A 115,343-nucleotide genomic window follows, 5' to 3' on the forward strand; every position below is an offset into this window, starting at 1 on the left:
GAGTGCGGCAAAGGGCTCGTCCATCAAAAGGATATCCGGCTGCATCGCCATGCCGCGGGCAATCGCCACGCGCTGTTTCATGCCACCCGACAGCGTGTGCGGGTAGCTGTCGATGGCGCGGGTAAGCTTGACCTTGTCGATATAATAGCGGGCCAGCTTTTCAGCCTCGGGCCTGGCCAACTTGCGGGCGACGAGCAGTGGGAACATCACGTTTTCAAGGACGGTTTTCCAGGGCATCAACTGGTCGAATTCCTGAAACACCATCATCCGATCCGGCCCCGGCGCCTTGACCTGACGGCCATTGATGTGGATCGAGCCGGAGACAGGCGTCAGGTAACCGCCGACAGCCTTCAGCAAGGTCGACTTGCCGCAGCCGGACGGCCCGAGCAACACGAAACGGTCGGATTCACGCACGTCGAAACTGACGTCCTCCGTGGCGGTAATCAGTAGATTGGGCGTCTTGTAGCGCAGTGTCACGCGGTCGACGGATAAGAGAGGGGCCTTTTGCGGCGCCGGGGCGGGGCGTTCAGCCGCCATGCTTGCCTGCATCATGTTCGTCACTCCGTAGGAAGGGTTGTGGCGCTCATTCCATCTCGAAATGACGCCACTGCGGGATACCGACAGGCATCAATTGCCGTTGAGATAAGCGCTGTCGGACAAGTAATAGTCCGTCCAGGCCTTCGGCATCGACTTGAGCGTCCCAACCTTGTGGAGATGCTCGGCGAATTTCATCGTGCCCTGCGGGTCCGTGCGCCACTCGTCCATGCCCGGCTCCTTCATCATGGTCATGAGGTCATCCAGGCTGGTCTTGTCGCCGGAGACCGTCTTGTAAGCCTCAACTGCTGCCTTCGGGTCTTTCTTGATGAAGGCCACGGCCTCTTCAGTCGCCTTGCGCAGGGCAATGATCAGTTTCGGATTGGCATCGGCAAACGTCGTCGTAGTGAAGAAAGTCGCCTGCGTCAGGGCACCGCCAATAATGTCGCGAGAATCCACGACCTTATGAACGCCTGGCTGTTTCAACTCGATATATTGGAAGGGCGGCGCAGAAAAATGGTTCTTCACCTCGTGCTGCGAATTGGCGATCGCCGCAACGGCATCGGGATGGCCGAGCTGCACGGTGTTCTTGTCGAACTTCTTCACTTGGTCTTCGCCATAGAGCTTGGCGGCAGCCATCTGCAAAAGAATGGCCTGGGTGGACACGCCAACCGTCGGCACGGCGATCTTGTCGCCATCCTTGATATCCTTCAGCGACTGGATGCGCGGATCGTTAGACACCATGATGACCGGCTGCGCCGAACTCGTGATGATGCCCTTTACCTTGCCGCGGGTGCGGTCCCACAGCAGCAGGAGATTGCCGGTGCCGGTGTTGACGACATCGACATTGCCGGCCAGCAGCGCATCGGTCTGGGCACCGCCGCCGCTGAACGTGCGCCATTCGACGGTGACGCCCTTCAGCCCCTCGGCTTCCGCCTGCTTCTCGATCAGCTTCTGCGTCTCCATCACATGGCTGGCGAGATAGAGAATTCCTGGCTGGCGGGTAATGGACAGGCTGGTCTTCTCCTCTGCCCGTCCTGGACAGGTCAGTCCGAGAGCAAGAGCGATGGCGGTCACGCCGACAGTCAACAAGCGCATGATTTCCTCCCTGAAATCTTTGGCCATGCGGCCATGCCCGCTTCTCTCCCGAGCAGGCATCTGCATTGAAGCACTAAAACATCAGTGCATCAATCCTATTTTTATGATTTAAGATTTGCAAGGGAAAGCGGGAACAGGTTTCCTCGTCGGTGTGGCAGTGGCTGCACAGCCACAGGGCCGCAAGCAGAAATGGGTGAACGAATGACCGGAATGATCAGGGGTGGACAGTTGGACCGCTCGCGGCAGGTGGCCCTGCAGGTGCATGAAATCCTGCGCGACAGGATCTTGAAGGTAGATCTGGCGCCCGGCACGGTTCTGTCACGCGCCTCGTTGCAGCTGGAATTCGGTGTCAGCCAGACACCCGTACGCGATGCGCTGATGCGGCTGCAGGAAGAAGATCTTGTCGAGGTCTATCCGCAATATGCGACCGTGGTTGCCAAGATCGATCTCGACCATGCCCGCCAGGCGCAATTTCTCCGGTTATCGATCGAGCTTGAAGCGGTCCGGCGGCTCACGGAGGAGGCACCGGAGGCAACGGCTGCAACCCTCTCGGCAATCCTGATGCGCCAGAAGGAGGTCGCTTCTCCGGAAACCTATGACAAGTTCGACAGCATCGACCGGGAGTTTCATCAGGCCTTTTATGAGAAGACCGGCATCCTACGGCTCTGGGCCAGTGTGCGGCGCCAGAGCGTGCATCTCGACCGGTTGCGGCGGCTGAACCTGCCGATGCCCGGCAAGATGCAGACCGTGCTTGACGACCACCAGGCGATCATCGACGCCATTGCGTCAGGCAAGCCGGACGCTGCGGCATCCGCACTTCGCAAGCATCTCTCCGGCACGCTGTCGATCATCGAAATCATCAGCGCCGAATATCCCGATTACATCACCTCTTGATGCCAAGGCCGCCCAGGAGACGGGATCACAGGCTTCAGTGCGCCGACGCCGGGGTCATGCGGCGTGTCTTTTCCAGGCTGATCGCCAGGATCGACGCGAGCAGGCAGAAGCCGCCGGCGATGAAAAAGGCCGGCAGATAGCTCTGCAGCTCGGTGCGTGACAGGCCAGCGCCATAGGCCGCCGTTGCCGCTCCGAGTTGATGCCCGGTGAAAACCCAACCGAAGACGATGCCGGCTTTTTCACGGCCGAAGCGGTCGGCGGCGATCTTGACCGTAGGCGGCACGGTGGCGATCCAATCCAGGCCATAGAAGACAGCGAAAATCGACAGTCCGTAGAAGGTGAAATCGCTGAAAGGCAGGAAGAGAAGGGATAGACCGCGCAGACCGTAATACCAAAAGAGCAGCCAGCGATTGTCGAATCGGTCCGACAGCCAACCAGAGCCGATCGTGCCGAAGAAATCGAAAATGCCCATGACGGCAAGCACGCTTGCTGCCGCAACCGGCAGAATACCGAAATCGCCGCACAGCGTGACGAAATGGGTCTGGATCAAACCATTGGTGCTCAATCCGCAAATGAAGAAAGTCGAAAACAAGATCCAGAAGGTCGAGGTTTTCGACACTTCGCGCAAGACCGAAATAGGGGTGCGCAGCATTGCCGACAGGCCGCCCCTCTGCAACGGCGCAGGAGCTATCTGATCTTCCCCCAAAGCCGCAAGGCCGAGATCGGCAGGACGGTCGCGCATCAAAGCCAATACCACGATGGCGGCAACGAGGATCATCATGCAGACGAAGCCGACGGTGGTGCGCCATCCGTAATTCTGCGTCAATTGCGCCATGACAGGCAGAAACACCAATTGGCCCGTGGCCGAACTTGCCGACAGCATGCCGACCACGAGACCACGATGTTTGGTGAACCAGCGGGCCGAAATGGTGGCGGCGAGCACCATCGCCGTCAGTCCGGTTCCCAGGCCGACGACGATGCCCCAGAGCAGCAGAAGCTGCCAGACCTCTTTCATGAACAGCGAGCCGATGAAGCCGCTGGAAATCAGGATCAGGGCGAAAACGATCACCTTGCGGACGCCGAAATAATTCATGAACGCAGCCGCAAATGGCCCCATCAGGCCAAACAGCAGCAGGCGCACGGCAAGCGCCGAGGAGATTTGCGAGGTTTGCCAGCCAAATTCGTCCTGAAGCGGTTTGATCAGCACTCCGGGGGCGCCCATCGCCCCTGCCGTCACCAGCATAGTTAGAAAGGTCGCGGCAACGACGACCCAACCGTAATAGATATTGCGACGGGCCAGTGATCTGGCGATTGCGGATGAGAGCATGGCGGGTTCCGGTGGATGTCTCGAGAATAGCAATTGGCCGGATCGGGAGTGACAGACCGGCTCCAGAACACATCACACCTCGCACAACTTTTCCATAGCATTATAGCTAAAACTGAAATCCCTAGTGCTGTGCGGTTTTTGAACCTCCGATTGCTTTAGCGTGCCTGCTCCATCAATTCCTGGCGGTCGAAATATCGAAGCCACCATACCAGTCTACATCAATGGCTGCAGATCAGCGACGGTCCACGCCGGCAAACGATAGCTTGCTTGTGCCAATAGCAGGGAACCGAACTTCTTCTCCGCCGTTCCCGCTGCACCCCTCAACCGTGTCCGGCTGCCGTGCGAAACCATACGCATTCCAGAGGCAGCGCCGAGACCGTGATCATTGGGAAAGGACCATGATGCCGCAAACCGTCCAGCCAGGCTCCGAAGAAGAGAACGTAGCGGCAGAAGAGGCTAAGCCTTCGCCATCCATGTCGGAAGGCGACAAGCAGGCCGTCGATGAACGAGGCTCGGGCTCGGCCAAAGTCGTGCACGAGGTCGTTCGTCTTGAGGGCGACGAGGAACTGGACCGGCCGTTATTGTCGCTGCTGCTTTCGGGCTTCGCGGCCGGTGTGGCGATAAGCGCTTCCATCCTCGTTGAAGCGTTCTTGCAGATGCATCTGCCGGAGGCGCCGTGGCGCGAGTTGATCGTCTCCTTCGGCTACACAGTCGGCTTCATGATCGTCATTCTGGGCAATCTGCAACTGTTTACCGAAACGACCGTGACCGCCGTGCTGCCTATGGCGACGCACCCGACGCGCCGCAATCTCATGCGTCTGCTGCGGCTGTGGACATTAGTGTTTCTGGCCAATCTCGTCGGTACATTCCTGGTGGCTGTGCTCATGGTGAAGGCCGTCATCATAGAGCCTGAGCAACTCGCCGCCGCTCTCGACATCTCAAGGGCGGTGCTGAAGCACGACTTCACCACGACGCTGCTGCTGGCTACTCCCGCCGGCTTCCTGATCGCATCAATTGCCTGGATCTTGCCAAACGCCCGCGGCAGCGAATTCTGGGTGATCCTGATGATTACCTATGTCATTGCGCTCGGCGGCTTCAGCCACGTCATTGCCGGCTCAGGCGAAGCCTGGCTGGTAATGCTTGCAGGCGAAACCGATCTCAAGGGCGCCGTCGGCGGCTTCATCCTGCCGGCGCTGATCGGCAATATCATCGGCGGCACCGGTCTGTTTGCCCTTGTTGCGCACGGCCAGGTGCGCGGCGAGATCAAACCCGGCAAGGACTGAATTGATCAGCCGGGAAGCCGCATTTCGCTCGGCAGATCCTGAGGCGAAAACAGAGCGTTGTGTAACTGGTTGAGTGCCATCGCCACGGCTCCGACGAGCGTGGCGCGCGCGCCTAGCGTACTTGCCTCCACCGAAATGCCGGCATGCGTTGAAATCGGCAGGGCCTCGTTGACGCTTCGCACCATGAGTGGGTTGCGTCCGACATTGCCGCCAAGCAGGATCTTGCCAGGGTCGAGCATGGCGTGAACGGAAACCACGAGCAGAGCCGCCAACCGGGCGGTCTCACGCACCGTCTCGATTGCGCGCAGTTCCTGCGTCTCGGCTCGTTCCAGAACATCGCGCACCGTCACCGCACCTTCCGGATCGCCGTAGCGCTCCAGGATGCCGCGCGCGCCGATCGCGCATTCCAAGGCACCCCGCTCCAGGCTCTGATCCGCATAAGGATCCGCGCCGAAGGGCAGATAGGCGATTTCGCCGGCCGCGCCCTTGGCGCCGCGCATCAGCTTGCCGTTGACCAGCAATCCTAGACCGATACCCGTTCCCATCGACAGGAAGGCAACGGAGTCTAGTCCTACGCCCGCGCCCTTCCAGGTTTCACCGATCACGGCGGCATTGACGTCGTTTTCAATGATGACATCGCAGCGTAAAATCGCCTGCAGGGTCGCGACGATATCAAGCCCGCCGATATCGGATAGATTCGGGGCAAGCGAAAGGCGACCCGTATCAGGATCGACGACACCCGGCATGGCGACGGCGGCCAGCAGCACTTTGTTGCGGGCGATCCGCGCCTTCTTCAAGGCGGCTTCGACGATGCCATTGACGTGCTGCAACAGGTCTTCGCCGACATGGTCACCAACAGGTCTCTCAACCTCGTGGACGATGGCGCCGGCAATATCGGCGATGGCGAGACGAATGGTTGTCGCGCCAATATCAAGGCCGATGACGCAGCCGGCGTCCGGTGCCACTTCATAGGTCACGGCGCTACGCCCGACCTTGCCTGATACAATGCCCTTGACGCGAACCCAGCCCTCGGTTTCCAGCATGCGGATCACCTCCGACATAGTCTGCTTCGACAGACCGGTCTTCTTGGCGAGGTCCGCGCGGGAGGTCGGACCCTCGTGCAGGAGAATGTCCATGGCGGCGCGAACGGAAATCTGACGCAGCATGGGAGGCGTGCTCGTCCAGAGATTCATCGACAATCCCTCATTATCTCGACAACCGGCGCCATGCCATTGCTCAGGCATCCATCGCACAACCACCTCACCGATGCAAATAGTTCGTCTCCGTGACGAATTATTCGCACCGTTCGGGCGAACCCGCCTCATGAACTTGGCGCCAAGGCGATATTCAGTCCACGGTTGATACGCGAGATCAGTGACGGCAGCAATGCTGCGGAACGGGCAGACGGGAGTACGCCCAAAAAAATCGAGGAACTTCTGCCGGATCGCCATGTTGGGAGATGCCATGGAAGGCAGTGCGCTGCCCCGCAAGATCGTGAACTACATCTGTTCACCGCACCAGCATCAATACGAAGTCAGGAGACATACATGCGCGCCCTGGTATGGCATGGTAAAGAAGATATTCGTTGCGACACCGTCTCTGATCCCGAGATCGAGCATTCCCGCGACGCCATCATCAAGGTGTCAAGCTGCGCCATTTGCGGCTCCGACCTGCATCTGTTTCACAACTACATTCCCGCTATGATGCCTGGGGACATCATGGGCCATGAGGCCATGGGTGAAGTCGTAGAAGTCGGCACCCGCGCCAAGAGCAAGCTGAAGAAAGGCGACCGCGTCGTCGTGCCCTTCACCATCTTTTGCGGCGAATGCGAGCAGTGCAAGCGCGGTAATTTCTCGGTTTGCGAACGATCCAACCGAAAGAAATACTTGGCCGAAAAGGCCTTTGGTCATTCAACTTCCGGCCTGTTCGGCTACACCCATCTGACCGGCGGCTATCCCGGCGGCCAGGCGGAATATCTGCGCGTGCCTTTCGCTGATATGACCCATATCAAGGTTCCAGACAGCCTGTCCGACGAGCAGGTGCTGTTTCTGAGCGATATCCTGCCAACCGGCTGGCAGGCTGCCGTGCAGTGCGAGATCGAGCCTGATGATACCGTCGCCGTCTGGGGCGGAGGCCCCGTCGGCCAGATGGCAATCCGCAGCGCCATGCTGCAAGGCGCCCGCCAAGTCATTGCCATCGACTGCGTGGCTGAGCGTCTGTCAATGGCCGAGGCCGCTGGCGCGATTACGATCAATTTCGAGGAGGAGAGCGTTGTCACTCGGCTCAACGAACTGACCGGCGGCAAAGGCCCGCAGAAATGCATCGACGCCGTCGGCCTCGAAAGCCATGTCTCCATGGGCCAGCCGGATACGATCTATGACCGGGCCAAGCAGATGATGATGATGGAAAACGACCGGCCGCATGTGCTGCGCGAGATGATCTATGTCTGCCGTCCCGGCGGCATCATCTCGATCCCCGGCGTCTATAGCGGCCTCGTTGACAAAATCCCCATGGGCCAGGCGATGAACAAGGGGCTGACGTTCCGCATGGGCCAGACCCACGTCAAACGCTGGACCGACGAACTGCTGCGGCTGATCGAGGAAGGCCACATCGATCCTTCCTTCGTCATAACCCATACGGCGTCGCTGGATCAGGGGCCGGACATGTACAAGCTGTTTCGTGACAAGCAGGACAGCTGCATAAAGGTCGTTCTCAAGCCCTGATCGTCGTCACCATCCATTCGTCAACGTATTCCAGAGGCTGCAGCCTCGCCAGTCTCCGGAATGCGCGTCCCAAACTCGAAAGGTGCACCATGAACTTCTTGTCCAATCTCACTCGTTCCCAAGGCGATCCGCGGGTCATTAAAACCGGTCCGAGTTCGCTGTCTTCTTCCGACCGCCTGACGCGCGGCCTTGGTTGGTTCAGCCTCGGCCTGGGGCTGACGCAAGTTATTGCTCCAGCCAGGGTGGCCCAATGGCTCGGCATGCGCGGCAAGGAAAGTGTGGTCAGGGCCTGCGGCGTGCGCGAGATCGGCAGTGGTCTGTTGACCCTTTCCATCGACAAGCGTGCCGGCCTTGCAAGCCGCGTGGCGGGCGACGGGCTCGATATCGCCCTGCTTTTGTCGGCACTTGCACCCGCAAATCGCCAACGTGGCTACGCCAGCATTGCCCTTGCTGTGGTCGGAGGAGTTGCTCTTCTCGATATTGCGGCGGCCCAGGCACAGGTTCGCAGGCATAGTCGTGTATCCGGCCCGGCCCGCGATTATCGTGACCGCAGTGGCTTTCCTAAAGGCGTGGAATCTGCGCGAAAGGCGTGGAAGGCCGTGGTCGGCTCGCCACTTGGCACGCACGGCACGCCGAACGGCTCACCCGAGAAACAAGACGCCGGCGCAGGCAAAACTATTCCTCCGGGCACCTAAAGCCCCTACCAGACAGCCAGCGCCGCGCTGCAGCGTCGCTGGAACAGGACGTAAGAGCGGAGACCTACTTTATATGGCGTTTGGCAGCTTGATATCGCGCTGGACGGCCGTAGGTGGGAAGCGTTCAGCGATCGACCTCAATGTTTGCGGTGAACCGGAAAGAAGTTTGAAATCGGTCCGTAGGCCGACACAAGACGTTATTGCCCGGCAGACTTGAACCGCATCATGATCCGTTCTGTCAGCTTTGTAAGGCGACGCTGCCCCGCGGAGTTGACTGGCTCCTTAGGAGCCGCCTCCCCCGTTTCCATTAGACGCTGCCAATTCCTGCAAGCGTTCTTGCGTGATTTCTTCGGCGACAAGAACGATTGATTTGGCCCGCTCCACTCCGGTCGCATCGAACAGTTGATAAGCTCGCGACGCCGCGGCCATCGAAGCGTCCGCATCAGTGAACCATGCCTCGAACACGCAATCAACGAACCGCTCACCGACCGGTGGCATCGCAACTTGGTTTTCAGTTAACGCCGCAATTCCATGCCATGATTGAATCGCCTCGCTCATTTGGTGCAGTATCGCAGACCACCCTTGCTCATCGGTAGTCTCCGATCGGCTGACCAGCACGAAAAGCTTGTGGGTCGTCCTCGATCCAGCCAAAATTACGCGGGGTGAGACGTTCAAACGAGCGACGCTCGGGTCGTGAACGAAGCGTGGTTCATCCGGTCGCAGATTTGCGAGGTAATATGGCGTAGTGACTGCGGCCTGCATTGCGGCGAGGCTTTCGAAGTGCAGTTCCGTCACAAGATCACGTTCAATGGTGTGGACACCATTATACTCCGGATATGCGCCGTCTATCACGTGATTTTGCACATAATATGCAGGCATCGGGCCGGCATCAGCCGGCGGCAATACGACCATTGGCCCGTGGACATCGCGATAGTGGTCAAGGGCCGCCTTGCGAGTAAGGCCTGGGGCGCGGCGAACGACGAAAAAGAACTTTATCATAAATAATTACCCATCATGTTCGACGGTGAACGCCTCCCCGCCGATATGGCGGAGCAGGAATCCCGGTGGTCTGTGGCAATTTCAACAAACGCCGTGAATGACTTCAGAGACGGCAAACGCTTTGTAACCTCCCCAGCGATCACCCTTATCCAGCGGTTGATTGTGCTAGTTCCACCACAACGATCGAGATTGACAAAGATGATATTTTTAATGCAAATCCATTCAGGATATTGATGCATCCGGCATTTCAGTCGACTGCGATCCACTCCGTCGTCTACTGCGCACGACCAAATAACGCGGCTGGACAGCACTCGCAGAAGCGGCGTTCCGGCTGAACGATTATGAACGGGAGGGGCCGTAGGACGGCATGCGCTTCAAGGGGCTCGATCTTAATCTGCTTGGCGTGTTCGAGACGCTGATGCGAACGCGGAGCGTATCACGAACGGCAGAAGAGTTGCACCTCAGCCAGCCGGCGATCAGCTCAGCGCTAAGGCGAATTCGGGAGTATTTTGACGACGAGATCCTCGTCACGCACAGCAAGCGTATGTTCCCAACAGCTTACGCAGAAAGCCTTTTACCTCAGGTCCGAGAAAGCCTCCGTGCGATTGAGAATGTAATTGCTACGTCTGCAGGATTTGATCCGACCACTTCTCAACGCACGTTCCGTCTCGCTGCATCGGATTACATTGTAACGGCACTCCTTGCGCCGCTCTGCCGCAGGCTCACAACCGAGGCACCGTCGGTGCGTCTCGAACTGCTGTTCAACGACGACCAAAGCATTGGACAGCTCGAACAAGGCGATGTCGACCTCGTTATAGCGCCGGACGGCTATATCGCCCATAACCTGCCTGCAGAACACCTGCTCGATGACCGTCATGTCGTGGTCGGCTGGAACGAAAATCCTTTATTTGCCAAGCGGATCGACGAGGCGGCATTTCTGTCCGCAGGCCATATTCAAGTTGCGGTCGGTCCGCAACGTACGACAGTGTTCGAGGATCGCGAGCTGAATATTCTGGGTAAAAAGCGGCGGATTGAACTGATCGCCTCGTCCTTCACCCTGCTCCCTTGGCTACTGGTTAAGACAGACCGCTTGGCATTGATGCATGAACGGCTCGCGCTGGTTATGGCCGAACATCATCCAATCGCACTGGCCGAGCTCCCATTTTCTTTTCCATTATTGCGGGAGATGGTGCAGTATCATCCAGCCCGCGCCAACGATACCGGCCTGATTTGGCTGAGGAAGCGCCTGCAAGAGCAGGCGCTAATCGATAATGTCAGGAAGTAGAGGCCGCAAATTCGTCAGCCTGACATATAGCACAGTCTGCACGAATGCTGCCTTGTTACCTATCTCATCAGAGCAACGGATCTCTCAAGGTTTGCTAGAATAGCGCGGACTGACCAGTTCAAATGTCCACTAGGAGGCCTTTTGCCTTCAGCACCGCGTCTAGATTGGAAACTTCCACAACAGACTTTCCATCTTTGTATGCAGCGATAAAGCCAGCTTCTGCATCTTCGCGTGCTTGAGAAAGCCTCGCTGCTTCGCGGGCATCTTCGCGCCTTACCACCACCAAACCGTCGGCGTCGCCAACGATAATATCACCCGGGTGTATGATCTCTCCGCCCAGCACGATTGAATCATTGACTGCTGCAATGGTTTCTTTGACCGTTCCTTTGATGCAAACGCTGAGGGAAAAGACCGGGAAGCCAAGGTCTCGCAATTGAAGCGTGTCGCGAACACCGGTATCAGTGACGAGGCCACCAATACCTTTTGCAAGGCAGGCATTCGCAAGGACGTCGCCAAATGAGCCCGCCTCTTCATACTCACCGGCGGAAACGACGATAATATCGCCGGGCTTGGCGTAATTGATGGCCAGTTGCAGCATGAGGTTGTCACGCGGCGCGCATTTGACCGTGAAAGCCGGCCCACACAGCTTCATCCTGTAGTCGACGGGTTTCAGTCGTGATGACAATGCGCCGCGGCGGCCCTGTGCTTCATGAATAGTTGCGGGAGAAAAAACCGAAAGAGCCTCAATGTCCTCTTTGGCGGGCCGTTGTGCTATGTCTTTAATATGGATCACTTTGATTTCCTCGCAGCGGAGTGGCTGGCGGTGGATTGGTTCCGCCAGCATCTGCACGCTTGTCTTCTGGTTAAGCTGAGTACCCGCCTGATGGCTTACGGGATGGGATCGAATTTCAATTCGGAAAGCGGCACGACCTTATCGGTGCGCGTCATCTTGTAGTCGGTGTTCGGGCCAAGCCACTTGTCCCAGATCTGGTTGAGTTCACCGGATGTATCGAGCTTACGCAGCACTTCGTTGATCTTTGCCGTAAGGGCCGGATTGTCCTTGGCCATGCCGATGCCAATGGGTTGATAGAGCATCGGCTCGGGGATCATCCGCATTTCCTTGCCCTTGGTCTTCGACTCCATGACCAGCTTGGTCGTGGTCATCGTATTGGCAACCATGCCCCGGGCCTTGCCCTGCTGGGCGGCAAGATAAGCCGACACAGTATCCTGGAATGTCAAAGGATCGGACTTGTTGAGCTTGATCGACATTTCCGAAGTCGACCCTTTCGTCGATGCCAGTCGCTGGCCTTCGAAATCGGCCTTCTTTTGGCCGGGGTCATCAACCGGCACGATCAGCATTTCCTTTGCGAGGTAGTACGGGTCGCTGAACTGGATCTGCTCGGCGCGGCTGACTGTGTAGGCGAGATTCGCAACGGTGATATCGACACGGCCGAGCTTCACCTCGGGCACGCGGGCCTCAACGGAAACGGGCTTGATTTCGACCTTGACACCCAAAGCCTTGCCAATTGCGTTACAAAGATCAACGTCAAAACCAACCATTTCACGCGTCTTCGGGTCGGGCGAGGCAAAGGGTGGAACGTCTGCGAACGTAGCGCAACGCAGCGTTTTAGACGACATAATGGTATCGAGTTGATCCGCCTTGGCGGGCGAAATTGTCGCGGCGGTCGCAAGCACGGCCGCCAGAGTAATGCTTGTCCAGTTCATTGCTGTTCTCCTATTTTTTTGTTTTGGATGTCAGTGACGCAGATCAGCGAGGAACCGCTGCGCACGCGGGTGACGAGGGGTCTTGAAGAACTCCTCCGGCGGGGCCTTCTCGATGATCTCTCCCGCATCGATGAACCAGATGAGATCTGCAACATCGTGGGCGAACCCCATTTCATGCGTGACGCACAGCATGGTCATGCCTTCTGCCGCCAGGCTTTTCATCACCGAAAGGACCTCCCCGACCATTTCCGGATCAAGCGCGCTGGTTGGTTCGTCGAACAGCATGACAGGCGGCTCCATAGCGAGGGCACGCGCTATGGCTACCCGCTGCTGCTGTCCGCCCGACAGCTGGCCAGGGTAGGCGTTTGCCTTTTCTGCAAGACCGACGCGATCGAGGAGTTTCAACGCCTTGTCATGGGCTACATCGGGCGCGACGCCCTTCACCCGCACGGGCGACATCGACACGTTCTCAACCACCGACAGATGTGGGAACAGATTGAAGTTCTGGAAAACGAAGCCGATGCTGCTGCGCAAGAGGTTGAGCTTCTTCGACGGCATAGACGCGTGAATGTCCTGCCCGTCGAACACGATCGAGCCGCTGCTGATCTCTTCCAGACGGTTGATGGTGCGGATCAGCGTCGACTTGCCGGAACCGGAAGGACCGCAAATGACCACGACCTCACCGCGTGCGACCGAAGCATCTATGTTCTTTAAAACGGGGTGGTCGCCATAGCTCTTGTACACATTGGAGAGGCGTATCGCAGGCAACTGTTGCGTCGTGGGCGCGGACAAGGTCATGGCTGCTCCGATAGAATTTGTGACGGTGCCAGAGGCGCAATTGATACGCCTCTGATAACACCGGCGCGCCGGCGGGTTATCCGTCGCTCGATGGTGTTAGCGATCTTGGTCAAGGTCCAGCAGATGGCGTAGTAGACGGCCGCCAGAAGCAGGAAGACCTGGAATGGCTGTGTCAGAAGCTGGTTATTGACCTGACTGGCCGCGAAGGTAAGGTCTGGCACGTTGATGACGTAGCCGATCGTCGTGTCCTTGATCGTGGAAACGAAGGTCGAGATGATGCTCGGGATCATATTGTAGAGCGCCTGGGGCAGGATGATGAACCGCATCGCCCCCAAATAGCTATGCCCCAGCGCTTTGGCTGCTTCCATCTGCCCGTGCCCAAGCGCCACGATGCCGCCGCGTACAACTTCGCTCAGAAATGCGCCCTGGTAGACGACCAGTGTCGTCAACATGATCATGAAGCTTGGAACATCCGCACCGCTCAACAGCGGCACAAGGAAATAGCTCCAAAGAACCAGCATTAGCAGCGGTACCCCGCGTGTGACGTAGACGAGTCCCGTCAAAGGCCACCGCAAAATCCACCATTTTGACAGGCGCGCCAAGGCAAACAGGATGCTGATCGGAAAGGCCAGCGCGATACTAAGCGCCGAAAGGATCAGCGTATTGGCCAAGCCGCCAAGCGGACCGTTGGGATATTGACCAACCAGCAATAGCAGCCAGTATTCCTTGATGATGAGAAGAATGTCAGTGATCATGCGCGCGCGCTCCGAACCGGATCTGCACGCAGAGACAAATAAGCGCCAACCCCCATGATCAGCAGCGAAAAGAAGAGATAGAGCACCGTGCCGATCAGGTAGATTTCGAATGTCCGGAAGCTGAGATTTTCAATCTCTTTCACAGCATGGGTTAGTTCTGGTGCACCGATGATGATGGCAAGGCTGCTATTCTTGAAGAGGGATACACTGTGATTGATGAGCGGAGGAAGCGCATTGCGGATCCCCTGCGGCAAAATCACGAAACGCATCGCCGACAGATAAGCATGCCCGAGAGCGGTAGCCGCTTCCATCTGCCCTGGACTGACAGATCGTAGTCCGGACCGCAGATCTTCGCTGAAATAGGCGGCCTGGCAAAGCCCGAGCCCAATCACGGCAAATATTGTTTCGGCGTTGTGAGCCGAGAGCCATGCCGTCAATCCGTTCGGCAGCAAATTGAATATGCCGAAGTACCAGAGCATGAGCTGCACCAGCGTCGGCACGTTGCGGTGATAAGAAACATAGGCTGCAACAATGGGCTCGCCAAAGCGAAATGGAGAAAAGCGGATCGACAGAAGCGTGATTGCAAGACCGATGGCTAGTATCCATGACCCAACAAAAATGACGAAAGTCATCTCGACGCCATGCACCAACATGGCGACATAGGCTGGGTCCTTGAGAATGGCCGAAAGATCGAACCCGGTCACCGCTTCGGCTCCTCGGTCTCACTCGCCTGTGGCCGTGCCGTTTGAAGCCCACCCATCACCTGCAGCGTCGGCGTGATCTCCATGTGTCCGATATTCACCGCCACTGGCGCTGCAATGGCAAAGGCGATCGCTTCGGCGATGTCAGCGGCTTGCGGCAGTTCGAAACCATCGATGAACCGCTCGCGAACGCTGCTATCGTTGCCGTGGACGTGATTGAAGATTTCGGTTGCAACACGACCGGGGCAAATCTCCGTCACGCGGACACGCTTGCCGAAGGCATCCAGCCGCAACTGATTGGAAAGCATAGCCACGCCGGCCTTGACTGCATGATAGGTGGAGTTGCCGCCGAAATTGTAATTTCCGGCAATCGAGGAGATGTTGATGACGTGGCCGCGATCGCGCGCCACCATGCCAGGCACGATCAGACGGCAAATGTGCAGAACGGCGCGCAAATTGACATCGACAAGCAGATCGATGTCCTCTTCGTCTGCATCCAGAAACTTCTTTGGCCGATCGACACCCGCATTGTTGACGAGGATGTCGAATGGGATCGTGGACGCGAGTTGGGCAAGCGCCGCACGATCCGTAACGTCGATGACGTGCGCGATGCATTTGGTACGTTCAGCAAGAGCCTTAAGAGCGTCACCGCTACGGGCGATGGCGTGCACTTCGATATTCTCGCGACGGAAGCGCTCGACGATGGCAGCACCGATGCCGGAGGATGCACCCGTAACCAATGCTGTCTTGTAATCGGAGAATGGCATTGACGTCCCCTTTTTGTTGCCGCAGACATTAGCGGCGCTTTAAATTCTTGCCTAAGACCGATTATCTCTGGAGTGATAAGTAACTTGTATGGAGCCCCTGCTCTCCTAAGAGTAATCGGCGGACCTGTGTTTGCAAAAGGCACCTGCATCTGTAACCATGCATCTACTCTCAACAGAAGCATGCGATCCAAATGGACATCAGGCGCCTCAAATCATTCATCGTGATCGTCGACAGTGGGAGCATCACCCGCGCGGCTGATCTTCTGCACATCGCGCAGCCGGCGCTTAGTCAGCAATTGGCCGCGCTGGAAGAACACTTCGGTCAAAAGCTTTTGATACGCAGCCAGCAGGGTGTTAGCATGACTGATGCGGGCCATGCGGTTTATCGCCATTCCCAGATCATCCTTCGCCAAATGGAACAGGCGCAGGCAGATGCCTCCGCAGCAGGTAATTCGTTGGCAGGGCGTGTTTCCGTCGGGCTCGTACCCTTCAGCAGCGCCGCGACACTTTCCGTCGAACTGCTGGCAGAGACACGTCGGCGCCATCCCGGCATTCTGCTGCATCTGACCGAGAGCGTTGGTCAAACCTATAGTCAGATGATCATGAACGGTCGGCTGGAGATGGCGCTCATCCACGGGACTGGGCCGATCAAAGGCGTGCGGTTCGATCCGATCCTGAGAGAGGACTTCTATCTTGTCGCGCATCGCGACTTTGGAATCGAGGATGATGACAAACCCGTCCCATTAGCGGCGCTGGACAGCATGCCTTTGTTGTTGCCGCCGGCTTACAATTTCGTTCGTCGCGCTGTGGACACGGCTTTCACCCGTACCCGCAACAATATGAAAGTGGTCGCGGAGGTGGAAATCGTACGAACTTTGGCCCGTGCGGTTGCCGCAGGCCTTGGTGCTACGATCATGCCGAAGGCCATTGCCGACCGTATTGCGACAGAAACCGGCGAACCTCTGATCTGCCGGATCATCTCCCCGCGGATCGAGGAGACGCTGTCTTTATGTGTCTCCGATCAGAACCCTCTGTCGGAGCCGGCGCTAGCGGTGAGGGACATTCTTGTGGAGCTGACCGAAAGGCTCAAAATTTAGCGCATGTCCCTGCAGAACTGGGCAATGCGGGCGCATCCTTCTTCCAGGTTTTCCATGCTGGTTGCATAGGAAATTCGGAAGTACGGGCTCATGCCATAGGCGGTACCCTGCACGGTTGCGACATGGTGCTCATCGACGAGCGCCATGACGAAATCCACATCGGTTGCAATCTTGCGCCCGCCCCTGCTGGTCTTTCCGATCAGGCCCGACATGTTGGGATATACGTAAAAGGCACCTTCCGGCTTGTGGCAGCGTAGGCCTTCGACCTGTGACAGCTTGTCGATGACAAAATCGCGACGCTCGCGGTAGATCGCTGCCCGCTCCCTCAGCAAGTCTTGCGGGCCATCCAGCGCGGCGATAGCGGCTGCTTGCGTCAATGTGGAGATACCCCCGCCATTTTGGCCGTTGACATTGCTGATAGCCGCCATCAGTTCCTTGGAGCCACTGGCACAGAAGCCAAGCCGCCAGCCTGTCATCGCATAAGCCTTGGAAACACCATTCATCGTCAGCACGCGGTCATGAAGACGAGGCTCGACCTCGGCAATCGTGCAGAATTCGAAATCGTCGTAAACCAGATGCTCGTAGATATCATCGGTCAAGATGAACACATCCGGATGGCGCAGCATGACTTCGGCAATCGCAGCCATTTCGGCTCGCGAGCATGCCGCACCTGTTGGATTGTTGGGGAAGTTCAGAAACAACCACTTGGTTCGCGGTGTCAGCGCGGCTTCCAAGTCTTGCGGACGTAGCTTGAAGCCCGCCTGCTCAAAACAGGGAACTGCCACCGGAACCCCGCCGGCAAATTTGACGATATCTGCATAGCTTACCCAGGAAGGTGTGGGTATCACGACCTCATCGCCGGGATTGCAGGTCGCAAGCATCGCATTGAAGATGACCTGCTTTCCGCCACCCGACACGACAATCTGGTTGGGATCGTAATCGAGGTTATTGTCGCGCTTGAACTTCCTGCTGATCGCGGCCTTGAGAGCTGCAGTGCCATCCATGGGCGGATATTTGGTTTCGCCCTTCAGGGCGGCAGAATAGGCAGCTTCGATGGCATTGGCTGGCGTCGGAAAGTCGGGCTCGCCTGAGGAGAGGCTGACGACTTTGATACCGTTGGCTGCCAGCTCCCGGGCGCGCTGGGTCATGGCTGCGGAGGCGGAAATGGAGACATTCTTCAGGCGTTCGGCGGCGACGGACATCAGCATGGTCTTTCGATGACAGATTGAAATTGGGGACCGCCCGGAAGGCGATCAAGCATATTAGCTGGCGAGTTCCGCCGCAGGCACAAGACGAGCGCCGGCGGCTTCGATTTCGCTGCGCACGATGCGCGCGAGTTCAAGTGAACCCGGTGTATCGCTGTGAACGAGAATGGAACGCGCGCGCATTGGGATAATAGATCCATCGATCGCTTCAAGGACACCGTCGATCAGGAAGCGACGCACGCGCGCACGTACCGATGCCTCATCCTTGACGAGCGCACCCGGCAGACCCCTGGCAACGAGCTTGCCGTGAGCATCGTAGGCGCGGTCTGCCAGAAACAAAGCGAGCACCTTCAACCGGGCGCGCCGAGCCGCCTTTTCGATCTCGCTGCCTGCGGTAACAAAGATCGCCAAACCAGGGTCGACCGTGAAAATTGTTTGCATCATGAGGTCCGCCAGCGACGGATCACGCTCGACCATATTCCCCATGGCCGCGTGGAAGCTGAAATGGCCGACAGTCATACCTTCGCTTCTGGCAATCGCCATCAAGGCACCAAGCTGGTAAAGCATCTGCTGACGCAACTCATCAGGTTGAAACGGCATTTCGCGACGCCCGAACCCTAGGCGGTCCGGCAAACCCGGATGCGCACCGATACCAACGCCGTTCGCCTTGGCCAACCGTACCATTCGCATCATCGTGTCCGGATCGCCGCCATGAAATCCGCAGGCAATATTGGCCGAGGACACGATCTTCATCATCGCCTCATCGTCGCACAGCCGGTACGGTCCAAATCCTTCGCCCATGTCGGAATTCAGATCAATCTTCATCCCACGTCCCTCTCATCGCCAACCATCAGGCCCACTCACGCCATCGCCTTCAGCGCGCGTTTGACCATGGGTATGGTTTGCCTGACATCTGCCACGTATTGGTCGACGGCTCTTTCGACGTCCCGCGCTTCCGCATAGCTCGATTGTACGAACTGCACACGGCTACCGATGCGAGCCTGTCCAAGACGCCACAGGTCGCATTCAATCACCCCGGCAATCTTCGGATAACCACCAGCGGTATTCGCGTCGCTCATCTGCACGATTGGTTCGCCACCGGGCGGGATCTGGATGACTCCCGGCACCACCCCATGAGAGCGCATCTCGACGGTTTGCGTTGGCACGATTGCAGCTCCGGATAGACGAAAGCCGGTGCGATCGCTACGCGACGAGATACGCCAGATCTGATCCCAGAACGCCTTGCCATTGTCCGCAAACAGGCCGTGCTCTCCCGCCGGCAAAGCACGAATGAGCAAAATCTCGTCCGAACCGGACGGGAAGACATCACCCAACGCAATCTCTGGCTCGACGATCGCAAGACCGGAGGCAGGGAGCGGGATGAACCCGGGGGTCTCACCCACAGCGAGCCGGTCGCCTTTCTCCAGAGGGCGTCCGGCATGTCCACCGAAGTTGCCGCGCAAAGACGTGCTACGCGAGCCCATGACCGCGGGAACATCGACACCGCCTGCGACACTGACATAGGCACGCGCGCGTTTGGGAGGATGCATCAACTCGAGCGTCTGGCCCGCTTCGGCGGTATAGGCACACCAGGCAGGCAGTTCGATGCCGTCGATCACGGGATTGCCATCCGTACCGGTCACGGCAAAGACGGTCGGTTCGGTGAAACGCAGGCGAAATGGAAACGTCTGGATCTCCAGAACCGCCGCGCCCTCGTCATTGCCTGCAAGGCTATTGCCGATCCTGACCGCAAGAGGGTCCATCGCGCCGCTGGCGGAGACACCGATATCTCTGTAGCCGGGACGACCGAGGTCTTGCACAGTGTTGAAGGGGCCGGATTCGAGGACTTCAATCATAACTCGACCCTCGCAGGAACGAAGCGAACCGTGTCACCAGGCGCCATCATAGCCGGCGTGGGTGAATGTGGGTCGAACATCTGCAAATCGGCAAAGCCAATGGAATTCCAGCCATTGGGTCCGGTCAGCATGGCGACGCCAGTCTGCATGCCGCCGATAGTTACGCAGCCCTTTGCCATCTTCAACGAAGGGACGGCCTTTCGTGGCATGTAGATGCGCGGATCAAGTCCGTGGAGATAGCCGAAGCCAGGGGCACTGCCGAGCGCAAAAACCCTGTAGGTTGCTTCATGATGGATACGGATCACCTCCCTATCAGTAAGCCCCGACAGGTCACACAAGGCTGGCAGATCTATCGCGAACTCGCCGCCGTAATGAACTGGTATCTCCACGGTTTTGCCGGCAAGATCGATACTAAGGGCACGATCCCAGGCTTCGGATAACCGATCTATGACCAGACCGAGGTCATCTGGCGTCTGCTTGAAGATCGCAAGCAGATTGGTCATTCCAGGAATGATTTCCGCCAAGTCTGTCCAGCTCTTCAACGTCTGCGAGAGCGCCCAGATGCGACGCTGGGCGGGAAGGTCGAAATCACCGGGCGCCTCGAGGAGGAACGATCGGCTGCCGATCGCAGAAACACGGGGTTGATCCTTGCCGGCGGGAATGACATTCAATGTCAGAATTTGCGTAGTTGCCGTAGCTATCATAATTGAGGCTCAATCTCGAACAGAGCATCGCCGAAGCCAACGAGGGCTCCAGGCTCGACCGACCGTCTGGTTAAGAGGCCTGGACGACCAGCGATCAGAGGAACCAGAACCGGACCAATCCGAAGGAAGCCCAACATTTCGTTCTTAGCGACGGCATGCGGGATGTCTGTGATTATGCCGCTCTTGAGACAGAAGATACCTGCCATCGGAGCCCTAACGACGAGAGCCTTGGATGGCGGCTTGTCGACCTGCGGAGGGGCACGGCGACCAGACGAAACGGTGATGTGCAGCTGTCCGGAGGCACTCGAGATTTCCAGTCCATCTACGCCGGCTGCCGTCAGCGCGTCGGTCAGAAAAGTAATCTTTTCCAGATCGGCGAAGTCGATCGCGCTCATCGCGGAGCCCTTTGTTTCAGCCATTGCTCCAGATAGTGAATGTCGACCTCGCCTTTGGCGAAGTCAGCATCCTCGAAAAATGCACGCAGGAAGGGAATGTTTGTGGAGATCCCATCCACGCGCGTGGTAGCAAGCGCCTGGCGCATCTTCTCCAGCGCCTCATTCCGCGTCGGTGCGTGAACGATCACCTTGGCAATCAGCGAGTCATAGTAGGGAGAGACCTTATACCCTGCATGGATATGGGTATCGACACGGATGCCCTCCCCTTCTGGCAATTCGAGCGCAGTGATGAGGCCAGCGGACGACATGAAGCTCTCGGGATCCTCGGCGTTGATGCGGCACTCGAAGGAATGGCCCTCGCATGTCACTTGTCGTTGCATCATCGCCAACGGAGCGCCTAGCGCCACTCTGATCTGTTCCTTGACTATATCGATCCCGGCCGTGAGTTCGGTGACCGGATGCTCGACTTGGAGCCGCGTATTCATCTCGATGAAGTAGAAGGCATTGTCCTCATACAGGAACTCAAAGGTTCCCACGCCGCGATATCCGATCTGGCGGCAGGCTTGGACACAGGCTTCACCGATTGGCCCGATGACCTCAGGAGCAATTCCTGGTGCAGGCGCTTCCTCGACAACCTTCTGGTGACGTCGCTGAATTGAGCAATCGCGATGCCCGAGCCAAACTGCGTTGCCATGGCAATCGCAGAGAACCTGGATTTCGACATGACGGGGATGCTGGAGGAACTTTTCCATGTAGAGCGCCGGCGTCCCGAAAGCCTGGCGCGCCTCTTCACGCGTCAGCGCCAGGGCATCGTGCAGCCGGGCCGGTTCATCTACCACGCGCATGCCGCGCCCGCCGCCGCCGCCGGTCGCCTTGATAATGACAGGGTAACCTATATCGAGTGCGATCTCCTCAACGCGCTTTGGGTCATCTGGCAACGCCGTATCCGGGCCGGGAACACAAGGAACGCCGGCGGCGATCATTGCCCGCTTCGCCGCGATCTTGTCACCCATCGTGGCGATCGCGTCGGCGGTCGGCCCAATGAAAGTCAGTCCTGCACTCTCGACGGCCTCGGCGAACAAAGCATTTTCGGAGAGGAACCCATAGCCAGGATGAATCGCCGTTGCGCCGGTAAGCCTGGCTGCAAGAAGAATGGCGTCTTTGTTTAAGTAGCTTTTTGCCGGGCTGGATGGCCCGATGCAGAGAAACACCTCTGCAGTTTTACCATAGGAAGCGTCACGATCGGCCTCGGAACACACCACCACCGTTTTGAGCCCGAGATCGCGGCAGGCGCGCTGGATTCGCGTCGCGATTTCACCGCGGTTTGCGATCATAACGGTGTCGAAAAGCGGCTTCTTCTCGGGAGTTAACGACATCAAGCTATCTCCGCGAGCACATTGCCCGGCTCAACTTCACCGCCATCAATGTCGGTAAGGTGCACAATGCGCCCAGAGCGTGGAGATGAAATAGCGTTGAATACCTTCATCGCTTCGATGACAAAGAGCGTCTGCCCTTCCTCAACCGAAGCACCGAGCGTGACGAATGGCGGGGCATCCGGCGCTGGGGCTCGGTGAAGCACGCCGAAGATTGGTGCTTTGACAGGGATGGCAGCAGTTTGGGATTCGGTGGCTAAATTCTCGGATATTGCCAAGCCGGTATTTTGAAGGTCAGAAGGTGCCAGAACCGGGTCGCACTTCTGATCGCGAAAAATCCGAACTGTCACATCCTGCTCGGTAACCACCAGCCGCACTACGTTCGATCGCCCGACAAAATCTATAAGTGTTTTGATTTTCGATAGATCCATGACGCGCCTGAAATCAGAATGACGGCTCCGCCCCCAAACGATTGGGGTGGGACCAATTTAAGGTCATTCGTAACATGAGCGGTTCATTGATGGGGTCAGACGAAGTTTGAATGGAATGACATCAACGGTGTTGGCGCTGCAGTCAAATTGCTCCACCTTGGCAGTCGGGCGCTGAAAAACGTAGCGATCTGCGGCGCAGGTTGAACTTCAAATTTGGCCCGCGTTTCAGAGCATGACCTTAAAATTTCTCATCTATCTGAAGCTATGGCTGGAGCGTGCTAGATCAGGCTTAGTTGCCACCTTCGCCCAGGGATGCCTTAAAAAGACCGGGCAGCCGTCATTGCGATCAGGTTGCTCTGAGTAAAAGGATAGACAGAAGGGGAGACACTAAAAATATTTCCCGCGAGACCTCGGTGGCAGATCAGCTATAAGCCAAGGCGGCGATCGCTTTAAGAAACGCATCTACCTCTTCCTCGGTATTATAATAGTGCGGAGATGCGCGCACCACGGGCGGAAGGAGGCGTGCCGAGGCGTCAACCGGTGTGCTGGAGGGGGGCGAAACCGAGACATTGATCGCCCTGTCCGTCAGATAGGCCATGACCGCTGATGCTTCCCACCCCTTAACCGTGAAAGAGATGATGGACGCAAGCGGAGCCCCGAGATCGTGCACAGATACAGCTTGCATGTCTCTGAGGCCTTCTCTAAGCCTTGAGGAAAGATGAATGCAGCGCTCTTCAATCTTTTCGAGCCCAATCTCGAGAGCGTATTCGACTGCCGCCCGAAGGCCGAGGCGAACAGAATAGTTTTTTTCCCAGGTTTCAAATCGCCTTGCATCGGGTCGCAGCTCATATCCACCGGGGCCGGTCCAAGGTGCACCGTAAAGGTCGATCATCGCCGGCTCGATCGTCTCCAAGACCGACTTCCGCATGTACATGAAACCAGTTCCTCGCGGCGCACGAAGAAACTTCCTGCCAGTCGCCGTAAGAATGTCGCAGCCCAACGCGTTGACATCGATCGGCGTTTGACCTGCCGCTTGGCAAGCGTCGAGGAGATAGAGAATGCCGTTATCTCGTGCAATCCGACCGATAGCTGCAGCTGGATTGATGAGACCGCCGTTCGTGGGGATCCAGGTAACCGCTATCAAACGCACCCGATCGTCTATCATTTTCAACAGTGCTTCTGGATCGAGAACACCAGAGGAGTCATTTGGAATAATCTCAACCGATGCACCCGTGCGTTTGGCGACCTGCTGAAAAGCGATATAATTGGCCGCAAATTCGGCACTTGCGGTCAGGATCCTGTCTCCAGGGCCAAATGAAAGAGAATAGAAGGCTCGCTGCCAAGCAATCGTTGCGTTTTCCGCTATTGCTATCTCGTCGCGGCTGCAGTTTAGAAAGGTGCCTAAACTGTCATAGGTTCCTTCTAACGAGGAACTGGCCTCCGCTGCGGCCTCGTAGCCACCGATCTCACCTTCCCTCGTCAGGTACCCGGTGACGGCATTGATTACCGGGCTCGGCATCAAAGCCGCGCCAGCATTGTTCAGATGATTTCTGTTGTGTGTCCCAGAGGTGTCAGCACGAAGACGAACAAGGTCCAGTGTCTTGCTGGCATTGTAGGTGAATTCCGACATCGGCTTCCTTCCTCTGATCGACCCACAACCTTGTTGATGCAATTGCTGTGGTAACAGAAGCCAATACTTTCGCAACGCGCTGTGCAAAAATGCGCATCCGGTCTTGCTAGCCTTTGAAGTCCGCCTCGATGGTGGAGGTGGGCATCTGAGAGACCTCACTCAACCCATGAAGCCTTTCTCAAAAGTCGTTGCTCGTCGCGACGCAGCAGTTCTTTTACAAATTGCTTTACGGCCCTCACTCTGGGGAGATGGGCTAGGTCGTGATGCGCCGACATCCAGATCTCACGCTCCCCAATCAGCTCTTCGAGCACCGGAACGAGGCCGAGATTTGGACTGCGTGCGAATTCAGGAAGGGCCACGATTCCCGCTCCAGCAGATGCCGCGAACATCTGCGACATCATACTGTTTGAGCTGAACACGATTTTCGGGGCGGCTACCAACTCGTCCAGCCATAGGACGCTTTCAAGCTGGACCAGTTCCTCGATGTAGCCGACGAACAGGTGATGGCTCAGATCCGCGACGTTAGAGGGAACGCCGTTTCGCTCAAGATACGTCTTTGAAGCGAACAAGCCCGTCCTGAAACGTCCGATCATCTGACTATCGAGGGACGTGCCACTGGGCTTGAAGAAACTCAGGAATAGGTCGGCTTCCCGTCGGGCGACGCGGACGGTTTGCGGCGATGTTACGAGCTCGATTTCAAGTTCGGGGTACCGGTAACGAAGCTCGATGAGCCGTTCGGTAAGATAAAGCGTTGCGATGCCCTCCATGGTGGCCAATCTGACAGTGCCCCGCACCTCGTCTCTGTTGCCAACGTCGCTTCGAAGAGCGTTCACTCCATTCTCGATTTCCTCCGCTCTTCGCATCGTAACAAGTCCGGCTGGTGTCAGTAGAAGCCCATCCTTGGTCCGTTCGACAAGCGCGCTGCCTACCGTGTATTCCAAACGGGCAAGCCGGCGGGAAACAGTGGAATGGCTAACCTTCAGTGTCCGGGCTGCCCCGGTTACGCTTTTGCACCGGACGACGACGAGGAAGAGTTTCAGATCGTCCCAGTCAAGATGATCGATTGCAGTTGCCATATCCACCCCGTCTATTTTTGCACAGAGTAGTGCATCCTATTCCGGTTGGCGCGCAAATTCGTTCTGCTAGTCTGGAAGCTGTCGCAGAGGCGAGCACGCCGCTCAAATGAAGCAAAGCGTCTGGAAAGGCTGGCTTCTAATAGGCTGCGCTGCTCTAACTTAACCCGGGAGAACCCATGTCTAGACGAGTTGTGACTGCGTCGAATGCCGCAGCAGTAGGCCCATATTCGCACGCAACATGGGCCGGCGACCTGCTATTTTGCTCCGGCCAGACGCCTATTGATCCCAACACCGGCAAACTCCTCGATGGAACTGTCGCTGATCAGACGCGCCAGTGTTTCGACAATCTGTTCCAAGTCCTAGAAGCGGCAGGCTTAGGGCCCGATGATGTCGTGTCGGTCAACGTCTATCTGACCGAGATGAATGACTTTGCTCAGATGAACGAGATTTATTCGACGCGCTTTTTATCGCCCTATCCAGCCCGGACCACCATCGGATGCGCCAGCCTTCCGCTTGGAGCTCGCATTGAAATTGGTCTGACAGCAAAGCGGCAGTCATAACTCTGGTCAGAGTATCGAGCGATTTGGGTGATGAGGACAGTTGATTAGCAGGGGAATGACGATGAGAAATTCGAACTTTAAGGCCGCTGCTGCTCATGTTGCTCCGGTCTATCTTGAGCCCTTAGCGAGCGCCGAAAAAGCGTGCTCGATAATAGCCGAAGCTGCCCGAAACGGTGCATCGCTTGTGGTGTTTTCGGAAAGTTTTCTTCCCGGCTTTCCCGTCTGGGCGGCGCTTTATCCGCCCTTCCAATCGCACGGGCATTTCAAACGCTTCCTGACCGCTTCAATATATGTAGATGGGCCAGAAATCGACCTTGTGCGGAAAGCTGCTTCAAACAACGGCGTTTTCGTATCCATCGGCTTCTCCGAGCGCAATCCAGCAAGCATCGGAGGTATGTGGAACAGCAATGTCCTGATTTCCGATACGGGCGAGATCCTGATCCACCATCGAAAGCTGGTCGCAACGTTCTTCGAAAAGCTGGTATGGGATCCAGGCGATGGCGCGGGTCTGATGGTCGCCGATACAAAAATCGGGCGCATTGGCGGGTTGATTTGCGGGGAAAACACCAATCCACTGGCGCGATACAGCCTGATGACGCAGGCGGAGCAAGTTCACATAAGCACCTATCCACCTATTTGGCCAACTCGCGCGCCGACTGAGAGTGACAACTACGATAATCGGTTGGCCAACCGGATCCGGGCTTCGGCCCATTGCTTTGAAGCGAAGTGCTTCGGCGTTGTTGTTGCAGGTTGCCTTGACGGCGTCGCTCGCGACGCCATCGCTCTGGGTGAACCCGCCATTGAAGCAATTATAGATGCCAGTCCGCGGGCGAGCAGCTTTTTCGTGGGCCCAACCGGCACGCCAATAGGTGATGAGATGATCGATGAAGGGATTGGCTACGCCCATATCGATCTTGACGACTGCATTGAGCCCAAGCGATTTCACGATGTCGTTGCTGGATACAACCGGTTCGACATATTTGACCTCACGGTTAATCGGACACGCCGAGAACCAATAAGGTTTTCGCAGGATCGCTCCGGGGAAACTACCGGCGAGCCCGGCGCGACTGCTTCGCGGGAGTGAAGCGATGAAGCGGACGGGCCTTCAAATGACCAAAACCGGGTTTTCTTTCCGAGGCCCGGATGCAGGGGTGCATGCGCTAAAATCATGGATTACCCCAGATGACGATCTGTTCCTGGTGACCCACATGGGTTTCGTCGAGATAGACCCGGTGCACTGGTATCTCGATATCGATGGCATGGTCGGAAACCCTCTACGGCTGCGTCTATCCGATCTGCAAGCCATGCCACAGCGCGAGTATATGTCGTTTCACGAATGCGCTGGAAGTCCTCTCGCACCGACGGTCGCAAAACGCAGGGTCGGTAACGTAGTTTGGAAAGGCGTACCGCTGTCGACTGTTCTGGAAAAGGCCGAGATCCACACCGATGCCTCCTATATTTGGACTGCAGGTCTGGAGTGGGGGGAGTATGCAGACATCAACGAACCTTATCAGAAAGACCTTCCCATCGATAAAGCGCTTTCAAACGAAGTTCTTCTCGCTCTTGAGGTCAACGGCCGACCGCTTACCCCGGAGCGCGGAGGCCCGGTGCGCTTGGTGGTGCCAGGCTGGTATGGGACGAATTCAGTGAAGTGGGTTGGTTCGCTCAGGGCCGAAAACAGGCGGGCGACCGGCGCCTACACGACGCGCTTCTATAACGACCCTGCCCCGTCAGGCATGACGCCGGTTTGGAGTGTCGCGCCGGAATCTGTCATCGTGTCGCCGTCCCCGGATCATCCGCTGGAGGCTGGCGTACCGACAAAAATCTGGGGTTGGGCATGGGGAGATCGTCTAATAACTGGTGTCGAGATCAGTTTAGATGGAGGGAACCTGTGGCAGACCGCAACCCTCGGGCCACGCAGGGATAAAAGTTGGCAACGTTTTGAATTGCCGTGGATCCCGACATCCGGCACCCATTCGTTGCTGTGTCGCTGCATCGACGAACTTGGCCAAGGACAACCGCAATCCGACGCTCGAAACGCAGTGCATTCGGTCCAAATCCAGGTGAGTGATGGTGGCATCCGAAACGATCAAACCGCGACGTGAGCCTTGTTGCCCGGCCTGCCATCGTCGGGATACTGCGTTATGCTAAACCCTCATATTTTCGGTCTGTCATCTGGCGGCGATAGACCGCGATAGGATGCCGACGCTGAAGATGTAGAGGTTCATCGAAGCGCCCATGATTACTCCTTGCGGTGGATCCTTCGATGGGATTCATCCGCTGATTTTCCATGGATTTGCTGCGCAAAGTCATATTATGTCATATGAAAACTATGTACTCGGGAGCTGATCGGACGGTTTGTTTTGCTGCTCCATCGGCGATCAATAACAGCGTATGCTTGCCGGACTATCCATACATATACTCTGTCCCGCCCCTTCTGCATCTCATTGGCGATGGCAATGAGGATCTCCCAGCGCTCCGCGTGAACATTCCAGATAGGGGATCTGTCAGTCATGTTACGCCACTGTGAACTGATGGCGCGGGTGCCGAAACATCGAAGGACAACGATATAGTTCGGATCGCCGAACCCTTTTAAGTTGCAATACGAAGCAGAAATCCGCTTTCACCACCAGCAGGGTGCCGGCGCGGATGCAGCGTCCCGCACGGTGGCTGGGCGAGAGGATACGATGGCATAAACCATCCAAAATCCCAGAAAGTTTGGGTTTTCGGGTGGGTTTGATCTCTACCAGCGTAAGCGACAGTGGCCACCAGCTGTCGGCTTCTCACCAAACATGTCCATTTTCCAAATCGGCCTGACATCACTCACCGAGCGCAGGTGGCAATACCTTTGCGCACCAATGTGCGGCTCGAGCCGGAGCCTGCTTGGAATGCGTCTGATTTGGAAGTTGCCCCGCTGCTTCGGCCTCCCCGTCTCGTTCCGTTGCTTAAGGTTGTCGACAATCTGCTGCACGCCATTCCCTGTGTGAGCTATCCTGGCGCTTCATTTTTCGTCTCAGTGTAATTTGGAGGTGACACGCCATCGACCCTTGCAAAGCCTATTGATGCCATGATAATCATATTATGACATACGATGCACATAATACGTATCGTGCGTCGAATCTGGGAGGAGTTTCAATGAGGTGCTTTTCGCGACACATGGTTGTCAGCATAGCTCTTGGTGCGCTGGCGCTTACTGCATCGGCCGCCTCTGCTGCAACACCGAAGAACCAACTTGTCATCGGAACGTCGCTGGCGCAGGTCGTATCGCTCGATCCACAGCAGGGGAGCGAGGCGAAGGCGCTGGAGATCATGTCCAATCTCTATGATCGGCTTGTTGCCACCGATGTTGACGGGAAGATCATTCCGCAGCTGGCTGAAAGCTGGACGGTCGACGAGAAAGGTATCACCTTCAAGCTGCGCGAAGCGAAGTTCGCCTCCGGAAATCCGGTGACGGCCGCCGACTTCGTTTACTCGCTGACACGCCTCCTGAAGTTAAACCAATCTGCGGCCTCCAACCTGACGCGTGTCGGCTATAGTGGCGACAATGTCGAGCAATTGGTGAAGGCGGTCGACGAGCACACCCTTCGCATCGACCTGACTGACAAGGTGACCTCCGAATTACTACTCTATCGCCTCGCCGGCGTGGTTGCGAGTGCCGTCGACAGTGTGGAGGTGAAGAAGCACGTCGAAAACGATGACTATGGCAATCAGTGGCTGCGCACAAACTCTGCGGGTTCCGGGCCGTTCACGCTAAATCGCTGGTCACCGAACGAGATGGTGATCATGGATGCCAACCCGAATTACGTTGCGGGGCCGCCGAAGATGCGTCGCGTCATCGTCCGCCATGTCCCAGAGAGCCAGGTCGAGCGATTGATGCTGAATCGAGGTGATCTCGATATCGCCAGCGCATTGACGGCCGCGGATCTGAAAACCTTCGAGGGTAACAAGGGCTATGTCATCCAGCGCGTGCCGACAGGCGGCTTCTACGTTCTGGCAATGAATGCCGCAAACAAATATCTATCCAACCCCAAGGTCCGGGAAGCGATCGCCTACGGCATCGACTATGCTGGCATCGAAAAGACGATCATGGGACCTTATGGCAGGGTTCGCACGGTTCCTGTTCCCGAAAATTACGAATACGCCATCAAGAGCCCGGATTGGCATCTGGATGTCCCCAAGGCCAAGGCCTTGCTTGCCGAAGCCGGATTCAAGGACGGATTCAGACTGACATTGAAGACGATCGCCCAGACGCCACGCATCGATCTTGCTACTGCCATTCAGGCATCTCTCGGCGAGATCGGCATCACGCTCGACATCCAGCAAGGCAATGGTTCGGAAATCATTGCCGCGCACCGTTCCCGCTCCTTCGATCTGCTGATTCCGCAGACAAGCGCCTATATGCCAAATGTCATCGGCTCGATGGAACAGTTCACCAGCAATCCCGACAACTCGCTCGAAGCCAATAATGCCGGCAATTTCGTCTGGCGCTCCGGCTGGGATATCCCCGAGTTGACCGCCTTGACGGCCAAGGCATCGATGGAAGCGGATGCCGAAAAGCGGGGTGCACTCTTTGTCGAACTGCAGAAAAAGTTCATCGCCCAGAGCCCGGCTGTACTGCCGATGTTCGAACGTTTCGAGCCAATCGTCCTGAATGCCGCCGTCAAGGGATATGTCGGCCATCCCAATCAGACGACAAGACTTGAAAACGTCACCAAATCAGACGCGGAATAACATCAGGCGGCCAGTCATGAAGGAACTCTCAATCAGCGAACTCGGCAAGCGCTTCTCGCAACTTGTCGTCAGTTTGTTCATCCTCTTGTGTGTCACCTTTGTCATTGGCCGCGTGCTGCCGGCAGATCCGGTGGGCGCAATCGTCGGCGAGCTCGCCGATCCTGCGGCGCTCGCGATGATGCGGGCGAGGCTCGGGCTCGACTTGCCGCTCTACCAACAGTTTTTCGTCTACTTGACCGGTCTGGTTCATGGTGACTTCGGCAACGCCATCCTGACGGGCAATCCCGTAGCCGCCGATATGAAGCAGGCGTTTCCGGCAACGCTCGAACTCGCTACGCTTGCAGTCCTCATTTCGACCTTCCTCGGCGTTCCGCTGGGGCTGATTGCCGCCTTGTTTCGCGACACGTTCATCGACAAGTTTATCCGGGTGGTTGCCCTCGTTGGGCATTCCATACCGGTATTCTGGTTCGGTATCGTCGGTCTCGTTATTTTCTACGCCGGCCTCAACTGGGCCGGGGGCCCAGGGCGCATAGACGTATTCTACGAGGGTCTGGTTACGCCACAGACCGGACTTCTGCTCGTTGACAGCCTCATGCAGGGCGAGACGGAAATATTCTGGAATGCACTTTCGCACATCATACTTCCGGCGCTGATCCTTGCCTATGCGGCGATGGCTTATATCACCCGCATGACCCGAAGCTTCACGCTCGAGCAATTGAACCAGGATTATGTGATCGCCGCGCGTGCCAAGGGCGTGCGCCCGATGCGCACGCTCACTGGACATATCCTGCCGAATATTGCCGTTCAGCTGATCACCGTTCTGGCGATTTCTTACGGCGGGCTGCTCGAGGGGGCCGTGGTGACTGAGATCGTCTTCTCCTGGCCAGGGATCGGCCAGTACATGACCAACGCATTGATGATCGGCGACATGAACGCGGTGCTCGCCGGCACGATCATCATCGGCTTCGTCTTCATGCTTTTGAATTTCCTGGCCGATGTCGCCTACGCACTGCTTGATCCACGCACACGGGAGACCGCGATATGAGCGACACCGTTCACAGCGACATCCTCGTTCAGCCGCCAGGGATGATATCGCGCCTTGCTGCGTCGCTCAGCGTCGCCATGCGCAAATTGGCCCACGAGCCATTGGGGCTTGCCGGCTTCATCATCCTGGCGCTGCTTTGCGTGATTGCCATCTTCGCGCCGCTGATAGCACCCTATAATCCGGTTAGTCAAAACCTCGGCAACACGCTTCAGCCGCCGAGTTGGACCCATATTGCCGGCACGGATGAATTCGGCCGCGATATTCTCAGCCGCCTGATCTACGGCACCCGCATCACCATACAAACGGTGCTGTCCGTCTCGCTTATCGTCGGTCCGTTGGGGCTGATCATTGGTGTCGTTGCCGGCTATTTCGGAGGACGAACGGACGCGGTGCTGATGCGTGCCACCGACATTGTCTTGTCGTTCCCGTCATTGATCCTCGCGCTTGCCTTTGCCGCCGCGCTCGGCGCTGGGCTAAACACCGCCATCATTGCCATCTCGCTCACCGGCTGGCCGCCGATCGCCCGTCTGGCACGTGCCGAAGCCCTTGTTGTCCGCAACACAGACTACGTCGCTGCTGCCAGGCTTTACGGTGCATCGCCGCTGCGCATCCTCTTGCGTTACATCGCGCCGATGTGCATCCCGTCGGTCATCGTCCGGCTGACGCTCAACATGGCCGGCATCATCCTCACTGCGGCATCGCTCGGCTTTCTCGGGCTCGGCGCGCAGCCGCCGGCACCTGAATGGGGCGCGATGATCTCGAGTGGCCGCAAGTTCATGCTCGACAACTGGTGGGTCGCGGTCATGCCAGGCCTTGCCATTCTCGTCACCAGCCTTGCCTTCAACATTGCCGGCGATGCGCTGCGCGATATTCTGGATCCCCGCCATGCCCGTTCTTGATCAATCGCCAGTCATTTCAGTGCGCGACCTCAACGTACGCTTCGCTCAAAACACGCTTCAGGCCGTGTCCAACGTCAGTTTTGATATTGGTTGCGAACGTGTGGGCATCGTTGGAGAATCCGGTTCGGGCAAGTCGACCACGGGACGCGCCCTGATGCGGCTCCTGCCGCCAAGCGCAGTGGTCACGGCTGAGCGTATGGCGTTCGGCGGCGAGGCGCTTCTCGCAAAGAGCGAACGGCAGATGGGTACCCTGCGCGGCAAAGACATAGCCTTGATCATGCAGGACCCGCGCTATTCGCTCAATCCACTGCTGCGGATCGGTAAACAGGTGGCAGAGGCGGCAAGCTTGCACCTGGCTCTGAAAGGCAAAGCTGCATATGAGCAGGCAAGAGCGATGCTCGAGCGTGTCCGCATCGACAACCCGGAACGGGTGATGGCGCTTTATCCGCACCAGATCTCCGGCGGCATGGGGCAGCGCGTAATGATCGCGATGATGCTTATCGCGCGCCCGAGGCTCGTTATCGCCGACGAGCCGACATCGGCACTCGATGTCAGTGTCCGGCGCGACGTCCTGATGTTGCTGGATGAACTGGTTCGCGAGAACAATTCGGGGCTGCTCCTGATCAGTCACGATATCCGGATGGTTGCTGCCTTCTGTGAACGGATCCTTGTTATGTATGCCGGGCGCGTCGTCGAGACGCTGACCAGGCTGGAGGATGCTGCCCATCCCTATACGCAGGGCCTGATAGCGGCGTTGCCCGATCCCCGCCATCCCGTCCGCAGGTTGAAGATTTTCGATCGCAGCGCACTCAACGCGGAGCTTGCGCAATGATTAAAGTTGAAAAACTGGACGTCGTCTTTGGCGCCAACAAGAGCCGAAATCATGTTGTTCGCAACGTAAGCTTCGATGTCGCCTCCGGCGAAACGCTGGGGATCGTCGGTGAATCCGGTTGCGGAAAGTCGACGGTTCTACGAGCCCTGGCTGGCATAGAAGCTGGATGGACTGGCAGCATCGCCTTCGACGGCCGGCCAATTGGCAAGATACGCACACGAGACGAGTTGTTGCGGGCGCAAATGGTCTTTCAGGATCCTTATGGATCATTGCATCCTCGCCTGCGGATCGGCACAGCGCTTGCCGAACCAATCCGCTCGATGGGACTGGGCGACGGTTGGGATCAGGCGCAGCGGGCTTTGGTACAGGTCGGCTTGCCAGCGGCGTTCGCAAACCGGTTCCCGCATGAACTATCGGGCGGTCAGCGTCAGCGCGTTGCGATTGCCCGCGCTCTTATCCTCGAGCCGGCGATCCTGCTGCTGGATGAGCCGACATCGGCGCTCGACGTCTCCGTGCAGGCGGAAATCCTCAACCTGCTTGCTGACCAGAAAGACGAGCGCAACCTCACTTTTGTGCTTGTCAGTCACGATCTATCGGTCATTGCACATATGTGCAATCGGGTGCTGGTCATGAAGGACGGCACATTTGTCGATGAGCTGACACAGCGGGATCTTGAACAGGGTATTACCCATGCAGACTACTCGCGGCAGCTGTTCGAGGCGAGTTTTCTCTAGCAGCAGCTATCGCCGTTCAGATGTTGCGGCGGTGGCGAGGCTGCCGGAAAGCCCTTCTGGTTACCTGCGATGCCGCGGCTACCACTGCTGCGCACAATAATCTACACGATCAGTAGATTATTGTGCTGCCTTCCTTGTTCAGAAAAGACGGCTATTCCCGATTGCAGCTGCAAAAGAAACATGGCTTCGTCGAAAGTGTCCTCAGTTCCTGCGATTGTTCCGAGCATTGGAAGTTCATCTTCCGGATGCAATCGCGAGGCACATGAAAATGAAGAATAGCAGCAAAAACACGTTTACCTGGACCCGCCGCGCGGGACTTGCCGCCCTCCTCGCCGGGGCCATTGCCGGTTTCGGCCTGCCAACGGCGCAGGCGGCGGACAAGACGATCAAGGTCGGTATCATCAGCGGTGAGGATGAAGATGTCTGGCGGGCCGTGACCGCTGAAGCCGCCAAGAAGGGGCTCACCATCAAGACGGTGGTCTTCAATGACTACACTCAGCCTAACGAGGCGCTGGAGCGGGGCGAAATCGACGCCAACGCCTTCCAGCACAAGCCCTACCTTGACAACCAGATCAAGCAGCATGGGTATCACATCGTGCCGGTAGGCTATACCGGTGTCTGGCCGATCGGCCTCTATTCGAAAAAACACAAATCGATTGCCGATATTCAAAGCGGTGCACAGATCGGCGTTCCCAATGACCCCTCCAATGAAGGACGGGCTCTGTGGGTGCTGCAGAATGCAGGCCTGATCAAGCTGAAGGACGGAACCGGCATCCTGGCAACCGTTGCAGACGTCGCCGAAAACCAAAAGGGCATCAAGATCAAGGAACTGGACGCCGGTATTGTCGGTCGCTCCATTGATGATCTGGACGCCGCAGTCGTCAACACCGACTGGGCGTTAAAGTCGGGTCTCAGCCCTGCCGAGCGCATCGCGCAAGAGCCCATCACGGATAATCCCTATCGTAATTTCATTGCTGTCAAACAGGGGAATGAAAATCAGGAGTGGGTGAAGACGCTGGTCGCGTCCTACCAGAACGACAGCGTCAAAGCCGTCTTCGAGAAGGTCTACAAGGGAACCGGCCTCATTGCTTACTGACAGGGCGATCGGTTTTTAGGTTTTCACGGCGGCGGGCACACCCGCCGCCTCTCGCTATTTGGAGAAAATGGTCATGAACAGCCATGCTTTCATACCCGTGGGCATTGAGGCGAGCGAATCCCTGCCGCATCTGAAAGACGAGGTCGTGCGACTCGTCGATGTGCGCCGGCGGTTCAATCGGACGATCGCCCTTGACGGCGTTTCCCTGTCCGTTCCAAAGGGGCAGATTCTTGGTATTATCGGCCGCAGCGGTGCCGGCAAATCCACGCTCATCCGCTGCCTGAATGGACTTGAACGTCCCGATAGTGGTCAGATCGTCATTGAGGGCAAACGGATCGATCAATTGCCGGAGCGGTCGCTGCAACCTCTGCGCCGCCGCATCGGCATGATCTTCCAGCACTTCAATCTTCTGTCGGCCAAAACGGTGGAGGCCAATGTTGCCCTGCCCCTTAAAATCGAAGGCGTCCCGAAGGCTGAACGGCTGGCCCGCGCCCGCGAACTGCTGGATCTGGTAGGATTATCGGACAAGGCAAAGGCCTATCCGGCACAGCTTTCCGGCGGCCAAAAGCAACGTGTGGGCATCGCTCGGGCGCTTGCCGCCCGCCCAGCTCTGCTTCTCTCAGACGAGGCAACCTCGGCGCTCGATCCGGAAACGACCCGCTCCATCCTTGCGCTGCTCAGGGACATCAATAAAAAGCTTGGCCTCACCATCGTGCTGATTACCCACGAAATGGATGTGGTGCGCACGATTGCCGATCGAGTTGCCGTCATCGATGCGGGACGGATTGTTGAGGAAGGGGACGTCCGCAGCGTCTTTGCCAATCCGCAAGCGCAGATCACCAAAAGTCTTCTGGCGGGTAGCCGGCCGCAACTCCCTGGCCATCTCGAAACGAGACTTGGTCCATCGGGAGATCAGATCGTGGTCAGCGTGGATTTACTGGGTTCCTACGGCCAACAGCAGTTTTTTGCCGATCTGGCACAAACCATTAAAAATGGCGGCGCACTTCTTCAGGGTAGCCTGGAGCATATACAAGGTGAACCCGTTGCTCGTTTCTTTATCGGCATTCCCGCAGGAAACACTGCGATCCTGGAACGCCTTCGCATGAAGATCGAGGCCGCCGGCGCACGTCTGGAGGTTCTCGGATATGTCTGACATCATGATTGACTTACTGCTCAGCGCCATCTGGGAAACCCTGCTGATGACGCTTGCCTCCGGGCTGATTTCGCTGCTCGCCGGGCTACCACTGGGTCTGGCCCTCGTGGCAACAGACAAAGGTGGACTTGCGGAAAACCGATGGATCAACAGCGGCCTTGGCGCAATCGTCAACGCCTTCCGCTCCGTGCCCTTCATCATCCTGCTGGTGGCGCTCATTCCCGTCACGCGCCTCATCGTTGGCACGGCACTCGGCACATGGGCGGCGATTGTGCCCCTGTCGATCGCAGCTACGCCCTATTATGCCCGCATCGCCGAAGTTTCGTTGCGGGAGGTGGACCGCGGCCTCATCGACGCGGTGCGGGCGATGGGCGGCAACCGCTGGACCGTGATCCGAGAAGTACTGATCCCTGAAGCGCTCCCGGGCATCATCGCCGGCTTCACCGTCACTCTCGTCACCCTGATCGGGGCCTCGGCCATGGCCGGCGCCATTGGCGCTGGTGGTCTTGGCGATCTCGCCATCCGCTACGGTTACCAACGGTTCGAAACCGGCGTCATGGTTGCAGTGGTCGTGGTGCTGGTCATTCTCGTCTGTGGCATCCAATGGATTGGAGACCGGGTCGTCGCGGCGCTCTCGAGCAGACAGACGTCTTCCTAGGATTTCTTAAAGAAAACTGGAGACCGGCTGGTTCAATCTCAATCTGACGGTTCTCCAGAGTTTACCGGAAGATCCCGGGCTCCGTTTCCGTGGGACATCTTGAACATCATGATGCGTTTTGTCCCATCGCTTTTGGGACGGAAAGCCCTTCCAAGCGCTATCCTCTTTGTGTCTTGCGGGTAGCGAAGCTCAATGCAAGCACGAGAAAGATCAGTAGGCCTGTCCCGACCTGCTGCCAGTAAAAATTCAACCCGCTGAGGAGCAGCCCGTTGGACACGATGGCGAGAAGCAGAACACCCAGGATCGTTCCGAGAACATTGGGGCGGCCATGCGGATGGATCGTTGTGCCGATAAAGGCGGCGCCAATTGCATTCAGCAGAAAGGCGTTGCCTGAATTGGGAATGTAAACAGTGATCGTCGATGTCAGGATCAGGCCGGCGAACGCGGCAGTCAACCCGACCAGGATGTAGGCGCCACCGAGATAGAGCCGTAGCGGCAGGCCTGAATAACGAACCACATCGGGTTGGACGCCCGACGCGATAACGACGCGACCAAACCGGGTCTGACCAAGGAGGAAAGCCGCGACTGCCGCAAGCGCCAAGGCCGCTAGCAACGACAGCGGAATGCCAACGATCGTACCGTGGCCGAGCGCCCTGAAGCTCTCGGGAATACCCGATTGCGATAGATAGATCGGATTACCGCCGTTGGTGAGGAGTTGCTGAATACTCCTGCCAACGAAAAGCGTGCCGAGGGTTGCCAGAAACGGCGACAAGCCAACGCCTGAAATCAGCAGCGCATTGAAAAGGCCCACCAACGCCCCTGCTCCCAATCCAGCGAAAAGCGCTAGCCACACGGGGTTTCCAGCCAAAACCAGAGAAACAAAAGCGAAGCTCGCAAAGTCGATTGCCGCCCCCACCGAGAGATCAATGCCGCCGGACGCTACGGCGAAAGTCATAGCCACCGCGACGACGGCAAGCAAAGTGAAGTTGTTGACGAGCAGGCTCTGCAGGTTGCCTGTCGTCAGGAAGCTCGGGGCCGTGAGAGCAAAGGTCGAGAACACGATCACAAGCGCGGCCAAGAGCGCCGAGCGAGCACCGAGGGCCATGAGACTTCCGGAGATAGCCCGATATGACATGATCAGCTTTCCCTGCGAATGAGCGTTGTCGCAGACACCGTCAGTAGAATGAGGACACCTTGAACGCCGCTGACAAGCGTGCTGGACAAGTTGAGCAGTTGAAACCCATTGAGAAGGACGCCGACAAACAGCGCCGATAGCAGCGTGCCACCAATCGTAGGAACAAGCCGCCTAGAAAAGACCGATCCCAGGAGAGCCGTGACAACGACAGGCAGGAGCATTTCACCAGAGCCGGTGCTGGAACCGCTGAGATAGGCGGTGTTCAGGATGCCCGCGATGCCCCCGCAAAACCCGCTGATCAAAAACGAGGCTGAAACATATGCCTTGACCGGGATACCTGCCGCCCGCGCCGCTTCCGGAAACTCCCCCACGGCGTAGAGTCTAAGGCCAAAGCGCGTGTTCTGGATGATCAGCCCCATCACAAGCGAAAATCCGATCAGGACATAACCGAGCGACGGTATCCCGAACAGAGCGCCAGACGAAAGGTCAGTCAGTAGATCGCTGGAGGCTGGTATGACGGTATTTTCCGTCAGCACCAGTTCAAGCCCTGCGACGACATTCATGACCGCAAGTGTCGCGAGAAGTGGGACGATACCGATCTGCGCCACGGCCAAAGCGTTGACGGCTCCGATGATCAGCCCTGTACCCAGTGCGGAGAGTGCTGCAAAGCCGTCGCCGTATCCCATCTGAAGGAGGCTCGCGTAGACGGCGGCGCTGAGGCCCATATTGGCCGCCAGCGAAAGATCGATACCACCGGTGACGACATTTGGACCTCCCGCGATGACCACAACCGTCAACCCGATCGCCAGCACCCCGGTCACTGCCGTCTGGCCAAGAATGTTGCCGATGTTGAAAATCGACAAAAAGAAGGGTGCCGATGTTGAAAAGATGACGAGAATAACGAGAAAGGTCAAAAGCGCCCCATAGCGCAAGGCTGCAACCGCAAGGCGCGTTCTCCCCTTAGCGCTAGGCTTGGGTCGCCTTCTTTTAACGAACGCATAGTTTTGGGCATCAACCGACATGACGCGACCTTTCCGGGGCTCCGGTCGCCTCTGCTAGAATTTCTGTTGCTGTCGTATGGCTGGAAAGAAGTTCACAGGTAATCCGCCCCCGGAACATCACCAGGACGCGATCAGCGAGCCCTACCAATTCGTCGAGATCGGACGAAAGAAGAATAATGCTGGCGCCTTGTGCTGCAAGGTCGGCAATCAGACTGTAGATTTCGGCCTTCGCACCGATATCGACCCCCACGGTCGGCTCATCCAGGAGATAAAGTTCGGTGTCGCGCCCGAGCCATTTGGCGATCGCCACCTTTTGTTGATTACCGCCGGAGAGGGAACGCACCAGCGCTCTAGGGCCGGATGTCTTGATTTGCAGCTTGCGGATCAATTCCTGGGTTGCGTTTTCCTCGGCGCGTGGATCAAGCCGACCAAACCGGAGAAAGCGTCCGAGATTGGCAAGTGTTGTATTTTCCTGCACCGTCATCTCGAGAGCGACTCCATGTCGGCGCCGGTCCTCCGGCACGAGGGCGATACGTGCTCTCGCCGCTTGTCTGGGCGTGTCGAAACGCAGTTTCCGTTCGCCGATGACAATTTCTCCCGACGTCGCAGCTTCAAGCCCGAAGAGGACCCGCATGAGATCCTTCGCTCCCGAGCCAAGCAGTCCTGTCAGACCCAGGATTTCGCCGCGCCGAAGCGTAAAGGACAACGGTTCGAATTTTCGATCGAGCGCGAGATCACGCACCCGAAGATAATCTGTGCCGATTGCGGAATGACGAGGCGGGAAGAGATCACCGGCTTCTCTGGCCACCATTAGCTGGCCAATTTCCGCAGCCGATGTGTCGGAAAGAGAAAGCGTCGCCACGTCACGGCCATTCCGCAAGACGGTCACAGCATCGCATATCTCTTCGATTTCCCGCAGGTAATGAGAGATGTAGAGGATGGTAACCCCTTCTCCTGCGAGGCGGCGGATCAACCCGAACAGGATGTCCGCCTCTCGACGCACCAGCGCCGCTGTCGGTTCATCGAACACGAGGATCTTGGGCTTGCGAATGAGTGCACGCGTGATCTGGATTATCTGCTTTTCAGCGGTCGTAAGATCCGCGATCAGCGCGCCGTCCGGGAGTTCAAGATCAAAGTAACTCTTGAGCAACCGCGCCGCCTCACGCCGCATGCCGGAGCGATTGAGAAGCTGCAAGCCGCCATATACAGGCTCGTCGCCAAGAAACAGCGCCTCGCCAACGCTAAAGCTCGGTGGCAGCAACCGGTCCTGGTGAATGAAGTGGATGCCTAATGCCTCCGCGAGCTTGGGGGTCAGGCGGTCCTGCGGCGTGCCACAAATCTCAATGATGCCTTCGTCAGGCTGATAAAGCCCGGCGAGGATCTTGATCAACGTGGATTTACCTGCACCGTTTTGCCCGACAAGACCGTGCACCGATCCCCGCCCAACCTCCAGCGCCGCTCCGTCAAGCGCCCGGGCGCCGCCGAACGTCTTGACGATCCCGGTCATGCGCAGAACGCTTGCACCGGTCGTCGGTTGCCCACAAAATTCGTTCATCGCGATACTCCGGAACAGGACTGCCGGCTCCCACAGCGGTGGAGGCCGATCGAAGAGTAGAGACGTCAGCCAATGCCAAGTTTTTTGCTGACATCAGCCACGTTGGTCTTGTTGGCGAGCAGGGCTGGGACATAGGTCTCACGCGGCAATGTCTGACCCGCCAACAGCCGGGCGACGTTGCGGATGGCGGTCCGGCCAAGTTCGGCGGGCTGCTGGGCGACGTCTGCGGCAGCCGGTGATTTCGGGTCGGCGACGAGCTGCAGGACTTCGGGGCTGCCATCTACGCCGTAGGTCTTGATCTCTGTACGGCCAGCGGCTGACAGCGCTTGCGTTGCGCCAAGCTGCGGAATATCCCATGCGGACCAGATCGCTTTGATCGATCCCTTTTCCGGATAGCGATTGAGGATGGCGGTGATCTGGGTGAACGCGTCCTGCACCGTGTTGGGGATGACGTCGCGCAGCTCAGGCTTGATAATCTCGACCTTCGGAAAATATTTCACGACATTGACAAGCTGATCGTAGCGGATCGCGCAGGGCGTAACGCCATAAAAGCCATTGAACACGACGATCTTGCCTTCGCCACCGATGTCCGACACCAGCTGCAGTGCGAGATCCTTGCCGATACCCCAATTATCCGAGGTGGAATTGTTCAGCGAATTGGTAGAACCGACATCGATGGTCAGGACCGGAATGCCCGCGTCACGTGCCTTTTTAAGCCATGGATCAATAACGGTCAGCGTTCCCAGCAACTGGACGATCGCGTCAGGCTTCTGGGCGATCAGCGTTTGCAGCTGCGACACGAGTTTACCGTCATTGCGGCCCGCATCGACCGCGATCGGTTCGCCGCCAAGACGTTTTACCTCCTCGATCTGGGCATTATAGGCATGCAGGTCGAAGAAGTGATCGGTGCCTGCTGCGCTGATGCCAATGCGTTTGCCTTTGAGCGAAAGTTCGCCGTCGGCAAGGCTGGGTCGAGCGCCGATCATGGCGGCCCCGGCGACGGACGCTCCTGCGAGTGCCGTGAATTTCAAGAGATCGCGCCGGCCAAGACCTGTGCTGCTGTCGTTCGTCATAAGTGCCTCCTGTAGGAATTGGTCCGTCGAATGCCGCTTCAGAGAGCCCCATTCTTGGGCGGCAAAACGCCGTTGAGCAGGTAGTTGCCCACAGCATGAAACTTCCACCGCACGGGATCATGCAGCGTGTGGGTGCGGGCGTTGCGCCAGTGCCGATCGAAATTGTGTTCGGCCCGCGCCGATTGCGTGCCCGCGAGTTCGAACAACGTGTTTGACGCCTCAAGCGCGGCCTCTGTTGTCAGTACCTTGGCGCTGGCGACAGCGAGGGTTGCCGCAAGCGTGTCGGACTCAGAGAGCGTTTCACGCGCCCGATCGACCTTGCGGCCTGCTTCGGCGATGAGTGCCGCGCCAGCATCAATCCGAACGGCAATCTGGCCGACCCGGTGGATCGTCAGTGGATCTTCGGAAGCCTTCTCGACGCCGGCATCCATCCACGGTCGCGAGCGGCTGGTGACGAAGGTGATCGTATCGCGAAGTGCCGCGCGGGCAATGCCGAGGTCGACGGCTGCCTGAATGATCTGTCCCACGGATCCGATGGTCTGCGGACGTTCGAAACTCCGGTGATGCCGGACGACCGCATCACCGGGCACGTGGACATTGTTGAGAACTGTGGTACCCGAGCCGGTTGTGCGTTGCCCGATGCCGTCCCAGTCATCAACGAGTTCGATGCCCTGCGTACCCTTCGGCGTGAAGGACATGGTGAGCTTCTCGTTTTCGTCATTGGCAAAGATGACGATCCAATCGGCAAAAAGGACCCCGGTGGAATAGAACTTTTTGCCATTGATGACGAAGCCCTCACCATCAGGACGGATCGTCGTATTGTAATGTCCGACGGTTTTTGTACCGATCTCGGAAAGCGCGTTGCCAAACTTGTCGCCCGCAAGAGCCCGGCCGAAATAGAAAGCCTTCTGCTCCTCCGATCCCTCAATGCGCAAGGCTTCGAGAATATAGAAGTGATTTTGCGGGATCTGGCCGATTGATCCGTCAGCTTCCGCCAGAAGGGCTATCACCTCGCCGAGTACCGCGTTGGAAACATCGATCCCGCCATAGGCTTTGGGAACAGTAATCGCCAACAGGCCGGAGCGCGCGAGTTCGTCCATCTCCTTGTACGGCAGAACGCGATCACGGTCGCGGATGGCAGCGCCTTCCGCAAAGCGCAACGACAGGGCGCGTGCGACATCAAGAGCTTCCGCTTCATTGTGGATGCGATGGGCGGCGCCATCGGTCTTAAACTGCAGCGCGTGGCTGGTCATCTCTTTACCCCTCTTCGAAACGATGTCAGGCGGCGGCCGGCGCGGCGCCAGTTTGGGCGGTAGACACAGCGGTGGGCGTTTCGCCGATGCGCCATTGATAGGGCGGCGGCGTCCCGTTGACGGCAAAATTGCCGACGATCCGATCCTTGTAGATACGGGGGTTGTGGGAGGACAGCGTGCGGGCATTGCGCCAGTGCCGATCAAGAGCGGCCGAGCTTTTCACCGCGGATGCACCAAGCGTGTCGAACAAGATTGTCGAGGCTTCGAGAACAAGATTGGTGACCACGCCCAGCGCCTGCGACGTCTCGAGTTCGGCAACGGCATTGGCGCGCTCCTCAGCCTCTGCATTGCCCGCGAAATGGCCGGCGTAAGCCCGCTCGAGAGAGGCTGCGACCTGCAGCACGATGGCGCCCGCCGCATAGGCATTGGACCGAATGCGGCCGACCACCTGGAGGATCTGCGGGTCCTGGCTCGAACGCGGCCCTGCTGCATTGGAGAATTGGCGCGTTCGGGCAGCAACGGCCAGCGCTGTTTCCTTGGCGATTGCCCGACCGATGCCGGCCAGCGTTGCCAGATGCACCGTCTGATAGAAGGCCGCAGCATAGCGGAATTTATCGTCGTCCAGAACGATATCGATCGGATCGACGGACGCATTCGAAAATATGGTCGTACCGCTGGCGGTGAGTTTCTGACCGAAGCCGTCCCAGTCGTCGACGACACGAACGCCCGGATCATCGCGGCGGACGAGAACGGTCACGGCTTCGCCATCAAGGCCAGTCGCGCCGACATCGATCCAGTCCGCGAAAAGCGATCCGGTCGTATAATATTTCGTACCGTTCAGAACCAGATTTGCCCCTTTGCGTGCGATATGGGTCGCAAAAGTCGCCTGACTTGCATTGCCGATCTCCGTCCAGGCATTGCCGGCAATTTCGCCCTTGGCAATCCGCTCCGACCAACGTGTGCGGAAGCCGCCGGGAGCCGTATTGACGACGTTTTCGGCGAAACCGAAATGCCCGCGCAGCGCCTGGGTCACATTGGAATCGGCAGCAGACAATTCGATAAGCAGATTGAAGAATTCCGGAAGCGTAGCGCCGAAGCCGCCCTCGCTTTCCGGCAGGCGAAGCGCGCCGAAGCCTACCTCTTTCACGCTGTTGATCTCCGCCACCGGAAGGATACGACCCGTCTCGCGGGAGACGGCGCCTTTCTCGATCTCAGCGAAAAGCGGACGAAATCGCTTGGCCAGGTCTTCATAGCGCAAGGAAGGACCAGCTCCCCAGGCCTCATCGATCTGTGACATGATGCACCTATGCTGTTTTAACGGATTGCGACGCTCAGGCGCCCACGGTCTTGAGTTGCGGCTTTCCCACCTCGGCATCACGGCGCTTTACCGCCTCGATGTCCCGGTAACGGTCGGCAGGATGGCTAGCGGGAAGGTAGGGGCCGTCACCAAACAGCTTCTCCCTGAGGGTGCCGGGCTTATAGGCTGTCGGATAGGCGCCACGCTTCTGAAGCTCGGGAACGATATGCTCGACGACATCCTCGAAACTGCCGGGCGTCACTGCATAAGCAATATTGAAGCCGTCGACATCGGTGTCGGCCACCCATTCTTGCAAGATATCGGCGATCGTCTGCGCGGAGCCTACGAAGACCGGACCCATACCGCCGATACCACCGAACTTGGCCAGTTCATCCATCGTCCAGGACTTATCGCCGCCGGCAATATGCTCGACGAAGGAATGGATGGCGTTCGTTTCCACCTTCTGAATGATGTCAGTGGGCGCATATTGGCCAAAGTCGATGCCGCTCCAACCCGACATGAAGACCAGCGAGCCGTCATATGAGACGTAACTCTTGTAATCCTCAAATTTCGCTTGGGCCTTTTCCTCGGTCTCATCAGTGATGATCGTGATCAGCGTGTAGATATAGACCTTCCTTGGATTGCGACCTGCCTTGGCAATCCGCTCGCGAATGTCGGACACATAAGCCTTGAGAACGGACTTGGTGGGGGCGGCGACAAAAATGCATTCCGCGTTTTCGGCAGCAAACGCCTTGCCTGGCCCCGAAGCACCGGCCTGATAGAGCACCGGCATGCGCTGTGGGGACGGCTCCGTCAGTTGGTAACCCGGCACATCGAAATATTTTCCTTTGTGAGCGATCTCATGGACCTTCGAAGGGTCGGTGAAGATCCGCCGGTCGCGGTCGCGCACGACAGCCCCCTCCTCCCAGGATCCTTCGAGCAACTTGTACAGCACCTCGAGATATTCGTTGGCGGTCTCGTAGCGGTTGTCATGACGCTGAAGCCCGGCCTGACCGACATTCTTGGCACCGCTTTCCAGATAGGAAGTAACGATGTTCCAGCCCAAGCGCCCCTTGCTGTGATGGTCGGCCGTCGCCAGCCGGCGGGCAAAAGTATAGGGATGCTCGAACGACGTGGAGGCGGTGACCCCGATACCCAAGTGTTCAGTCGCAAGCGCGATGGGCGCGACAAGCTGTAGCGGATCATTGACCGGTATCTGCGCGGCTTGCTCGATAGCGTGATGGTTCGAGCCATTGTAGACGTCGTAATAACCGATGACGTCGGCGATAAAAATTCCATCGAACACGCCTCGCTCAAGCGTCCGTGCAAGATTTTGCCAGTAATCCAAGTCCTTGTAGGTCCACGACTGGTCCTTCGGATGCGCCCAGAGCCCTGGCGATTGGTGGCCGACACAGTTCATGTCGAAGGCGTTGAAACGGATCTGGCGTGTCATGGATCACCTCTTGTCTGTGATCGACACCGTATCAACTTCAATGCAATTAACGAGTTAAACTATGTTTTTAGTAGATTAATGAGGAGAAAAATTTGCTCGGTTTCTTTGGAAATGGAGGATTCACCCGCCCCATCCCCTGTTAAAGCGGAAAGGCCATCGCACCATCGCGCTATGCAGATGTCAAATTGCGCCATGCGTTTAGCTGTTATTTACGCCATCATGCGATTGGACGGAGGTCTCTGCAGGGCTGTATATCGTCCTCCAGCGAACAATGGTGCCTACCACTGTCTTCTGAAATGTTACATGCACCGAACCGGAGGCTTCATGGAAACCATTACCATCGAGACGCGCACAGACTTTGCGAACTGGGCGATTGAGCGGGCGCGTGCCATCATCGCTGAACAAGGCGGAGATCTCGCCGTTGCTGCGCGTGACATGGATGAGGCAAAGATCGGCATCGCAGGGAACGCCCTGGGCCAAGCGATCGTCGATGCGCTTCTCGAGGTATTCGATGGCTTAAGCCAGGACGAAGACTAAGGACGCCGAGATTGCGCATCCCGCGACCGGTGTCACCCTTCATCTGCGATAGGACGAGTTCCTTAACGTGAACAATGAATGCATTGCCTGCACATGTTCGGCGGCCTGGTGGCAACCCCAAGACCGCACATCCTGCCGGTCGAGCACACTTGTATAGTCTCGACGCTAATGCTCTGAATTTAAAGCTTGCTTGACACGCAAGATCGTCAGACAGACCGTCCCGATCACAATCGGGATCGCTATTAGCATCACCATGGGATCAATATGATATCCGGCGTGATCCGCGGTTTCGAAGGTGACTTTGAGAAGACTTAAAAGATAATAGCTGATGGCGATGATCGAAAAACCTTCGACCGCCCGCTGGATCTTGACCTGCGTTGCCGCTCTTTCGGCCATTGCTCTGATCTGGACGGCATTCTGGTGCTCGATCTCCACCTGGATTCGTGTCTGCAAAAGATTGATCAGATGAGTTGTCGCCTGTGAAAGTTGCTCAAGACGCAACGCTGTTGCCTGACAGGTCCGGACGGCAGGTTTGAAGCGGCGTTCCACGAAGGTGCCGTAGCGCTGGAACCCCGGCACATGGGTCTCTCGCAACGATGCTATTCGCTCCTCGACAATCGTCGTATAGGCCGCGGTCGCGCTGAACCTATGACGAACTTCGGATGTAGCCGAGATGATCTGCGATGCTAGTACCGTAATGTCAGCCAAGAGACCCTTGTGCTCGTCTGACGGGGTCTGAAGATTCCTGTTGGTCAGTTCAATCAACCGTCGGTCATAGTCGGAGATCATGGGAGCCAGACTCTGTGCAACGGGGAGCCCAAGCAAAGCCATGGTCCGATAGGTCTCAATTTCAAAGATACGCCGGACCATCCGCCCGAGCCGGCGTGCGTTGAGTTCCCTGTTCAGCATAAGGATTCGACTGGAGCCATCTTGCATGACCTTGAAGTCAGAGCATATCTGCGCAGAGCCGCCGCCGATAGATGATACGGCAGTGTCACCGAAACTGAAACTCGACAGATACGAGGATATATCCGCGGAAACTTTGTCGACAACCAATATCGAAACGCGGCAAATCTGCTTTGGTGAAGCGATACCCGTCAGTTCCAGAACTTCAAGATCCGATAGTTCCGAAGCAGGCCATTCTGAGGCCTCAGCCGTCAATTTCCGCAGTCTCGTTACGGTGACGAACTCGGTGTGGCGCTCCACACGCAACGTAACATCTGCGTCGTGCGACTGCGTGTCATGAAATCCCAGGGGGCTGGCTTCACCTCGCATGATGGCAACATGCTCGACGAAAGCTGGCCCATCAAAATAGATCGACGGGCGCGCATGTAATTCTGCATTGAAATCCGAAAACGATCTCATCTTATCGTCATTCCCCTGAAATTTATAGGAATCTACAGAGGGCGATTTAAGAAGAAAAGGGACAAAGACAGATCGAAATCAGATCGCCGCATAAATATCGATTGAAATTAAATACAAGCTTGGGAGTGCTAGACTGCACGGTGTTCTGCGGCACCGATTGATTTGCCGAAGACGTCGCTTAGTGCTGTAATGATGAGATCTCAGAAGTGCCTCGGCGTCCATCGATCTGCGATATACGCATTCGAGCGTCGCCTTAATGTTCTGCCTGTATAGCTGAAACGAGCATCTACAGCTGGAGAAGCGCGGAAGTTATCGATCCGGGTTCGGGATATGAAAGGCCCAGATAGCCGTATCATCGGAGTGGACGTTGCGTGCCAATCTTAGTGCGCATATTTAAGCTCAGCTTCACATCTCTTTAACTTTAGTAAATTTCCGCAATTTACTCCCTCGACTAAAGTCATTCTCGGGAGGAATTGGAAATGATGCAAGAAGCTTATGGCCGCTTGCGGCCGATAACTGTGACAAGTCTATCTGCCGAAATGGCAAGGTGGGCCGCGAATGGCCGCTGATAAGCTTCCGTTGATTTCGGTTCGTAACCTTCAAAAGAGCTTTGGCGTAACGAAGGTTCTGCGAGGTGTGAATTTCACCGTCAGCGCTGGCCAGATCCACGCCCTGCTCGGCGGCAATGGCGCCGGAAAGAGTACGATGATCCGTATCATCACCGGCGGCATCCGGAAGGATGACGGCGAGATCTCCCTTTCCTCACAGCGCGATACCGAGCCGAAAATTGCCGTAGTCCACCAGGAACTCGCGCTACTTGCCGATCTGTCGGTCGCCGAAAACATCGCAATCGTCCATGCCGCCTCGGCTAGGTCCTTCGTCCACGCCAGGAAGCAAGCGGAGATCGGCTATAAGGCGCTGTCATTGATTGATCCGCACCTTGCAAATACCGCCCTTCATCGCCGGGCAGCCGATCTTTCTATGCACGAGGGCCAAATCGTAGAAATAGCGCGGGCGCTGTCGACCGGTGCTGACGTAATTATGCTGGACGAACCGACAGCCAATCTCACGGCAGGGGAAACAGAACGCCTCTTTGCTGTGCTGCGCCGGTTGGTGACGGAGACAAATATCGGCATCGTCTTCGTTTCCCACCGTATGAAAGAAATCCGACAGCTTTGCGATGTCTGCACGATCATCCGCGACGGCATGACGGTGATTGATGCCGCCCCGCTCGAAAGCCTCACTGACGTCGAGATCGTGCATCACATGGGGCAACCGGACGCGCGCAACGAGATACCTGCCCGACGCAAGATCGATCACGCAGATGTCGGTCTGGTCCTCAAGGGACCGGAATGCGCAGTCCCGGTTCTCAAAGGCCAAATCCTCGGCCTTGCCGGTGCTCCTGCAGGTCCCAGCCAAGTGATCGCCTTATTGAATGGCACCGCGCGTTCCAGCACCTGGGTTTTGGAAGCAGAGGGATGGCCAGAAAGGCCCATGTCGCCCCGCCAGGCGGTAGAACTCGGCATCGGCTATGTTTCAGGGGATCGTCGCAGTAAGGGTGTCCTTGCGCAATTGCCCATCATCGACAACGTGTTGGCGTCGCGCAGGGTTCGGGAGGGGCGGGTGTTCGTCCGGCGTTCGGAGCGCGCAGAGTGCCTTGATCTCGTTCAAGCCCTGAAACTGAAGGCCGGCTCTATCCTTGATCTTCCCTCTACATTGTCCGGCGGCAATCAACAGAAGCTACTCATCGCCCGTTGGCTCGGCATGTCATTGCGGCTTGTCGTTTTTGAAGAGCCGACCCGTGGCGTCGATATTGGCACCAAACGCGACATCTACGAACTGATCCGCCGCATGGCCGATGCCGGGACCATCGTCATCTGGTGGTCGACGGAAAATGTAGAGCTTCTCGAACTGTGCGATGAAATCCTCGCTTTTGATACGGATGGGCAGGCGAAGGGCCTGCTGCAATCCAGCCAGTTCAATGAAGACGCTCTGGCAGACCTCACGGGAATGGCGGCATGAATACGAAAGCACGATCCATGACTTCGAACGACAAGAACAGCCCTACGCCGCGTGCTCCCTCCGTCCTGTTGGCCTACCGCTCGGAACTGGCAATTGCCATGGCCTGTGTAGCGCTTCTGGTTGGTGTCGGCATTTTTGTACCCGCCGCCCTTTCCTCAGGCAACTTTGCCAATATTCTGCAGGCGTCTGCGCCGTTGGTGATCATGTCGCTCGGCGTGCTCGTGGTGATTATAACCGGAGGGATCGATCTCTCGGTTGGATCGATCTTTTCTTTGACGGGCATGGTTACGGCGTTGGCCATGGCCAACGGCTTCGGCGATGTGACCGCGAGCCTTCTTGGTCTGGGAGTTGGCATCGTCTTCGGGTCGATCAATGGCGCGCTCATCACACTTGTCGGGCTTGCACCCTTCGTCGTCACGCTCATCACATACGCGGTGGCCGCTTCGCTCGCATTCATCGTCACCAATGGTCGCTCGCTGGGCGTTGATTCCTCTGATTATTGGCTGCTCAACAGTGGCGAACTTTTGCCAGGCATCCCCAATTTCGTGGTCTTCTGTCTCGTCTTAACAGTCGTGCTGGAATTCGTGTTGCGGAAAATTACGGCCGGGCGCTGGTTCTATTCGGTAGGTAGTTCGCCAATGGCCGCCTACCTGCTGGGAATTCCGGTGAAACGCACACGCTTCGCCGCCTATGTGATCTCTGGGACCATGGCATCCTTTGCCGGTCTTCTGACGGTCAGCTACATCTTGAACGCAGAAGCGACCGCCGGCGCCTCGCTGATGCTGCAGGCAATTGCCGCTGTCGTGATCGGCGGGGCGAGCCTTGCAGGCGGCACTGGGTCTGCCGTGGGCGCCGTGCTCGGCGCGCTGATGATCACCATCATCCAGAATGGCGTCAATCTTATAGGCATCAACAGTTTCTGGCAGGGGTCCGTCACAGGTCTAGCAATTCTGGTGGCGGTTCTCATCGACAGATTTAGTCATCGATAAAAAGCTCAAGGAGGAGGAGCATGATGAAAACACTGGTTAAGGCACTTGCCGTTGCGGCTGCCGTCTTGGTTGCGCAGAGCGCGGGTGCGGAGGAAAAGAAATTCACGGTTGCCTATATCGCACCGTCACTCGACATCGACTATTGGCAGTGGGTCGCTCATGGCGTTCAGCAGAAGGCCAAGGAACTCGGCATGAGCTATGTCGAATATACCTCGGAAAACTCGCCGGCCAAACAGATGGACAATGCGCGGGTCGCAGTAACCCGCGGCGTGAATGCGGTGGTCATTGGTCCCGTCAGTTCTACGTCTACGCCGCCTCTTCTCGCCTATCTGGCACAGCAGAAGATCCCGGTGGCCTTTGCCGGCATCGGTCCGCAGCAGGGGCAGACAAAATTTACGTCAGCGGTCACGGCCAACAATTATGAAACCGGCCTTGCCCAAGGCAAATATACTTGTGAACTGGCAAAGGAGCGAGGCGGCAAGGAAGTCGGCATGCTATCGCTTCCACAGGATCGCGAGAACGCCCAGAAATATCTCAAAGGCGCGAAGGAAGCATTCCAGGCGAATGGCTGCGACCTCGTGCAGATGCTCGAAACGAAGGGTTTGACGATCAATGAAGCCGTCACCCAGGCCAACGATCTGCTGACAGCGCATCCGAACATAAAGGCGATCTACGGCATGTACGACCAGGCAGGCAGCGGCGCTGCCAAGGCATTGGCGACTCGTGGTCTCACAGGCAAAATCGGCATCACGGTCGCTGACGGTAGCCCAGCCACGATCCAGCTCCTAAAGGACGGCGGTATTCAAGGCATCTTCTTCCAGGAAGCCGTCGGTCAGGGTATCGATGCGACACAGCAGGTTTATAACGCGCTGACCGGCACCCAAACGACCCAGAACATGGCGCTCATCATGCCGCTGGTAAAGGCCACAGACATTAATTCCGATGCAGCTAAGAAGGTGATTGCACGGGTTTTTCCGCAGTGATCGAATGGCCGGAAGCGGATCTACCGCCTCCGGCCTTATCAGCACCATCGCCCTTTTACATCCGATCGGCTTCTATCGATGAACGAAATTCCCCTGATCGATCCCCACCACCACCTGTGGGACATTACAAACAACTACTATCCTTGGCTCAATGACGGCCCGAAACCATCGGCCTTCGGAGATTATTCCGAGATCATCTCAGACTATCTGATTGAAGACTTTCTCCAGGACGCGAAAAACCAGAACCTGGTAAAGTCCGTCCATCTTGACGTTGGATATGATCCCAAAGACCCCGTCGGTGAAACCCGCTGGCTGCAATCGATCGCCGACCGCTGCGGCTTTCCGCACGGCATCGTCGGCTATGCGGATTTCAGCAAGCCGGATGTGGCCGACCTGCTGGACGGTCATCTCCAACACAGGAATTTCCGGGGAATCCGGCAGTCGATGAACTACCATCCCGATGCGGCAAAGACCTATCTGGATCGACCGGAAGTGAGCCGGACGCCGGAATGGCGAAGAGGGTTTAAAGAACTCGTCAAACGAAACCTCTCTTACGACTTGCAGCTTTACTACTGGCAGATGGAGGAATTCTACGATCTGGCAAGAGATTTTCCGAACACGCAGATTATCCTCAACCACACCGGCATGCAGGTGGACGGACCCGAGCATTTCGATGGCTGGCGCAACAACATGCGTGTACTGGCGCAGGCAGAAAATGTCGCGTGTAAGATTTCCGGCCTGGGAATGGGCAACTTCACATGGACGACCGAGACGATCCGTCCTTATGTGGAGACGACCATCGAGATCTTCGGCGTCGACCGCTGCATGTTCGCGTCAAACTTTCCAGTCGACAAGCTCTTCTCATCCTACGACGCCATCTTCGATGCCTTCAAGAGCATCACGGCTGCCTACCCCCACAGCGACAGGATGAAGCTCTTTCACGATAACGCCGAAAAATTCTACCGGCTGTGACCGCTCGATATCAGCCGGAGAATACATAAATAACCGTCAGGCGACGTCCCAAAAGCGCCGCCTCGACTTCCTGCCGCTCGAGCCATGGATCGCGCCGGAGCAATCGGCTACCATACACATCATGCGCGATCTCAATCTCAAAGCTACAGAATATTTCGAGGCCGTTGCCCGGCTCGGCAGCGTCACCAAAGCCTCGGAGGAACTGGGCATATCGCCTTCCGCCGTCAGTCAACAATTGTCGCTGCTCGAAGCCCAGCTGGGCGTGAAACTATTCCGGCGTGAAAAGCGCCGGTTGGTGCTGACCCTTGATGGCGACCGATTGTTCCAGACGACGACGCAAGCCTTCAGCGCCATCCGCAACGCCCGTTCTGCCATTTCCTTCCAACGCGACCGACGCAATTTCGTCATCCGCGTCAGCCCCAGCTTTGGCGTGCGATGGCTTGGCCCAAGAGTCGGAGCCTTTGCCGCTGAAAATGAAGATTGGAATATCCGCATCGATGCCACGCCCGACTTTTCGGCATTCGATACGGAAAATGTGGACGTCGATCTTCGCTACGGCATGGGGACATGGAATGGCGTCGCTGTCGTGCCTCTTATGCACGACCTTGTCCTTCCACTTTGCAGCCCGGCCTATCTCGAGCGGCTGCAGGCGATCGACCCGGATCCCACCCGCCAGCTCGTCAAGGCGAGGTTGATCGATAGTGTGAAGACGCTTTATCGCTGGGATCTCTGGCTGGCATTCAACAAAATTCAGATTCCAAAAATCAACTATCCCTTGCGTTTCGACCGCTCGTCCATGTCGATCGAGATGGCCAAACAGGGTGGCGGCATTGCGCTCGATAGCGTCACATTGTGCCTGGGTGAATTGCAGCGCGGGGAGCTGGTTCCTTTCTCTGTCGACTTCGACGTAATCGATTTTCCAGCTTACTGGTTCGTCTGTCCGTCACGGCACCTCAACCGACGGATATTGCAGCGATTTTCGCAGTGGATGACCTCTGCCTGCAAGAGCCACGACGACATGGCGCGCGCGCATCTGCAGGCTCTGGGCTGCCGCTTCCGCCCCGGTTCTCCGACCGATTTAATCGATGTAAAGCCCTGGGGTCTCTGATCGATTGCAGCACCGTCAATTAAGCTCTGCTTCAAAGGTATTTCACTTTTCTTAAAATCATTCTCCTCTCAGCAATGCTATCTGCAGCTGTATGAATTGCCGGGAGGAGAATATGAATTTGGCAAGCCGCTCCGTGGCGCGATCGAACGTATCGCTGGAACTGCGCGCATGGAATATCCGCCGCAAAGCTCTCTTGATGGGGCAGGTGCAAGGACAAGGTTATATCGGGCAGGCGCTCGGTATTGCGGACGTCCTAGCGGCGTCCTATTTCCACGCTCTTGAATATCGGCCGGAAGATCCTGAATGGGAAGGCCGCGACCGGTTTCTTCTGTCCATTGGCCATTATGCCATCGCGCTATACGCGGTCTTGATGGAATCCGGCATTCTGCCCGAGGATGAGCTCGAGACCTACGGCATGGACGACAGTCGTATGCCGATGTCCGGGATGGCTTCCTATACTCCGGGTATGGAAATCACCGGTGGTTCCCTCGGCCACGGCCTCGGCATTGCCGTCGGTATGGCCATGGGCCTGAAGCGCAAGAACAACAGGGCGCTGGTTTACAACCTGATGTCAGACGGCGAACTCGGTGAAGGCTCGACTTGGGAAGCCGCCATGTCCGGTGCGCACCACAAGCTCGACAACCTGATTTGCCTCATCGACTTCAACGATCAGCAGGCAGACGGAAAGTCCACCCAAATGCTGTGCTCCGAGCCACTAATCGAGAAGTGGGAGGCTTTCGGCTGGCACGCGCAGCGCGTCAACGGCAACGACCTCGCCGCCGTCGTTGCGGCCTTCGACAATGCGCGGGCTGTGAAAGACGCCAAGCCGCGCGTGATTATCTTCGACACCACCATGTGCAAGGGTGTGCCCTTCCTGGAGAGCCGTGAAATTACTCATTTCGTTCGTGTGGAAGCCGATGAATGGGACAAGGCACTTGCAGTTCTGGAAGAGGGGAAGCCAGCATGACATTCGCATCGATGGCGCGCAAATACGAGGCACGCAAGGTTCCTGAAGGCGAACGACAGGCTACATCAGCGATGATTGCATCGCTCGCAGCCGAAGGCTATGACACAGTTGCCGCTCCGTTCGGCAACGCCCTGGTGGAGGCCGCTCAGAAAGATGAGCGAATTGTGGGGCTCACCGCAGATTTGGGCAAATATACCGATCTTCACGTCTTTGCTCAGGCAATGCCGGATCGCTTCTACCAAATGGGCATGGCTGAACAAGTCCTTATGTCGGCCGCCGCAGGTCTTGCCCGAGAAGGATTTCTGCCCTTCGCCACCACCTATGCAGTCTTCGCCTCCCGCCGCGCCTATGATTTCATCGCCATGGCGATTGCGGAGGAAAATCTGCCGGTAAAGATCGTATGCGCCCTCCCCGGTCTGACCACTGGCTATGGGCCAAGTCACCAGGCGACGGAAGATTTGGCGATTTTTCGTGGACTGCCCAACATGACGATCATCGATCCATGTGATGCGGACGATATTCTCGGCATGGTGCCCGCTATGTGCGCGCATGACGGACCCGTCTATGCTCGCCTCCTGCGTGGTAAGGTGCCATCGGTTCTCAAGAAGCATAAGCCCGACTACAAGTTTCAGCTTGGCAAGGCACAAGTGATCCGGGACGGCAGGGACGTGCTAGTCATTTCCACCGGTCTGATGACCATGCGCGCCCTCGATGCCGCAGTCAAACTGGCAGAAGATAACATTGATGTCGCGGTTCTCCATTGCCCGACGATCAAGCCGCTCGATCTGGCAACGATTGCCGCCGAAGCCGCAAAAGGTGGTCGTCTGGTCGTTACTGCCGAAAATCATACCGTGGTGGGCGGCCTGGGCGAGGCAGTCGCCGCCGGCCTGCTGTCGCGCGGCATCGCACCTCGCTTCCGCATGATCGGCCTGCCGGATCAGTTCCTGGAAGCGGGCGCCTTGCCGACATTGCACGAGATGTATGGCATCTCGGTTGGCAAGGTCATCGATCAGATCAAAGGTTGGCTCTGAAAGCCGCCGAATTCATTCACAGTTATCGGGAGGAGAAAGGCTCATGAGCCTGCTGAAGGGTAAATTTGCAATCGTAACCGGCGCAGCGTCTGCACGTGGCCTTGGAAAGGCGACCGCAAAGCTGTTTGCCGACCACGGCGCGACAGTCGCCATACTCGATCTTGACGCAGACGCAGCCAAGGCAGCGGCCGCCGACCTCGGCGCCGAGCATGTCGGTCTTGCTTGCAACGTTACGGATAAGGCGGCATGCGACGCCGCGGTCGCGGATCTCAACAAGCGCTGGGGTCGGATCGACATTCTCGTCAACAATGCCGGCATCACCCAGCCGCTAAAAATTATGGAAATCGGACCAGGTAACTATGACGCGGTTCTCGATGTGAACCTGCGGGGTACGCTTTACATGAGCCAGGCTGTCATTCCCGGCATGCGCGAGCAGAAGTCCGGTTCGATCGTCAACCTCAGTTCCGTCTCAGCCCAACGCGGCGGCGGCATTTTCGGGGGGCCTCACTATTCCGCCGCCAAGGCTGGCGTTCTCGGACTGACCAAAGCCATGGCCCGTGAACTCGCTCCGTCGAACATCCGTGTCAACGCGATCTGCCCTGGCTTCATTGCAACTGACATTACAGCCGGAAAACTGACGCCGGATATGTTGGGGACAATCATCGAAAGCATCCCAATGGGCCGTGCTGGAGAAGCCTCGGATGTCGCGGGCTGCGCTTTGTTTCTGGCCTCAGACCTCTCAAGCTACTGCACCGGCACGGAAGTGGATGTCAACGGTGGGTCGCTGATCCACTGATCGAGCCCGGTTCGCCTTGGACAAGGCCCGAACATCGACATTGCGAGCATGACGTGGTTGTGCAAGGCGACCGTACATCCACGATATAATCACACAACCGATCTGCAACGACAGACGTTCGACGGCGGGAGCGAGGCCGTCGGACAACGCCTATCGTCGGCATGGAGAGAGCTGCCGAGCAGGGCGAAATAACCTTTTGAAATGGGAGAGGAACATAATGGCCACTACATTTGCTATAAGCCGCAGAACCATGGTTAAGGGCGCACTGGCGCTGCCTTTCATAACGGTGCTCAGGCGCCCGGCTTCGGCAGCCGAATTCACGCTGAAATACGCTACGGGGCAGGATCCGACACATCCGGTCAACATTCGTGCCAAGGAAGCCTTCGACCGCATTCGTGACGCGACATCGGGGCGGGTGGAGATCAGACTTTATCCTGCCAACCAGCTCGGTTCCGACACCGACCTTCTGTCGCAGGTGCGTAACGGCGCCATCGATTTTTTCAATCTCTCCTCTCTGGTTCTGGCCACTTTCGTGCCACTGTCGGGAATTACCAGCCTCGGCTTCGCCTTCAAGAATTACGATCAGGTCTGGCAGGCAATGGATGGCGAGCTCGGAGCGCACATTCGGGAGATGATCGCCAAAACCCCGATTTTCGCTATGTCGAAAATCTGGGATAACGGCTTTCGCCAGATTACTTCTTCCACCAAGGAGATCAAAACGCCGCAGGATCTGAAAGGATTCAAACTCCGCGTTCCGCCGGCTCCCGCGCTGACATCGCTGTTCAAGGCGCTGGAGGCAGCCCCTTCCCCGATCAATTTCAATGAGCTTTATTCCGCCTTGCAAACCAAGGTCGTCGAAGGCCAGGAGAATCCCCTCGCGATCATCGCAACGGCCCGCCTCTACGAAGTGCAAAAAAGCATCAGCCTGACCAACCACGTCTGGGACGGATATTGGGTCCTCGGCAACAAGGCTTCCTTCGCACGACTTCCGAAGGAATTGCAGGATGTCATTTCGCACGAACTCGACCAGTCGGCGCTTGATCAGCGCTCCGACATTGCTCGCCTCAGCGAAAGTTTGAAGACCGACCTGAAGGGCAAGGGCATTAACCTCATCGACGTTGATCAGGATGCATTCCGGACCGTTCTGGCATCCACCAGTTTCTATAATGACTGGAAACAGAAATACGGCGAGGATGCTTGGAAGAGCCTGGAAAAGGTATCTGGTCCGCTCGGTAAATAATTGCCGCTGCCGCACCACACACTGCCCTTCATCTGATGAGAAGCGCAGTGCCATATATGCGAACCCCTAGGATGCCGCGCAGGCTATCGCGGCATCCGGAGGCGTTGACAGAAGCAAACAGTTTTCCGTCTCAGGACATTCAGCAGCGGCAAAGATGCCGGACGCGTTTCGGCATGTCGACAGAACATGCACCGGACGGCGCCTCACGGTCGGTCACGCCTCGGCAGGAATGCATTCACAAGACGATGGGAGGAGAAGGCGATGACAGCCCAACAATACCAGGAACTCGACGGCCACGACCGTCCACCAACCGGAATCGCTCTTTGGGCTGCCAATGCCGAAAGGCTCCTCGGCCTGATTGTCGAAATGCCCGCCGCCCTTCTTCTCCTTGCAGAAGTGGTTGTGCTGATGATGGGAGTGATTTGGCGCTACGCGTTGCACCAGCCGCTGATCTGGTCCGACGAACTGGCTGGCATCCTGTTTCTCTGGCTGGCGATGTTCGGCGCCGTCGTGGCCTTGCGTCGCGGTGAGCATATGCGCATGACCGCTGTCGTTGGCGCGCTGAAGCCACAGTGGCGCTCGCTGCTCGACCTTGTTGCCATAGCGGCAGCCCTCGCCTTTCTGCTGCTGACCATTGCACCCGCGTATCATTTTGCGGCAGAAGAAGTCTGGGTCACCACCCCGGCTCTCGAAATTCCCAATGCCTGGAGGGCCGCCGCACTCCCTGTCGGCATCTTTTTCATGCTGCTGATTGCGACGCTGCGCCTGTTGCAGAAAGGCGGTTTGCGGCAGATCGTCTTGGCGCTGCTCAGCGTTTCACTTGTGGTCGCGGCCGTTACTCTGCTCGGACCGGGTTTGAGCGGCATCGGCAACTGGAACCTGCTGCTGTTCTTTGTCTTCGGCGTCGGAGTCATGGTTTTTCTCGGCGTTCCGATTGCCTTCTCGTTCGGGCTCGCGACGTTCGGCTATATCGCTTCGACGACAACGACGCCGACCATGGTCGTCATCGGTCGCATGGACGAAGGCATGAGCCATATCATCTTGCTTGCTGTTCCTCTGTTCGTGCTCCTTGGCCTGCTCATTGAAATGACCGGCATGGCGCGTGCGATGGTGAGCTTTTTGGCGAACCTACTAGGCCATGTCAGGGGCGGTCTTTCCTATGTTTTGATCGGTGCCATGTATCTCGTATCCGGTATTTCCGGGTCCAAGGCCGCAGATATGGCCGCTGTTGCGCCGGCATTGTTTCCAGAAATGCAAAAGCGGGGTGCAAAGCCCGGAGATCTGGTCGCGCTGCTCTCGGCCACCGGCGCCCAAACGGAAACTATTCCGCCTTCCATCGTGTTGATCACGATCGGTTCCGTCACAGGCGTCTCGATCGCGGCGCTCTTCACCGGTGGCTTGCTGCCTGCCGTGATCCTAGGGCTGACGCTGGCCGCGGTGGTCTGGTGGCGCTATCGCGATGAAGACCTGTCGAGTATCCGTAGGGCAAGTTGGAAGGAGATCGTATCCAGCTTCATTATCGCGCTTCCAGCGATCGCATTGCCATTCTTGATCCGGGCTGCCGTGATCGAAGGCGTTGCAACGGCAACAGAAGTGTCGACGATCGGGATCGCCTATACCGTCGTCGCAGGCCTGTTAATCTATCGCCGGTTCGAGTGGACGCGGCTCTATCCGATGCTTGTCGATGCGGCGGCTCTGTCCGGTGCCATTCTGCTCATCATTGGCGCTGCGACCTCCATGGCCTGGGCATTGACGCAATCAGGCTTTTCCACCGAACTCGCGGAGATCATGCGGGGGCTGCCTGGCGGCGCCATAACCTTTATGGCAGTATCCGTTCTTGCCTTCATCATTCTGGGCTCTGTCCTGGAAGGTATCCCGGCAATCGTTCTGTTCGGGCCGCTACTCTTCCCAATCGCACGTGATGTCGGCTTGCATGAAGTCCATTATTCGATCGTGGTCATTCTGGCGATGGGCATGGGTCTCTTTGCTCCACCCTTCGGTGTCGGCTACTACGCCGCCTGCGCCATTAGCCGGATAAAGCCGGACGAGGGCATGAAGCCGATTATCGGCTATATGATCGCCCTGCTCGTTGGTCTTATCGTCGTTGCCGCTATTCCGTGGATCTCCACAGGGTTCCTTTGATAAGAGTTGAGGTGGCTTCCAAGTATAGCCCCGGCATAATTATCCGTCGCACGCCAGGCCAAGCTTTCGCGCTGAGAGCTTGGCACTGCCTATGGAAGGGGAACGGTCATCCGTAGGCTACGAGGCCCCACAACTTACAGTTTGGTAAGCGCGCCGAAGAAGCTTCACTCCCAAGCGGATCTGATGTTCGGACAGACTGGCATAGCCCATCACGAGCCCAAGATACTCATGTGCATAGGGCTGGTCGACGTAATGGGGTCGGATCGAATACACTCCAACCGATAAGGACGCGGCGGTTTCTATGAAGGGCGTTGCCATTGATGGCTGGATATCGAGAAACCAAACGACCAAATGTAGACCTGCCTCTGCGCCTTCCACTCGAACGTCTTCGCCAAACTCCTCCTGAAGCGCGTCAAGCAGCGCCTCGCGTCGACGGGCATTGTTGCGTCTGGCCTTGCGCACATGGCTTTCATAAGCACCCGTTTCCAACAGAGTTGCTAATGCCTCCTGTTCCAAGACTGGGGCATGCCTATCCGTCAGGCGCTTTGCCTGTACGAATACCTCCTGCAAGGCGGGAGGGACAACGACGTAACCGAGACGTAGCGTCGGTGATAACGTTTTCGACACCGTGCCGACGTAGATGACGTTTGACGCTCCTCCAAGCGCACGCAGGGGTGGAACGGGTTTCATGTCGAAGCGATATTCGCTGTCATAGTCGTCTTCAACAATATAAGCGCTCTGTTCCTCTGCCCAGTTTAACAACTGTTGGCGCCGTCCAACTGACATCACGCTTCCGAGCGGAAATTGATGCGACGGCGTTACATATGCCATCCGAGCGTCTAACTTCGAAATCAGGTCAGATCTAATTCCTTCCGCGTCCACATTCACCGGAATGGGGATAGCACCCGTTACTTGGAAGATGCTTCGCGCCATGGGATAGCAAGGATTCTCAATGACAAATTTATCGCCCCTGTCCAGCAGGAGGCGTGCGCATAGATCCAGACCTTGCTGAGAGCCGTTGACAATGACGACATCATCAGGCTCGCATCTGATGCTCCGGGCCCGCCAGAGATAGCCCTGGAGAGCGGCACGCAAACGAACAGAGCCGCAGGGATCATTGTAGAAAAGCACCGGCGGGCGGCGCAGAATCGCGCCGTTCACCGCTTTGCGCCAGGCCGGCATCGGAAAATCAGAGGTTGAAAGACCGCCATATCGGAAATCCGCAACCAGCTCTCCAGCATCTCGACCTACAGGCATAGCTAAATCGCCTAATCTTGTCCCAAAATCCGAGAGCTTTTGCGGTCTCTCCCTTTCAAGGGAAGAGCTGCTTATTTTCTCATCAGAGACCGTGATCGCGACACGCGGTCGAGTGCCTTGTCTGATAACAATGAAGCCTTCGGCCGCCAATTGTTCGTATGCGGTGGTTACGGTCGTTCTGGAAACACCAAGCTCGACCGACAGGGCACGAGCCGATGGAAGTACTCCATTCTGGCCATATACCTTTGCAACGATCTGCTCCCGCAGGCTTGCATAGATCCCACGTGCGCCCAGTCTCGCCGAATGCTCGCGGCGGACAACCACCCGGTTCATTGCGTTTCCCATCCGTAGCTAACTCTGAGCGAAAGTGCTCCAGACATTCCAACTGGACCACGAAAACGCGAGAAAACTGGCTCTATGTCAAGTCCAGTTTGGAAGCTATATGACAAAGACAGTTTAGAAGCGCTCCAAAGAAATAAGTAATGTCACCCGATATTCATCAGCTCATTATCGTCTTCACTGCCTATATAATTGCAGCTGGTAGTCCAGGCCCTAGCAATATGCGCATCATGGGTGTCGCCATGCATGATGGCCGGCGGGCGGCATTAATATTGGCCCTCGGCGTCGTCAGCGGTTCGATTTTTTGGGGCTTGATGGCAGCCACAGGTATTTCGGCTGTTCTTAGCCGATACCCGCAAGCACTCCTCGTTCTTCAGGTGCTTGGAGGCTTCTACCTGCTATACCTTTCTTTCAGGGCAGGTAGAGCCGCATTGATTTCAACCGAAAACCACCGCCGTTTATTGAACGAGCAGCGGGCCACGGCAGCGACGCTTTATAAGCGCGGGCTGCTCATGCATCTGACCAATCCAAAATCAATCCTCGCGTGGATTGCATTGATGACGCTCGGGCTCGGCCCAGGGTCGTCGTCCCATACTGTCGTCCCGATTCTCGTTGGCTGCGCGGTTCTGAGTGTCACGATCTTCTGCGGCTACGCGATTGTCTTTTCGACGGCTTATATGATCCATCTTTACAGCCGGATACGACGCGGAATTGAATTCACACTCGCTCTATTTTTCGCGTTCGCCGGGCTGAAACTTCTTTTCACCGTCATCTGAAGGATTGCTCGCGATGTCGATATTCCAAGGACTCTCTGCATTTCCGATCACACCCGCCGACCCGTCTGGTCGAGTGGATACGGCAGCCGTCGCGCGTCTTATTGCGCGTATTGCTCAGGCAGGAGTGGATTCGATTGGCCTCCTCGGGAGTACAGGAGCCTATGCGTTCTTGACACGACAAGAGCGCAGGCGGACGGTTGAGTCAGCGCTAGAGGCCGCTGGTGGTGAAATACCTGTCATCGTTGGTGTCGGAGCAATCACGACAATCGAAGCCGTGGCCCTCGCTCAAGATGCGAAAGCTGCCGGCGCCGATGGTCTGCTTCTTGCTCCGATGTCCTATACCCCTCTGTTCGAGGAGGAGGTGTTCGAACACTTTGCCACCGTCGCCAAGGCGGGCAATCTTCCGCTTTGCATTTACAACAACCCCAGCACTACCAGATTTGCCTTTAGCCGGGCACTGATTTCACGCCTGTCTAAAGTGGAAAACATTGTTGCTGTGAAGATGCCTCTACCGTCAGACGAGGATTTTGCTTCTGAACTCACCTCGCTCAGGTCAACCACCGGGCCTGGCTTTAAGGTCGGTTACAGTGGCGATTGGGGCTGCCCGTCGTCGTTACTGGCTGGAGGCGATACGTGGTATTCTGTTGTCGCAGGGCTTATGCCTTCGCAGGCTTTAACGTTGGCCCGCGCGGCTCAAGACGGGGATGCGCTCACCGTTCAACGGATGGACGAAGCATTTAAACCTTTGTGGGCCTTGTTCAAGGAATTTGGCAGCTTCCGGGTCATGTATATGATCGCGCAGATACTTGACCTTTGTGTCGTTGATCCGCCACATCCGGTCCTTCCTCTGAGTGACGCGGCCAGACACCGCATCGTTATCGCTCTTGACCACATCGATGCCTGCAATTTCGACGTTTAATTTCGACGTTGTCGAGATGCTATCGCGCGAGCCGCCAACGGTCAAAGCCGTATCCTGTGCAGAGATTAGCCTGTTCTTATGGGCAGGCATTTTTGCGCGCCGAAACGCGAGACACTTTCGCGCGTCGTTACAAATGAGTCGCTTCAGATCAGTCGTTGCTTTTCGAGTTCGCGGAGATGAAGTCGATGAATGTACGCACCTTCGCGGAGAGGTAATTTCGGCTGCTATACACAGCGTAAAGTGTGGCGCTGACCCCCAGAGTGTCGGGCAGGACAGTTTCAAGCCGTCCTGCTTCGATATCCGGCTGCACCATCCATTTCGGCAGAAACACTAAACCCATGCCCTTCAGTGCAGCGAGGTGCAGAATTGTCTCATTCTCACTTTGCATCACAGTCCGGAATTTTACTGTTTCACGCCCGTTCGGGCTATCGAAAGTCATCCCTTCGCTCATGTTGACGCCACTATAGCGAAGGATTGCGTGACCGTTGAGGTCGGAGATCTTCGCCGGTAGCCCCGTTTGTTTCAGATAATCCGGTGACGCCATCAGGCAAAAATCCACTGGCATTATTGGCTTTGCCACTAAGCCGGGATCAAGTCGCTCGCGAGCCGTCGCTCGGAGTGCAAGATCAAAGCCTTCCTCTACAAGATTCACGATCCGGCCACTCAAATTGACGTCCAGACTCACGTCGGGATATCGGCGACTATATTCTGCCAACATACCGGTAAAACAGCTGGTAGCAGCCCAAACTGGCGCACTCAACTTAAGAACCCCGCGAGGAACAACGGCAACGTTGCTGATCGCTGCCTCGACCTCATCCAATCCTTCGAGCATCTGCCTCGTCTGGTTGAAGTAAAGCGCTCCAGTTTCCGTGAGACTGACGTGGCGGCTATTACGGTTGAGTAACCTGATGCCGAGGCGTTTCTCCAGATGGATAACGTGTTTGCTCACCATAGCTGGTGAGAGATTGAGACGGCCGCCGGCTGCGGTAAAGCTTTTAAGCTCCGCCACTGCGCAGAACACCCTCAGGCTCATCATCGTATCCATAATCATCAACATACGGGAAACATTCCATCAACACAAGACGGATTGATCAACCACAGGGATACGACGATTAATGGCGAGAACGATGACACCTGCCCGAGAACAGACTTGGGCAATAGGAAATTCAAAATGGCGAATACTAGGCTTCCAACGTATTTCATCAGCCATGGTGGTGGGCCATGGCCTTACATGACCGGCGACTTCCGCCGCAACTTCGATCAACTTGAGCAATCACTGCTCGACATGCGAGCCGAACTCAAAGAACGACCCACTGCAATTCTGGTGATCTCGGGCCATTGGGAAGAACGTCGTTTCGCGATTTCTTCCGGTGCACAACCTGGGATGATTTACGATTATCAGGGCTTTGCCAAACATCTCTATACTATCAAATATGGTGCACCAGGTTTGCCTGAATTGGCAAAACGTGTGCAGCAACTGCTTCATGCCCGCGGTATCGACGCGGATTTAGATCCAACGCGAGGCTTCGATCACGGTACGTTCAGCATCTTGAAGCCGCTTTATCCAGAAGAGAATATACCGGTCGTCCAAGTGTCTCTGGATGCGAGCTTCGATCCCGCCCTGCACTTTAACGCCGGTGAGGCGCTGTCGCCGCTGCGCGACGAGGGCGTCCTAATCATCGGAAGCGGCCTGAGCTACCATAATCTTGCGGCCATGCAGGACGTAAGGGGTCACGAGCCCTCACGGCAGTTCGATGCTTGGCTGCAACAGACGTTGGTGCATGCACCTCCTCAGGAGCGCGCCAAAAGATTGCTGGAATGGGAAAGTGCGCCCTGCGCGCGTGCAGCCCATCCACGTGAAGATCATCTTATTCCGCTTATGGTCGTTGCAGGCGCAGCCAAGGACGAACCCGGAGCTGTAACGTATCACCAAACCGATTTTGCCGGGGGTTTGACTGCGTCCAGCTTCCGTTTCGGCGAGATCAGATAGAAAAGGAAAACCAATGTCCGAACCCACATTTAAGCCGATCCTCTATCTAAAAGAAAATTGCCCTTTCTGCCTGAAAGTCCGGCTTTTCGTTCTCGAAGCGGGAATGATGTCGGATGTCGTAATTCGCGATTTCGTCGCTGACACTGCCGAAGAAAGCGCTATTCGTGCTGAGCTTTCGCCACATTTCGAAAAGGTGAGCTTCCCATCCGCACAGCTTGAGCCGGGTCTCTTCATCGCAGAGTCCGACGATATCGTCGCGTTTCTTGCAACCAAGGCCGGCCGCGATCCGGCAGGCATGACAGTCTACCGCAACTACACCGACGGCGTCTTCACCATGGCGATGAAGCTCTGGAAAGAAAACCAAGATCTCAAAAAATCGGCATCCGCCATCTGAGATCCAGTTCCAACCTCGGAGACATTCAATGCTGAATACCGAAATCTGGACGCCGCGGATTCTTGCCGTCCTACGTATCGTCGCGGCACTGCTGTTCATTGAACATGCGACAATGAAGTTCTTTCAATTTCCGGCAGCTATTCCAGGTGTGCCCTACCCTCTCGCGACCATCATGCTGGTTGCTGGTGCCATCGAACTCATCACCGGCGCCTTGATGGCTGTCGGCTTTTACACCCGTGCCGCAGCGTTCGTTGCTGCGGGCGAGATGGCGGCAGCCTACTTTATGGCGCACCTTTCGCAGAGCTTTTGGCCGGCCATCAATATGGGCGAGCCTGCGATCCTCTTTTGCTTCATCTTTCTTTATTTCTCCGTTGCGGGTGGTGGCGCCTGGTCGATCGATGGCATCCGGCGTCCCATAGCCGCAACCACCTGATATTCGAAATGCATCAACTCAGTGGTCGGCTAGTACTATCGCTAGCAAAGCCATTTGCTCTGGAGACTAACAATGAAAGCAGCACTTCTGAAAAACTACGGCGGCATCGAACAGTTCGAAATCGGCGACCTGCCCATGCCGGAACCCGAAGCCGGCGAGGTTCTGATCAAGATAGAAGCATCGGCGGTCAATCCCTTCGATCTCATCCTCCGTCAAGGTTTTATGGCTCAGTACATACCGCTGCCCTTGCCCGCAGTCCTTGGCGGTGACGCCGCGGGCACCATCGTGGAACTCGGCGCCGGCGTTAATGGCCTGACGGTCGGCGATAGGGTCGTTGCCGATTTTGTGGCGAACGGCAGAGGAGCCCATGCGGAGTTTGGAGTCGTTCCGGCGACCTCCGTTGCCAAACTACCGGCCGAGCTAAGCTTCGAGCATGGTGCTGCGCTGGTCAAAGCGGGGCTCACTGGGCGGCAAACTGTCGACGCATTGAACGTCAAGCGCGGCGACCGCGTGCTGATTTCAGGCGCCCTCGGTGCAGTTGGCCGCGCCGCAATTCAGTATTTGCAGGAGATTGGCGCTAAACCGGTAGCAGGCGTTCGTCCCCAACGGCTCGATGAGGCAAGCGCGTTAGCCGGCGAGGCACTCGATATCACACTGAAACCTGCCGTTGGCGATTTTGATTATGCGATCAGTGCTGCGGCTCCGGTCGCCGCCAACCTCATAAGCCACGTTCGTGACGGCGGCAAAGTCGCTAGCATTGTTGCTGTGCCGGAAGGGATAAATGACGGCAATCGAGTTACAATTAAGGAGCTTTATCATCAAACCGATGTCGCTACCCTTGATGCGGTGTTGCATGCCGCAGCAAATGGGCAGCTGATCATCCCGATCTCTCATACCCTCGCGCTGAAAGAGATCGGCTCCGCTCATGATTTAATTACCGCTGGCGTACAGGGTAAGATCGTACTTCGTCATTGAAGCTAATACTGCCACTCAAGAGTTCGCATATGCGAGCTCTTGAAAAGCAACAGAGAAGCTCGGCAACAAGTCCCGAGCCAAATGGTGGCCTCTGCGACTACAGTGCCTATTACCGCATCGGCTCATATTAAAAGTGTCTGCCGTTTCGCAAATGTCAGGACGGCATCATCTCCTCCGAACGGACCGACAAGCTGCGCCCCGATAGGCAGGCCATCTTTGGACACTGCCACCGGAAGACTGATGGCCGGAAGCCCGGTAATATTGACCCATCCGGTAAACACCGCGTGGTCTCTTGGCCCGGCGGGCTTTGCGTCAATCAGGTCGGGATAGGCCTGTTCCGCTGGCCAAGGCAGGGCCGCGGCGCTGGGGGTGAGGATGAAATCATAGTCCAGGAAGAGCTTTGTCATCGCCGCACGCAGCTCAGAGACACCCTCCAGTGCCTCGATGTAGTCCGCGCCTCGGATTGTGCGCCCATCTTCGGCCATGGCTTGAACCGATGCCCCGCCGAGTGAGGCAAGAGCAGGATAGTGCCGCATGAGATAGGCAACGCCCGAACGAGATATGATGCGCCAGATGCGGTTTGCGAGATCAAGGTCGAAAATACAGTCGCCTTGCACAACATCCGCCCCTTCCCGTGCGAGATGTTGCGCAAATAGGTTGATGGCATAGGTGACTTCGGGGTCAACCGGGCTGTCGCCAAATTGCGGGATATAAAGAATGCGCGGGGTCTCCAGACGTGGAGGCACATATTCAGAAAAGCAAGAACGGCGATCCATGGGATGCGCGCCTTTAAGAACGCCATCGAGAAGAATGGCATCGCTGACCGTGCGTGTTGCGGTTCCGATCACCTCAAAATCCAGGAGGATGGCGGGGAAGCCGGATCCTCGTGCAATACGCCCGGTCGATGGCTTCCAGCCGACAAGACCGGTATGGCATGCCGGGCGACGAATCGAGCCGCCGCCATCTGTGCCGATGGCCGCAGGCACCAGTCCTGCCGCAACGCCAGCCACCGCGCCGCCAGACGAGCCACCGGGAGTGAGCCGCGTGTCGATAGGGTTACGGGTGACACCAAAAAGGTCATTGCCCGTATAACCCTCAAGCGTCAGTTCAGGCACATTGGTCTTGCCGATCAACACGGCCCCCGCATCCCGCAGCCGCGCGACCGGCAATTCGTCATGGTCTGGAGTGAAATCCTTCAATGCGCGGCTGCCCCAGGTGGCGGGTACGCCCTTCATCAGAAGATTGTCCTTAATCGACAGCGGAATGCCTTCCATCATCGATCTCGCTTCGCCGCGTTCAAAGCGTCTATCACTCTCACGGGCAGCACTTTCGGCCCCTTGGTGATCGATTGCGACAAAGCTGTTGAGGTTACCATCCAGTCTTTCGATGCGTTCCAGGCAGCGATGAAGCAGCGCCTGCGCAGTCATGGCCCCGCTACGCAACGCCTTCGCCAGCGCGCCAATATCCTCCAGCATGGGGTGTTTCCTTTCATGAAATCAAAGGGGCTTGCCAATGGAGGCCGGCAATTTGCTGGAGCGTCCAAGGCCCGCAAGCACGGCCAATGCGATGACATAGGGTGCCATCTGCATGACATAGGAACTGACGGGCACGCTCATGGACTGGAGCCGAAGCTCGAATGCTTCCGCTGCTCCAAACACAAGGCAGGCAACGGCGGCCCCCCAAGGTTTCCAACGTCCGACGATCAGTGAGGCAAGGGCCAGATAGCCGCGCCCTCCGGTCATTCCATCGGTAAACGTGCCAACCTGCTGCAGTGACAAAACCGCACCCCCGAGGCCAGCAATGGCACCGCATCCGATGACAGCAAGAATGCGGATTTTCAGCGGATCGCTGCCAGCGGCAAAGACCGCTTCCGGATTTTCGCCCGTCGCGCAAAGCATAAGACCAGCCTGTGTCCGGGAGAGAAAGAAGGAAAGCATCGCGCAGCCGATCAGCGCCAGATAGGTCAGAGGCGGCTGGATAAACAGCAGCGGCCCGACAATTGGTATCTGCGACAGAAAGGGGATGGTCCAAGGTGCCAATGGTTCGAGATGGATGGCAATCGGACTGCCGCTGCCGGAGAGAATGCGCATCATATAGGTCGTCAGACCAAGCGCCAGAATGTTGCATGTCAGGCCCGTCACCATGTTGTCTGCACGGTATCGGACGGTCACGCTGGCGACGAGCGTCGCCATCAACCCGCCGCCGACGGCAGCAAAGATCATTCCCACAGCGGAAAAACCGGTGAGCCATGTGCCAATGACCCCGGCAAAGGCACCGGTCAGCATCATTCCTTCCAGTCCCACAGCAAAGACGCCAGCGCGTTCGGACAGAATTCCGCCAAGAGCCGCAAAGATCAGCGGCGTGGCGATGCGGATGGCGGCGGCGAGAAAATCGATCATGTTCGGCGCACCGTTGCGGCTAGAATGAAGAGAATGGTCGCGGCTTCAATGACCGTGACCAGCGATGAGGGCACGCCAATCTGCCTCTGCATGGCAAGCGCGCCCGTTTCGAGGAAGCCAATGAAGAGTGCGGCGGGAATCGTCAGCGCCGGTTCCAGCGCACCCAGCAAAGCAACCGTCACAGCCTTGAAGCCAAAGCCGTTGGAAAAACCTTCGATCAGACGGTGTTGCAGCCCGAGAATTTCCACGCCGCCGCCGAGACCGGCCATGGCACCCGCGCCCAGCATGAGTTGCCAGGTGATCGCGGCAATCGAGAACCCGGCATAGGCAGCAGCGGGTCTCGAACGACCGGCCACGCGCACGCCGAAGCCAAAACTCGTCTTCCACAGCAGGAAAGAAACAAAGGCCGCCACGATGATCGCAAGGATGATGCCAATGTGAAAATCAAACGCCGGAATACGCGGCAACCAGACGGATCGCGGCATCAGCGGCGATTGCAAAAAGCCCGCTCCCGGCTGGCCAAGTGCGCTGGACAGCAAAAATTGAACCAGCAGCAATGCAACGAAGTTGAGGAGCAACGTTGCCAGCACCTCATGCACACGACGGGAAAGATGAATGGCCGTGGCAAGCCCAGCCCATAAAGCACCCGCCAAAGCGGCGGCGATCAGAGCTGCTATCGCAGCAACGGCACCGGGCGTGCCCGGCCAGGTAAGGATTGTCGCTGTTGCGCCAATTCCACCCATGGCGATCTGACCATCAGACCCCATGTTGATAACGCCAGCACGAAAGCACAGCGCAAGGCCTGCGCCCGCGAACAGATAGGGTGACGTGCGATTGAGCGCCACGCCAATCTGGTGAGGTGAGCCGAAAGCGCCAGCCAGCATGGCTGCGAAAGCGTCAAGCGGGTTTTTCTGCGCAAGCAAAATAAGAACAGCGGCGACAACGAGCGAGAGCGAAATGGCAAGAAGAATGCGCGGCAGAAGACCATCTTTGCGCAAGCGCAGCGAAAAACGCTGAGACACGTCAGCTGGGGTCTGGGCAAGATTGCTCATGCGGCGCGCTCCGACATCCACAATCCGATCTGCGGCATATCGACTTCATTGCGCGTGACAAGACCCGCCAGCCGTCCACCTGCCAGAACCGCGACCCGATCGCCAACCGCCAGAACCTCCTCCAGCTCGGAGGAGATGTAGATCACAGCAGAGCCCGCATCCCGCAAAGCGATGATCCGCTCAAGCACAAAGCGGGTTGCGCCGGGATCGAGACCCCAAGTTGGCTGATGCGCCACAAGCACCGCAGGCTGACGCGCAAGCTCACGCGCAATCACGATCTTCTGCTGATTTCCGCCGGAAAGACTGCCCGCCTTGGTCAAAGGCGAAGCTGCGCGAATATCGAACTGGCTCATCAACGTTTCGGCCCTGCGGCGCGCAAACCCCATGGTCAACAGGCCTCGTAGGCTGTAGGGCGGACGTTGGATATCCCGCAGCATGAGGTTTTCCATAATCGTCATGCTCTTGACGAGCGCCGTCATTGAGCGGTCGGCTGGCATATAGGCCAGACCTGCTTTGGTTCGGTTTGCGGGTGTGGCATGGGTGATATCTCTCGCGTCGAGACTGATCGTGCCCGCGTCTGCACGGCGCAATCCCGCCAGGGTTTCCGCCAGTTCCAGCTGTCCGTTGCCGTCCACGCCTGCGATAGCCAAAATTTCGCCGCCGCGCACATCAAGGTCGAGCGGACCAATACCCTTGCCAGCCAATTGGCGCATCCCAATGCGCACGGCACCTTTTTCAGGTGCTTTCATCACATAGGGGGTCGTCACATCGCGGCCCACCATCATCTCGGCGAGTTGCGCCTTATCAGCGCCGGAAACAACTGCCTTACCCGAGACTTTGCCCGCCCGCAAAACGACAACCTTGTCACAGGCCTCAATAACCTCGGGCATCTTGTGGGTGATGAAAATAATGCCTTTGCCTTCGCTGCGCAGACGCTTGAGAACCACGAGAAGATCGCGAACCTCGGCGGGTGCGAGGTTGGAGGTCGGCTCGTCGAGAATAAGCAGCTCCGCATTGCGCAGCACGGCTTTCAGGATTTCGACACGTTGCCGTCGCCCCAGCGGTAAATCGGCCACCCGCGTCTCTGGGTCGAGATCGAGGCCCAGCCTGCGGCTGGTTTCGCGGATCTTCTCGGCGATCACATGGCGCTTCAAAAGCTTGCCTGCTTCCGGCCAGCCAAGCATGATGTTTTCCAAAACCGTCATCGCTTCAACCAGCATGAAGTGCTGATGAATCATGGCAATTCCAACAGCCATCGCCTCACCCGGTCGATGGCCGGAGAGTTCGCGGCCCCGGAACACAATGCCACCACCGTCGGCTTCAACCATGCCGAACAGCACTTTCATCAGCGTGCTTTTGCCCGAGCCGTTTTCGCCCAACAGGCCAACGATCTCGCCCGCAAAGACATCCAGATCGATGCCGTCATTGGCACGCAAGGCCCCATAGACCTTCACCATGCCGCGCATTTCCAAAAGAGCCGCCATCGAATTCCTCGATTACAAAGGTGGAAGCGCGAACGAGATCGCGCCTCCGCTCCAGCATCAGCTGCCGCTACGGGCATCTTTATCGGTCGGTGCGACCTTTAACTTGCCGGAGGCAAAATCTGCCGCCATCGCGTCGACGTCTTTGGCGACCGCCTCAGAAACGGCCGGTCCAAAGGCTTTGTCTGCGCTGTATTTCAGCGATGCGCCGGTGGTCTTGCCGCTGTCATAGCCATATTGCACAAAACTGCCGAAGAGCTTGCCCGCCTTGACCTGATCGGCGGTGCTGCCAATCATCGAGGGCCAATCTTCCACGATGTTCGTCAAGACGAGTTCGGGTGCAATGGCCGTCTGGTCAAACCCACGACCGGTCACATAGACCTTCTTCTCCTTGGCAGCCTGCACGAGGCCTGCCTCGGCGGCGTTCAGCTTGCCGGTCAGCACGTCTGCACCATTGCCGATAAGCGAGAAGGCCGCTTCCTTGGCCTGTGCGGCATCCTCCATATCCTTGATGTAGAGGATGGTAACCTCAGCGCCGGCCTTGGTGGCGCAAAGTCTGAATGCGCCAGCCTGTGCCGTGATATTCGGCACGCCCTGCAAGCCGTAAATGCCGCCAACCTTGTGGGTTTTACTCATTTTTGCGGCCAGCAGGCCCAATTGGCAGCCGAACTGCGCGTTGTTGTAATCAATGGACATGACATTCGGCTCTGCGCCTTCATTGCCGCTAACTGCAATAAACTGCGTCTTTGGAAAATCGGGTGCGACCTGCTGCATGGCCGAAACGAACCGACCCGAGTGACCGAGCACGATGTTATAGCCCTGATTGGCATAGTCGCGAACGGCTTCCGCCTCGTCGGCATCGGCGACATTTTCTGTATAGGCCGTCTTGAAGCCATGCGGTTCCAGACTTTTAACGATGGAATAGCCAAGCGCATTCCAGCTCTGATCGTTTGCGCTGCCCGGAAGCAGAATGGCGGCCTTGTCCTCAGCATGGGCGGATGCAGCGCCCAAAGCACCGGCAAAGCCGGCCGAGAACATGAGTATAGCGGTCGCCGCCGACAGCCGCCGGCGACGGGAAATCATTCTAGTCATGGCGATAAACCCTCTGTTGGTTCTTGTTTTTTGCTTTATGGCTCCGGCATTGGCATCAACGCCCAACCTGCCGGATGGCAGGGCGCTTGGGAGGAAAATTAAACCTGCACGATGGCTGCGATGGGAGCCTCGCCCGGCTTGCACTGATGCTCGGTTCCACCGGATACAAAAATTTTGGCATCACCGGTAATGGAGGTGATGACTGCGCCCAATGCGGCGCGCGCATGGCGCTCATAATGGATATCGGCGTCAGAAAGCATGGTCGTGCGCGAGCCACGCAACATGCCACCAACCGGGGCTTCGGCCTTGGCAAAAATGGCCTTTACCCGATCAAGAGCAACCGCTGGATCTGCATCATCACCCACGGCGTTGGCAATGGCAGCACGCACCGCATCGCCATCAACAACATCCTTCAACACCGCATGACCAATCCTCAAATCGCCGCCCGCTTTTGAGGAGTTGCCGAACAGAAGAATTTCACAATTGCGCAATTCGCCACCCGCAGACGTGTTGGCCACAGACGAGTAAAGATCCATCCGCTTTGCGATGGCGTCGTCACTTAAGTCGGCTTCATCCACTTCGCCCAGTGCGACCGCCACGCCCAGCGCTGTCGCGCCACGTGCATAGGGCTTTGAACCGTTCGGATCATTCGTCACGAGCTTCGCGCCGCGACTTTCAGCATCCGTAACCAGAGCCGGTGTGAGAAGCGGACCCTTGACCTGAACATAATGCACGTCACGCGGATCATCGATTCCCGCCTCTTCAAGCGCGATGCGAACCGCAGCGGCGACCTCGCGAACCTCTGCCATGGTGCCCACTTCTTCAGGCAGAAAATCCCGCGTCATTGCGATACCGATCGCAAGACGTTTTCCAGTCGCTGGCTCCGCTTCCGATCGCGTAAAAACCGTCGTGTGGGGGCTCAACACCCCTTCCGTGCCACCAGACCAGACAAAGGCGATGCGCTTGGCAACCGCATCTGGCGACAGATCAAGATAGGGTGCAAGAAGCAGCGACAACGACTGCGTTGCAAAGCCACGCGTAAAGTCATTCGCGCCGCCATTGCCCTCTGTCTTGCCAATCATGGCGACGATTTCATGCGGTTTGATGCTGCCTTCCTCAATTTGCCGCTTGAGATCCGAAACGTCACCCGGATTGCCCATCTTGACCTTGTGTACACCAACGCGCATCTGCCGCTCCTCGCTAATTGCCTATATCTTATGCGAGGCTAAATCCTGTGCAAGTTGATTGGAATAAATTTCACGATGTGGAATGATGCTCTGAGCAATCAGCGTATCACGACATAGAATGGCGGAAATTATTATGGAAAAGCAGTGCGTTAAAGAAAGCGGTAGCGTCCAGTCCATTCATCGTGCGCTGAGCATCCTAGAGCGCCTAAGCGCGTCCGATGAAGGACTGACGCTGAAGGAAGTGGCCGCTCAAGTATCCCTGCCACCTTCCAGTGCGCATCGCATTCTCACGACATTACAGCGCCAGCGTTTCGTCCGCTTCGATCAGGCGACCATGTGCTGGAGTATCGGTGTGCAAGCTTTTCTCGTCGGCAATGCATTCTCGAGATCGCGTGACATGGTGGCGCTCTCTATTCCATTCATGCGACGCCTGATGCTGGCCAGCGGCGAAACCGTGAACTTCTTCATGCTCGACGGATCGGAAGTGGTTTGCATGGCACAGGTACAAAGTCAGCAGATGGTGCGCGCCATATCGAGGCCTGGTGGGGGAGCGGAGATGCATCGGTCTGCCGCAGGAAAAATGATCCTCGCGCATATGAGCGATGAGGAAGTGGCGGCCATTATCACGAGGAAGGGAATGGCGCGCTATACGGACCACACAATTACCACCCAGGAGGCCTTGATCCAGGAACTCGCGCGAATCCGCGAGCGTGGATTTTCGGTCGACAACGAAGAATTTTTCACGGGCCTACGGTGTATTGCCGCGCCAATTTATGACGAAACCGGAAGCGTATATGCGGCCGTCTCCATAGCGGGCCCGACCAGCCGGATTACGGAAGCCCGCACCCAAGCCATGGGCGAATTGGTAGAGATTTGCGCCAGAAGCATAACCTCTGAATTCGGCGGGTCGCCAACAGCGTCAAAATCCCGTCCCGGTCATTCGCTCCACTATCCCACCGCTAGACTGTCGTGAGAGAGCTTCGGAAGCATTAGGTGCTCGCGGCGTTTAGCGCTATGATCTCGCCATAGATCACAGGAGGCGGTTCTTAATGAGCCGGTGATTTTATGGGATTTGCGGATCACATTAAGGAAATCGAACGCGTCGGGCAGGGAAGCAATACGGGCCGCGACGCGCTTGTCGTCGAATCCTGGCGCAGGTGTCTCGAGACCTATCAACTCGATCCGGCAGAGGCGCGCGAGGCGGTGATCGTATCGCAGGCACGCCTGCGTGAACATCGCCAGCAAGCGGAAGACCTAGTACACATCGCCCGATCTGGACTGGAGCGGCTCTATCGGCAGGTGGCCGAACAGAATTATGTCCTTCTCCTTTCCGACCAGCAGGGTGTTACCGTCGAATTCCTCGGCGATCCCTCATTTAACAACAATCTACGGAAAGCCGGACTCTATCTGGGCTCGGATTGGTCCGAGCCTCGGGCCGGCACTTGCGCCGTTGGCGCTTGCCTCGCCACCGGAGAGCCGCTGACAATTCATCAGACCGATCATTTCGATATTACGCATACCCCGCTTTCTTGCACTGCTGCGCCAATCTACGACACGCAGGGTGCATTGGTCGCTGTGCTCGACATCTCGCTTTTAAGCTCGCCCATCTTGAAGGCGAGCCAAAACATGGCACGTCATCTCGTGTCCTCGACAGTCCGGCGTATCGAGCTTGCCAATCTCATGGCAAATAGTCGGCACGACCTCGTGTTGCGCTTCGCTGGTGCGCCAGAATTCCTCGACGTTGATCCGGAAGCCGCAATTTCCGTCGATGGTGCGGGCCTCATTACCGGCATGACCCATGGCGGTGCACGGCTCCTAGCAGCCTCCCGTGGCATCGACTGGCGACAGCCGGAGCGTGTCATCGGCCAACCGGTTACCGACTTTTTTGAAGCCGATCTCGATGAACTGGCCTCTTTGACCCGTGCCAGCCTTCCGCAGGACCGAAGGATTGCCGTGCGCGATGGATCCGTTCTTTTTGCCCATGCGATCGAACCGCAACAGCGTGTAGTCGCAGTGCCGCTCGTCCGGTCTGTTCAGCCAGAGTCCGCGATAAGCCGGCTCGGCGGCAGCGTTGACGCCATTGATAATCTTCGCCGTAAAGTCGCCAAGCTGGCACCGAGCGCATTGCCGATCCTGCTTCAGGGGGAAACCGGGACAGGCAAGGAATATCTGGCCCGTATCATCCACGAGGTGAGCGGGGTGTCGGGCCGCTTCGTTGCAGTCAATTGCGCGGCGATCCCTGAACAGCTGATCGAAAGTGAATTGTTCGGCTATGTGCCCGGAGCTTTTACGGGCGCCCTCGCCAAGGGGCGAAAAGGGTTGGTCGAGGAAGCGGCGGGAGGCACGTTATTCCTCGACGAAATCGGCGACATGCCATACGCCGCGCAAAGCCGGCTGCTGCGAGTTCTCGCCGAAGGCGAAGTCCTGCCGGTTGGCGGCTCGGTGGCGCGTAAGCTGGAATTCCGCGTCGTATCCGCCTCGCATCGACCCTTGGGGGACATGGTAGCAGCTGGATCGTTTCGGCAAGACCTCTTTTATAGATTGAATGCTGCAACGCTATCCCTGCCGCGGCTCTGCCAGCGCGGCGACCTCCCCTGGCTCATCGACCGGTTGCTCGAAAAGCATGCCGCGCCAGGGCGCGCCCTCCGGCTGTCGCCTGCCGCGCGTGTTCTGATCCTGAACCATTCCTGGCCCGGCAATATCCGCGAGCTGGACAATGCAATCGCCTTTGCCGCAGCGCTCTGCGAAAGCTGTCTGATCGAGATCGCCGACCTTCCAGAACATCTGGCCGGCAGCTCACCGGATACTGGCGATGACCACCCTGAAGCCGCGCTCCGAGCCGTGCTAAGCGCCTGCCATGGTAATATTTCCGAGGCGGCGCGCCGGCTCGGCATTGATCGCACCACAATGCATCGACGGATGCGACGCCTCGGCATTGGCAGGCCGCACTAAGCGCTGGACTGCGGCAGCCGCCACACCTGTTGCGCTACGGATGTGGCGTGGCAGAACCCGCACCGCCTGAAAAACCCTGTAATTGCGCAGGTTTTCCCAGCGGCCGCTGCTGGCATGGGCCTTGCTCTTCTCTTGACATCGAGAGCAGCCAAGGGAGGAAACATGCGCGCGCTCAGATTTCATGCGGCCAAGGACTTGCGCCTGGACGATATTGCCGAGCCGAAGCGGCCGGGGCCCGGGCAAGTCCTGGTGCGCAATCGCTTCGTCGGAATTTGCGGCACGGATCTTCATGAATACAGCTATGGCCCGATCTTCATTCCGACAGAGCCGCACCCCTTTACCGGCGCGCACGGACCGCAGGTTCTTGGTCATGAGTTTGGCGGCATCGTCGAGGCTGTTGGAGAAGGCGTGACATCTGTTGTTCCAGGCGACCGCGTCTCAATCCAACCCCTCGTCATGCCGAGATCCGGTGACTATTTCGCCGATCGCGGTCTATTCCACCTAAGTCCGCAACTGGCGCTGGTCGGCCTGAGCTGGGATGGTGGCGGCATGGCCGAAGCAGCCCTGGTCAACGACTACAATGTTCAGAAGATCCCGAACGGAATGACCGATGAAGAGGCCGCCCTGGTCGAGCCTACAGCGGTGGCCGTCTATGCCTGCGATCGCGGTGGCGTAACGGCTGGCAGCAGCGTACTGGTGACCGGCGCCGGTCCCATTGGCATGCTGACATTGCTTGCCGCGCGTGCTGCCGGCGCCACCCAGCTGTTTGTCTCCGACCCGAACGACGCCAGACTCGCTCTTGCCAAAGGCGTGCTGCCTGACGTCATCCCGATCAATCCACAGCGCGACAACGTGGGCGACATCGTCCGTTCGCAGACGGAAGGTCAGGTCGGTTGCGACGTCGCCATCGAATGCGTCGGCAACCAACATGCGCTGAAGGCCTGCCTCGATGCCGTTCGCAAGCAGGGCGTCGTGGTCCAGACCGGCCTGCATCCGCATGAAAATCCGATCGACTGGTTCCAGGTAACGTTCCGGGATCTCGAAATAAGAGGATCCTGGGCCTACCCGACCCATTACTGGCCGCGCGTCATCAGGCTGATCGCCTCGGGTCTACTGCCGGCCACGAAGATCGTCACGAAGCGCGTTACCCTCGACACCGCTGTTCGAGAAGGATTCGACGTACTGCTCGATCCGGCCGGTGCCCACCTCAAGATCCTGATCGATCTTTCGAAATAGCGTCTTGGCCAATGCCTGTTGCGGGAGATGAGCCCGACTGGGCAGTGACCGCTTCGAAAGCGCCTGGAGGGGCGCTTCATCATCGATGAAACAAGCACTATGGAGGAGAAGACCATGCTTGATATCAGTCCGGCCACAAAAATAGACACGGTTCTGTCGAAACTCGGCAGAGCGCTTGAGAGCGGCAATATCGACGCTGCCGTCAACCTGTTCCAGACGGATTGCTATTGGCGCGATCTGGTGACACTCACCTGGAACCTGAAGACCCTCGAAGGGCACGAACAGATCAGAGAGATGCTGACGAGCCAGCTCGCCGCCATCAAGCCATCGAATTTCGTTCAGGATGCGAAAGAGACGGCCAACGAAGCTGGAGGAATAACCGAAGGCTGGTTCGAATTCGAGACGGGTGTGGCGCGTGGTTACGGCCATATCCGCCTCAAGGACGGGCTGATCTGGACCCTTTTGACCACTATGTCGGAATTGAAGGGCCATGAAGAGCGAAAAGGTCTTCGCCGCCCGATGGGGGCGGAGCATGGCCATGATCGCAACCGCGTGACCTGGAAAGAAAAGCTTGAGACAGAGGCCAGGGAGCTCGGCTATTCGGTGCAGCCGTATGTCGTGATCATCGGCGGCGGTCAGGGGGGAATTGCCCTTGGCGCACGCCTTCGCCAGCTGGGTGTGCCGACAATCATCATCGAGAAGAACGAGCGCCCCGGCGACAGCTGGCGCAAGCGCTACAAGTCGCTCTGCCTGCACGATCCCGTCTGGTACGATCATTTGCCGTATATTCCCTTTCCTGAAAACTGGCCTGTTTTCACCCCCAAGGACAAGGTCGGCGACTGGCTGGAAATGTACACCAAGGTCATGGAGTTGAACTATTGGAGTTCCACGACCTGCAAGTCGGCGCAATTCGATGAAGCAACTGGCGAATGGACTGTTCGTGTCGACCGCGCTGGCAAAGAGGTCGTGCTGAAGCCAAAGCAGCTGGTCCTGGCGACAGGCATGTCGGGCAAAGCCAATGTGCCAAAATTTCCCGGCCAGGATGTGTTCAAGGGCGAACAACAGCACTCCTCACGGCATCCTGGGCCTGACGCCTATGCAGGCAAACGAGTGGCGGTGATTGGCTCCAACAATTCCGCCCACGATATCTCAGCGGCGCTATGGGAAGCCGGCGCCGATGTTACGATGGTGCAGCGTTCATCCACCCATATCGTAAAGTCGGATTCGCTGATGGAGATCGGTCTCGGCGACCTTTACTCGGAACGGGCGGTTCAGGGCGGCATGACCACTCGCAAGGCTGACCTGATCTTCGCCTCATTGCCTTACCGGATCATGCATGAGTTCCAGATCCCGATTTACGACAGGATTCGGGAACAGGACGCAGATTTCTACAAAGCGCTTGAGAAGGCAGGCTTCATGCTGGATTTCGGCGATGATGAGTCCGGCCTGTTCATGAAATATCTGCGGCGCGGGTCGGGCTATTACATCGATGTCGGCGCCTGTGATCTGGTGATCGACGGCTCGATCAAGCTTAAATCCGGCGTGGACGTCTCGCATTTGACTGAAACCTCAGTGGTCCTGAAGGATGGCACAGAGCTACCGGCAGATCTCGTAGTCTATGCCACCGGCTATGGCTCCATGAACGGCTGGGCGGCCGACCTCATTTCGCGCGAGGTCGCTGACAAGGTCGGCAAATGCTGGGGCCTCGGCTCCAATACCACCAAGGATCCCGGTCCTTGGGAAGGCGAACAGCGTAACATGTGGAAGCCGACACAACAGGATGCGCTGTGGTTCCATGGCGGCAACCTGCATCAGTCCCGCCATTATTCGCAATATCTTTCACTGCAGCTAAAAGCCCGCCACGCGGGCATCGACACGCCAGTCTATGGCATGACCAAACCGCATCACCTTTCATAAAATCCATGAGGAGCGCTGGCTACGCTAGCGCTCCTTATACCTTGTAGGCCGGATTGCTCTCACCTCACCGCGTCAGGTTTTTCGAGCCCGTCATACAGGCGAAAACATTCGCCCAAAGCCCGACACTTTCCCAAGGTCATAACCAGTCAGGGACATGGCGCCATGAATCGCCGTGGCAACAGTGTCGTGGATTGCCAATCCATACGTCCTTTCCAATGAGTCGACGAGTGGCGCGCCCGCGAGATTGGTGCAGAAGACCGCGATGGCATCCGGCTGCGAAAGAGCAAGGGAGGCAATCATCTCGGCAATTGCGTCCGGGGGCACTTGGCTGAAGCTGAAATTATCCCGCAGCCCCTGATGTCGTTCGCAGATGACCTCGACTCCTTCGTTGGCAAAGGATTTTACGATCGCTGCCTGAACATCAGAGGTATAGGGCGTCGCAAGGCCAATTCGCGTCTCCTTTCTCTGCCGCATGATATCAAATAGCGCCAGCACCGACGTCGATGCCTTGATGCCGGCCACTTCCGTAATGCGTTCGCAGAGCCTGCGGTCGCAATCGAGACCCATCCAACCAGCACTGGTACCATTCCAGACGATGACATCCACTTTGGCATCCGCAAGAAGTTCAGCCGCCGTCAACATGGGGCGATCGTCGAACTGGCTCAATGCAGCGGCATCCAAGCCGATTGCCGTTACCTTGAACCTTGAAAAATGCGCAGTGACGTCAGGGAGATCCTTGATCATCTTCATGGTAACCGGCTCGAGGACGGTATTGGAGGAAGGGGTGAGCATTCCGATGCGAAGCGAGGTCACGGGCGTTTCCTGAAGGTGATATGAGTCAAGCATGAATGGGTGGGCGGCCAAGCTTAGGAAGAACGGCCTCGAATGCAGTTGCGGCAGACAAGACGCTTGCGTCGCCGAGATGCGCACCAACGATCTGCAACCCGATGGGAAGCCCACCGACCAGACCGCATGGCACGCTGGCTGCCGGCTGCCCTGTCAGGTTGAAGGGTGACGTGAACGGACACCATTCATGCGGGGCAATGGCTTTGCCGTCGATTGTGGAGGGACCGTCTTGATCCTTTGCAAAAGCGGTGACCGAAAGCGTTGGTGTGAGGATGAAATCGTAGTGGGCCATGATCCCGGCGATATCGTCGGCAAAGGCCTTTCGTGCGGTAATCGCGTCGGTCGCGTCCTCGAATGGCCGCTTTTCGGCCAGCAGAGCGGTCACGGCCGGTGACACTGGCACAGGCTTTTGGGCGAGCAGTTTCCGCATACCGGTCAGGTCCGTTTCCAGCGCCACCAGAGCACGGAATGTGGCGTGAACGTCGATGGCGGGCGGTGCACCCACTGTCAGATCGAGACCACAGGCCTCCGTTACGAGCGCGACAGCCTTATCGGTCGCATCCTTCAAGCCCTGCTCGATCGGCTGGTCATGCCATGTCGGCCAGTAGAGAACCTTTGCACCGCGCCGCAGAGGGGCAATGTCTGTCCAGGATACGTCCACACATGGGATCGACCAGCGATCCCGCGGATCGGGCCCGGCGATGACCGACAGCATAAGCGCGGCGTCCGCGACATCGCGCGCAATCGGGCCTATATGCTCGATTGACTCCCAGCCCGACACGCCAGGAAGCGATATGTCGCGGCACCCTGGCCATAGAGGAACCCGTCCCATTGCAGCCTTGACGCCGACCAGCCCCGAAAGGGCTGCGGGAAGGCGAACCGAACCGCCGCCATCGCTGCCGATGGCTATTGGACAGACGCCTGCTGCAACCGCTGCTGCAGAACCGGCACTTGAGCCACCCGGCGAGCGGTCGCTCTGCCACGGATTGCCGGTGGCTGGAAACACGAGATTGTTGCCGTGGGCCCCGAAGCCGAATTCGGAAACGTTGGTCTTGCCGAGGATAATCGCATCGGCCGCCTTCAGCCGCTCAACCACAATATCGTCAGTATCCGGAATGTAATCTGCATAAAGATTGGAACCGAATGTCGTCCTCAGGCCCTTCGTCAGCACTAGATCCTTAATGGCAACGGGTACACCGGCCAAAGGGCCGACAGTCTCTCCTCTAGCAATTCGGCCATCCAGCGCATCCGCCGCTACATAGGCTTCTTCGCGAGCAAGCGTCGCAAATGCGTGGAGGATTGGCTCCACCTTATCGAGCGCGGCAAAGGCCGCATCTAGAACGGCTCTCGCTGACACTTTACCGGACGAAACCTGCTGCGCGATGACACGGGCTGGCATTGTCGGATATTCGTCGATGAGCATGAATGCCTCCTGGGAAATGTTTTGGTTTATGATTGCGTGGCGCCCGGCTTGGACATCAGAAGCTTTTCGAGCGCTGGCGACAGGCCGAGAGAGGGTTTCGGATCCGGTCTGCGAAATGTGCCGGCGGAGGCCTTCTTCGGATTAAGCGCGGCAAGGAGTTCTGCCTGCTTGACGGCAGCGACCACCGATTCCACGACCGGGACAGGAATGCGTTCTCGGACCCGTGTGGCAAGACCGGCGAGCGGCGCTCCGGCAAGAATGATAACGTCGGCCCCATCTTCTTCTACGGCCGCCAATGCAAGCTCCACGAGATGGTCCTCTTTCTCATCCTGAACGGTGTTCAGCGAGGCAAACCTTCCATCAAGCAGCCGAATGCTGGCGAGCCTGTCCAGCAGGCCATGCATAGCGACGCAATCGCGAAACCATGGTCCGAGCGCACGTGAAAATGAGACAATGGAGAAGCGTTGGCCTAGCATACAGGCACTCAGCATGGCGGCTTCCGCCAGTCCAATCACCGGAACCGGCATCAACTCGCGTGCTCCGCCGAGGCCGGGATCACCGAATGCTGCCAGGATCGCGACATCGAAACTACCCTCTTTTTCGGCGAGGACCGCCAGCACGATGCCGGACGCAATGGCGGCTTCCGCTCTGGTTGCAATATAGGGAACGCCGCGTGGGGCCGTGACATGGAGAAGCTCGGAACCGGGTGAAAGCGATGGCCGCGCCACGCGAACCAGAAGGTCGGTCACATCGTTGGATGTATTCGGATTGAACAGCAGGATGCGTGTCATGACATCCGTGCTCCCGCTTGCGCTGACGTTCGGAGCGCCACATCATCGGCTCGATGGCATGCCACCAGCCCACCGTCGTCACGAGCGGTCAGGAGCGGCATCGTTTGGCTACAGATAGTTATCTCAGCGGGGCAGCGACCAGCGAAGCGACAGGCGCTCTGATTGGGATCGATAGGACTTGATGCTGAGCCTTCAAGCTTTATTCGTGCGGTGTTCTTACGCGCCGGATCCGGGATCGCATCGATAAGTGCACGGGTATAGGGATGTCGAGGATCATAAAACACAGAATTCGAAGGCCCGAATTCAACAATCCTTCCCAGATACATCACAGCGATCTGGTCGCAAAGCAGGCGCACGACATTGAGGTCGTGCGAGACGAACAGGTAGCTCATGTTGCGCTGTTTCTGCAGCTTGGCAAGCAGGTGCAGGATCAGAGATTGCACCGAGACATCGAGCGCCGAGGTTGGCTCGTCAAGCACGAGCAGTTTTGGCTTTACCGCAATGGCCCGGGCAATTCCTACGCGCGCCTTTTGCCCTCCCGACAGGTGATGCGGATAGCGGGTGCCATATTCTCGCGGCAGACCAACATCATCCAGGGCTGCAAATACCATCTCTGCTATATCCTTGCTCGTTCCACCCAGAAGGCGCTTGAGTGGATCGGCGATGGACTGGAAGACGGTAAAGCCGGGATTGAGGCTTTCGGTCGGATCCTGAAAGACGACCTGGATATCGCGCCTCAGGGGCGATCCGCCGAAAGACCGGGCAGGCATGCTCGCGATGTCCGCACCAGAAAGTGTGATCTTTCCCTCGGTTGGATCGACCAGACGTGCCAGTACACGAGCAAGGGTTGATTTTCCGCACCCGGATTCACCGACCAGGCCAACGCATTCGCCTTCGCCAATGGTGAGGTCAACGTCATCGACGGCGTAGAGACGTTTGCGGCGCATCGTGCCGACGGGATAATGTTTTGAAAGGCCACGGACCTCAATCAAGGGAGTTTTTACGACGGTCATAGCGGATGCCTGCATCGCACGGAATGATCATTGCCCAACGGTGCGAGTGCGATGGCACCTGTTTCGCAATCTGGCTCACGCAGATTGCAGCGATGGAAAAACCGGCAGGGAGGCAATTCGCCCCTGAGGTCGGGAAGATTGCCAGGGATCGAAGCGAGATCCTGGAGTTCCGTTCGCGCAGTCGGCGTGGCGGCGAACAGTCCACGTGTATAAGGATGGGCAAAACGTGCCTGCAAGGCGTCCGCCGGTGCGGACTCCACCATATGACCGGCATGCATCACGATGATCCGGTCGCAATATTCGCCGGCCAGTGCGAGATCGTGGGTGATCAGGATCGATGACATCCTGGTTTCCCGCACCAGATCACGCATCAGGTCCATAACGACCGCCTGAGTTGTGACATCAAGGCCTGTCGTTGGCTCGTCTGCAATCAGAAGGGCGGGCGAACAGGACAGCGCCATGGCGATCATCACGCGCTGGCACATTCCACCGGAGAGTTCGAATGGATAGGCGTGGTATCGTCTTTCAGGGTCGGGAATGCGAACTTTTGCCAGCGCGGCAATTGCTGCTGCCTTGGCATTCGACCTTGTGACGGGGCCGTGCCGCCTCAACACATCCTCGATCTGCTTACCGACTTTCATGATCGGATTGAGTGCGGTGCGTGGGCTCTGGAAAATCATGGACAGCTCTCGCCCACGAATGGAAGCAAGCGGCGATCTTGTGCCGACCAGGTCGATGCCACCGAATTCAATGGCATCAGCCTTGATGTCAGCGGTCTCATCGAGAAGTCCCATCAGCGCGTAGGAGAGGACCGATTTTCCCGATCCGCTTTCGCCAACAATGCCTAGCACCTCGCCCTTGCCGAGAGAAAAGCTGACGTCGTCGAGAACTCTGACGATGCCCGAGCGCGTGCGGAAGCTCACGCTCAGGTTCTTGACGGAGAGAAGCGGTACGCTCATGTGCGCCTCCTGGGATCGGTGATGTCTCTGAGACCGTCACCGATCAGGTTGAAGCAGAAGACGGTGGTGACGAGTGCGGCTCCCGGGAAGACAAAGGTCCACCATTCGCCAGAGAAAATGTAAGATGCCCCTTCCGAGACCATGATCCCCCATTCCGGTGTCGGCGGACGCACGCCGAGGCCAATGAAGGACAGACCCGCGGCATTGAGGATGGCCCAACCGAGGTTGAGAGATCCCTGAACCATCATCGTCGGCAGGATGTTGGGAACGACATGGAAGGTTAGCAGCCGGAATGAGCGGTTTCCGCCCATGCGGGCTGCCTCGACGAAGGTCATATCGCGTCGGACATTCACTTCGCTGCGGGCAAAGCGCGAGTAAAACGGCAGGTTGATGATCGCAGTCGCCAGCACGATATTCTCGACGCTGTTGCCCAGTGCGGCGACGATCCCCATCGCCAGCACGAAGAGCGGAAATGCCATGATCGTATCCATGACGCGGCCGATGATAGCATCGGTCCAGCCACCGAAGTAACCGGCAATTGCACCGGTCGCCGTTCCCGTGACGAAAGAGAGAGCAACGGCGCCGATGGCCATTCCGATATCCAGGCGGGTGGCAATAGCGACCCGGCTCATGATGTCGCGGCCAAGCGCGTCGGTGCCGAAAAGATGGGCCCAGCTTGGGGATTTCAGCGCTGCCGATGTATCTACCGCCAAGGGGTCGTAGGGAATGATCCAGGGCGCGAGCAGCGACAACGCCACGAAGAGCAACAGGATGATGGCCGCTGACAGCGTCAGCTTGTTTTCCGCCGCCATGTGGCCGGCATCGCGCCAGAAGGTGCTGGTATTAGATGTTCTGGAGACCGTCTCAGCCATCGTAGCGTACCCTCGGATCGATTGCGGCGGCGGCGAGGTCGACCACAAGATTGAGCAGGATGTAGAGGATCGCCATCATCAGGACGAAGCCCTGGACTGCGGCATAGTCAGATGAAATGACTGCATTCACGGCATATGCACCGATGCCCGGCCAGGCGAACACCTGCTCGACGAGAACATTGGCGCCGAGCAGGAATGAAAACACCATGCCTAGGATATTGATGACGGGAAGCATGGCATTGCGCAGACCATAGCCATAGACCACTCTGGTGCGCGAAAGGCCCATGGCGCGGGCGGTGCGGCAGTAGTCGCTGGAAAGCGACGCCAGCATTGACGCACGGGCAATGCGCGCGATGGGTGCCAACGCGAAGAGGCCGAGCGAGACCGACGGCAGGATTAACTGGGCGCACGATGCCCAGAAGGCAGAGATGTCGCCGGCAAGCAGGGTATCGATGAGATAGAGACCGGTAATCGTCGGCGGTACGGTGAAATAGGTATCATTCAGACGACCGAGCGGTTCGGGCGAGACACCGAGTTTGAAGTAGAAGACATAAACCAGGCCCAGTGAGACGAAGAACGTTGGGAAGGCCGCCCCAACCGATACGACGATGCGACAGAGGTGATCGCTCGCTTTGCCGGGTTGCGTCGCAGCGGCTATACCGAGCGGAAGCCCGATCAGCATTGCGAATACGAGCGCGCAAAGCGTCAGTTCGATCGACGCGGGAAGCCTCGTGACCAAATCCTGAAACACTGGCTGGCCGCTCGATAGCGATGTTCCTAGATCCGCATGCAAAAGTCTGTTGGCATAGTCGCCGAACTGAAGCCATAAAGGCTTGTCCAGACCAAGCGCCTTGCGGATCTGGGCAATGCTCTGCGGAGTGGCCGAAGAACCGGCGTAGTAAGAGGCCGGATCGCCCGGCAATGCGCGCGCAAGCACAAAGGTGACGACAACGACGCCGATGATACTCGGAACTGCGGTCGCAATTCGTTTTGCAAAACTGAGGATGATCTTCAAGGGCTCAATCTCCGTACATTCGATCCGGGCGTCTGGTCGATCTGGAGTTCGTGTTGGAGAGCCGAAATGGTTTCGGCTCTCCAATCGCGTTCTACTCTTTCGAGATTGACCGCAGGTCGAGATGCGTGTGGAACCAGTAGACATAGCCCTTCACGTTCTTCTGCATGGCGATATCAGAATAGAGGTGGGCAACGGGTACGCGCGGGACATCGTCCATGGCGATGCCATTCATCTTGGTGATGATTGCGTCATAGGTCCTGGGATCGCTCTCGAACCGTGCCTGTTCTATCAGCTTGTCCAATTCCGGATTCGAATAGTTGGCGGTGTTGAACACGCTGTTGTTCTTGCCGTCGTAAGTCCAGAAGTAGAAATATTCCGGGTAATCAAGCCAGCCGTAGAAGTAGTTGATATCCATCGGCATGCTCTTCGATCCCATCTTGGCGAACCACTCGGAACCGGGCACTTTATGAATTTCGATGCTGATACCGATTTTCTTGAGCTGCTCCTGAATCAGCAGCGCCATCGGCTCCTGCACAGTGGTCTGGCTCATATCGATGTAGAGGTCGGTCTTAAACCCGTCTCCATAGCCAGCATCCTTTAGCAGCGCCTTCGCTTTGCTGAGGTCTGTGTTGTATTTCGACGCGACGGGCCATTTAGGTGGATAAGGCGTCGCGGGATCCGCGCCAAAGAGCGGCTCGCCACGCTCATAGAGCGCCTGTTTCATGATGCTGTCATAGGGTAGCGCGTAGGCAATTGCCTGACGCACGCGCTTGTCGTCGAAAGGCTTCATCGTAACGTTGAGGTCGACGTTGAACTGTTCGTTCTGCATCAGCGTGCCGATGACGTTGACCTTTCCGGCAGCCGCCAGCTCGGCATAATCCTTCGGGGGCAGGCCGACGGACACGTCGACATCGCCCTTTTCCAGCAAGGCGCGGCGCGTGCCCGGGGAAGCGATCTCGCGCAGAACGACGCGCTTGAGGGCGGGCATGGGCCCGGACTTCCAATTGTCGAACCGGTCAAAGACGATCCGGTCGCCGCTTTTCCAGCTACCAACCTTGAACGGGCCGCCGCCAGCGTCATTGAGCGAGGTCCATTTGAGCGCCCAGGGATCCTCCGTCGTCGCATGCTTCAAAGCGAGTGTCTTGTTGACCACATAGGGGACGGGGACGGCGAGGTCGGGGAGCGTCAGCTTGTCTGCTGCTGGCAGGGTTATCTTGAACGTGTGAGCATCAACGGCGGTGAATTGCTTGGGATCCGTCAGCGACCCCGCCGCCATCTGCACTGTTGGGAACCCACCGACCGAGACGGCGCGATCGAACGACCATTTAACATCCTCGGCCGTTACCGGAGAGCCGTCGTGGAAGGTCGCATCTTCCCGCAGGTGAAATAGCAGCGTCTTGCCGCCGTCGAGGATTTCCCAGCTCTTTGCAAGTTCAGGCTCTATCTTGGTGGCATCATACATCACCTTTCCGTCGGGAAGGGTCTTCGTGCCATGGGTAATCAAACGATCGTAGAGTTGCCAAGAGGTCATCTGGCTGAATTCGTTTGCGGCAGGTGCCATGGCATCGAGCGAGTTCGGACCATGTTCGGCAACCTCGATCAGCACGTCCTTCGGGGTCTCGGCATGGGCGTTGGATTGGAACAGGCCAAACGACAGGGTCGCGGCAAGCCATAGACATGTATGTGAGCGATATACAGAAAAGCGAGAACGCTTAAATTTGCTGCTGGCCATGATGCTTACCTTCCGCAAGTGTGACAGATAAACTTTGCACTGCAAGCATTATGCCAATTTCTAAATTGTTGTTTATATTATATATATTTACAAAGTGCATTATTTATGCAATTAGTTCGATGCACTGAATGCGGTCGGATTGATGGATTTTTAGGCGCACGAGACACTTGCCTAGCCGCGTGCAGGTTGGATATCAGTGGACATGAATAGGGTAGTGAGATGAAGCGGGCAGCCATGGATGATGACAACGAACCGGCTTCGGCGGCGCCCTATGCTGTGGCCATCAAACGCGCATCTCTTCATCATCATGTTGTCGATAAATTGCGCGAGATGATCAGTCGCGGTGACCTGCCGGCTGGAGAAAGATTGAACGAGGTTGCCCTTGCTCAGGCAATCGGCGTGTCGCGTACACCGATGCGGGAAGCCGTTAAACTGTTGGCGTCGGAAGGCCTTCTTGAGCTTCTCCCCGGCCGAGGAGCCAGGGTCCGGCAATTCTCGGCCAAGGAATTGCTTGATGTCTTCGACGTTCTGGGCGCGCTTGAAAGACATGCAATCGAGGTTGCCGTTTCCAGGATGACGCCGAAGGCCCTTTCAGAGATCGAGCGTCTGCATAATCAGATGCTGGATGCTTACAAAAAGCGCAGTCAGAAGGCATATTTCAAATCAAACCAGAAACTTCACGCCCTCATCGTTGAACTCTCAGGCAATCCAGCTCTGTCGAACGCCCATATCACGTTGACCAAACAATCAGTTCACAATCGCCACGAGACGCTTCTTTCCGACCAGCGCTGGCAGGAATCGGTTGCGGAACACCAAGCGATTTTCGACGCGATCGTTGAAGGTGATGCGATACGAGCGGGTGTATTGATGCTCGATCATAGCCGCAGAACCGGCGCCGCCGTCGTTGACGCAGCCCGAAGCGCTAATGAACTGCGCATGGGCGTTGAGCAGGCGAGAAAAACGAGGCCCGCCTGACACGAACGGTCGCGCGCACTGGTGAGGCATGCGCGCAATCTCGGCCCCGGAGGGCGGACCATCCTTTTCTGTCGGCTCGAGCGGAACCATCCGCCCCACCATCAACCACTGACATAACGATCATAGAGGTCGGCGATGCGCTGCGTAACCGCACCGGGCTGCCCATCACCCACGGGGCGGCCATCGATCCGTGTCACTGGCGTGATGCCGCCCAGCGTTCCCGTGACGAAAGCTTCCGAAGCACCGTAGACCTCAGCCAGCGTAAAATCCTTTTCCCGCACCACGTAGCCTGCTTCGGCATAAAGCTTGACGACCTTTTTGCGGGTAATGCCGTTGAAATTGTAGCGACCCGTCGAGGTCCACAATTCTTCGCCGCGAATGATGAAGAAGTTGGTGGAATTGCAACTGGCAACAAAACCATGAGGATCGAGCATCAGCGCTTCGTCCGCGCCACAGTTGATCGCTTGGATCAGCGCATGGATGAAATTCAGGCGGCTATGCGAGTTGAGGCGCAGATCGAAGACATCCGGCGTGCTGCACCGGATAGTCGAGGTCATCAGCGACAGACCCTTGGACTTGGACTCCGGCTTCGGAATCTTGAATTCGGCAACGATGACAATGGTCGCCTGCCCCATGGCAAACCGAGGATCCTGGTTCGGCGTCTTCTTCTTGCCGCGGGTTACCATCAGTCGGGCATGAGCACCATCCGTCATGTCGTTCTTGCGAAAGGTCTGCCATAGGGCTTCCGTCAACTCCGCACGGGTCATGCCGATGTCGAGCTGAATTGAATTGGCTCCCTCGAAAAGGCGGTCGAGGTGCTCATCCAGCGCGACGATCTTGCCGTTAACCAGCCTAACGCCTTCCCAGACGCCATCGCCCAGAACGAAACCGGCGTCGAAAATCGAAACCTTGGCCTCGTCACGCTTGAAAAATTCGCCATTCAGATAGATCAGCACGTCGTCATTGCGCTGGTCGGCCACATAGCCTTGAGAACTGGTATCGCTGGCTGCACTTGCATTCATGGTCATTGTCCTTGGAATGTGATTGCCGGAATTCAGAAAGTGAATTCGGTAAAACGCTCGAGAAAGGCCCGCGTCCGTTCCTGCCTGGGCGCCTTCAGAACTTCATCGGGCGTGCCAACTTCGTGAAACACGCCATCTGCGAGGAAGATAACCTTGGTGGCAAAGTGATAGGCAAAGCCCAGCTCGTGGGTGACGAGCAGCATGGTGCGCCCCTCATCTGCCAACTGGCGAATAACACGCAAGACTTCGCCCACCAGTTCCGGATCGAGCGAGGATGTCGGCTCGTCAAACAGCAGAATTTCAGGCTCCATGGCCAGGGCGCGGGCAATGGCGACCCGCTGCTGCTGACCGCCAGAGAGCCTCCCGGGATAAGCGTCGAGCTTTGTTTCCAGCCCGACCTTTTCGAGTTCGCGCGTAGCTCGTTCACGAGCCAGGGCACGTTTCATGCCCTTCACTGTCAACAGACCTTCCATGGCGTTTTCCAACACGGTCATATGCGGAAACAGATTGAACTGCTGAAAGACCATGCCGACCCGTTCGCGCACGGCGCGCAACTCAGCCTCGGGATAGCTGCGAACCCCTTCGCGGCCACGGGATTTGCCGATCTCCTTACCATCGAGGGCGATTGTGCCGCCGCTTGGGATCTCCATGAAGTTCAAGCAACGCAGAAAGGTGCTCTTGCCGGAGCCACTGCCTCCGATGATGGCAATTCGCTCTCCAGGTTCGACGGAAAAATTGATGCCCCTCAGCACATGCAAATCGCCGAAACGCTTTTGCAGGTTGGTGACCCGCAGAATGGGCTCATTCATTGCAATAATCTCCTTAGGCCTTCTCGGCCATGCGCCGCTCAAGGCGGGCGGAAAGCCAGGTTCCGGGATAGATCAGGACGAAATAGATGAAGGCGACAGTCGTGAGGATCTCGAACGGCCGATAATAGGTGGAGCTGAGCAACCGCCCTTGATACATCAGCTCATGCACAGAGAGCACTGATGCGAGCGACGACATCTTGGCCACTTCGATGATCCGATTGGTGAAAGCCGGCAGCATTCGCTTGAAGACCTGCGGCAGAATGATCCGTTGCAGGATTTTTGATCGACGCATGCCGAGTGCCCGTGCGCCTTCCCATTGTCCCTGTGCGATAGACTGCATCCCACCACGGAAGATCTCGGCGGAATAGGCTGACGTATTCAGGGTGAGGCCAAGCAGGGCCGCAACGAACGGCGATAGCTGCACGCCAATGATGATCGGAAAAGCGTAAAAAAACCAGATCAACTGGATCAGGACAGGCGTATCCCGGAAGAGTTCGATGTAAAATAAGCTCGGAAGCCTCAGCGTCGCCGATTTTGACAGCCGTGCCAGCGATAGGAGAAAGCCAGCGGTAAGACCGATGAGAACAGTCGGCACCCATAGTTCAATCGTGACCAGCAATCCCCTCAGCAAAACCGGCAGGCTGCGAAATATCAGATCGAAATCAACTTGATAATCCATGATACCGATCCTCAGCGATAGGCCGTTAAGCGCGCTTCGGCGATGCGCGCGAGCGTGCTGGCCGTGACGAGCAGGATGACGTACATGAGCGCAATGGTCGTATAGACTTCAAGTGGGCGAAACGTAGCGCTGTTGACCAGCATTGCCTGATAGAGAAGATCGGCATAGGCCAGCGTCGAAGCCAGAGCTGTCGTCTTTGTCAGCTCGAAGGATCGCTCGACAAATGGAGCGAACATGCGTGCCATGGCTTGGGGAAGAATGATCCGCCGCATCATTTGAGAATGCCGCATCCCGAGCGCTCTCGCACCTTCCCACTGCCCCTTCTCTATCGAAATGATACCGCCGCGAAACACCTCGGCGTAAAAGGCTCCTGATTGCGTGGATAATGCCAAGACAGCTGCAACGAACGGGTCGAGGCTCACATTGGCCAGCACTGGTAACGCATAGTAAAACCAGAAAAAGTGGATGATCGGGGGCGTATTGCGGTAGAATTCGATGAAGACGGTAGCAGGCGCAGACAAGAACCGGCGCGGCGAAAGCTTCAGGAACGCCAGAACTAGACCGACGATCACACCAAAAACGATGGAAATTCCGGCAATCTTGATCGTGTTGATGAGCCCGGCCAGCAACAGGTCCCAACGGGACCACACCCCGGAAAAATCCCAGTGATAGCTCATGAGACGAAGATTCCTTGGAAGAAGAAGCGTCACGATCGCCGGGTGAGATCCCAAAGATCGACGTGTTGAGGCCAAGCCGAGGAAATGTCTTCCTTCCCTCGGCCGCTTGCTCGCTCGTTGCTATTTCCAAGCTTCCTTGACGAGTCCAGGAATGCCGGAGGGATCGATGTTTTTCGACTTGAGATAGTCGTCGAAGATCTGATCCGGCACGCCCTTCTTGTATAGGTCGGAAAACTGCTCACTGACCCAGTCGCGAAATGCCGGATTGGCTTCCTTGCGCAGACCTGCGCTGGTTGGCACAGGATTAACCGGCGTTGGCAAAATGACCTTGCCGAGCTTCAGGCGAGAATACTGCACAACCAGAGCCGGGTGAAACTGCACCACGACATCCACGCGCCTTGCGGCGAAGGCGGCAATTGCCTCATCATTGTTGGCGAAACGATTGATCTCTGCATTCTTCGCCATGGCCGTGATATTTTTGTCGAGAGAGGTGCCGAGCGTTACGCCAATGCGGGTGCCGGCTTTATCAAAATCCTCCCAGGTTTTCGCAGCGGAGCCGGCGGCAATCAGTGCGCCCATTGCATAATAGAACAAAGGTGCTTCCGGGAAATCAATGGCGTTGCGGCGTTCCTCTGTGGGATCGAGGACGAACATCAGGTCGATCTGGTTGGCCTGAAGAGCCGCGATCGCATTGGCCCAGGTGGTCTCGACCGGCACAAGCGTTGCACCGAGATTGGCCGCCAGCTTTTCGCCCATGGCGACACCAACACCCGTCCACTTTTCCGTCATAGGGTCCTTGAAGAACCAGGGTTCGGCGGACGTCACACCGATGCGAAGCTGCTTGTCCTTTTTGATACGATCGAGTGTCGAAGCGTCTTCGGCTAAGACCGGAACGGCAAGGCCCGTCATGGCCAAAGCCGCCGTTGTCGCTACAAATGTTCTGCGTGTAATCTTCACGTGTGCTTCCTTTGAGGTTTGACTTGGGTCTGGCTTTCACGGCTCTTGCTAGTCTCGTTCCGAAAGTTCCTTTGCCCGGTCAGCTGCCGCCAGTGCTATTGCTTCCACTAGCTCGGCAAGGCTGTTGTTGCCATCCAACATGGCTAATCCACCTTGGGCGGCCTGGGCTGGTCACCGCACGCTTCAGCTCAAGGGCGCTGCGTTCATCTCGCTCCAGAAGACCGTCCGCATCAATGATGGCCTGACATGCGCGATCGGAAGGCAGCAGCTGCTTTTCTCGGGCAAGATCATGATCGACAGCCGTGATATCAACGAAAGGCATTCGCGCCTCTGCCAGCCCAAATTGCCGCAACCCGTCATCGCGATGAAAAGAGGCTGACGGATATTGCCCATCATCGCGTAACGCTCTTCAGATCCGGCGAATCTGCATTCATAGACAGCAGAAAATCTTCAGTCTGTTGACCGCCTCGAGCCATATGGGCGCGGATCTCGCTGCGCATGGCGTCAAGGCTCGGGGCAAGCGCGTTCTCCACATAGCTGTCATGTCCATCACGGCGCGGACCGCGAATGCCATGCGCCCGGTGGTGAGCGGCCCAGTAAAGTTGGAGACGTCCGCGAATGCTTTCCCACATTCTTTGCAGGATCTTGTGATCCGACGCTTCGTATACAAAGCCATGCAGGCGAAGTTCGGCATCGATCGAGGCTATGTCGTCGCCGCTGTCGATGCAGCGTGTCAATTCCGTGTGGCGCGACAACAATTCCTGGCGAAAGCTGTGGTCGCGTTTGTCCCACACCAGTTCAAACGCAAAAATCTCCAGATTGACACGCATGGAATATATTTCGCGGACGTCATCAACCGAAAGATCGACGACATGAGTTCCTGTGTAAGGGACTGTGACCAGTAGCCCCTCGTCGATGAGCTGACGCATGGCCTCCCGCAGCGGTCCGCGGCTAACGCCGAACTGCTCGGCAAGGCTCTGCTCCGTGACATGTGAGCCGGGCAAGATTTCGCCTTTGAGAATGGCGCTTCTCAATCCCTCCGCAATATGTGCGCGGAACGTCGCCTTTGGGATGCGGAGGAAACTTGAATTAGCCTGATCCCTCACCATCGCCTCCTGTTTATCATCGATTGTCAACAATCAAGCATTATGAATTTGTTTGGTCAAGTTGGATGCGATCAAGCCCGGTATGCTGTCGTTCAATCCGCGAATGAAAGTGTGCGCTTGGGGAGTTAGTTGAAATCTTGCTGCCGATTTGCATGGCAGAGTACATGAGGAGGCACACCGCATCCGGCGGTGACGTCAGCAAAAGGAGTAGATTGAATGTCTCCCTCCGACAGCTCCAAATCCGGAATGATAATCTATCGGCAGAGATCGAGCACGGATCACACAACAATAGACCGCTATCCAGCCTAGCCGCTCCTGCCAGGGTTCGAAGCTTGCCCATTTTTTCTGAGAGGCCGCTGTCAGGATTCTGACAGCGGCCGCGCGGCGGAATCGACGATAATATCCAAACCGGAGGTCTCAATGTTGAGCATCAGCGGGATTTTGCAACAGCACCCTTACTTCAAGGCGACATATGTCTGAGGGTCGAGCATACTGGAACGAACAGCCACATGCAGCCCGGTAGCGTCCGCCAGCATTGTACGGATCAGAGTGCAAAGTTCGATGATCCTCTCGCGCGTGCGTTCGGGCCGCGGCAGGATAAGGATTTCGACGTTGATCTGCGGCTGGTCTTCAAGTCCTAACACCTCAAGGACGGCAAACTGACACGCCGTGACATCGACATTGAGTTCGTGGCATAGCATGCCGCGCAGCGGCAGAAGCAAATTGCGAACAGCACCCACTGCCGCAGCATAGCGATCGGCATCGATATAAATTTTCATGTTTGGCATTGGTAACCCTCAAGCAGCTATCATGGTGAAATTGAAGGGTGAGTGCCAAAGGGTCTTGCCTCCGGACACTTTTTCGAAAGGCGCAACCAGCGTGTCCTTGACCCCGAACACGGCATCCGAGGTCAAATATGTATCATCACCGACGAAGGTGTGAGTGACGATCGTTTGGTAACCGGGCGCTGAAACGATGTAATGCATATGAGCAGGACGATAGGGATGGCGGCCAAGATGGCCGAGCATCTTTCCGACTGGTCCATCATTCGGGATCGGATAGGAAACGGGTTTGATGCCGATGAAGGAATAGCGCCCGTCCTTGCCAGTGACGAAAATGCCGCGATTATTCCATTTTGGCTGAATTCCAGGTTGCTGGACATCGTAGAAGCCATCGGCGTTATCCGACCAGACATCGATTTTGGCACCCTCGATCGGCTGGCCGTGGATGTCGATCACCGCCCCCTCAAACAGGCAGCTTTCACCCTTGCCGTCCAGACTGATGGTATCGCCCATCTGGCGGGCCGGCGCATTATCGACATGGAAGGGGCCAAGTACCGTATTTTCCGTCGCGCCCGTCGGACGACGGTTATTTATGGCGTCGACCAGCATGGAAAATCCCAGCGTGTCGGAAAGCAAGATAAACTCCTGACGCTCTTGCGAGCACATCTGTCCGACCTGCGTGAGAAAACCGATGCCATAATCCCATTCCGCCTGGGTTAATTGAGTTTCCTTGGCAAAGGCGTGGAGGTGTTTGACCAGACAGGTCATCACCTCCTCCAGACGCGGATCGGTCGACGGTCCCATACGGCCATTAACGGCATCTTCCGAATTGTGTTCGGTGAAATAGCGCGACATCAGGCGCTCCTTTCCAGTTAAATTCGCTCAATGATTTGCAGGTCTTCAAGGTATCATGGGCGGCCGCGGCGAGACCGCTTTCAACCGTCGGGTCGGTGGTTCAAAGGAGAGGCTCAACACCGATACGGTTTGCCCTCCTCGGCACCGCATTTCCTTCCGAAGAATTTGCGATGAACTTTAGCACGGTCTCGTTCCTTCCCAGGCTCGGCGGATCAATAATTTGATCCCTTCGGACTCGATAGGCCGGGGGTTGTAATAGGGGGTTAGCATTGCGAGGTCGGCCGCACGCGCTATATCGGCCTCGGCAAAGCCCAGACTGGCGAGGCTGAGTGGCGCACCGATGCTTGCGGCGAAATCGTAAAGGCCGGCACCCGCAGTCGGCGCTTCAAAAAGATCGGCGACTGGTTTGAGTAGATCTGCGGCACCGACCTCCGTGTAGGCAGTGGTGTGCGGCAACAGCACCGCATGGGTGTCTGCATGCGGCATGTCGAAGCTTCCGCCGATCGTGTGGCAAAGCTTATGATGCAGCGCCATTGAAACCATACCAAGCACGCTACCGCACAACCAGGATCCATAGAGCGCCTGCGTCCTTGCCGCGATATTGTCAGGCTTCGCAACGATGACTGGCAGCGCTTTATAGAGAGCTTCGATTCCCTCCATCGCCATCATCGTCGTGATGGGATTACGGTCATGGGCATAGAGCGCCTCAACCGCGTGGGCCATGGCGTTGAGGCCGCTCGTCACGCTCATCCCAATCGGCAGGCCGCAAGTCAGTTCAGGATCATAAATGACCGTCTCTGGCAGAATGTCGGGTCCGCGCACGGTTGTCTTCAGGCCATTCTCAGTCTCACCAAGAATGTTGGTGACTTCCGAGCCAGCATAAGTCGTGGCGATGACGATTTGGTCTGCACCAATGCGGCGTGCGAGTGCCTTGCCAAGTCCGATGGTCGAGCCACCCCCGAGCGATATGACGCAGTCGGCTCCCTGTTCCTCAAACACTGCCGCTGCCTGAAGGGTGATATCAACAGGCGTATGCATGGTGGCACCCGCAAAGACGCCCACGGCCAACGACCCGAGCGAGGAGGCAAGCGCTTCCGCATCTGCCCTTTGAAATGGCGTTGCAAGCACGAGTGCGCGGCCTCTTCCTAAACGGCCGATCTCGTCTGCAAGACGGGCACGGGTCCCGCATCCAAATAGGATGCGGGCTGGACTGCTGGCGTAAGTGAAGGACAGCGTCACGGTGATACCTCCATGGTTTGGAAGGGTCAGGCTGCCGCGCGTGCGGCATCCTCCACGAGGTGAAGATTTAAAATGACCTCGTCGAAACAACGGCGCAGATCGGCAGGTGAAACGGCCGTTGCGGCAACGTAGAAGTCGGGCCGCAAAATGACATAGTTTGCACGGATATTTTCCATCCAGCGGGCATAAGTGCCCTCAGAATCGACCACTTCGCACGCTGTTCCCTTTGAGCCGATCCGGACGGTCCGGCCACCGAGGAAATCAAGCTTCTGCCGCTGACCAACCGATAGCGCATGGCCAGGATCAGCATCAAGGCCGATTACCATCCAGCCAACGCCCACGGCCTGATCGAAGCGATCACGTTTGCCATCCGCTTCGACAATCCCCTGAACGGAAAGCTCACCTGCATTGGCAGTATCACGACACCAGATGCCGGGTCCCAACTGACACACATCAGTCGGAACAGGCTTGCCGTTGCGCGCAATAAGATCCTCTTTCATCAACCGGTCGCGTTCTGCGGCTTGTGCCGGATCAGCGATACAAATGATGCTGCCAAGTTGCTGGCTAAAGTCGATGTAATACTTGGCATGTTCGATGCGCTCGGAAGAATAGCTGTCCAGAACGTCTGGCTCAACCCGGCCTTCGAGGATGGCATTGAGACGCCAGCCGAGTGCAAGCGCGTCTCGCAGACCGGCACACATCCCCTCACCGGCAAATGGCGGCATCAGATGCGCGGCATCACCCGCAATTGCACAGCGGCCTTTGTTCCAGACTTTCGCCCAACGCGCCTGAAAACGATAGACCGTGCTGCGTTCCAGTTCGGCATTCTCCGGCGTCAGGCCCCAAGGCTCGAGCAGCTTCCACGCATTTTCCGGCTTGGCAAGCTCTTCAGGGTTTTCGCCTGGAAGCACCATATATTCCCACCGCCGCCGACTTGGACCGCCGGCAATTGGGCCTGGGCCTCCGGGCACGATGGTTGTCGGGCGGGTGGGATCGCAAAGCTGCCACTGCGCAGGCTCGCCCTTGCGAGATGCAACGTAATCGAATTTGGGCAACATATCGAGGATCAGCCAATCGAAGAAATAGCCACGGTCCTCGTTTTCGATTCCCAGTGCCTCTCGCACCATGCTGTTGGCTCCGTCAGCACCCACGACATAGCGCGCCCGAATGGTTTGCGTTCCAGACTGCTGCGCATCCTCGAGCGGATTGCGCTTGATCGTCAGCGTCGCGGAGTCGGCATCCTGCTGCAGATTAACGGCTTCGTAGCCGGCGAGGCGGGTAACAGAGCTATATTCTCCGGCGATCCTGGTCAGCCTGGCCTCGAGCTCCGGCTGATTGAACCAGTACCGCACACGCCAGCCCGACGCCGACTTGCTCTGCCAGTCTATGATCTGGATGTCTTCGCGGTTGGCGTCCTTCCAGTAATACAGCTCATCATGATAGTTGATCGCCTCATCGTTTTCCGAGTCTATGCCAAGGCTGGCGAAGATCCGGGCGATCTCGTGGTCATAGGTGACGGCACGCGGGCGGCCGTAGGCCTTACTCCACCGCTCGATCAACGTCACTTTCTTGCCCGTCCTGCCAAGAATGATAGCGAGAAAGGTGCCCACGGGGCCGCCACCGACAATGGCCACATCAGCATCAAATTCACCCGCCGCATGCGAGCCTAAATTGCTTTGAAACATTATGATCCTCTCCTTTGTGCGCCGCGATGAAGGCTCGACGATTTCTAAGGACAGAGCTCCGCCCAGTGTCGGCGACCGGGTCACCGACACACACAGGCCACAGCATGACGCACTCTGAGGAATGCGCAGCAGACGTCAGCACGTTACTTATTGTCGTTGAGTTCGCCGTTGATTCGAGACCTTGCTCAGGTGTCGTTTCGTCGATCGTAAGCCTCTCTCCCAAGCCTCTCCATCGCAAAATGACAGTACGTCAGAAATGAACGATTTTCAATATCGAATGACAATCAGCCTTACTTTTGATCAAAATTGCGATCGGAAACCAATTTTATTGTTACATTTCAAGTTCTTATAACGTCCCATCTTTTCGTCCTCTTGCTGCTTATAGGAGCGAAACGGAATTCAATTAGGAAACTCAACACGTTCATCGGTGATGGATTTTCATTTTTGAATGACCGTCATTTATTGTAGTTTGAAATTGCAAGTGTGGAGATCTGAGTGAACAGTGCCAAAACCGAAGGTCGGGTTGCCCGGCGCCAGCGACGAAACCGGGACGCCCTGCTTAAAGCCGGTCATGAGGTGATATCCGAAAAAGGTATCGATGCCGCGACCATGCTGGAAATTGCAGAGCGCGCGGATGTCGCCTCCGGCACGATCTACAACTATTTTAAATCCAAGGATGAGCTTGCGATTGCCGTGCTTGAGCTGATCATGGAGCAGCTTGCGATGAGGATAGAGAATGTAACGAATACATTTTCCGACCCCGCACAGGTCTATGCGTTCGGGATACGTACGGTGCTTGAAACCGCGACAGGGGACCTGCGCTGGCGCCAACTGTTGCATCGCTCGGAAGTTATCGCCAATGCTACGTTTCAGCGTATGGGACCGTTTGCCATTCGCGATTTGCGAAATGCAGCTGCTGCCGGACGCTTTTCAACTTCCGATCCGGAACTCACGTGGCGCATGACTTGCTTTGCCATCGTTGGCGCCTCTTTGGCGATGACAAAGGATGAAATCGGCTCCTCACTTATTGAAGAGACGGTGGTCCGTCTGCTCTGCATGGCCGGCATGCAAGAGACCGACTCTCGGGAGCTGGCAGCGCGCCCACGCCCCCCACTCCCTCCCGAAGCGAAACCTGATTGGGGCAGAACCAAACGGTAGCTGCTCAACAATGTCGTTCTTCCGGCGTCACGGCAGCCAGGCAATAGCCAAACCTTCAATTAAGGACGAACTTTACTCAACCCGCAGCGGGCTTGTCTTCCAGCGGCAAAGTGTCGAGATCATTGGATTGTGGCTTTCGATGATATGGCACCCCGTTCCAGCGAGATGTCGAAACAGTCACGAGACGCGGCCATTCGTCTAGAAACTCGACGTCACGTTCACCTGCGCAGCGCTGGACTTCAGACCTTTACCAAACTCGCCGGAATAGCTCAGCGTCAGGCGCGCCGACTTCGAAAGTTTTGCGGAAACACTCAGTTTTGCCAACAGGGAATCCTGAGGCATTGTTACACCTTGTGTGACAAACGATGAACCGCCAGCAAATGTCATGCGGGAATACGGCGTCAGGTCACCTGCGATATGTCGCCACCCCAGCATGCCTGAGATGGCCATAGGTATTTCGTTTTGAGCCCAATCCATCGACCAGCGAAGGCCCATCGTGGACGTGGCGATAGCATCGCTGTTGACCGCAGCCGACAGAGAGGCATCACCGGTGCGTTCCCGAAACTTGTCGGTATCGAGGCCGACATAGGCGATGGTGACGAAGGGCTGAAGCTCAATAGGCCCGGTTGTACTCGGCCAGGAGAAATCGGCGAAAACCTGCTTGGTGGCGCTGCCATATTCGGCGGTGAGATGGCCGGTCAACGTCCCAAAGGAAATGTTACGAAGGGTCGATGACACATTATGAGAGTATATGGCACCGCCGGTGAGGTTTATCGGGCCGACAGTGCCCATGGCGTAAAGGCCGGCATGGTAAGAATCCGTGTTCGCCTGCGCGAAGGCATCATGACTATATCCCACCAGACCGCCAAGGCGCCATTCATCGTAAATCGGCACATCAATCCCAGAGACAACACCTGCGGCGCGAGTATCGATAGCAGCCGCATTTCCATTCCCTGACCAACGGTTGGATGCCGCAAACCCGGAGCTCCAGACTTTCACCTCATCCGAATGCCGATCCAGCCGCCAGGCCGCTTCATCGAGAACCGCTTCACGTCCAAAGCGGCTTTCCCATAAAAGCGCACTTTTAAGCGAGGCATGAACCTCACCGCTCAGCTGTGAAAACGCCCCGTTTGCCGTGGTGGAATCCAGTGACAGCACTGTGTCATAAACCGGATTTCCAGATCCCAACACTTCAACGGCAGCAGCAGTTGCCCGCCCGTTTGTTGTGCTGGCGATATCCGCAAATTGCACGCCGTTCCGCATGAGATGCATATCTATCGCGTTGGCACCATAACTCAGCGTCGGCGATAGAAAAGCAAAGTCACTTGAAACGCTGTCGAAAGCGCCCGTGATACTTCCCGCGCTAAGGATCTTATAGCTGGTCGTCGGCACGTAATTGCCGGATGCTGCTTTGATATCCAGCGTGCCACCCTCGATGGAGACGGCGCCAGTCACGTTCACCGCGTCCGAACGGCCAGTGGTGTCAATGTCCACTTGATAGATCGAGCCCGGGCGAAACGTCAGGGCCCCGTTGACGACTGTTGTCGCGATCCCTGGGCCTGGCGATAACAAGCCGCCAGCATTCACGAATAGTCCTTCGACACTTCCTGGCCCCGACAACAGCCCGCCGTCATCGACGTTGACGGTGCCATCTATGGAGCCCTCATTGATCAGGGAGCCACCGGAAACAATTGCTGTCCCGGTGATGGTGCCGGTATTGGCAAATGTGCCGCCCTTATTCACAAGAGCTGCGATTGTTCCGTCGTTTGAGGCAATCCCGGAATTTGTCACCGTCCCAGCGACTGCATTGCTGTTATTGACGAGGTTACCTGAAGCTCCGACATTGACGTCAGCCAAAGTTGCATTGTTGACAACGCTGCCTCCGCCCACCGTCGTGGTACCCGTCACGGTGCCACCCGAATTATTCGTGACTGTCCCTGCATCGTTCTGAAGCGATGCAATCGTCCCTGCATTGGTGACCGTGCCAGAGTTGCGAACTGCACCGGCAGTCGCTCCACTGTTGTTGCTGAATACTGCAGCAGCGGCGACGTCCGCATCGGTAATGACGAAATTGTTCGTAACGGTCCCTCCAGAGATTGTTGTCTTTCCCGTAACCGTTCCACCGGAATTGTTGGTGAAGTTACCGGCCGTGTTGTTCAGGCTTCCTATCGCGCCCGCATTCGATGCCGTGCCGGCATTGGTTACCGCGCCAGCCGATGCACCGCTATTGTTGACGAATGTCCCGCCCACGGTGACATTGACGTCAGCCAAGGTTGCATTGTTGACAACGCTGCCTCCGCCCACCGTCGTGGTGCCCGTCACGGTGCCACCCACATTATTCGTGACGGTCCCTGCATCGTTTTGAAGAGATGCAATTGTCCCTGCATTGGTGACCGTGCCGGAGTTGCGAACGACACCGGCGGTCGCTCCACTGTTGTTGCTGAATACTGCAGCAGCGGCGACGTCCGCATCGGTAATGACAAAATTGTTCGTGACGGTACCGCCGGAGATCGTCGTCTTTCCCGTAACCGTTCCTCCGGAATTGTTGGTGAAGCTACCGGCCGTATTGTTCAGGCTCCCCATGGTGCCCGCATTCGATGCCGCGCCGGCATTGGTAACCGCGCCAGCCGATGCGCCGCTGTTGTTGACGAATGTCCCACCCGTGCTGACATTGACCTCGTCAACAGCGCCGTTGTTGGATAGCGCGGTCGATGTACCAACGACCGCACTGTCGAGCGTACCGTTCACGGTGACATTGCCGCTTTCGAGCCTCAAGCGGCCATTGATGTCACCGTCAATGGAAAGGTTGCCACCGTTCAAATCGACATTTGAATTTACGACGCCACCCGCATTGACGCTGACGCTACCCGAACTGATGGTGGTTCGCTCTTTGGTGGTCAGGATGCCTGTGTTGGTAACGGTGACGTTGCCACCGCCAACATTCAGCTCGCGAACCGTGACATCGTTTGTGACCTGGGGAGAACCTGTATCGACACTTGCGGCATCGCCAGCGGTAGGCGCCGACGGCGTCCAGTTAGATGTATTGCTGAATTCATTGTCCGCAGTGCCTGTCCAGGCCGATTGGGCGAGACCATTGGTGGGCGATACGACGGGAACAAGTGCCGTAAGCAGACATAGGCCGCGACAAATTACTGGGAACAGTGGTTTCATCTGGTACGCCAACGTGAAGGCACCCGCCATAAACCGACAGGATGGACTGCGTTCCTATCCAAATATGGTTAATGGAGCCTTACAGGTCGCGTTACAGGCCGGCAAAGCGCTGCTCGAAAAGCTGTTGCCGCGGTGGCGATCGTAATGCGGTTCCAGCGCTGGATAACCGCCTAAAAAATACAAGCCCGCGGCCCCATGCAAACTGGGGTCGCGAGCCAAACACTCTCAATCAGGAATGTCTCAGCGCTTACTTCGCTAAGATCACACGCCGTCCAGTGCGCGCGCTTTCCAGTGCGGCATCGGCCAGTTCCAACGCGAGCAACCCGTCTTCTCCATTAGGGGAGATCCTAGCGCCGTTTTCGATTGCCGCGATGAAGCCGGCAATTTCGTTGGCATAGGCCTGAGTATAGCGGGTCATGAAAAAGTCGTGCAGCGGCGGGCGGGTATAGCCATCGGCGGTAGCCACCTCAATCGAGATTGGGCGCTGGTTCTCGGCAGAGGCAGATCCGTTCGAGCCATGCACTTCGATGCGCTGGTCGTAGCCATAAGTGGCTCGGCGGGAGTTGGAGATCACGGCTTGGCATCCGCCGACCGTTTCCAGAATAACCGTGACACTGTCATAGTCCCCGGCAGCTCCAATAGCAGGATCGACAAGAACAGCGGCATGGGCAGAGACGGAGACAATCTTCTCACCAGCCAGAAGGAACCGGGCCATGTCGAAGTCGTGAATGGTCATGTCGCGGAAGATACCGCCGGAACGGCTGATGTAGTCGAGGGGCGGCGGGCCAGGGTCGCGCGAAGTGATGGTGATCATCTCGACCTTGCCGATGCGGCCATCGTCGATTGCCTGCTTCACCGCCATGAAATGCGGATCGAAGCGACGGTTGAAACCGACCATCAGCTTGGCCTGAGTTTGTTTGACGACATCAATGCAGGCCTTTACCCGGGCGGCGTCCAGGTCCACCGGCTTCTCGCAGAAGATCGCCTTGCCCGCGCGGGCAAAGCGCTCGATGAGGTCGGCGTGGGTATCTGTTGGCGTGCAGATGATGACGGCGTGGATGTCGGATGCCACTTCGATCTCGTCGATCGTACGAACCTCAGTGCCATATTGGACGGCGATCGACTGGGCCGATTCCGGGAAGGCATCTGCCACCGCGACGAGTCGTGCATCCGGGTTGGTGCTCACAGCCTTGGCATGGACGCGGCCGATCCGGCCCGCTCCGAGAAGGGCGAAATTCACTGTCATGGTCTTGTCTCCTGTGGCTGGGTCAGCCGTTGATCATGGTGCGGAAGCGGGCAAGCTCGTCGGCGGGCACACCGACATTGTGCCGATCTTCCGGATAGGCACCGCTTCCGACATCCTCGCGGAACTCGCGGAAGGCGGCGATCCGCTCCTCTTGCAGTCGGTCGAACTCGACTGCAAAGTTCCGATATGTTTTGGCATGGCGTGGCACATGCCCGCGGGTCTGGCCGAGAACGTCGTCGGCGAAAAGATATTGGCCGTCACAGCCAGAGCCCGCTCCCATCGAAATCATGAAGAGCGACGTCTTCGCGCTGATGAGGGACGCGATTTCAGCGGGTACGACCTCAATCTCCGCAGCAAAGGCACCCGCCTCTTCCAGAGCCTTTACCGCGTTCCAGATCCCTAGCGCGCTCTCTGCCGTTTTGCCGACCGCCTTGAAACCGCCTGTCCAGGTGGCCTTGGAGGGAATGAGACCGACATGACTGCAGACCGGAATACCTTCATCACGCAGCCTGCGGATAATGCTTAAACTTGCTGCGCAATAGACGGCGTCACCACCCGCCCGCATCGCCTGAAAAGCAGCGCGCAGGTACTCCTCTGCCGAAACGTAATCGCCATATTCAAGCCCCGGGACTGCAAAGACACTCGGAGCCACCTCGCGAAACGCGGGGCCAAGCAGTGCCGGTGGCACCGATACCATCTCTATGCCTGCTTTTTCGGCTGCTTGCGCTTCCTCAAGCGTAACGACACGCAACATGCTGAGTTGCCGTTTACCCTTGAGCGCCAGAATATCGGCGACGGTGGGACGGTTAGATTTCATGGGATATCCTCTGGCGCATTGCGCTTACAAAAGAGACTTCAGCTTGACGGAAGGGTCGGCGAGCATCGCCGGGTCCGGATGCGCACGACGCGCAATCAGCATTTCGGCGAGACGAATGTCACGTGCCACCGCGCCACCTGGCCCAAGGCCGCTCGCCGAAAGCAGCCGCCCGTCCGCATCGAGATGAAACAGAAGCTCTGCTTCATTAGAAAGATGACGCGCTACTGTAGACACGCTGCCATCTGCGAGGCCGGCCACCTGCAGGGTCAAATCATATTGGTCAGACCAGAACCATGGAACGGAGTCGAAGACTTCGACCTTACCGAGCATGTTGGCGGCAGCAACATTCCCCTGCTCCTGGGCATTTCGCCAGGACTCGAGCCTGGCACGGCGACCACCGTAGACCGCAACCGGATAGGAGCAGCAGTCACCCGCCGCAAAAATACCGGGATCGCTCGTGGTCAAATGATCATCCACGACGATGCCATTTTCGATGGCAAGTCCCGCCTCGGCAGCAATTGCCGTATTGGGTTCGGCGCCGATGCCTATGACAAGTGCGTCACCATCGATACGCCGTCCGTCAGCGAGTGTGACTGTCACGGATGTCTGATCTTCGGTGATTGTCGCCACGCCTTGGCCACAGATGATGTTGACACCTTCGGCCTCATGTCGCGCCTGAAGCGCAAGCGCTAACCGTTCAGGAACACCACGCATCAACACACGCGGCTGCATCTCGACCAGAGTCACTGCGGCTCCGAGCCTGCGGCCCATCGCTGCCAGCTCCAGCCCTATGAACCCACCACCGAGAATGATGAGGTGCTGCCCATCTCGCATGACCCGGCGGATGGCCGCGGCTTGCTCGACGGTCCTGAGGGTGTGGATACGTTCACCGTAGCGGAGGCCGAGAATGTGACGAGGCGCTGCGCCAGTTGCCAAAAGCAATCGTTCGTAGCGGAGCACTCCATCGTCTTCTAAAACAATCGAATGCTCTGCCCGATCAATAGCGGCCACTTTGCATCCTCGGCGAAAAACAATTTCCGCCTCGGGAAACCGCGCTTCTGCAACGATTGCCCTGACCGTTTCCGCTTCCTCTCCCGCCTTTGACAATGGCGGCCGCTCATAGGGCAAATGAGGTTCATCCCCTAAGAGAGTGACAGGCCCCTGGTATCCCTGCTCGCGCAGCGCAAACGCGGCGCGCACACCCGCCTCGCCTGCCCCGACGATGACCATGCCGGATGTGACCATCTTACGCGACCTGGATGAAGACGCGTCCGCCCTCGACCTTCACGGGATAGGTCCTGAGGTTCACGCAGACTGGAGCGCCCTTGGCTTCTCCCGTCTTGTAGTTGAAGCGACCGTTGTGCTTTGGACATTCGATAATGTCGTCCATGACAAGACCGTCCGCCAGATGCACGTGCTCGTGGGTGCAATGGCCGTCGGTAGCATGAAAGCTATCCTCCGGGCTGCGATAGATCGCAAAACTCTTGCCGTCATGATCGAAGCGGATAACATCCTCTTCGTCGATTTCTTCCCTGTTGCAGACGTCGATCCAGGTACTCATCGGGCTCTCCTCCCCAATTTAGAATTATGTATGGCTACGGCGCTATTCGGCAGCCGGCGCCATGGCTTCGCTGTGGAAGTCTTCTCGGTAAGGCTTCGCCGTTGGCGGCAGTTGACGCTTGAGGAAGTAATCCTCATTTCGCAGCTGTCGCAGGAAGGCGGGGATCATCTCGCGGTAACCGTTGAGGATCGACGGATTGGGTGCTGGCAGATCGTTCTTGATCATCGCATGCAGCTTCGGCAGCGCGTGATAGGGTACCATCGGGAACATATGGTGCTCGACGTGATAGTTCATGTTCCAGTAGATGAAACGACTAATCGGGTTCATATACACAGTGCGGCTGTTCAGCCGGTGATCGATCACGTTGTCCGCCAGGCCACCGTGTTGCAGCAGGCCGGTCATGACATGATGCCAGGCACCATAAAGGCGCGGCAGGCCGACCAGCATCAGCGGCAGGATGGAGCCGAGATAAACGGCCAGCGCAATCGTTGCGAGATAAATCGCAAACCAGATTCGGGCAGCGCGGATCGCCTTGGGCTGCTCCGTCTCGGGAATAAAGGTTTTCTCTTCCGCGCTGATAATGCCGAAGGCATTGCGTACCATGTCAATCATGGCGTGCCATGCATCAAGCAGGCCGAAGAAGTTCAAGACGAGACGCAGAAGATCCGGCGGGCGCATCACGGCAATTTCCGGATCGCGGCCGACGATTACCGTATCTGTGTGATGGCGTGTATGGCTCCACCGCCAGGTCACCGGATTGCGCATGATCATGAAGCAGGCGATCTGGTAGACGACCGTGTTCATCCACATGGTCTTAAAGGCCGTGCCGTGGCTGCATTCATGCCAACGGCTATCGGAAGCCGATCCATAAAGAACGCCATAGGCGAGAAAGAAGGGAATCGCCCATAGGCTGCCCCAGAAATAGATGCCAAGCCCCCCAAATACGATCATAGCCCCTAGCCAAATTGCCGTATCGCGAATGGCCGGACCATCTTCTCGCTTCATCAGGTCCTTCATCTGCTTTCGGGGAACATCAGTGTGATACCACTGCGCCGCCGACAACCCGCTGGCCACGGCGGCCTGCGCGTCTCGTCCCAACAGACTATAATCTCTCTTGCTCGCTACCCTCGCCACGATACCTCCTGCCTGTCCGGATCAGACCGGACTAATCTTCTTGACGAATACGAGAAGGAATATCGCGGATTTCAATTTGCTCAATAGGGCCTTGATATATTCTATCATTTCACATCATACTGCCGCCGATTTGTGACCGAATGCTATCAGAAGGTAGACTCATGGCCGCGCGCCCCACGATTTCCGACCTTGCTAAGGCCGCCAACGTCAGTGTCGCTACCGTTGACCGTGTCTTGAACGGCCGGCACAAAGTGCGAGAAGACACGGCGAGACGGGTCTATGACGCCGCAAACGAAATCGGCTTCCATGCTGTGGGTCTCCTCAGGCAGAGGGTTTTCGACGGACTGCCGCAGTACAAGCTGGGTTTTGTCCTGCAGAAGCCGGACCATTATTTCTATCAGGCCTTTGCGCGGGAAATCGAAAACGCCGTCCAAAGCCATCCGGGCATCCGAGGCAATGCACAGATAGACTTCTGCACTGCACAGACGCCATCGGCGCTTTCCGAAAAATTACGGGAGATCGGCGGACGAAATCAGGCTGTTGCCATGACAGCACCAGACTACCCAGCTTTGTCTGTCGTTGCGGAGGAACTGAAATGCAAGGGGGTGCCGGTCTTCTCGTTGCTGTCTGATTTTGCTCCCGGTATCCGCGAGGGCTATGTTGGCCTTAATAACCGCAAAGCCGGGCGCACGGCAGCTTGGATGATTGCAAAGACAGCAAAACAACCTGGTAAAATTGCTGTATTCGTAGGAAGCCATCGCTTCCATGGCCATGAACTGCGCGAAATTGGCTTTCGGTCCTATTTTCGAGAACATGCACCCGATTTTGAGGTGCTGGACACGCTCGTCAACCTAGAGACCGTGCAGATCACCCATGAAGCCACGCTCGATCTGCTTTTACGGCACCCCGATCTCGTTGGATTTTACGTGGCCGGCGGCGGCATGGAAGGCGCAATATCGGCTATCCGCGAAGAAAAACTCGGGGGTAAGCATATTATCGTGGTCAATGAACTAACACCCGTCTCGCGATCGGCCTTGGCAGACGAGATCGTGACGTTGGCCATTGCGACACCCCTTGCCAACTTATGCCGGGAATTGGTCCGGCTGATGGTGGAAGCGGTTGACAACGGCCCTGCCACTGCACCAGGTCAGACCTTCCTTCCTTTGGAAATGCACGTACCAGAAAATATCTGAGAAAAGATGGAATTACATCATTACGCGTATAAATTCTATCATGAATGCAATAGAATTCGTGCAATTCAGCTTTGACGAACGTCATGAAACCTGATGACTTTGAGCTCAGCGAGCCGGAGGAGGAAAAGCCGGTCCGCAAGACACATTCGGGAGAACTTCATGACCGCGCCTATTTTTGCGCTCAACCACATGGTTGCGCCACAGTTGCCGCTTGGCGCTTTTTTCAAGCTGGGCAAGACGCTTGGCATCAACCAATTCGAAATTCGTAACGATTTATCCGGAAATGCCATCCTTGATGGTACTAAGCCGGAAACGGTGCGCGACCTGGCAGCCGCCGAGGGCGCCGAGATCATATCGATCAATGCGCTTCAGCGTTTCAACGAATGGACCCCGGAGCGCGAGGAAGAAGCTCGCAGCTTGGCTGGTTACGCTGCCGCCTGCGGCGCGAAGGCTCTCGTACTCGTGCCTGTCAATGACGGTTCCGGCAAACTCGACGGTGAACGTCAGAGCAATCTTCGCACGGCGCTCACAAATCTAAAGCCCATCCTCGACCAAGCCGGAATTATTGGCCTTGTTGAACCACTTGGGTTCCAGATTTGCTCTTTGCGCTCGAAAAAGGAAGCTGTGGAAGCGATCCAGGCCATCAACGGTACAGATCGCTTCAAACTGGTGCATGACACCTTCCACCACGTGCTGGCCGGCGAACCAGACCTCTTTGCCGCTATGACTGGCCTTGTCCACATCTCCGGCGTCGATGATGGCAAGGTCGGCATCGACGACATGCGCGATCCACATCGCGTGATGGTGACGGAGCACGACCGGTTGGACAATGTCGGGCAGATCAAGTCGCTTCTCGCGGCTGGATACACGGGACCGTTCTCGTTCGAGCCTTTTGCGGCATCGGTGCATGCGAGTAGTGACCCGCAAACACTGATCCGTAACAGCATTGAACTAGTACGTGGCAAAATTTGACCTATAGGCCAGTACCGCGGGAGTAACGGGACTGGCTTCGTGATTGCCTTCGGGAGGAGGCGACCGGCTAATTCAGGGTGTTCGCCGGGCACCCTTTTTGGGAGGAGGAAGATATGAAGAAAATCTTGGCGGGCGCCGTGTTCGGTCTTTTGATGGCGTCTAGCGCTTACGCGGGCAACATCGGCGTTTCCATGGCAAACTCCGATACGTTCCTGACCATTCTGCGCAAGGGTATCGAGAAATCTGCCGCCGATGCTAAGCAGCCGGTTCAGATCGAAATTGCTGACGATGATGTTCAGAAGCAGCTTTCTCAGATCCAGAACTTCATAGCTTCGAAGGTCGATGCAATCATCGTCAACGCGGTAGACACCACCGCAACGGCGCCAATGACGAAGCTGGCCAATGATGCGGGCATTCCGATCGTCTATGTGAACCGTATGCCGGCAGACGTCGATAAGCTGGGTTCGAAGGGCGCGTTTGTGGCCTCCGATGAGGTGCAGTCGGGCACTCTGCAGACTAAGGAAGTGTGTCGCATCCTCGGCGGCAAGGGCGACGTTCTTGTCATGGTAGGGGATCTTGCTAACCAGGCTGCCGTTCAACGGACCAAGGACATTCACGACGTCCTCGCGACGCCGGATTGCAAGGGCATAAAGATCCTTGATGAGCAGACAGCCGTATGGGACCCTGTTAAGGCGCAGGATCTGATGACGAACTGGATAGCTGCTGGCCATAAGCCTGCTGCCGTCATTGCCAACAACGACAATATGGCCATCGGCGCCATCAATGCCATGAAGTCCGCCGGCTGGAACATGAAGGACGTCGTGGTAGCCGGTATCGATGCCACGCAAGAGGCACTGGCCTACATGAAGGCAGGCGATCTGGACGTGACAGTCTTCCAGGATGCCTTTGGCCAAGGCTCCGGTGCAGTGGCCGCTGCCGTGAAACTCGCCAAGGGCGAGAAGGTGGACGCCAAGGTCTGGATTCCATTCCAGTTGGTCACGCCGGCTAACATGGATAAGTTTACCGCCAAAAATTAATTGAAACGACAGGCCGGTCCACTGCTCTGAAATCGGGCGGTGGACCACTCCTGGGGAGGAGGAATACCATGTCGGCTGAACGCGTAATCAGTCCAGAAACAATGGAAGCGGTCCGCAAAAGCGGCGCCATGCCAGGTAGCGAATACCTTCTCGAAGTCGAGGATGTGCGCAAGGAATTTCCAGGCGTTGTCGCTTTGGACAATGTGCAGCTGAAACTGAAGCGAGGAACGGTGCACGCCCTGATGGGCGAAAACGGCGCCGGCAAATCGACTTTGATGAAGATTCTGGCCGGGATCTACACGCCTGATAGCGGCGTTTTCAAACTACGTGGCCAGAATATCCGTCTGAAGAACCCGCTCGACGCTCTCCAAAACGGCATTGCTATGATCCATCAGGAGCTGAATCTGATGGCACCTATGACTGTCGCTGAGAATATCTGGATCGGTCGAGAACCTAAAGGCCGTTTTGGCCTGATCGACCATGCCGAGATGAACCGCCGCACAGAAGCACTTTTCACAAAATTGGGTATAGACATTGAGCCGGACATCAAAATCGGTGGCTTGAGCGTAGCCAGCCGGCAGATGGTAGAAATCGCAAAATCCGTCTCTTTCAATTCTGACGTCCTGATCATGGATGAGCCGACATCTGCCTTAACGGAAAAGGAGGTTAGCCACCTCTTCCGCATCATCCGGTCATTGCGGGCCGAAGGAAAAGGCATCATCTACATCACACATAAGATGAATGAACTTTTTGAAATTGCAGATGAATTTTCCGTATTTCGAGATGGAAAATACATTGCGACCTGCGCGTCTTCCGACGTAACACGGGAAGACATTATCCAGATGATGGTCGGCCGTGAAATCACGCAGTTGTTTCCAAAGGAACCGGCGCAGATTGGCGATGTAGTCCTCTCTGTAAAGGGTTTGACCCTGAATGGAGTCTTCCGCGACGTAAGTTTCGAGTTGCGCGCGGGCGAAATCCTCGGCTTCGCGGGATTGGTAGGATCCGGCCGGTCCAACGTCGCTGAAACAATCTTTGGCGTCACGCCTGCCTCATCCGGCACCATCGAACTGTTTGGCAAGGAGGTGGATGTCGCGTCCCCTGCCGTGGCGATGCGGCACGGCATGGCGTTCCTGACCGAAGACCGAAAGGAGACAGGCTGTTTCCTTCTTCTGGACATCCAGGAAAATGCGCAGATGGCTGTGCTGCAGCAGCGATATGTAAAAATGGGCTTCGTGCAACAGGGAGAGTTGCGCAAGGCCGCAAGCGATATGGCTGACCGGCTGCGCGTCCGAACGCCGGATATGCGCGAGCCGATCATCAACCTATCGGGCGGCAATCAGCAGAAGGTTCTGATCTGTCGCTGGCTGATGACGAACCCCAAGATCCTCATCCTTGATGAGCCGACGCGCGGTATCGATGTCGGCGCGAAAGCGGAAATTCATCGCTTGATATCGCAACTGGCGGGCCAGGGTGTGGCGATCATTATGATTTCATCAGAAATGCCGGAGGTGCTGGGCATGAGCGACAGGATCGTGGTTCTGCATGAGGGCAAAGTCACTGGAATTCTCGATCGGGCCGAAGCCGACCAGGTCAAAATCATGGAGCTGGCGTCGCGCTGACGACGAAGGCGGAGGAAGAAATGTCAGAAGCTACAAATGAGTTGGGCAGCACCTCGAAAACGGGCTTGAAGAAGGTCCGCCGATTGCCACCGGAAATTTCGATTCTTGTCGTCTTAATTGGAATTGCGCTTATTTTTGAAATTATTGGTTGGTACGTTGTTGGCGAGAGCTTCCTCGCGAATAGACAGCGTCTGTCGATCATCGTGCTTCAGGTTGCTGTAACGGGTATTATTGCAGTCGGGGTCACCCAGGTGATCATTACGGGAGGCATTGATCTCTCGTCTGGCTCAATGGTTGGTTTTATCGCGATGGTCGTCGCGAGTTTTGCCCAGACCTCTCTCAATGCACGTGCCGTCTTTCTCCAACCCGATTATGCCGCCTTTGGTATGAGCTGGTTTATCGATTCAAGTCCGATATGGCCGATCGTGGCCGGAATTTGGCTTGGCGCCTTACTAGGCTACGTAAATGGATTAATCATTGCAAAGACCGGTATTCCACCATTCATCGCCACCCTCGGCATGATGGTTTCGGCACGTGGTCTGGCTAAGTGGTATACGGAAGGTCAGCCGATAGCACTCCTCAACCCGCAGTTCACTTGGCTTGGTCAAAGCTTTGACCTCTGGGGCTTTCCACTGCCGCGCACGGTGATTGTCTTTTTCATCGTGGCCATCATTTGTCACGTTGCCCTTTCCTACACTCGTTACGGCAAATTTACATATGCTATCGGTGCAAATCCGCAGGCAGCTCGGGTTTCTGGCATCGATATCGGTAAGCATCTCATCAAAGTCTATGCTGTCGCTGGACTGCTGTCAGGGCTTGCCGGTGTAATGTTGGCTGCACGAGCGCAATCGGGCCAGCCCAATATGGGCATTTCCTTTGAACTCGACGCCATTGCCGCAGCGGTTATCGGCGGCACATCCTTGACGGGCGGCATCGGCCGCATCACCGGCACCGTCATCGGTACGATTATTCTTGGCGTCGTTACCTCCGGTTTCACCTTTCTCAAGGTTGGCGCCTACTACCAGGAGATCGTCAAGGGTGCGATCATCGTTACTGCAGTCATAATCGACGTGCATCGTCAGAAGAAGAAATCCCGCGCCTGAACCTCCCAAGCGTGGAGAGGCGATGCCGGCCGGGAACGGTCTGCATCGCCTTCCTCTCTTCATTCCTCTTTTACCTTCCCGCAGAGACAATCTGGAGCATGCAAGACCAATGAAGACCTATGTGCTGACTGTATCGTGCCAATCAACACGCGGCGTTGTGGCCGCAATTTCGGGTTATCTCGCGGAACAGGGTTGCAACATCGTTGACTCCTCGCAGTTCGACGACCTCCAGACCGGCCAGTTCTTCATGCGCGTCTCCTTCATCTCTGAGGAAGGCTCATCGGCAGTCACGCTTGAACAAGGGTTTGTGCAGATCGCTGAGATCTTCGGCATGATCTGGAATTTGCACGACGGCGCCAAGCGCATGAAAGTGTTGCTGATGGTCTCGCGTTTCGGCCACTGCCTGAACGACCTGCTTTATCGCTGGAAAATCGGGGCGCTGCCAATCGACATCGTTGGTGTCGTATCGAACCACTTCGACTACCAGAAAGTCGTCGTGAACCACGATATTCCCT

The 115,343-nt window shown here is 57.1% G+C and carries 107 protein-coding genes (2 of these 107 cut by a window edge); 47 read left to right on the forward strand and 60 right to left on the reverse strand.

Features of this window, described 5'->3' with window-relative positions:
- Together BJF91_RS10510 and BJF91_RS10515 are read right to left on the reverse strand one after the other, a co-directional pair.
- A protein-coding gene (locus BJF91_RS10510) for an ABC transporter ATP-binding protein (RefSeq protein WP_075614406.1) crosses the window boundary here: on the reverse strand, positions 1–552 show its 5' portion. Its footprint begins 264 nt before the window's first position; only the first 552 of its 816 coding nucleotides appear in the window; its start codon is at positions 550–552; its stop codon lies off the left edge, out of view.
- A gap of 75 nt (positions 553–627) precedes the next feature.
- Entirely contained in the window at positions 628–1,632 is a 1,005-nt protein-coding gene (locus BJF91_RS10515; protein ID WP_075614592.1) for an ABC transporter substrate-binding protein, read from the reverse strand.
- 201 nt (positions 1,633–1,833) lie between these two features.
- Between BJF91_RS10515 and BJF91_RS10520 the strand changes: the two genes are divergently transcribed.
- Positions 1,834–2,526 (forward strand): GntR family transcriptional regulator, encoded by a 693-nt coding sequence (locus tag BJF91_RS10520; protein WP_075614407.1) that lies wholly within the window; start codon positions 1,834–1,836, stop codon positions 2,524–2,526.
- Between the two features lie 34 nt (positions 2,527–2,560).
- Here the strand turns inward: BJF91_RS10520 and BJF91_RS10525 are convergent, their stop codons facing one another.
- On the reverse strand, positions 2,561–3,853 hold the full coding sequence (locus BJF91_RS10525; protein WP_075614408.1) for an MFS transporter: 1,293 nt from the start codon (positions 3,851–3,853) through the stop codon (positions 2,561–2,563).
- Between the two features lie 398 nt (positions 3,854–4,251).
- Here BJF91_RS10525 and BJF91_RS10530 point away from each other — a divergent pair, with 398 nt between their 5' ends.
- Positions 4,252–5,136, forward strand: a complete 885-nt coding sequence (locus BJF91_RS10530; protein WP_234801592.1) for a formate/nitrite transporter family protein — start codon at positions 4,252–4,254, stop codon at positions 5,134–5,136.
- A 5-nt stretch (positions 5,137–5,141) separates the two neighbouring features.
- Here the strand turns inward: BJF91_RS10530 and BJF91_RS10535 are convergent, their stop codons facing one another.
- A complete protein-coding gene (locus BJF91_RS10535) occupies positions 5,142–6,329 on the reverse strand; it encodes an ROK family transcriptional regulator (protein ID WP_075614409.1) in 1,188 nt (395 codons plus the stop codon).
- Between the two features lie 354 nt (positions 6,330–6,683).
- Here BJF91_RS10535 and BJF91_RS10540 point away from each other — a divergent pair, with 354 nt between their 5' ends.
- Positions 6,684–7,859 carry a zinc-dependent alcohol dehydrogenase gene (locus BJF91_RS10540; protein ID WP_075614410.1) on the forward strand — a complete coding sequence of 392 codons (1,176 nt, stop codon included), beginning with the start codon at positions 6,684–6,686 and terminating at the stop codon, positions 7,857–7,859.
- Positions 7,860–7,948: 89 nt separating this feature from the next.
- Positions 7,949–8,554, forward strand: a complete 606-nt coding sequence (locus BJF91_RS10545) for a hypothetical protein (RefSeq protein ID WP_075614411.1) — start codon at positions 7,949–7,951, stop codon at positions 8,552–8,554.
- 282 nt (positions 8,555–8,836) lie between these two features.
- On the opposite strand, the gene BJF91_RS10550 is transcribed toward BJF91_RS10545, so the two are convergent.
- The gene (locus BJF91_RS10550) at positions 8,837–9,553 is read right to left on the reverse strand and encodes an EthD domain-containing protein (RefSeq protein WP_075614412.1); all 717 of its coding nucleotides are present in this window, start codon (positions 9,551–9,553) and stop codon (positions 8,837–8,839) included.
- Between the two features lie 367 nt (positions 9,554–9,920).
- On the opposite strand from BJF91_RS10550, the gene BJF91_RS10555 reads away from it, so the two are divergent.
- Complete coding sequence (locus BJF91_RS10555) at positions 9,921–10,838, forward strand: LysR family transcriptional regulator (RefSeq protein ID WP_075614413.1); 918 nt, start codon at positions 9,921–9,923, stop codon at positions 10,836–10,838.
- A gap of 118 nt (positions 10,839–10,956) precedes the next feature.
- On the opposite strand, the gene BJF91_RS10560 is transcribed toward BJF91_RS10555, so the two are convergent.
- From BJF91_RS10560 to BJF91_RS10585, 6 genes are all read right to left on the reverse strand, one after another.
- On the reverse strand, positions 10,957–11,631 hold the full coding sequence (locus BJF91_RS10560) for a 4-carboxy-4-hydroxy-2-oxoadipate aldolase/oxaloacetate decarboxylase (RefSeq protein WP_075614594.1): 675 nt from the start codon (positions 11,629–11,631) through the stop codon (positions 10,957–10,959).
- Between the two features lie 95 nt (positions 11,632–11,726).
- Positions 11,727–12,563 (reverse strand): ABC transporter substrate-binding protein, encoded by an 837-nt coding sequence (locus tag BJF91_RS10565; RefSeq protein WP_075614414.1) that lies wholly within the window; start codon positions 12,561–12,563, stop codon positions 11,727–11,729.
- A 30-nt stretch (positions 12,564–12,593) separates the two neighbouring features.
- Entirely contained in the window at positions 12,594–13,361 is a 768-nt protein-coding gene (locus BJF91_RS10570) for an amino acid ABC transporter ATP-binding protein (RefSeq protein ID WP_075614415.1), read from the reverse strand.
- Positions 13,358–14,116 carry an amino acid ABC transporter permease gene (locus BJF91_RS10575; protein ID WP_075614416.1) on the reverse strand — a complete coding sequence of 253 codons (759 nt, stop codon included), beginning with the start codon at positions 14,114–14,116 and terminating at the stop codon, positions 13,358–13,360. The genes BJF91_RS10570 and BJF91_RS10575 overlap by 4 nt, the downstream gene beginning before the upstream one ends.
- Complete coding sequence (locus BJF91_RS10580) at positions 14,113–14,820, reverse strand: amino acid ABC transporter permease (RefSeq protein ID WP_075614417.1); 708 nt, start codon at positions 14,818–14,820, stop codon at positions 14,113–14,115. The genes BJF91_RS10575 and BJF91_RS10580 overlap by 4 nt, the downstream gene beginning before the upstream one ends.
- Positions 14,817–15,584 carry an SDR family oxidoreductase gene (locus BJF91_RS10585; protein ID WP_075614418.1) on the reverse strand — a complete coding sequence of 256 codons (768 nt, stop codon included), beginning with the start codon at positions 15,582–15,584 and terminating at the stop codon, positions 14,817–14,819. The genes BJF91_RS10580 and BJF91_RS10585 overlap by 4 nt, the downstream gene beginning before the upstream one ends.
- A 191-nt stretch (positions 15,585–15,775) precedes the next feature.
- On the opposite strand from BJF91_RS10585, the gene nac reads away from it, so the two are divergent.
- Positions 15,776–16,681, forward strand: a complete 906-nt coding sequence (gene nac / locus BJF91_RS10590; protein WP_075614419.1) for a nitrogen assimilation transcriptional regulator NAC — start codon at positions 15,776–15,778, stop codon at positions 16,679–16,681.
- Here the strand turns inward: nac and BJF91_RS10595 are convergent.
- The 9 genes from BJF91_RS10595 to BJF91_RS10635 all read right to left on the reverse strand — a co-directional run bounded on the left by BJF91_RS10595 (position 16,678) and on the right by BJF91_RS10635 (position 25,351).
- On the reverse strand, positions 16,678–17,883 hold the full coding sequence (locus BJF91_RS10595; protein ID WP_184412823.1) for a pyridoxal phosphate-dependent aminotransferase: 1,206 nt from the start codon (positions 17,881–17,883) through the stop codon (positions 16,678–16,680). The two genes, nac and BJF91_RS10595, sit on opposite strands and share 4 nt — an antisense overlap.
- A gap of 60 nt (positions 17,884–17,943) precedes the next feature.
- The gene (locus tag BJF91_RS10600) at positions 17,944–18,711 is read right to left on the reverse strand and encodes a 5-oxoprolinase subunit PxpA (RefSeq protein WP_075614421.1); all 768 of its coding nucleotides are present in this window, start codon (positions 18,709–18,711) and stop codon (positions 17,944–17,946) included.
- Between the two features lie 35 nt (positions 18,712–18,746).
- Positions 18,747–19,742 (reverse strand): 5-oxoprolinase subunit C family protein, encoded by a 996-nt coding sequence (locus BJF91_RS10605; RefSeq protein WP_075614422.1) that lies wholly within the window; start codon positions 19,740–19,742, stop codon positions 18,747–18,749.
- Complete coding sequence (pxpB, locus tag BJF91_RS10610) at positions 19,739–20,446, reverse strand: 5-oxoprolinase subunit PxpB (protein ID WP_075614423.1); 708 nt, start codon at positions 20,444–20,446, stop codon at positions 19,739–19,741. The genes BJF91_RS10605 and pxpB overlap by 4 nt, the downstream gene beginning before the upstream one ends.
- A complete protein-coding gene (locus tag BJF91_RS10615) occupies positions 20,443–20,841 on the reverse strand; it encodes an acetyl-CoA carboxylase (protein ID WP_075614424.1) in 399 nt (132 codons plus the stop codon). Before BJF91_RS10615 ends, pxpB begins: the two co-directional genes overlap by 4 nt.
- Positions 20,838–22,217 (reverse strand): acetyl-CoA carboxylase biotin carboxylase subunit, encoded by a 1,380-nt coding sequence (gene accC, locus BJF91_RS10620; protein WP_075614425.1) that lies wholly within the window; start codon positions 22,215–22,217, stop codon positions 20,838–20,840. Before accC ends, BJF91_RS10615 begins: the two co-directional genes overlap by 4 nt.
- Positions 22,217–22,645, reverse strand: a complete 429-nt coding sequence (locus BJF91_RS10625; protein ID WP_075614426.1) for an acetyl-CoA carboxylase biotin carboxyl carrier protein — start codon at positions 22,643–22,645, stop codon at positions 22,217–22,219. Before BJF91_RS10625 ends, accC begins: the two co-directional genes overlap by 1 nt.
- A 421-nt stretch (positions 22,646–23,066) precedes the next feature.
- Positions 23,067–24,275 (reverse strand): aminotransferase class V-fold PLP-dependent enzyme, encoded by a 1,209-nt coding sequence (locus BJF91_RS10630; RefSeq protein WP_075614427.1) that lies wholly within the window; start codon positions 24,273–24,275, stop codon positions 23,067–23,069.
- A 155-nt stretch (positions 24,276–24,430) separates the two neighbouring features.
- Entirely contained in the window at positions 24,431–25,351 is a 921-nt protein-coding gene (locus BJF91_RS10635; RefSeq protein WP_075614428.1) for a LysR family transcriptional regulator, read from the reverse strand.
- 176 nt (positions 25,352–25,527) lie between these two features.
- Between BJF91_RS10635 and BJF91_RS10640 the strand changes: the two genes are divergently transcribed.
- The 11 genes from BJF91_RS10640 (at position 25,528) to BJF91_RS10690 (ending at position 37,059) form a co-directional block, all read left to right on the forward strand.
- Positions 25,528–25,911: a RidA family protein gene (locus BJF91_RS10640; protein ID WP_075614429.1), complete on the forward strand. Its 384-nt coding sequence runs from the start codon at positions 25,528–25,530 to the stop codon at positions 25,909–25,911.
- A gap of 61 nt (positions 25,912–25,972) precedes the next feature.
- A complete protein-coding gene (locus BJF91_RS10645; protein WP_075614595.1) occupies positions 25,973–26,995 on the forward strand; it encodes a carbon-nitrogen hydrolase family protein in 1,023 nt (340 codons plus the stop codon).
- 4 nt (positions 26,996–26,999) lie between these two features.
- Positions 27,000–28,016: a molybdopterin-dependent oxidoreductase gene (locus BJF91_RS10650; RefSeq protein ID WP_075614430.1), complete on the forward strand. Its 1,017-nt coding sequence runs from the start codon at positions 27,000–27,002 to the stop codon at positions 28,014–28,016.
- Between the two features lie 1,051 nt (positions 28,017–29,067).
- Positions 29,068–30,642: an ABC transporter substrate-binding protein gene (locus tag BJF91_RS10655; RefSeq protein ID WP_407639874.1), complete on the forward strand. Its 1,575-nt coding sequence runs from the start codon at positions 29,068–29,070 to the stop codon at positions 30,640–30,642.
- 16 nt (positions 30,643–30,658) lie between these two features.
- Positions 30,659–31,687, forward strand: coding sequence for an ABC transporter permease (locus BJF91_RS10660; RefSeq protein WP_075614432.1), 1,029 nt, complete (start codon positions 30,659–30,661; stop codon positions 31,685–31,687).
- The gene (locus BJF91_RS10665; protein WP_075614433.1) at positions 31,684–32,586 is read left to right on the forward strand and encodes an ABC transporter permease; all 903 of its coding nucleotides are present in this window, start codon (positions 31,684–31,686) and stop codon (positions 32,584–32,586) included. The genes BJF91_RS10660 and BJF91_RS10665 overlap by 4 nt, the downstream gene beginning before the upstream one ends.
- Complete coding sequence (locus BJF91_RS10670) at positions 32,573–33,418, forward strand: ABC transporter ATP-binding protein (protein WP_075614434.1); 846 nt, start codon at positions 32,573–32,575, stop codon at positions 33,416–33,418. Before BJF91_RS10665 ends, BJF91_RS10670 begins: the two co-directional genes overlap by 14 nt.
- A complete protein-coding gene (locus BJF91_RS10675) occupies positions 33,415–34,152 on the forward strand; it encodes an ABC transporter ATP-binding protein (protein WP_075614435.1) in 738 nt (245 codons plus the stop codon). Before BJF91_RS10670 ends, BJF91_RS10675 begins: the two co-directional genes overlap by 4 nt.
- 268 nt (positions 34,153–34,420) lie before the next feature.
- Positions 34,421–35,248, forward strand: coding sequence for a MetQ/NlpA family lipoprotein (locus tag BJF91_RS10680; protein ID WP_075614596.1), 828 nt, complete (start codon positions 34,421–34,423; stop codon positions 35,246–35,248).
- Between the two features lie 73 nt (positions 35,249–35,321).
- Entirely contained in the window at positions 35,322–36,401 is a 1,080-nt protein-coding gene (locus tag BJF91_RS10685; protein WP_075614436.1) for a methionine ABC transporter ATP-binding protein, read from the forward strand.
- The gene (locus BJF91_RS10690; RefSeq protein WP_075614437.1) at positions 36,394–37,059 is read left to right on the forward strand and encodes a methionine ABC transporter permease; all 666 of its coding nucleotides are present in this window, start codon (positions 36,394–36,396) and stop codon (positions 37,057–37,059) included. The genes BJF91_RS10685 and BJF91_RS10690 overlap by 8 nt, the downstream gene beginning before the upstream one ends.
- Before the next feature lie 157 nt (positions 37,060–37,216).
- On the opposite strand, the gene BJF91_RS10695 is transcribed toward BJF91_RS10690, so the two are convergent.
- The 7 genes from BJF91_RS10695 to BJF91_RS10725 all read right to left on the reverse strand — a co-directional run bounded on the left by BJF91_RS10695 (position 37,217) and on the right by BJF91_RS10725 (position 45,826).
- Positions 37,217–38,164: an ABC transporter permease gene (locus BJF91_RS10695; RefSeq protein ID WP_407639875.1), complete on the reverse strand. Its 948-nt coding sequence runs from the start codon at positions 38,162–38,164 to the stop codon at positions 37,217–37,219.
- A 32-nt stretch (positions 38,165–38,196) separates the two neighbouring features.
- Positions 38,197–39,216 (reverse strand): ABC transporter permease, encoded by a 1,020-nt coding sequence (locus tag BJF91_RS10700; RefSeq protein WP_075614439.1) that lies wholly within the window; start codon positions 39,214–39,216, stop codon positions 38,197–38,199.
- Positions 39,206–40,750: a sugar ABC transporter ATP-binding protein gene (locus tag BJF91_RS10705; protein WP_075614440.1), complete on the reverse strand. Its 1,545-nt coding sequence runs from the start codon at positions 40,748–40,750 to the stop codon at positions 39,206–39,208. Before BJF91_RS10705 ends, BJF91_RS10700 begins: the two co-directional genes overlap by 11 nt.
- A 65-nt stretch (positions 40,751–40,815) precedes the next feature.
- Positions 40,816–41,823: a sugar ABC transporter substrate-binding protein gene (locus BJF91_RS10710; RefSeq protein ID WP_075614441.1), complete on the reverse strand. Its 1,008-nt coding sequence runs from the start codon at positions 41,821–41,823 to the stop codon at positions 40,816–40,818.
- Positions 41,824–41,861: 38 nt separating this feature from the next.
- Positions 41,862–43,076, reverse strand: coding sequence for an SfnB family sulfur acquisition oxidoreductase (locus tag BJF91_RS10715; protein WP_075614442.1), 1,215 nt, complete (start codon positions 43,074–43,076; stop codon positions 41,862–41,864).
- Positions 43,077–43,101: 25 nt separating this feature from the next.
- Complete coding sequence (locus tag BJF91_RS10720) at positions 43,102–44,373, reverse strand: acyl-CoA dehydrogenase family protein (protein ID WP_075614443.1); 1,272 nt, start codon at positions 44,371–44,373, stop codon at positions 43,102–43,104.
- Between the two features lie 34 nt (positions 44,374–44,407).
- Positions 44,408–45,826, reverse strand: coding sequence for an LLM class flavin-dependent oxidoreductase (locus BJF91_RS10725; protein ID WP_075614444.1), 1,419 nt, complete (start codon positions 45,824–45,826; stop codon positions 44,408–44,410).
- 324 nt (positions 45,827–46,150) lie between these two features.
- Here BJF91_RS10725 and BJF91_RS10730 point away from each other — a divergent pair, with 324 nt between their 5' ends.
- Positions 46,151–46,363, forward strand: coding sequence for a hypothetical protein (locus tag BJF91_RS10730; RefSeq protein WP_075614445.1), 213 nt, complete (start codon positions 46,151–46,153; stop codon positions 46,361–46,363).
- 165 nt (positions 46,364–46,528) lie between these two features.
- On the opposite strand, the gene BJF91_RS10735 is transcribed toward BJF91_RS10730, so the two are convergent.
- The gene (locus BJF91_RS10735) at positions 46,529–47,728 is read right to left on the reverse strand and encodes a DUF3422 domain-containing protein (RefSeq protein ID WP_075614446.1); all 1,200 of its coding nucleotides are present in this window, start codon (positions 47,726–47,728) and stop codon (positions 46,529–46,531) included.
- A 558-nt stretch (positions 47,729–48,286) separates the two neighbouring features.
- Between BJF91_RS10735 and BJF91_RS10740 the strand changes: the two genes are divergently transcribed.
- From BJF91_RS10740 to BJF91_RS10785, 10 genes are all read left to right on the forward strand, one after another.
- Entirely contained in the window at positions 48,287–49,750 is a 1,464-nt protein-coding gene (locus tag BJF91_RS10740) for an ATP-binding cassette domain-containing protein (protein WP_075614447.1), read from the forward strand.
- Positions 49,751–49,767: 17 nt separating this feature from the next.
- A complete protein-coding gene (locus BJF91_RS10745) occupies positions 49,768–50,739 on the forward strand; it encodes an ABC transporter permease (RefSeq protein WP_075614597.1) in 972 nt (323 codons plus the stop codon).
- Between the two features lie 20 nt (positions 50,740–50,759).
- On the forward strand, positions 50,760–51,722 hold the full coding sequence (locus BJF91_RS10750) for a substrate-binding domain-containing protein (RefSeq protein WP_407639876.1): 963 nt from the start codon (positions 50,760–50,762) through the stop codon (positions 51,720–51,722).
- A 78-nt stretch (positions 51,723–51,800) separates the two neighbouring features.
- Entirely contained in the window at positions 51,801–52,694 is an 894-nt protein-coding gene (locus BJF91_RS10755) for an amidohydrolase family protein (protein ID WP_075614448.1), read from the forward strand.
- Between the two features lie 121 nt (positions 52,695–52,815).
- Positions 52,816–53,802 carry a LysR family transcriptional regulator gene (locus tag BJF91_RS10760; RefSeq protein ID WP_075614449.1) on the forward strand — a complete coding sequence of 329 codons (987 nt, stop codon included), beginning with the start codon at positions 52,816–52,818 and terminating at the stop codon, positions 53,800–53,802.
- Between the two features lie 112 nt (positions 53,803–53,914).
- Entirely contained in the window at positions 53,915–54,769 is an 855-nt protein-coding gene (locus tag BJF91_RS10765) for a transketolase (RefSeq protein ID WP_075614450.1), read from the forward strand.
- A complete protein-coding gene (locus tag BJF91_RS10770; protein WP_139310648.1) occupies positions 54,766–55,800 on the forward strand; it encodes a transketolase family protein in 1,035 nt (344 codons plus the stop codon). Before BJF91_RS10765 ends, BJF91_RS10770 begins: the two co-directional genes overlap by 4 nt.
- A gap of 43 nt (positions 55,801–55,843) precedes the next feature.
- Positions 55,844–56,596, forward strand: coding sequence for an SDR family NAD(P)-dependent oxidoreductase (locus tag BJF91_RS10775; RefSeq protein ID WP_075614451.1), 753 nt, complete (start codon positions 55,844–55,846; stop codon positions 56,594–56,596).
- 217 nt (positions 56,597–56,813) lie between these two features.
- Positions 56,814–57,836, forward strand: a complete 1,023-nt coding sequence (locus tag BJF91_RS10780) for a TRAP transporter substrate-binding protein (protein WP_075614452.1) — start codon at positions 56,814–56,816, stop codon at positions 57,834–57,836.
- Positions 57,837–58,097: 261 nt separating this feature from the next.
- A complete protein-coding gene (locus tag BJF91_RS10785; protein WP_075614453.1) occupies positions 58,098–59,978 on the forward strand; it encodes a TRAP transporter large permease in 1,881 nt (626 codons plus the stop codon).
- Positions 59,979–60,095: 117 nt separating this feature from the next.
- On the opposite strand, the gene pdxR is transcribed toward BJF91_RS10785, so the two are convergent.
- Positions 60,096–61,568, reverse strand: coding sequence for a MocR-like pyridoxine biosynthesis transcription factor PdxR (pdxR, locus tag BJF91_RS10790; protein ID WP_075614454.1), 1,473 nt, complete (start codon positions 61,566–61,568; stop codon positions 60,096–60,098).
- A 149-nt stretch (positions 61,569–61,717) separates the two neighbouring features.
- Here pdxR and BJF91_RS10795 point away from each other — a divergent pair, with 149 nt between their 5' ends.
- The gene (locus BJF91_RS10795) at positions 61,718–62,350 is read left to right on the forward strand and encodes a LysE family translocator (protein ID WP_075614455.1); all 633 of its coding nucleotides are present in this window, start codon (positions 61,718–61,720) and stop codon (positions 62,348–62,350) included.
- Between the two features lie 13 nt (positions 62,351–62,363).
- Positions 62,364–63,269 (forward strand): dihydrodipicolinate synthase family protein, encoded by a 906-nt coding sequence (locus BJF91_RS10800; RefSeq protein ID WP_075614456.1) that lies wholly within the window; start codon positions 62,364–62,366, stop codon positions 63,267–63,269.
- A 148-nt stretch (positions 63,270–63,417) separates the two neighbouring features.
- Here the strand turns inward: BJF91_RS10800 and BJF91_RS10805 are convergent, their stop codons facing one another.
- Positions 63,418–64,314, reverse strand: coding sequence for a LysR family transcriptional regulator (locus BJF91_RS10805; protein WP_075614600.1), 897 nt, complete (start codon positions 64,312–64,314; stop codon positions 63,418–63,420).
- Between the two features lie 126 nt (positions 64,315–64,440).
- Here BJF91_RS10805 and BJF91_RS10810 point away from each other — a divergent pair, with 126 nt between their 5' ends.
- The 4 genes from BJF91_RS10810 (at position 64,441) to BJF91_RS10825 (ending at position 67,061) form a co-directional block, all read left to right on the forward strand.
- On the forward strand, positions 64,441–65,259 hold the full coding sequence (locus tag BJF91_RS10810) for a DODA-type extradiol aromatic ring-opening family dioxygenase (RefSeq protein WP_075614457.1): 819 nt from the start codon (positions 64,441–64,443) through the stop codon (positions 65,257–65,259).
- Positions 65,260–65,272: 13 nt separating this feature from the next.
- Entirely contained in the window at positions 65,273–65,653 is a 381-nt protein-coding gene (locus tag BJF91_RS10815) for a thioredoxin domain-containing protein (RefSeq protein ID WP_075614458.1), read from the forward strand.
- Between the two features lie 28 nt (positions 65,654–65,681).
- On the forward strand, positions 65,682–66,086 hold the full coding sequence (locus BJF91_RS10820) for a DoxX family protein (protein WP_075614459.1): 405 nt from the start codon (positions 65,682–65,684) through the stop codon (positions 66,084–66,086).
- Between the two features lie 72 nt (positions 66,087–66,158).
- Positions 66,159–67,061, forward strand: coding sequence for an NADP-dependent oxidoreductase (locus tag BJF91_RS10825; protein WP_075614460.1), 903 nt, complete (start codon positions 66,159–66,161; stop codon positions 67,059–67,061).
- A gap of 122 nt (positions 67,062–67,183) precedes the next feature.
- Here the strand turns inward: BJF91_RS10825 and BJF91_RS10830 are convergent, their stop codons facing one another.
- The 6 genes from BJF91_RS10830 to atzD all read right to left on the reverse strand — a co-directional run bounded on the left by BJF91_RS10830 (position 67,184) and on the right by atzD (position 74,272).
- A complete protein-coding gene (locus tag BJF91_RS10830; RefSeq protein ID WP_075614461.1) occupies positions 67,184–68,536 on the reverse strand; it encodes an amidase in 1,353 nt (450 codons plus the stop codon).
- Between the two features lie 21 nt (positions 68,537–68,557).
- Entirely contained in the window at positions 68,558–69,460 is a 903-nt protein-coding gene (locus BJF91_RS10835) for an ABC transporter permease (RefSeq protein WP_075614462.1), read from the reverse strand.
- The gene (locus BJF91_RS10840; protein ID WP_075614463.1) at positions 69,457–70,512 is read right to left on the reverse strand and encodes an ABC transporter permease; all 1,056 of its coding nucleotides are present in this window, start codon (positions 70,510–70,512) and stop codon (positions 69,457–69,459) included. Before BJF91_RS10840 ends, BJF91_RS10835 begins: the two co-directional genes overlap by 4 nt.
- Complete coding sequence (locus BJF91_RS10845) at positions 70,509–71,996, reverse strand: ABC transporter ATP-binding protein (protein WP_075614464.1); 1,488 nt, start codon at positions 71,994–71,996, stop codon at positions 70,509–70,511. The genes BJF91_RS10840 and BJF91_RS10845 overlap by 4 nt, the downstream gene beginning before the upstream one ends.
- A gap of 57 nt (positions 71,997–72,053) precedes the next feature.
- Positions 72,054–73,085, reverse strand: a complete 1,032-nt coding sequence (locus BJF91_RS10850) for a BMP family protein (protein ID WP_083943257.1) — start codon at positions 73,083–73,085, stop codon at positions 72,054–72,056.
- Between the two features lie 98 nt (positions 73,086–73,183).
- On the reverse strand, positions 73,184–74,272 hold the full coding sequence (gene atzD, locus BJF91_RS10855; protein WP_075614466.1) for a cyanuric acid amidohydrolase: 1,089 nt from the start codon (positions 74,270–74,272) through the stop codon (positions 73,184–73,186).
- A gap of 118 nt (positions 74,273–74,390) precedes the next feature.
- Here atzD and BJF91_RS10860 point away from each other — a divergent pair, with 118 nt between their 5' ends.
- From BJF91_RS10860 to BJF91_RS10875, 4 genes are all read left to right on the forward strand, one after another.
- Positions 74,391–75,245: an IclR family transcriptional regulator gene (locus BJF91_RS10860; RefSeq protein ID WP_083943258.1), complete on the forward strand. Its 855-nt coding sequence runs from the start codon at positions 74,391–74,393 to the stop codon at positions 75,243–75,245.
- A gap of 92 nt (positions 75,246–75,337) precedes the next feature.
- Entirely contained in the window at positions 75,338–77,224 is a 1,887-nt protein-coding gene (locus BJF91_RS10865; RefSeq protein ID WP_075614467.1) for a sigma-54-dependent Fis family transcriptional regulator, read from the forward strand.
- 162 nt (positions 77,225–77,386) lie between these two features.
- On the forward strand, positions 77,387–78,460 hold the full coding sequence (locus tag BJF91_RS10870) for a 2,3-butanediol dehydrogenase (protein ID WP_075614468.1): 1,074 nt from the start codon (positions 77,387–77,389) through the stop codon (positions 78,458–78,460).
- Between the two features lie 114 nt (positions 78,461–78,574).
- Positions 78,575–80,377: an NAD(P)/FAD-dependent oxidoreductase gene (locus BJF91_RS10875; RefSeq protein ID WP_075614602.1), complete on the forward strand. Its 1,803-nt coding sequence runs from the start codon at positions 78,575–78,577 to the stop codon at positions 80,375–80,377.
- Between the two features lie 90 nt (positions 80,378–80,467).
- On the opposite strand, the gene BJF91_RS10880 is transcribed toward BJF91_RS10875, so the two are convergent.
- From BJF91_RS10880 to BJF91_RS10915, 8 genes are all read right to left on the reverse strand, one after another.
- Positions 80,468–81,223: a maleate cis-trans isomerase family protein gene (locus BJF91_RS10880; RefSeq protein WP_075614469.1), complete on the reverse strand. Its 756-nt coding sequence runs from the start codon at positions 81,221–81,223 to the stop codon at positions 80,468–80,470.
- Positions 81,216–82,646: an amidase gene (locus tag BJF91_RS10885; protein WP_075614470.1), complete on the reverse strand. Its 1,431-nt coding sequence runs from the start codon at positions 82,644–82,646 to the stop codon at positions 81,216–81,218. Before BJF91_RS10885 ends, BJF91_RS10880 begins: the two co-directional genes overlap by 8 nt.
- A gap of 26 nt (positions 82,647–82,672) precedes the next feature.
- Entirely contained in the window at positions 82,673–83,437 is a 765-nt protein-coding gene (locus BJF91_RS10890; RefSeq protein ID WP_075614471.1) for an aspartate/glutamate racemase family protein, read from the reverse strand.
- Entirely contained in the window at positions 83,434–84,450 is a 1,017-nt protein-coding gene (locus tag BJF91_RS10895; protein WP_075614472.1) for an ABC transporter ATP-binding protein, read from the reverse strand. The genes BJF91_RS10890 and BJF91_RS10895 overlap by 4 nt, the downstream gene beginning before the upstream one ends.
- Positions 84,447–85,409 (reverse strand): ABC transporter ATP-binding protein, encoded by a 963-nt coding sequence (locus BJF91_RS10900; RefSeq protein WP_075614473.1) that lies wholly within the window; start codon positions 85,407–85,409, stop codon positions 84,447–84,449. Before BJF91_RS10900 ends, BJF91_RS10895 begins: the two co-directional genes overlap by 4 nt.
- A complete protein-coding gene (locus BJF91_RS10905) occupies positions 85,406–86,281 on the reverse strand; it encodes an ABC transporter permease (protein WP_075614474.1) in 876 nt (291 codons plus the stop codon). Before BJF91_RS10905 ends, BJF91_RS10900 begins: the two co-directional genes overlap by 4 nt.
- Positions 86,274–87,290: an ABC transporter permease gene (locus tag BJF91_RS10910; protein ID WP_075614603.1), complete on the reverse strand. Its 1,017-nt coding sequence runs from the start codon at positions 87,288–87,290 to the stop codon at positions 86,274–86,276. The genes BJF91_RS10905 and BJF91_RS10910 overlap by 8 nt, the downstream gene beginning before the upstream one ends.
- 97 nt (positions 87,291–87,387) lie before the next feature.
- Positions 87,388–89,028: an ABC transporter substrate-binding protein gene (locus BJF91_RS10915; protein ID WP_075614475.1), complete on the reverse strand. Its 1,641-nt coding sequence runs from the start codon at positions 89,026–89,028 to the stop codon at positions 87,388–87,390.
- 219 nt (positions 89,029–89,247) lie between these two features.
- Between BJF91_RS10915 and BJF91_RS10920 the strand changes: the two genes are divergently transcribed.
- The gene (locus BJF91_RS10920) at positions 89,248–90,003 is read left to right on the forward strand and encodes a GntR family transcriptional regulator (RefSeq protein WP_234801593.1); all 756 of its coding nucleotides are present in this window, start codon (positions 89,248–89,250) and stop codon (positions 90,001–90,003) included.
- A 101-nt stretch (positions 90,004–90,104) separates the two neighbouring features.
- Here BJF91_RS10920 and BJF91_RS10925 read toward each other — a convergent pair whose 3' ends face one another.
- The 5 genes from BJF91_RS10925 to BJF91_RS10945 all read right to left on the reverse strand — a co-directional run bounded on the left by BJF91_RS10925 (position 90,105) and on the right by BJF91_RS10945 (position 94,147).
- On the reverse strand, positions 90,105–91,025 hold the full coding sequence (locus BJF91_RS10925; protein ID WP_075614476.1) for an aminotransferase class IV: 921 nt from the start codon (positions 91,023–91,025) through the stop codon (positions 90,105–90,107).
- 32 nt (positions 91,026–91,057) lie between these two features.
- The gene (locus BJF91_RS10930; protein ID WP_075614477.1) at positions 91,058–91,834 is read right to left on the reverse strand and encodes an amino acid ABC transporter ATP-binding protein; all 777 of its coding nucleotides are present in this window, start codon (positions 91,832–91,834) and stop codon (positions 91,058–91,060) included.
- Positions 91,835–91,847: 13 nt separating this feature from the next.
- Entirely contained in the window at positions 91,848–92,513 is a 666-nt protein-coding gene (locus BJF91_RS10935; protein WP_075614478.1) for an amino acid ABC transporter permease, read from the reverse strand.
- A gap of 11 nt (positions 92,514–92,524) precedes the next feature.
- Positions 92,525–93,190, reverse strand: a complete 666-nt coding sequence (locus BJF91_RS10940; RefSeq protein WP_075614479.1) for an amino acid ABC transporter permease — start codon at positions 93,188–93,190, stop codon at positions 92,525–92,527.
- Positions 93,191–93,310: 120 nt separating this feature from the next.
- A complete protein-coding gene (locus BJF91_RS10945) occupies positions 93,311–94,147 on the reverse strand; it encodes a transporter substrate-binding domain-containing protein (protein ID WP_075614480.1) in 837 nt (278 codons plus the stop codon).
- 124 nt (positions 94,148–94,271) lie between these two features.
- Here BJF91_RS10945 and BJF91_RS10950 point away from each other — a divergent pair, with 124 nt between their 5' ends.
- A complete protein-coding gene (locus BJF91_RS10950; protein ID WP_139310650.1) occupies positions 94,272–94,526 on the forward strand; it encodes a hypothetical protein in 255 nt (84 codons plus the stop codon).
- 13 nt (positions 94,527–94,539) lie between these two features.
- On the opposite strand, the gene BJF91_RS10955 is transcribed toward BJF91_RS10950, so the two are convergent.
- The 5 genes from BJF91_RS10955 to mhpA form a co-directional block, all read right to left on the reverse strand.
- Positions 94,540–95,256 (reverse strand): GntR family transcriptional regulator, encoded by a 717-nt coding sequence (locus BJF91_RS10955; protein ID WP_075614482.1) that lies wholly within the window; start codon positions 95,254–95,256, stop codon positions 94,540–94,542.
- A gap of 452 nt (positions 95,257–95,708) precedes the next feature.
- Positions 95,709–96,041 carry a hypothetical protein gene (locus tag BJF91_RS10960; RefSeq protein WP_083943261.1) on the reverse strand — a complete coding sequence of 111 codons (333 nt, stop codon included), beginning with the start codon at positions 96,039–96,041 and terminating at the stop codon, positions 95,709–95,711.
- A 9-nt stretch (positions 96,042–96,050) separates the two neighbouring features.
- Complete coding sequence (locus tag BJF91_RS10965) at positions 96,051–96,890, reverse strand: dioxygenase family protein (RefSeq protein WP_075614483.1); 840 nt, start codon at positions 96,888–96,890, stop codon at positions 96,051–96,053.
- A 177-nt stretch (positions 96,891–97,067) separates the two neighbouring features.
- Positions 97,068–98,129, reverse strand: a complete 1,062-nt coding sequence (locus BJF91_RS10970) for a maleylacetate reductase (RefSeq protein ID WP_075614484.1) — start codon at positions 98,127–98,129, stop codon at positions 97,068–97,070.
- Between the two features lie 26 nt (positions 98,130–98,155).
- Entirely contained in the window at positions 98,156–99,814 is a 1,659-nt protein-coding gene (mhpA, locus tag BJF91_RS10975; RefSeq protein WP_075614485.1) for a bifunctional 3-(3-hydroxy-phenyl)propionate/3-hydroxycinnamic acid hydroxylase MhpA, read from the reverse strand.
- Positions 99,815–100,309: 495 nt separating this feature from the next.
- Between mhpA and BJF91_RS10980 the strand changes: the two genes are divergently transcribed.
- The gene (locus BJF91_RS10980) at positions 100,310–100,972 is read left to right on the forward strand and encodes a TetR/AcrR family transcriptional regulator (protein WP_075614486.1); all 663 of its coding nucleotides are present in this window, start codon (positions 100,310–100,312) and stop codon (positions 100,970–100,972) included.
- A 198-nt stretch (positions 100,973–101,170) separates the two neighbouring features.
- On the opposite strand, the gene BJF91_RS10985 is transcribed toward BJF91_RS10980, so the two are convergent.
- The 6 genes from BJF91_RS10985 to BJF91_RS11010 form a co-directional block, all read right to left on the reverse strand.
- Complete coding sequence (locus BJF91_RS10985) at positions 101,171–104,143, reverse strand: autotransporter outer membrane beta-barrel domain-containing protein (protein WP_075614606.1); 2,973 nt, start codon at positions 104,141–104,143, stop codon at positions 101,171–101,173.
- Positions 104,144–104,390: 247 nt separating this feature from the next.
- A complete protein-coding gene (gene iolG, locus BJF91_RS10990; RefSeq protein ID WP_075614487.1) occupies positions 104,391–105,389 on the reverse strand; it encodes an inositol 2-dehydrogenase in 999 nt (332 codons plus the stop codon).
- Between the two features lie 22 nt (positions 105,390–105,411).
- Positions 105,412–106,206, reverse strand: a complete 795-nt coding sequence (locus BJF91_RS10995) for a 3-methyl-2-oxobutanoate hydroxymethyltransferase (RefSeq protein ID WP_075614488.1) — start codon at positions 106,204–106,206, stop codon at positions 105,412–105,414.
- Between the two features lie 24 nt (positions 106,207–106,230).
- Positions 106,231–107,436, reverse strand: a complete 1,206-nt coding sequence (locus BJF91_RS11000) for an NAD(P)/FAD-dependent oxidoreductase (RefSeq protein ID WP_083943275.1) — start codon at positions 107,434–107,436, stop codon at positions 106,231–106,233.
- Between the two features lie 16 nt (positions 107,437–107,452).
- Positions 107,453–107,767, reverse strand: a complete 315-nt coding sequence (locus BJF91_RS11005) for a MocE family 2Fe-2S type ferredoxin (protein ID WP_075614490.1) — start codon at positions 107,765–107,767, stop codon at positions 107,453–107,455.
- A 42-nt stretch (positions 107,768–107,809) separates the two neighbouring features.
- Positions 107,810–108,901: a fatty acid desaturase family protein gene (locus BJF91_RS11010; protein ID WP_075614491.1), complete on the reverse strand. Its 1,092-nt coding sequence runs from the start codon at positions 108,899–108,901 to the stop codon at positions 107,810–107,812.
- Between the two features lie 161 nt (positions 108,902–109,062).
- Between BJF91_RS11010 and BJF91_RS11015 the strand changes: the two genes are divergently transcribed.
- From BJF91_RS11015 to purU, 6 genes are all read left to right on the forward strand, one after another.
- On the forward strand, positions 109,063–110,094 hold the full coding sequence (locus BJF91_RS11015; protein ID WP_075614492.1) for a LacI family DNA-binding transcriptional regulator: 1,032 nt from the start codon (positions 109,063–109,065) through the stop codon (positions 110,092–110,094).
- A gap of 159 nt (positions 110,095–110,253) precedes the next feature.
- A complete protein-coding gene (locus tag BJF91_RS11020) occupies positions 110,254–111,066 on the forward strand; it encodes a TIM barrel protein (protein ID WP_075614493.1) in 813 nt (270 codons plus the stop codon).
- Positions 111,067–111,179: 113 nt separating this feature from the next.
- The gene (locus tag BJF91_RS11025) at positions 111,180–112,103 is read left to right on the forward strand and encodes a substrate-binding domain-containing protein (protein ID WP_075614494.1); all 924 of its coding nucleotides are present in this window, start codon (positions 111,180–111,182) and stop codon (positions 112,101–112,103) included.
- A gap of 68 nt (positions 112,104–112,171) precedes the next feature.
- Complete coding sequence (locus BJF91_RS11030; protein WP_075614495.1) at positions 112,172–113,725, forward strand: sugar ABC transporter ATP-binding protein; 1,554 nt, start codon at positions 112,172–112,174, stop codon at positions 113,723–113,725.
- A gap of 20 nt (positions 113,726–113,745) precedes the next feature.
- A complete protein-coding gene (locus BJF91_RS11035) occupies positions 113,746–114,828 on the forward strand; it encodes an ABC transporter permease (RefSeq protein ID WP_075614496.1) in 1,083 nt (360 codons plus the stop codon).
- Positions 114,829–114,937: 109 nt separating this feature from the next.
- Positions 114,938–115,343: the 5' end (the start) of a formyltetrahydrofolate deformylase gene (gene purU, locus BJF91_RS11040; protein ID WP_075614497.1), read on the forward strand. 479 nt of this gene lie beyond the right edge of the window; the window shows 406 of its 885 coding nt (coding positions 1–406); it begins with the start codon at positions 114,938–114,940; the stop codon falls past the right edge of the window.

The organism is Gillisella taibaishanensis, assembly GCF_001938985.1.
Lineage (GTDB): Bacteria > Pseudomonadota > Alphaproteobacteria > Rhizobiales > Rhizobiaceae > Allorhizobium > Allorhizobium taibaishanense.

What these genes read in the sequence shown, in the direction of transcription:
- BJF91_RS10930 (WP_075614477.1), bottom strand. Translation starts at nt 91,834, where the DNA reads ATGAATGAGCCCATTCTGCGGGTCACCAACCTGCAAAAGCGTTTCGGC.
- BJF91_RS11035 (WP_075614496.1), top strand. Translation starts at nt 113,746, where the DNA reads ATGTCAGAAGCTACAAATGAGTTGGGCAGCACCTCGAAAACGGGCTTG.
- BJF91_RS10795 (WP_075614455.1), top strand. Translation starts at nt 61,718, where the DNA reads ATGTCACCCGATATTCATCAGCTCATTATCGTCTTCACTGCCTATATA.
- BJF91_RS10810 (WP_075614457.1), top strand. Translation starts at nt 64,441, where the DNA reads ATGGCGAATACTAGGCTTCCAACGTATTTCATCAGCCATGGTGGTGGG.
- BJF91_RS10915 (WP_075614475.1), bottom strand. Translation starts at nt 89,028, where the DNA reads ATGGCCAGCAGCAAATTTAAGCGTTCTCGCTTTTCTGTATATCGCTCA.
- BJF91_RS10870 (WP_075614468.1), top strand. Translation starts at nt 77,387, where the DNA reads ATGCGCGCGCTCAGATTTCATGCGGCCAAGGACTTGCGCCTGGACGAT.
- BJF91_RS10905 (WP_075614474.1), bottom strand. Translation starts at nt 86,281, where the DNA reads ATGGCTGAGACGGTCTCCAGAACATCTAATACCAGCACCTTCTGGCGC.
- BJF91_RS10770 (WP_139310648.1), top strand. Translation starts at nt 54,766, where the DNA reads ATGACATTCGCATCGATGGCGCGCAAATACGAGGCACGCAAGGTTCCT.
- BJF91_RS10585 (WP_075614418.1), bottom strand. Translation starts at nt 15,584, where the DNA reads ATGCCATTCTCCGATTACAAGACAGCATTGGTTACGGGTGCATCCTCC.
- BJF91_RS10545 (WP_075614411.1), top strand. Translation starts at nt 7,949, where the DNA reads ATGAACTTCTTGTCCAATCTCACTCGTTCCCAAGGCGATCCGCGGGTC.
- BJF91_RS10540 (WP_075614410.1), top strand. Translation starts at nt 6,684, where the DNA reads ATGCGCGCCCTGGTATGGCATGGTAAAGAAGATATTCGTTGCGACACC.
- BJF91_RS10565 (WP_075614414.1), bottom strand. Translation starts at nt 12,563, where the DNA reads ATGAACTGGACAAGCATTACTCTGGCGGCCGTGCTTGCGACCGCCGCG.
- BJF91_RS10755 (WP_075614448.1), top strand. Translation starts at nt 51,801, where the DNA reads ATGAACGAAATTCCCCTGATCGATCCCCACCACCACCTGTGGGACATT.
- BJF91_RS10685 (WP_075614436.1), top strand. Translation starts at nt 35,322, where the DNA reads ATGAACAGCCATGCTTTCATACCCGTGGGCATTGAGGCGAGCGAATCC.
- pxpB (WP_075614423.1), bottom strand. Translation starts at nt 20,446, where the DNA reads ATGATAGCTACGGCAACTACGCAAATTCTGACATTGAATGTCATTCCC.
- BJF91_RS10885 (WP_075614470.1), bottom strand. Translation starts at nt 82,646, where the DNA reads ATGCTCATCGACGAATATCCGACAATGCCAGCCCGTGTCATCGCGCAG.
- BJF91_RS10715 (WP_075614442.1), bottom strand. Translation starts at nt 43,076, where the DNA reads ATGACCAGCCACGCGCTGCAGTTTAAGACCGATGGCGCCGCCCATCGC.
- BJF91_RS10635 (WP_075614428.1), bottom strand. Translation starts at nt 25,351, where the DNA reads ATGGCAACTGCAATCGATCATCTTGACTGGGACGATCTGAAACTCTTC.
- BJF91_RS10530 (WP_234801592.1), top strand. Translation starts at nt 4,252, where the DNA reads ATGATGCCGCAAACCGTCCAGCCAGGCTCCGAAGAAGAGAACGTAGCG.
- BJF91_RS10935 (WP_075614478.1), bottom strand. Translation starts at nt 92,513, where the DNA reads ATGGATTATCAAGTTGATTTCGATCTGATATTTCGCAGCCTGCCGGTT.
- BJF91_RS10875 (WP_075614602.1), top strand. Translation starts at nt 78,575, where the DNA reads ATGCTTGATATCAGTCCGGCCACAAAAATAGACACGGTTCTGTCGAAA.
- BJF91_RS11000 (WP_083943275.1), bottom strand. Translation starts at nt 107,436, where the DNA reads ATGGTCATCGTCGGGGCAGGCGAGGCGGGTGTGCGCGCCGCGTTTGCG.
- BJF91_RS10830 (WP_075614461.1), bottom strand. Translation starts at nt 68,536, where the DNA reads ATGCTGGAGGATATTGGCGCGCTGGCGAAGGCGTTGCGTAGCGGGGCC.
- BJF91_RS10835 (WP_075614462.1), bottom strand. Translation starts at nt 69,460, where the DNA reads ATGATCGATTTTCTCGCCGCCGCCATCCGCATCGCCACGCCGCTGATC.
- BJF91_RS11015 (WP_075614492.1), top strand. Translation starts at nt 109,063, where the DNA reads ATGGCCGCGCGCCCCACGATTTCCGACCTTGCTAAGGCCGCCAACGTC.
- BJF91_RS10665 (WP_075614433.1), top strand. Translation starts at nt 31,684, where the DNA reads ATGAGCGACACCGTTCACAGCGACATCCTCGTTCAGCCGCCAGGGATG.
- BJF91_RS10750 (WP_407639876.1), top strand. Translation starts at nt 50,760, where the DNA reads ATGATGAAAACACTGGTTAAGGCACTTGCCGTTGCGGCTGCCGTCTTG.
- BJF91_RS10630 (WP_075614427.1), bottom strand. Translation starts at nt 24,275, where the DNA reads ATGTCGGAATTCACCTACAATGCCAGCAAGACACTGGACCTTGTTCGT.
- BJF91_RS10650 (WP_075614430.1), top strand. Translation starts at nt 27,000, where the DNA reads ATGAAGCGGACGGGCCTTCAAATGACCAAAACCGGGTTTTCTTTCCGA.
- BJF91_RS10805 (WP_075614600.1), bottom strand. Translation starts at nt 64,314, where the DNA reads ATGGATACGATGATGAGCCTGAGGGTGTTCTGCGCAGTGGCGGAGCTT.
- BJF91_RS11030 (WP_075614495.1), top strand. Translation starts at nt 112,172, where the DNA reads ATGTCGGCTGAACGCGTAATCAGTCCAGAAACAATGGAAGCGGTCCGC.
- accC (WP_075614425.1), bottom strand. Translation starts at nt 22,217, where the DNA reads ATGTCGTTAACTCCCGAGAAGAAGCCGCTTTTCGACACCGTTATGATC.
- BJF91_RS10680 (WP_075614596.1), top strand. Translation starts at nt 34,421, where the DNA reads ATGAAGAATAGCAGCAAAAACACGTTTACCTGGACCCGCCGCGCGGGA.
- BJF91_RS10520 (WP_075614407.1), top strand. Translation starts at nt 1,834, where the DNA reads ATGACCGGAATGATCAGGGGTGGACAGTTGGACCGCTCGCGGCAGGTG.
- BJF91_RS10670 (WP_075614434.1), top strand. Translation starts at nt 32,573, where the DNA reads ATGCCCGTTCTTGATCAATCGCCAGTCATTTCAGTGCGCGACCTCAAC.
- BJF91_RS10960 (WP_083943261.1), bottom strand. Translation starts at nt 96,041, where the DNA reads ATGCCAAACATGAAAATTTATATCGATGCCGATCGCTATGCTGCGGCA.
- BJF91_RS10865 (WP_075614467.1), top strand. Translation starts at nt 75,338, where the DNA reads ATGGGATTTGCGGATCACATTAAGGAAATCGAACGCGTCGGGCAGGGA.
- nac (WP_075614419.1), top strand. Translation starts at nt 15,776, where the DNA reads ATGGACATCAGGCGCCTCAAATCATTCATCGTGATCGTCGACAGTGGG.
- BJF91_RS11005 (WP_075614490.1), bottom strand. Translation starts at nt 107,767, where the DNA reads ATGAGTACCTGGATCGACGTCTGCAACAGGGAAGAAATCGACGAAGAG.
- BJF91_RS10760 (WP_075614449.1), top strand. Translation starts at nt 52,816, where the DNA reads ATGCGCGATCTCAATCTCAAAGCTACAGAATATTTCGAGGCCGTTGCC.
- BJF91_RS10995 (WP_075614488.1), bottom strand. Translation starts at nt 106,206, where the DNA reads ATGAAATCTAACCGTCCCACCGTCGCCGATATTCTGGCGCTCAAGGGT.
- BJF91_RS10660 (WP_075614432.1), top strand. Translation starts at nt 30,659, where the DNA reads ATGAAGGAACTCTCAATCAGCGAACTCGGCAAGCGCTTCTCGCAACTT.
- BJF91_RS10625 (WP_075614426.1), bottom strand. Translation starts at nt 22,645, where the DNA reads ATGGATCTATCGAAAATCAAAACACTTATAGATTTTGTCGGGCGATCG.
- BJF91_RS10730 (WP_075614445.1), top strand. Translation starts at nt 46,151, where the DNA reads ATGGAAACCATTACCATCGAGACGCGCACAGACTTTGCGAACTGGGCG.
- BJF91_RS10595 (WP_184412823.1), bottom strand. Translation starts at nt 17,883, where the DNA reads ATGTCCGTCGCCGCCGAACGCCTGAAGAATGTCTCCATTTCCGCCTCC.
- BJF91_RS10940 (WP_075614479.1), bottom strand. Translation starts at nt 93,190, where the DNA reads ATGAGCTATCACTGGGATTTTTCCGGGGTGTGGTCCCGTTGGGACCTG.
- BJF91_RS10655 (WP_407639874.1), top strand. Translation starts at nt 29,068, where the DNA reads ATGGTTGTCAGCATAGCTCTTGGTGCGCTGGCGCTTACTGCATCGGCC.
- BJF91_RS10775 (WP_075614451.1), top strand. Translation starts at nt 55,844, where the DNA reads ATGAGCCTGCTGAAGGGTAAATTTGCAATCGTAACCGGCGCAGCGTCT.
- BJF91_RS10575 (WP_075614416.1), bottom strand. Translation starts at nt 14,116, where the DNA reads ATGATCACTGACATTCTTCTCATCATCAAGGAATACTGGCTGCTATTG.
- BJF91_RS10640 (WP_075614429.1), top strand. Translation starts at nt 25,528, where the DNA reads ATGTCTAGACGAGTTGTGACTGCGTCGAATGCCGCAGCAGTAGGCCCA.
- BJF91_RS10780 (WP_075614452.1), top strand. Translation starts at nt 56,814, where the DNA reads ATGGCCACTACATTTGCTATAAGCCGCAGAACCATGGTTAAGGGCGCA.
- iolG (WP_075614487.1), bottom strand. Translation starts at nt 105,389, where the DNA reads ATGACAGTGAATTTCGCCCTTCTCGGAGCGGGCCGGATCGGCCGCGTC.
- BJF91_RS10785 (WP_075614453.1), top strand. Translation starts at nt 58,098, where the DNA reads ATGACAGCCCAACAATACCAGGAACTCGACGGCCACGACCGTCCACCA.
- BJF91_RS10850 (WP_083943257.1), bottom strand. Translation starts at nt 73,085, where the DNA reads ATGACTAGAATGATTTCCCGTCGCCGGCGGCTGTCGGCGGCGACCGCT.
- BJF91_RS10900 (WP_075614473.1), bottom strand. Translation starts at nt 85,409, where the DNA reads ATGAGCGTACCGCTTCTCTCCGTCAAGAACCTGAGCGTGAGCTTCCGC.
- BJF91_RS10845 (WP_075614464.1), bottom strand. Translation starts at nt 71,996, where the DNA reads ATGGCGGCTCTTTTGGAAATGCGCGGCATGGTGAAGGTCTATGGGGCC.
- BJF91_RS10675 (WP_075614435.1), top strand. Translation starts at nt 33,415, where the DNA reads ATGATTAAAGTTGAAAAACTGGACGTCGTCTTTGGCGCCAACAAGAGC.
- BJF91_RS10735 (WP_075614446.1), bottom strand. Translation starts at nt 47,728, where the DNA reads ATGAGATCGTTTTCGGATTTCAATGCAGAATTACATGCGCGCCCGTCG.
- BJF91_RS10880 (WP_075614469.1), bottom strand. Translation starts at nt 81,223, where the DNA reads ATGCTTGACTCATATCACCTTCAGGAAACGCCCGTGACCTCGCTTCGC.
- BJF91_RS10800 (WP_075614456.1), top strand. Translation starts at nt 62,364, where the DNA reads ATGTCGATATTCCAAGGACTCTCTGCATTTCCGATCACACCCGCCGAC.
- BJF91_RS10570 (WP_075614415.1), bottom strand. Translation starts at nt 13,361, where the DNA reads ATGACCTTGTCCGCGCCCACGACGCAACAGTTGCCTGCGATACGCCTC.
- BJF91_RS10820 (WP_075614459.1), top strand. Translation starts at nt 65,682, where the DNA reads ATGCTGAATACCGAAATCTGGACGCCGCGGATTCTTGCCGTCCTACGT.
- BJF91_RS10710 (WP_075614441.1), bottom strand. Translation starts at nt 41,823, where the DNA reads ATGACGAACGACAGCAGCACAGGTCTTGGCCGGCGCGATCTCTTGAAA.
- BJF91_RS10825 (WP_075614460.1), top strand. Translation starts at nt 66,159, where the DNA reads ATGAAAGCAGCACTTCTGAAAAACTACGGCGGCATCGAACAGTTCGAA.
- BJF91_RS10740 (WP_075614447.1), top strand. Translation starts at nt 48,287, where the DNA reads ATGGCCGCTGATAAGCTTCCGTTGATTTCGGTTCGTAACCTTCAAAAG.
- BJF91_RS10700 (WP_075614439.1), bottom strand. Translation starts at nt 39,216, where the DNA reads ATGTCGGTTGATGCCCAAAACTATGCGTTCGTTAAAAGAAGGCGACCC.
- BJF91_RS10555 (WP_075614413.1), top strand. Translation starts at nt 9,921, where the DNA reads ATGCGCTTCAAGGGGCTCGATCTTAATCTGCTTGGCGTGTTCGAGACG.
- BJF91_RS10720 (WP_075614443.1), bottom strand. Translation starts at nt 44,373, where the DNA reads ATGTCACAGATCGATGAGGCCTGGGGAGCTGGTCCTTCCTTGCGCTAT.
- BJF91_RS10535 (WP_075614409.1), bottom strand. Translation starts at nt 6,329, where the DNA reads ATGAATCTCTGGACGAGCACGCCTCCCATGCTGCGTCAGATTTCCGTT.
- mhpA (WP_075614485.1), bottom strand. Translation starts at nt 99,814, where the DNA reads ATGTTTCAAAGCAATTTAGGCTCGCATGCGGCGGGTGAATTTGATGCT.
- BJF91_RS10925 (WP_075614476.1), bottom strand. Translation starts at nt 91,025, where the DNA reads ATGAATGCAAGTGCAGCCAGCGATACCAGTTCTCAAGGCTATGTGGCC.
- BJF91_RS10965 (WP_075614483.1), bottom strand. Translation starts at nt 96,890, where the DNA reads ATGTCGCGCTATTTCACCGAACACAATTCGGAAGATGCCGTTAATGGC.
- BJF91_RS10690 (WP_075614437.1), top strand. Translation starts at nt 36,394, where the DNA reads ATGTCTGACATCATGATTGACTTACTGCTCAGCGCCATCTGGGAAACC.
- BJF91_RS10815 (WP_075614458.1), top strand. Translation starts at nt 65,273, where the DNA reads ATGTCCGAACCCACATTTAAGCCGATCCTCTATCTAAAAGAAAATTGC.
- atzD (WP_075614466.1), bottom strand. Translation starts at nt 74,272, where the DNA reads ATGCGCGTTGGTGTACACAAGGTCAAGATGGGCAATCCGGGTGACGTT.
- BJF91_RS10895 (WP_075614472.1), bottom strand. Translation starts at nt 84,450, where the DNA reads ATGACCGTCGTAAAAACTCCCTTGATTGAGGTCCGTGGCCTTTCAAAA.
- BJF91_RS10955 (WP_075614482.1), bottom strand. Translation starts at nt 95,256, where the DNA reads ATGGTGAGGGATCAGGCTAATTCAAGTTTCCTCCGCATCCCAAAGGCG.
- BJF91_RS10515 (WP_075614592.1), bottom strand. Translation starts at nt 1,632, where the DNA reads ATGCGCTTGTTGACTGTCGGCGTGACCGCCATCGCTCTTGCTCTCGGA.
- BJF91_RS10605 (WP_075614422.1), bottom strand. Translation starts at nt 19,742, where the DNA reads ATGATTGAAGTCCTCGAATCCGGCCCCTTCAACACTGTGCAAGACCTC.
- BJF91_RS10725 (WP_075614444.1), bottom strand. Translation starts at nt 45,826, where the DNA reads ATGACACGCCAGATCCGTTTCAACGCCTTCGACATGAACTGTGTCGGC.
- BJF91_RS10920 (WP_234801593.1), top strand. Translation starts at nt 89,248, where the DNA reads ATGAAGCGGGCAGCCATGGATGATGACAACGAACCGGCTTCGGCGGCG.
- BJF91_RS10705 (WP_075614440.1), bottom strand. Translation starts at nt 40,750, where the DNA reads ATGAACGAATTTTGTGGGCAACCGACGACCGGTGCAAGCGTTCTGCGC.
- BJF91_RS10600 (WP_075614421.1), bottom strand. Translation starts at nt 18,711, where the DNA reads ATGAAGATTGATCTGAATTCCGACATGGGCGAAGGATTTGGACCGTAC.
- BJF91_RS10615 (WP_075614424.1), bottom strand. Translation starts at nt 20,841, where the DNA reads ATGAGCGCGATCGACTTCGCCGATCTGGAAAAGATTACTTTTCTGACC.
- BJF91_RS10745 (WP_075614597.1), top strand. Translation starts at nt 49,768, where the DNA reads ATGACTTCGAACGACAAGAACAGCCCTACGCCGCGTGCTCCCTCCGTC.
- BJF91_RS10985 (WP_075614606.1), bottom strand. Translation starts at nt 104,143, where the DNA reads ATGAAACCACTGTTCCCAGTAATTTGTCGCGGCCTATGTCTGCTTACG.
- BJF91_RS10890 (WP_075614471.1), bottom strand. Translation starts at nt 83,437, where the DNA reads ATGACACGCATCCTGCTGTTCAATCCGAATACATCCAACGATGTGACC.
- BJF91_RS10645 (WP_075614595.1), top strand. Translation starts at nt 25,973, where the DNA reads ATGAGAAATTCGAACTTTAAGGCCGCTGCTGCTCATGTTGCTCCGGTC.
- BJF91_RS10525 (WP_075614408.1), bottom strand. Translation starts at nt 3,853, where the DNA reads ATGCTCTCATCCGCAATCGCCAGATCACTGGCCCGTCGCAATATCTAT.
- BJF91_RS11025 (WP_075614494.1), top strand. Translation starts at nt 111,180, where the DNA reads ATGAAGAAAATCTTGGCGGGCGCCGTGTTCGGTCTTTTGATGGCGTCT.
- BJF91_RS10840 (WP_075614463.1), bottom strand. Translation starts at nt 70,512, where the DNA reads ATGAGCAATCTTGCCCAGACCCCAGCTGACGTGTCTCAGCGTTTTTCG.
- BJF91_RS10765 (WP_075614450.1), top strand. Translation starts at nt 53,915, where the DNA reads ATGAATTTGGCAAGCCGCTCCGTGGCGCGATCGAACGTATCGCTGGAA.
- BJF91_RS10695 (WP_407639875.1), bottom strand. Translation starts at nt 38,164, where the DNA reads ATGGCCCTCGGTGCTCGCTCGGCGCTCTTGGCCGCGCTTGTGATCGTG.
- pdxR (WP_075614454.1), bottom strand. Translation starts at nt 61,568, where the DNA reads ATGAACCGGGTGGTTGTCCGCCGCGAGCATTCGGCGAGACTGGGCGCA.
- BJF91_RS10860 (WP_083943258.1), top strand. Translation starts at nt 74,391, where the DNA reads ATGGCGGAAATTATTATGGAAAAGCAGTGCGTTAAAGAAAGCGGTAGC.
- BJF91_RS10550 (WP_075614412.1), bottom strand. Translation starts at nt 9,553, where the DNA reads ATGATAAAGTTCTTTTTCGTCGTTCGCCGCGCCCCAGGCCTTACTCGC.
- BJF91_RS11020 (WP_075614493.1), top strand. Translation starts at nt 110,254, where the DNA reads ATGACCGCGCCTATTTTTGCGCTCAACCACATGGTTGCGCCACAGTTG.